Annotated in this window: 97 protein-coding genes and 1 tRNA gene (2 of these 98 cut by a window edge); 29 read left to right on the forward strand and 69 right to left on the reverse strand. The window is 66.8% G+C overall.

The features are described 5' to 3' along the window. From FGS76_RS08070 to FGS76_RS08210, 29 genes are all read right to left on the reverse strand, one after another. A protein-coding gene (locus tag FGS76_RS08070) for an acyl-CoA dehydrogenase family protein (RefSeq protein ID WP_170214431.1) crosses the window boundary here: on the reverse strand, window positions 1–770 show its 5' portion. It extends 427 nt beyond the left edge of the window; only the first 770 of its 1,197 coding nucleotides appear in the window; it begins with the start codon at window positions 768–770; its stop codon lies beyond the left edge, outside the window. Between the two features lie 230 nt (window positions 771–1,000). Beyond that, on the reverse strand, window positions 1,001–2,134 hold the full coding sequence (locus FGS76_RS08075; RefSeq protein ID WP_138772117.1) for a porin: 1,134 nt from the start codon (window positions 2,132–2,134) through the stop codon (window positions 1,001–1,003). Between the two features lie 39 nt (window positions 2,135–2,173). Further along, on the reverse strand, window positions 2,174–3,445 hold the full coding sequence (locus tag FGS76_RS08080) for an alkyl sulfatase dimerization domain-containing protein (RefSeq protein ID WP_138772118.1): 1,272 nt from the start codon (window positions 3,443–3,445) through the stop codon (window positions 2,174–2,176). Between the two features lie 102 nt (window positions 3,446–3,547). Beyond that, window positions 3,548–4,828, reverse strand: a complete 1,281-nt coding sequence (locus FGS76_RS08085; protein WP_138772119.1) for a DUF1254 domain-containing protein — start codon at window positions 4,826–4,828, stop codon at window positions 3,548–3,550. A gap of 36 nt (window positions 4,829–4,864) precedes the next feature. After that, window positions 4,865–5,896: a TAXI family TRAP transporter solute-binding subunit gene (locus FGS76_RS08090; RefSeq protein ID WP_138772120.1), complete on the reverse strand. Its 1,032-nt coding sequence runs from the start codon at window positions 5,894–5,896 to the stop codon at window positions 4,865–4,867. A 33-nt stretch (window positions 5,897–5,929) separates the two neighbouring features. Continuing rightward, a complete protein-coding gene (locus FGS76_RS08095; RefSeq protein ID WP_240692469.1) occupies window positions 5,930–8,041 on the reverse strand; it encodes an acetate--CoA ligase family protein in 2,112 nt (703 codons plus the stop codon). A 65-nt stretch (window positions 8,042–8,106) separates the two neighbouring features. After that, on the reverse strand, window positions 8,107–10,026 hold the full coding sequence (locus FGS76_RS08100) for a TRAP transporter permease (RefSeq protein WP_138772122.1): 1,920 nt from the start codon (window positions 10,024–10,026) through the stop codon (window positions 8,107–8,109). Window positions 10,027–10,459: 433 nt separating this feature from the next. Then, window positions 10,460–11,236, reverse strand: coding sequence for a TetR family transcriptional regulator (locus FGS76_RS08105; RefSeq protein ID WP_138772123.1), 777 nt, complete (start codon window positions 11,234–11,236; stop codon window positions 10,460–10,462). Window positions 11,237–11,295: 59 nt separating this feature from the next. Then, window positions 11,296–12,081: a heme ABC transporter ATP-binding protein gene (locus FGS76_RS08110; protein WP_138772124.1), complete on the reverse strand. Its 786-nt coding sequence runs from the start codon at window positions 12,079–12,081 to the stop codon at window positions 11,296–11,298. Between the two features lie 3 nt (window positions 12,082–12,084). Next, a complete protein-coding gene (locus FGS76_RS08115; protein ID WP_240692470.1) occupies window positions 12,085–13,110 on the reverse strand; it encodes a FecCD family ABC transporter permease in 1,026 nt (341 codons plus the stop codon). Continuing rightward, complete coding sequence (locus FGS76_RS08120; RefSeq protein WP_138772126.1) at window positions 13,097–13,921, reverse strand: heme/hemin ABC transporter substrate-binding protein; 825 nt, start codon at window positions 13,919–13,921, stop codon at window positions 13,097–13,099. The genes FGS76_RS08115 and FGS76_RS08120 overlap by 14 nt, the downstream gene beginning before the upstream one ends. After that, window positions 13,918–14,529 (reverse strand): biliverdin-producing heme oxygenase, encoded by a 612-nt coding sequence (locus tag FGS76_RS08125; RefSeq protein WP_138772127.1) that lies wholly within the window; start codon window positions 14,527–14,529, stop codon window positions 13,918–13,920. The genes FGS76_RS08120 and FGS76_RS08125 overlap by 4 nt, the downstream gene beginning before the upstream one ends. Before the next feature lie 62 nt (window positions 14,530–14,591). Then, on the reverse strand, window positions 14,592–15,959 hold the full coding sequence (locus tag FGS76_RS08130; RefSeq protein ID WP_170214432.1) for a TolC family outer membrane protein: 1,368 nt from the start codon (window positions 15,957–15,959) through the stop codon (window positions 14,592–14,594). Between the two features lie 62 nt (window positions 15,960–16,021). Further along, window positions 16,022–17,362, reverse strand: a complete 1,341-nt coding sequence (locus tag FGS76_RS08135; protein WP_138772129.1) for an HlyD family type I secretion periplasmic adaptor subunit — start codon at window positions 17,360–17,362, stop codon at window positions 16,022–16,024. After that, window positions 17,359–19,098 (reverse strand): type I secretion system permease/ATPase, encoded by a 1,740-nt coding sequence (locus FGS76_RS08140; RefSeq protein ID WP_138772130.1) that lies wholly within the window; start codon window positions 19,096–19,098, stop codon window positions 17,359–17,361. The genes FGS76_RS08135 and FGS76_RS08140 overlap by 4 nt, the downstream gene beginning before the upstream one ends. After that, a complete protein-coding gene (locus FGS76_RS08145) occupies window positions 19,095–20,987 on the reverse strand; it encodes a choice-of-anchor tandem repeat GloVer-containing protein (protein WP_138772131.1) in 1,893 nt (630 codons plus the stop codon). Before FGS76_RS08145 ends, FGS76_RS08140 begins: the two co-directional genes overlap by 4 nt. A 101-nt stretch (window positions 20,988–21,088) precedes the next feature. Further along, window positions 21,089–21,775 (reverse strand): heme acquisition protein HasA, encoded by a 687-nt coding sequence (locus tag FGS76_RS08150; RefSeq protein WP_138772132.1) that lies wholly within the window; start codon window positions 21,773–21,775, stop codon window positions 21,089–21,091. A 179-nt stretch (window positions 21,776–21,954) separates the two neighbouring features. Beyond that, the gene (locus tag FGS76_RS08155) at window positions 21,955–23,658 is read right to left on the reverse strand and encodes a choice-of-anchor tandem repeat GloVer-containing protein (RefSeq protein ID WP_138772133.1); all 1,704 of its coding nucleotides are present in this window, start codon (window positions 23,656–23,658) and stop codon (window positions 21,955–21,957) included. An 18-nt stretch (window positions 23,659–23,676) separates the two neighbouring features. Next, window positions 23,677–26,193 carry a TonB-dependent receptor gene (locus tag FGS76_RS08160; RefSeq protein WP_138772134.1) on the reverse strand — a complete coding sequence of 839 codons (2,517 nt, stop codon included), beginning with the start codon at window positions 26,191–26,193 and terminating at the stop codon, window positions 23,677–23,679. 135 nt (window positions 26,194–26,328) lie between these two features. Next, window positions 26,329–27,324 (reverse strand): FecR domain-containing protein, encoded by a 996-nt coding sequence (locus FGS76_RS08165; protein ID WP_138772135.1) that lies wholly within the window; start codon window positions 27,322–27,324, stop codon window positions 26,329–26,331. Then, the gene (locus FGS76_RS08170) at window positions 27,321–27,845 is read right to left on the reverse strand and encodes a sigma-70 family RNA polymerase sigma factor (protein ID WP_138772136.1); all 525 of its coding nucleotides are present in this window, start codon (window positions 27,843–27,845) and stop codon (window positions 27,321–27,323) included. The genes FGS76_RS08165 and FGS76_RS08170 overlap by 4 nt, the downstream gene beginning before the upstream one ends. Before the next feature lie 62 nt (window positions 27,846–27,907). Then, window positions 27,908–34,846, reverse strand: a complete 6,939-nt coding sequence (locus FGS76_RS08175) for a choice-of-anchor Q domain-containing protein (protein ID WP_138772137.1) — start codon at window positions 34,844–34,846, stop codon at window positions 27,908–27,910. A gap of 35 nt (window positions 34,847–34,881) precedes the next feature. Continuing rightward, a complete protein-coding gene (locus tag FGS76_RS08180; RefSeq protein WP_138772138.1) occupies window positions 34,882–35,406 on the reverse strand; it encodes a phage tail protein in 525 nt (174 codons plus the stop codon). Window positions 35,407–35,415: 9 nt separating this feature from the next. Next, window positions 35,416–35,931: a phage tail protein gene (locus FGS76_RS08185; protein ID WP_138772139.1), complete on the reverse strand. Its 516-nt coding sequence runs from the start codon at window positions 35,929–35,931 to the stop codon at window positions 35,416–35,418. A 12-nt stretch (window positions 35,932–35,943) separates the two neighbouring features. After that, window positions 35,944–36,459: a phage tail protein gene (locus FGS76_RS08190; protein WP_138772140.1), complete on the reverse strand. Its 516-nt coding sequence runs from the start codon at window positions 36,457–36,459 to the stop codon at window positions 35,944–35,946. A gap of 3 nt (window positions 36,460–36,462) precedes the next feature. Continuing rightward, window positions 36,463–36,894, reverse strand: a complete 432-nt coding sequence (locus FGS76_RS08195) for a DUF6916 family protein (protein ID WP_138772141.1) — start codon at window positions 36,892–36,894, stop codon at window positions 36,463–36,465. Between the two features lie 42 nt (window positions 36,895–36,936). Next, window positions 36,937–37,209, reverse strand: a complete 273-nt coding sequence (locus FGS76_RS08200; protein ID WP_138772142.1) for a DUF6916 family protein — start codon at window positions 37,207–37,209, stop codon at window positions 36,937–36,939. Further along, window positions 37,206–37,733, reverse strand: a complete 528-nt coding sequence (locus FGS76_RS08205; protein WP_138772143.1) for a GNAT family N-acetyltransferase — start codon at window positions 37,731–37,733, stop codon at window positions 37,206–37,208. Before FGS76_RS08205 ends, FGS76_RS08200 begins: the two co-directional genes overlap by 4 nt. A gap of 183 nt (window positions 37,734–37,916) precedes the next feature. Further along, window positions 37,917–39,311 (reverse strand): aminotransferase-like domain-containing protein, encoded by a 1,395-nt coding sequence (locus FGS76_RS08210; RefSeq protein ID WP_138772144.1) that lies wholly within the window; start codon window positions 39,309–39,311, stop codon window positions 37,917–37,919. Window positions 39,312–39,605: 294 nt separating this feature from the next. Here FGS76_RS08210 and FGS76_RS08215 point away from each other — a divergent pair, with 294 nt between their 5' ends. From FGS76_RS08215 to FGS76_RS08245, 7 genes are read left to right on the forward strand one after another with little or no spacing between them, the layout of a single operon-like run. Next, a complete protein-coding gene (locus FGS76_RS08215) occupies window positions 39,606–40,088 on the forward strand; it encodes an MSMEG_0572/Sll0783 family nitrogen starvation response protein (RefSeq protein ID WP_138772145.1) in 483 nt (160 codons plus the stop codon). Window positions 40,089–40,098: 10 nt separating this feature from the next. Next, on the forward strand, window positions 40,099–41,124 hold the full coding sequence (locus FGS76_RS08220; RefSeq protein ID WP_138772146.1) for a Nit6803 family nitrilase: 1,026 nt from the start codon (window positions 40,099–40,101) through the stop codon (window positions 41,122–41,124). After that, a complete protein-coding gene (locus FGS76_RS08225; RefSeq protein ID WP_138772147.1) occupies window positions 41,081–42,184 on the forward strand; it encodes an MSMEG_0568 family radical SAM protein in 1,104 nt (367 codons plus the stop codon). Before FGS76_RS08220 ends, FGS76_RS08225 begins: the two co-directional genes overlap by 44 nt. After that, window positions 42,181–42,723 carry an MSMEG_0567/Sll0786 family nitrogen starvation N-acetyltransferase gene (locus FGS76_RS08230; RefSeq protein WP_138772148.1) on the forward strand — a complete coding sequence of 181 codons (543 nt, stop codon included), beginning with the start codon at window positions 42,181–42,183 and terminating at the stop codon, window positions 42,721–42,723. Before FGS76_RS08225 ends, FGS76_RS08230 begins: the two co-directional genes overlap by 4 nt. Before the next feature lie 10 nt (window positions 42,724–42,733). After that, entirely contained in the window at window positions 42,734–43,729 is a 996-nt protein-coding gene (locus FGS76_RS08235; RefSeq protein WP_138772149.1) for a sll0787 family AIR synthase-like protein, read from the forward strand. Next, on the forward strand, window positions 43,722–44,033 hold the full coding sequence (locus FGS76_RS08240; RefSeq protein ID WP_138772150.1) for an MSMEG_0570 family nitrogen starvation response protein: 312 nt from the start codon (window positions 43,722–43,724) through the stop codon (window positions 44,031–44,033). Before FGS76_RS08235 ends, FGS76_RS08240 begins: the two co-directional genes overlap by 8 nt. Next, window positions 44,030–45,304: an MSMEG_0569 family flavin-dependent oxidoreductase gene (locus FGS76_RS08245; RefSeq protein ID WP_138772151.1), complete on the forward strand. Its 1,275-nt coding sequence runs from the start codon at window positions 44,030–44,032 to the stop codon at window positions 45,302–45,304. The genes FGS76_RS08240 and FGS76_RS08245 overlap by 4 nt, the downstream gene beginning before the upstream one ends. A 717-nt stretch (window positions 45,305–46,021) precedes the next feature. Here FGS76_RS08245 and FGS76_RS08250 read toward each other — a convergent pair. Both FGS76_RS08250 and FGS76_RS08255 read right to left on the reverse strand, forming a co-directional pair. Continuing rightward, window positions 46,022–48,181 carry a 3-hydroxyacyl-CoA dehydrogenase NAD-binding domain-containing protein gene (locus FGS76_RS08250; protein WP_138772152.1) on the reverse strand — a complete coding sequence of 720 codons (2,160 nt, stop codon included), beginning with the start codon at window positions 48,179–48,181 and terminating at the stop codon, window positions 46,022–46,024. A 22-nt stretch (window positions 48,182–48,203) separates the two neighbouring features. Further along, window positions 48,204–49,415: an acetyl-CoA C-acetyltransferase gene (locus FGS76_RS08255; protein WP_138772153.1), complete on the reverse strand. Its 1,212-nt coding sequence runs from the start codon at window positions 49,413–49,415 to the stop codon at window positions 48,204–48,206. 310 nt (window positions 49,416–49,725) lie between these two features. Here FGS76_RS08255 and FGS76_RS08260 point away from each other — a divergent pair, with 310 nt between their 5' ends. The 3 genes from FGS76_RS08260 (at window position 49,726) to smrA (ending at window position 51,549) form a co-directional block, all read left to right on the forward strand. Further along, window positions 49,726–50,478: a glutathione S-transferase N-terminal domain-containing protein gene (locus FGS76_RS08260; RefSeq protein ID WP_138772154.1), complete on the forward strand. Its 753-nt coding sequence runs from the start codon at window positions 49,726–49,728 to the stop codon at window positions 50,476–50,478. 98 nt (window positions 50,479–50,576) lie between these two features. Continuing rightward, on the forward strand, window positions 50,577–50,744 hold the full coding sequence (locus tag FGS76_RS19450; protein ID WP_170214433.1) for a hypothetical protein: 168 nt from the start codon (window positions 50,577–50,579) through the stop codon (window positions 50,742–50,744). A 211-nt stretch (window positions 50,745–50,955) separates the two neighbouring features. After that, window positions 50,956–51,549 (forward strand): DNA endonuclease SmrA, encoded by a 594-nt coding sequence (gene smrA / locus FGS76_RS08265; protein WP_138772155.1) that lies wholly within the window; start codon window positions 50,956–50,958, stop codon window positions 51,547–51,549. 295 nt (window positions 51,550–51,844) lie between these two features. Here smrA and sthA read toward each other — a convergent pair whose 3' ends face one another. From sthA to FGS76_RS08280, 3 genes are read right to left on the reverse strand one after another with little or no spacing between them, the layout of a single operon-like run. Further along, complete coding sequence (sthA, locus tag FGS76_RS08270; RefSeq protein WP_138772156.1) at window positions 51,845–53,245, reverse strand: Si-specific NAD(P)(+) transhydrogenase; 1,401 nt, start codon at window positions 53,243–53,245, stop codon at window positions 51,845–51,847. A gap of 41 nt (window positions 53,246–53,286) precedes the next feature. Then, window positions 53,287–53,973, reverse strand: a complete 687-nt coding sequence (gene hda, locus FGS76_RS08275; protein ID WP_138772157.1) for a DnaA regulatory inactivator Hda — start codon at window positions 53,971–53,973, stop codon at window positions 53,287–53,289. Next, window positions 53,970–55,067, reverse strand: coding sequence for a DUF2066 domain-containing protein (locus tag FGS76_RS08280; protein ID WP_138772158.1), 1,098 nt, complete (start codon window positions 55,065–55,067; stop codon window positions 53,970–53,972). The genes hda and FGS76_RS08280 overlap by 4 nt, the downstream gene beginning before the upstream one ends. A gap of 162 nt (window positions 55,068–55,229) precedes the next feature. Here FGS76_RS08280 and purM point away from each other — a divergent pair, with 162 nt between their 5' ends. From purM to FGS76_RS08300, 4 genes are read left to right on the forward strand one after another with little or no spacing between them, the layout of a single operon-like run. Continuing rightward, window positions 55,230–56,273 carry a phosphoribosylformylglycinamidine cyclo-ligase gene (purM, locus tag FGS76_RS08285; protein ID WP_138772159.1) on the forward strand — a complete coding sequence of 348 codons (1,044 nt, stop codon included), beginning with the start codon at window positions 55,230–55,232 and terminating at the stop codon, window positions 56,271–56,273. Then, window positions 56,270–56,920 carry a phosphoribosylglycinamide formyltransferase gene (purN, locus tag FGS76_RS08290; protein ID WP_138772160.1) on the forward strand — a complete coding sequence of 217 codons (651 nt, stop codon included), beginning with the start codon at window positions 56,270–56,272 and terminating at the stop codon, window positions 56,918–56,920. The genes purM and purN overlap by 4 nt, the downstream gene beginning before the upstream one ends. Continuing rightward, entirely contained in the window at window positions 56,871–57,614 is a 744-nt protein-coding gene (locus FGS76_RS08295; RefSeq protein ID WP_138772161.1) for a DUF3108 domain-containing protein, read from the forward strand. Before purN ends, FGS76_RS08295 begins: the two co-directional genes overlap by 50 nt. Beyond that, window positions 57,611–58,354 (forward strand): DUF3108 domain-containing protein, encoded by a 744-nt coding sequence (locus FGS76_RS08300; protein ID WP_138772162.1) that lies wholly within the window; start codon window positions 57,611–57,613, stop codon window positions 58,352–58,354. The genes FGS76_RS08295 and FGS76_RS08300 overlap by 4 nt, the downstream gene beginning before the upstream one ends. 194 nt (window positions 58,355–58,548) lie before the next feature. Here FGS76_RS08300 and dcd read toward each other — a convergent pair whose 3' ends face one another. Beyond that, window positions 58,549–59,118, reverse strand: a complete 570-nt coding sequence (gene dcd, locus FGS76_RS08310; RefSeq protein ID WP_138772164.1) for a dCTP deaminase — start codon at window positions 59,116–59,118, stop codon at window positions 58,549–58,551. A 96-nt stretch (window positions 59,119–59,214) separates the two neighbouring features. After that, window positions 59,215–60,300 carry an iron-sulfur cluster carrier protein ApbC gene (gene apbC / locus FGS76_RS08315; RefSeq protein WP_205717219.1) on the reverse strand — a complete coding sequence of 362 codons (1,086 nt, stop codon included), beginning with the start codon at window positions 60,298–60,300 and terminating at the stop codon, window positions 59,215–59,217. Between the two features lie 84 nt (window positions 60,301–60,384). Here apbC and FGS76_RS08320 point away from each other — a divergent pair, with 84 nt between their 5' ends. From FGS76_RS08320 to FGS76_RS08340, 5 genes are all read left to right on the forward strand, one after another. Next, window positions 60,385–61,092 carry an SIMPL domain-containing protein gene (locus tag FGS76_RS08320; protein ID WP_138772166.1) on the forward strand — a complete coding sequence of 236 codons (708 nt, stop codon included), beginning with the start codon at window positions 60,385–60,387 and terminating at the stop codon, window positions 61,090–61,092. Between the two features lie 4 nt (window positions 61,093–61,096). Next, window positions 61,097–62,134 (forward strand): AraC family transcriptional regulator, encoded by a 1,038-nt coding sequence (locus FGS76_RS08325; protein WP_138772167.1) that lies wholly within the window; start codon window positions 61,097–61,099, stop codon window positions 62,132–62,134. A 207-nt stretch (window positions 62,135–62,341) separates the two neighbouring features. Continuing rightward, a complete protein-coding gene (locus FGS76_RS08330; RefSeq protein WP_138772168.1) occupies window positions 62,342–63,805 on the forward strand; it encodes a DUF3336 domain-containing protein in 1,464 nt (487 codons plus the stop codon). 126 nt (window positions 63,806–63,931) lie between these two features. After that, the gene (locus FGS76_RS08335) at window positions 63,932–64,570 is read left to right on the forward strand and encodes a peroxiredoxin (RefSeq protein WP_138772169.1); all 639 of its coding nucleotides are present in this window, start codon (window positions 63,932–63,934) and stop codon (window positions 64,568–64,570) included. 158 nt (window positions 64,571–64,728) lie between these two features. Further along, the gene (locus FGS76_RS08340; RefSeq protein ID WP_138772170.1) at window positions 64,729–65,964 is read left to right on the forward strand and encodes an SMI1/KNR4 family protein; all 1,236 of its coding nucleotides are present in this window, start codon (window positions 64,729–64,731) and stop codon (window positions 65,962–65,964) included. On the opposite strand, the gene ptsJ is transcribed toward FGS76_RS08340, so the two are convergent. Next, complete coding sequence (gene ptsJ, locus FGS76_RS08345; protein ID WP_205717220.1) at window positions 65,961–67,268, reverse strand: MocR-like B6 salvage transcription factor PtsJ; 1,308 nt, start codon at window positions 67,266–67,268, stop codon at window positions 65,961–65,963. The two genes, FGS76_RS08340 and ptsJ, sit on opposite strands and share 4 nt — an antisense overlap. Window positions 67,269–67,338: 70 nt before the next feature. Between ptsJ and FGS76_RS08350 the strand changes: the two genes are divergently transcribed. From FGS76_RS08350 to FGS76_RS08360, 3 genes are read left to right on the forward strand one after another with little or no spacing between them, the layout of a single operon-like run. Further along, a complete protein-coding gene (locus FGS76_RS08350; protein ID WP_138772171.1) occupies window positions 67,339–68,139 on the forward strand; it encodes a YggS family pyridoxal phosphate-dependent enzyme in 801 nt (266 codons plus the stop codon). Then, entirely contained in the window at window positions 68,136–68,852 is a 717-nt protein-coding gene (locus FGS76_RS08355) for a glutamine amidotransferase (RefSeq protein ID WP_138772172.1), read from the forward strand. The genes FGS76_RS08350 and FGS76_RS08355 overlap by 4 nt, the downstream gene beginning before the upstream one ends. Window positions 68,853–68,883: 31 nt before the next feature. Continuing rightward, window positions 68,884–69,144: a cytoplasmic protein gene (locus FGS76_RS08360; protein ID WP_138772173.1), complete on the forward strand. Its 261-nt coding sequence runs from the start codon at window positions 68,884–68,886 to the stop codon at window positions 69,142–69,144. A gap of 19 nt (window positions 69,145–69,163) precedes the next feature. Here the strand turns inward: FGS76_RS08360 and FGS76_RS08365 are convergent, their stop codons facing one another. Beyond that, window positions 69,164–70,177 (reverse strand): isopenicillin N synthase family dioxygenase, encoded by a 1,014-nt coding sequence (locus tag FGS76_RS08365; protein WP_138772174.1) that lies wholly within the window; start codon window positions 70,175–70,177, stop codon window positions 69,164–69,166. A gap of 389 nt (window positions 70,178–70,566) precedes the next feature. Next, window positions 70,567–70,640: transfer RNA gene (locus FGS76_RS08370), tRNA-Gly, on the reverse strand. A 249-nt stretch (window positions 70,641–70,889) separates the two neighbouring features. Between FGS76_RS08370 and FGS76_RS08375 the strand changes: the two genes are divergently transcribed. The 3 genes from FGS76_RS08375 to FGS76_RS08385 all read left to right on the forward strand — a co-directional run bounded on the left by FGS76_RS08375 (window position 70,890) and on the right by FGS76_RS08385 (window position 72,508). Beyond that, window positions 70,890–71,219 carry a type II toxin-antitoxin system RelE/ParE family toxin gene (locus tag FGS76_RS08375; RefSeq protein ID WP_138772175.1) on the forward strand — a complete coding sequence of 110 codons (330 nt, stop codon included), beginning with the start codon at window positions 70,890–70,892 and terminating at the stop codon, window positions 71,217–71,219. Then, window positions 71,216–71,518: an addiction module antidote protein gene (locus FGS76_RS08380; protein WP_138772176.1), complete on the forward strand. Its 303-nt coding sequence runs from the start codon at window positions 71,216–71,218 to the stop codon at window positions 71,516–71,518. Before FGS76_RS08375 ends, FGS76_RS08380 begins: the two co-directional genes overlap by 4 nt. Window positions 71,519–71,635: 117 nt before the next feature. Beyond that, window positions 71,636–72,508 carry a DNA ligase gene (locus FGS76_RS08385; RefSeq protein ID WP_138772177.1) on the forward strand — a complete coding sequence of 291 codons (873 nt, stop codon included), beginning with the start codon at window positions 71,636–71,638 and terminating at the stop codon, window positions 72,506–72,508. 12 nt (window positions 72,509–72,520) lie between these two features. On the opposite strand, the gene FGS76_RS08390 is transcribed toward FGS76_RS08385, so the two are convergent. Beyond that, the gene (locus FGS76_RS08390) at window positions 72,521–73,486 is read right to left on the reverse strand and encodes a methyltransferase (protein WP_138772178.1); all 966 of its coding nucleotides are present in this window, start codon (window positions 73,484–73,486) and stop codon (window positions 72,521–72,523) included. A 172-nt stretch (window positions 73,487–73,658) separates the two neighbouring features. On the opposite strand from FGS76_RS08390, the gene FGS76_RS08395 reads away from it, so the two are divergent. Beyond that, on the forward strand, window positions 73,659–75,590 hold the full coding sequence (locus FGS76_RS08395; protein ID WP_138772179.1) for a transglycosylase SLT domain-containing protein: 1,932 nt from the start codon (window positions 73,659–73,661) through the stop codon (window positions 75,588–75,590). 52 nt (window positions 75,591–75,642) lie between these two features. On the opposite strand, the gene FGS76_RS08400 is transcribed toward FGS76_RS08395, so the two are convergent. The 8 genes from FGS76_RS08400 to FGS76_RS08435 all read right to left on the reverse strand — a co-directional run bounded on the left by FGS76_RS08400 (window position 75,643) and on the right by FGS76_RS08435 (window position 88,753). Then, window positions 75,643–76,287 (reverse strand): hypothetical protein, encoded by a 645-nt coding sequence (locus tag FGS76_RS08400; RefSeq protein WP_138772180.1) that lies wholly within the window; start codon window positions 76,285–76,287, stop codon window positions 75,643–75,645. A 66-nt stretch (window positions 76,288–76,353) separates the two neighbouring features. After that, the gene (locus FGS76_RS08405) at window positions 76,354–76,671 is read right to left on the reverse strand and encodes a hypothetical protein (protein ID WP_138772181.1); all 318 of its coding nucleotides are present in this window, start codon (window positions 76,669–76,671) and stop codon (window positions 76,354–76,356) included. A 522-nt stretch (window positions 76,672–77,193) separates the two neighbouring features. Then, the gene (locus tag FGS76_RS08410) at window positions 77,194–77,514 is read right to left on the reverse strand and encodes a hypothetical protein (RefSeq protein WP_138772182.1); all 321 of its coding nucleotides are present in this window, start codon (window positions 77,512–77,514) and stop codon (window positions 77,194–77,196) included. Beyond that, window positions 77,511–78,458, reverse strand: coding sequence for a hypothetical protein (locus FGS76_RS08415; RefSeq protein WP_138772183.1), 948 nt, complete (start codon window positions 78,456–78,458; stop codon window positions 77,511–77,513). Before FGS76_RS08415 ends, FGS76_RS08410 begins: the two co-directional genes overlap by 4 nt. Window positions 78,459–78,512: 54 nt before the next feature. Beyond that, entirely contained in the window at window positions 78,513–78,773 is a 261-nt protein-coding gene (locus FGS76_RS08420) for a hypothetical protein (RefSeq protein ID WP_138772184.1), read from the reverse strand. Next, on the reverse strand, window positions 78,763–85,710 hold the full coding sequence (locus FGS76_RS08425; protein ID WP_170214434.1) for a two-partner secretion domain-containing protein: 6,948 nt from the start codon (window positions 85,708–85,710) through the stop codon (window positions 78,763–78,765). Before FGS76_RS08425 ends, FGS76_RS08420 begins: the two co-directional genes overlap by 11 nt. A gap of 43 nt (window positions 85,711–85,753) precedes the next feature. Beyond that, complete coding sequence (locus FGS76_RS08430; protein ID WP_170214435.1) at window positions 85,754–87,337, reverse strand: ShlB/FhaC/HecB family hemolysin secretion/activation protein; 1,584 nt, start codon at window positions 87,335–87,337, stop codon at window positions 85,754–85,756. A gap of 273 nt (window positions 87,338–87,610) precedes the next feature. Further along, on the reverse strand, window positions 87,611–88,753 hold the full coding sequence (locus FGS76_RS08435) for an ATP-NAD kinase family protein (protein WP_138772187.1): 1,143 nt from the start codon (window positions 88,751–88,753) through the stop codon (window positions 87,611–87,613). Between the two features lie 59 nt (window positions 88,754–88,812). On the opposite strand from FGS76_RS08435, the gene FGS76_RS19455 reads away from it, so the two are divergent. After that, on the forward strand, window positions 88,813–88,983 hold the full coding sequence (locus FGS76_RS19455) for a PA1571 family protein (RefSeq protein ID WP_170214436.1): 171 nt from the start codon (window positions 88,813–88,815) through the stop codon (window positions 88,981–88,983). A gap of 71 nt (window positions 88,984–89,054) precedes the next feature. On the opposite strand, the gene FGS76_RS08440 is transcribed toward FGS76_RS19455, so the two are convergent. Together FGS76_RS08440 and FGS76_RS08445 are read right to left on the reverse strand one after the other, a co-directional pair. Next, complete coding sequence (locus tag FGS76_RS08440) at window positions 89,055–90,170, reverse strand: 4-phosphoerythronate dehydrogenase (protein ID WP_138772188.1); 1,116 nt, start codon at window positions 90,168–90,170, stop codon at window positions 89,055–89,057. A gap of 231 nt (window positions 90,171–90,401) precedes the next feature. Beyond that, window positions 90,402–91,337, reverse strand: a complete 936-nt coding sequence (locus FGS76_RS08445) for an AraC family transcriptional regulator (RefSeq protein ID WP_138772189.1) — start codon at window positions 91,335–91,337, stop codon at window positions 90,402–90,404. A 209-nt stretch (window positions 91,338–91,546) separates the two neighbouring features. On the opposite strand from FGS76_RS08445, the gene FGS76_RS08450 reads away from it, so the two are divergent. Beyond that, window positions 91,547–91,978, forward strand: a complete 432-nt coding sequence (locus FGS76_RS08450) for an SRPBCC family protein (RefSeq protein ID WP_138772190.1) — start codon at window positions 91,547–91,549, stop codon at window positions 91,976–91,978. A 22-nt stretch (window positions 91,979–92,000) separates the two neighbouring features. Beyond that, window positions 92,001–94,706: an efflux RND transporter permease subunit gene (locus FGS76_RS08455; RefSeq protein ID WP_138772191.1), complete on the forward strand. Its 2,706-nt coding sequence runs from the start codon at window positions 92,001–92,003 to the stop codon at window positions 94,704–94,706. Between the two features lie 854 nt (window positions 94,707–95,560). Here FGS76_RS08455 and FGS76_RS08460 read toward each other — a convergent pair. The 19 genes from FGS76_RS08460 to lpxD all read right to left on the reverse strand — a co-directional run. Then, the gene (locus FGS76_RS08460) at window positions 95,561–96,478 is read right to left on the reverse strand and encodes a cation diffusion facilitator family transporter (RefSeq protein ID WP_138772192.1); all 918 of its coding nucleotides are present in this window, start codon (window positions 96,476–96,478) and stop codon (window positions 95,561–95,563) included. Window positions 96,479–96,480: 2 nt separating this feature from the next. After that, window positions 96,481–97,236 carry a peptidoglycan DD-metalloendopeptidase family protein gene (locus tag FGS76_RS08465; RefSeq protein ID WP_240692471.1) on the reverse strand — a complete coding sequence of 252 codons (756 nt, stop codon included), beginning with the start codon at window positions 97,234–97,236 and terminating at the stop codon, window positions 96,481–96,483. 34 nt (window positions 97,237–97,270) lie between these two features. Then, complete coding sequence (locus FGS76_RS08470) at window positions 97,271–98,188, reverse strand: DUF368 domain-containing protein (protein ID WP_138772194.1); 918 nt, start codon at window positions 98,186–98,188, stop codon at window positions 97,271–97,273. Then, complete coding sequence (locus FGS76_RS08475) at window positions 98,185–98,841, reverse strand: protein-L-isoaspartate(D-aspartate) O-methyltransferase (RefSeq protein WP_138772195.1); 657 nt, start codon at window positions 98,839–98,841, stop codon at window positions 98,185–98,187. The genes FGS76_RS08470 and FGS76_RS08475 overlap by 4 nt, the downstream gene beginning before the upstream one ends. Before the next feature lie 110 nt (window positions 98,842–98,951). Further along, entirely contained in the window at window positions 98,952–100,019 is a 1,068-nt protein-coding gene (gene truD, locus FGS76_RS08480; RefSeq protein ID WP_377900471.1) for a tRNA pseudouridine(13) synthase TruD, read from the reverse strand. After that, window positions 100,013–100,510 carry a 2-C-methyl-D-erythritol 2,4-cyclodiphosphate synthase gene (gene ispF / locus FGS76_RS08485; RefSeq protein ID WP_138772196.1) on the reverse strand — a complete coding sequence of 166 codons (498 nt, stop codon included), beginning with the start codon at window positions 100,508–100,510 and terminating at the stop codon, window positions 100,013–100,015. Before ispF ends, truD begins: the two co-directional genes overlap by 7 nt. Then, window positions 100,480–101,208 carry a 2-C-methyl-D-erythritol 4-phosphate cytidylyltransferase gene (gene ispD, locus FGS76_RS08490; RefSeq protein ID WP_138772197.1) on the reverse strand — a complete coding sequence of 243 codons (729 nt, stop codon included), beginning with the start codon at window positions 101,206–101,208 and terminating at the stop codon, window positions 100,480–100,482. The genes ispF and ispD overlap by 31 nt, the downstream gene beginning before the upstream one ends. Further along, entirely contained in the window at window positions 101,192–101,509 is a 318-nt protein-coding gene (locus tag FGS76_RS08495) for an FtsB family cell division protein (RefSeq protein ID WP_138772198.1), read from the reverse strand. Before FGS76_RS08495 ends, ispD begins: the two co-directional genes overlap by 17 nt. A gap of 39 nt (window positions 101,510–101,548) precedes the next feature. Next, a complete protein-coding gene (gene eno, locus FGS76_RS08500; protein WP_138772199.1) occupies window positions 101,549–102,838 on the reverse strand; it encodes a phosphopyruvate hydratase in 1,290 nt (429 codons plus the stop codon). Window positions 102,839–102,862: 24 nt separating this feature from the next. After that, window positions 102,863–103,711, reverse strand: a complete 849-nt coding sequence (gene kdsA, locus FGS76_RS08505; protein ID WP_138772200.1) for a 3-deoxy-8-phosphooctulonate synthase — start codon at window positions 103,709–103,711, stop codon at window positions 102,863–102,865. Window positions 103,712–103,729: 18 nt separating this feature from the next. Continuing rightward, entirely contained in the window at window positions 103,730–105,367 is a 1,638-nt protein-coding gene (locus FGS76_RS08510) for a CTP synthase (protein WP_138772201.1), read from the reverse strand. Between the two features lie 355 nt (window positions 105,368–105,722). Continuing rightward, window positions 105,723–107,024: a tRNA lysidine(34) synthetase TilS gene (tilS, locus tag FGS76_RS19780; RefSeq protein WP_138772202.1), complete on the reverse strand. Its 1,302-nt coding sequence runs from the start codon at window positions 107,022–107,024 to the stop codon at window positions 105,723–105,725. 18 nt (window positions 107,025–107,042) lie between these two features. Then, the gene (accA, locus tag FGS76_RS08520; protein ID WP_138772203.1) at window positions 107,043–108,014 is read right to left on the reverse strand and encodes an acetyl-CoA carboxylase carboxyl transferase subunit alpha; all 972 of its coding nucleotides are present in this window, start codon (window positions 108,012–108,014) and stop codon (window positions 107,043–107,045) included. Window positions 108,015–108,387: 373 nt separating this feature from the next. After that, window positions 108,388–111,927, reverse strand: a complete 3,540-nt coding sequence (gene dnaE, locus FGS76_RS08525; protein WP_205717221.1) for a DNA polymerase III subunit alpha — start codon at window positions 111,925–111,927, stop codon at window positions 108,388–108,390. After that, the gene (gene rnhB / locus FGS76_RS08530; RefSeq protein WP_138772205.1) at window positions 111,920–112,603 is read right to left on the reverse strand and encodes a ribonuclease HII; all 684 of its coding nucleotides are present in this window, start codon (window positions 112,601–112,603) and stop codon (window positions 111,920–111,922) included. The genes dnaE and rnhB overlap by 8 nt, the downstream gene beginning before the upstream one ends. Then, window positions 112,603–113,754: a lipid-A-disaccharide synthase gene (gene lpxB, locus FGS76_RS08535; RefSeq protein WP_138772206.1), complete on the reverse strand. Its 1,152-nt coding sequence runs from the start codon at window positions 113,752–113,754 to the stop codon at window positions 112,603–112,605. Before lpxB ends, rnhB begins: the two co-directional genes overlap by 1 nt. 10 nt (window positions 113,755–113,764) lie before the next feature. Further along, window positions 113,765–114,535: an acyl-ACP--UDP-N-acetylglucosamine O-acyltransferase gene (gene lpxA, locus FGS76_RS08540; protein ID WP_138772207.1), complete on the reverse strand. Its 771-nt coding sequence runs from the start codon at window positions 114,533–114,535 to the stop codon at window positions 113,765–113,767. 94 nt (window positions 114,536–114,629) lie between these two features. Next, window positions 114,630–115,067, reverse strand: coding sequence for a 3-hydroxyacyl-ACP dehydratase FabZ (gene fabZ / locus FGS76_RS08545; protein WP_138772208.1), 438 nt, complete (start codon window positions 115,065–115,067; stop codon window positions 114,630–114,632). Between the two features lie 54 nt (window positions 115,068–115,121). Further along, window positions 115,122–115,343, reverse strand: the 3' portion of a protein-coding gene (gene lpxD / locus FGS76_RS08550) for a UDP-3-O-(3-hydroxymyristoyl)glucosamine N-acyltransferase (protein ID WP_138772209.1). Its footprint extends 795 nt past the window's final position; only the last 222 of its 1,017 coding nucleotides appear in the window; its start codon lies off the right edge, out of view; the stop codon is at window positions 115,122–115,124.

The raw sequence follows: 115,343 nt of genomic DNA on the forward strand, positions 1-115,343 counted from the left end.
CGGGTGGCCTCGGCGTGCCGGGAGGTAGCCAGGCGCTCGTGTTCGAGCAACGCCTTGGCGGTGGTCCAGCCGGTGTTTTCCTCACCGATGCGCTGATCCACCGGCACCCGCACATCGTCCAGCAGTACCTGATTGAGAATGTGGGCCCCGTAAAAATGATGAATCGGTTCCACCGAGACGCCTTGGCTGCGCATGTCGAGCAATAGAAAGGAAATCCCCTTCTGTTGCTTCACGTCGCTGTTGGTGCGCACCAGACAGAACATCCAGTCCGCGTAATGGGCATAGCTGGTCCAGATCTTGCCGCCGTTGACCCGGTAGAAGTCCCCCTCGCGCACCGCCCGGGTGCGCAACGAGGCCAGGTCGGAGCCGGCGGACGGTTCCGAATAGCCCTGGCACCACCACTGCTCCAGCGTCAACGCGCCGGGCAGGAAGCGTTCCTTCTGCTCCTCGGTGCCGTATTCCAGCAGGATCGGGCCGAGCATGCGGGTATTGAAGGGCGGCACACCGGGGGCGCCGGCCAGCGCCATTTCCTCTTCGAACACGAAACGCTTGTGCAGCCCCCAGTCCGTGCCGCCCCAGCGTTGCGGCCAGTGCACCGCGCCCCAGCCCCGGTCCACCAGTTTTCGCTGCCAGGTGATCGTTTCGGCGCGGCTGATATCGCGGCCTTGCGCCACCTTCTGGCGAATCGTTTCGGGCACTTCCGCGATCACGAATTCACGGATTTCCTCTCGAAACCGGCGTTCCTCGCGCCGATCAAGCGGGTCTGTCATTGCACATCCTCCCTGGCGGTCCGCGCCGGCGTCACCGTCGCGATCATGAATAAAAAGGCGCCGGCGCGGGGCCGACGCGAAGGGCACGGAACGGTCGGTCCATCGTCGCTTTCCGCGGGGAGGGGGAGAGCCTCGCCCCCGCGGCGGGTTCATCCCGCTCGGGCACCGTGGAAAATGCCTGAAGCGCCATGCCGTGCCGTGGACCACTGGTTGACCCTCGTCGGGCCGGTTCAGAACTTCAGTTGCGCGCCCACCGACACCGCCCAGGGCGCGCCGCCGGATGCGGTTCCAACCCGATCCCCGTGGGCATAGTCCATGACCCGGTACGCGGCGGCGTCGCCGTTGCGGGTCATGGAGTACATGGCGTGAAGCAATACGGAAGGGCTGAGGGAGTGGAATACGCCGACGCTGTACTGATCGGCTTCGTCGTCGCCCACGGCGGATTCCTCGGCATGGTGCCACTGGCCCGCCAGGTTCCAACGCGGCGCCACCTTAAAGACCGCCTGAGCACCATAGGCTCGACGGTCCAGCGGCGCGTAATTGTCGGGCTGGACGTCTTCGTAGATGGCGCCCAGGGTGAGCGCGCCCAAGGTGTACTTGGCGGCCGCGCGCCAGGCTTCCAGGCTGCCAGTGGCGTAGAAGTCCGAATAATGGATATAGGCGCCGTCCAGGCGCAGGTCGCCCGGTTGCCAGTTCAACCATACACTGGCGCTGTCCCGGTCGTTGTCATCCACCGCGCGAATCGATCCGCTCTGGTCGGTGGAGTACTGCAACGCCACGTTCAGGTCGGCCAGGTCGAACTTCCAGTTGAGGCTGTTGCTGCCGAGCAGATCAAGGCGGGGACCGCCGCCCACGGAGCCGGCGCCGAGCAGTGCGTGGGTATCGCCGATGGTGGTATTGAAATAGCCCAGGTAGGAAACCCCCATGTTCTTGAACGGCGTGTTGATGCGACCGATCAGGAAGGTGCCGGCCGGCGTATCCAGACCGAGAAAGCTGTCGCGGGTGGTCCAGACGTCGCCGGCGTCGGTGTCGTCGATGTCCACCTGCTGTTCGTACTGCCACAGAAAGGTGTAGTGATCGTCGTAGGGCACCTCGCCACGGAAGCCGATCATGCTGGTGTTACTGGATACGCCCAGATCGCCGTCGGACAGATTCGGGTTGGCGTCCGCTTCCTGCTTGGACACATCGGAGTCCGCGTAGTCCACCGACAGGCGGAGGGCACCGTAGAGCTCCACTTTCTTGGTGATCGCCCGTTCCGGGTGCAGCACCTGTTCGAGCACCTGAATCTCCGCGGCCTGGCCGGCCAGCGGCAGCGCCGCGAACAGACCGGCGGCGATGATTTTCTGGCAACACGGTTTTTTCATTTTTTCTCTCCTCGTAGCTTTGTTGTTATTGCATCGTTGTTATTGCTTCAGCCGCCTCGCCACGGAGCGGTAGATCTGCGCGGACACATAGGAAGGCGAAGCCTCGGCCCGTTGCTCCAGGAGGTCCGCCTTCAAAGCGCGGGCACGCAGGCCGATTTCATCGCGCAAGCAATCCGGCGACAGCAAATCCAGAATGTGCAAGGCGAGCTGCGGCTCGCCTTGTCCGGCTTTGCGGCCGGCCAGTTCGAGCACATGTTCCGGATCGGTGATCGCCTCGCGCAGCGCTTCCGCCACCGCCCGAGGGGCCGCCGGATGCAACTGGGTGGCGTTGCGGTCCCACCAGCCGTTCTCGGAGCGCCAGATATCACGAACGATGTAGTCCGGCATGCCGTAGTTCGGCGTCATCCACCGATGGCCGAAGATCTGCTCCGGGTAGTCCATGTCATGAAGAATTTCCGCCTCGCTCATACCCAGGTTCATGCGCTTGACGGTTTCGTCGCGCAGATAACGCAGGGCGGTGACGGTCAGGCTGAGCGCTTCCCGGGCGGCGTCCGCGCCTTCCACGGGCTTGCCGAATTCCGGAATCAATAGCTCCGGTTGCAGCGCCATCAGCCGCTCCATGGTGTCGGCCCAGCGCACCGGGTCGCGGAGGGTACGCAGTGGCGTGCCAATATTGGGGATCGATTTAATGAAGGCCGGGCCGGCATAGAGAATCCGGCTTTCCGGCAACCACAGGGCCACCGCATCGTCGGTTTCCGAGGGGGCCGCCAGCACTTCCACCAGGCGGTCGCCACCGTCGATGACGTGCCGATCCCGGAACAGGATGTTCGGGTAGGTGAACCATTTTTCCGGCGGCTGCTCCGGAAAGCGGGCGTTGAACTGAAGCCCGTTCAAGTGCGCTTGCAGCCCCCAGGTTTCCTGATAACGCGTGTAGCGGCGCGGCAGATTTTCCTGGGCGATGATGTCCGGGCGCGGATGGCCGCGCTCGGCGGCGTCCTCCAGCCAGGCCCGGGCACCGTGGTTGTAACCCAGGTGACCGTGACTGTAGACGATGGCCAGCAGCGGCTTGTCCGTGAACGCCCGGATGCGTGCGATCATGGCGCGCGTGACACGGCCACCGGGGCCGGTATCGGTGAGGATCAGGCCGTTGGCGGTTTCCACCACCACGCTGTTGCCCTGGCCGCCGAGCAGGTGCACGCCATCACCGAGGCCGCGCAGTTCCTGGTCGGAAAGCAGGAACTCACCGAGGATCGGCGCGGTCTTTTTGGCCGCGTCGGGCCGCTGATCCGTGTTGTTGTTCTCTTCGCTCATGGTGCTTCTCCCGAGGCGCCGCCGCGAATCCCGGGCACAGGGGTGCCCGTAACGGCCGCCGGCGGCGCCGTCGTTGTTTACCAGTAACGGGGAGTGGGTCGGTTACAGCCGCTCGACGCGCGGCAGCCGATAATGGCCGTTCAGAAGAGCCCGCTTCGGCATGTACCCACGGAAAAACAGCGAGAAAGGCCCTCTGTTGGCGGGCAGCCAATTGTTCTCGCGATCGGCGCCGGGGCTGTCGGCCCCGATCCAGATGTCCAGCGATCCATCGTCGTTGAAGCGGAGACCTGGAGAGCGATCACCGATGGCGTACCGTCTCAGTGGTGTATCGGCGAAGAAGAACTGACCGTCGTCCATGGCCTCGTACAGCGTCAGCGACCAGAACGATTCCAGTGGCGGCAGTTCGCCGGCGGGAAAATGCAGACGGTAACGCTGGTTACCGTCGAAGAGCCCGTCCTCCCCGTCGCCCTCCGCCCGCATATAGAAAGCTTCCTCCGGCGGCAGCGCGGCCAGCCCGCCCACCGCCACCACGGCACGCAGCACATAGGACTGATCGAAATCGCCGGTGCGCGCATTGGGGTAGGTCCACCCCTCGACGGTCGCCGCGCGGGCCCGCTGGATGCGCGCCAACCAGTCGTGGGCTTCCTTCAGCCCGGCCTCGATGGCTTGCGCCTGTTCCGCGTCGAACCGTTGCGCATCGAAGTGCTGATCCGGGCCGATGCCCAGCGCTCTGATTTCCTCCAGCACCAGACCGTCGGTCACCGGCGGCGGTTCGCGCCGCAGCAGGTAGTTGGCCTCTGCCAGGTACTGGTTCCAGGGCGCATCGCGCAGCACCGGTTCACCGGGGTCCACCGGTTCGTTGACCGCGCCTTCGTGGACGAAAAGCTGATCCTGAATGGCGCGGGCGGCGGGCAGATCCTCTTCGCTGTCCACCAGCAGCCGGGCCAGCGCCCAGACCCGCGGCGTGGGCGCGCGGATCACGTTCTCCGCATCCGCCGGCACCTCGTGATAGGGCCCGACCACCGTGTACACGCCACCGCCATTGCCGGTTGTGCGGGTGCCCAGGATGGTGAAGTTGTTGGTGTACATGTCCATGAAGGCCAGCGAGAAGTAACGCTCGCCGGTGTCCGGCACGGTGATCCGCAGCGGGCCATGGGACAGGTCCAGCCAGCCGTCGGAATACAGCGTGTCGTTGTTGGGCGTGGTCACCCAGCGGTTGCGATGGGTGAGCAGTTTGCGGGCGTGATTGAACAGGTTCGCGCCGTGCTTCTGCCGCCATTTGCGGGTGGTCTCCATCAGCACCAACGGCATCGTATAGATATAGGCCTTATGGGCGGCGACCTTCAATTCCGCGGGCGATACCGCGAGGTGTTGCTCGGTCATGGTTCTCTCCTTACTGCGAGGGAAGGTAATCAAGGATTAGCGCGCTTCCGGCGGCACGATGTCGTCCGGAATCTCCAGACCGACCTCGCGGTAATAGCGCAGCGCGCCGGCCTGCAACGGCGTGTTCACCTGTTCCAGCGCGTTTTCCAGGGTGACAGTGCTCATGAACTTGGCGGCGTCGTGGAAAACGTCGATGTTCTCGAACAGGGTCTTGGTGATCTGGTAGCCCAGTTCTTCGTCCAGCTGATCCTGGGTGCCCAGGGTGACCCAGGTGCCGACCGTCTTGACGGGCTTCTCGTTGACCTGATTCGCGCCGTAGATGCCCGGCGGTATTTCCGACACGGTGCGCCCCGGCAGCGACATCACCTCCTTCATTGGCTCACTGTCGAACGCTTCATCCGGGATACCGAGAAAGCGAACCTTCTGCAGCATGACCAGTTGCTCGATGGAGGCCGACGGCAACTGGGTGGGCCCGATGTACATGTCCACCTGGCCATCCTGGAAAGCCTGTTGCCCGGAATTCCAATCCAGCCGCGCCATGTCGTAATCCTTGCCGGCCTTGTAGCCGGTGGCGCCCTCGATGATGGAAAGCGCCACCAGGGTGGCGGCACCGCCCGGCGGGCCGATAAAGACGCGGCGGCCCTTGATGTCCTTGAGCGCGTCGATGCCGGAGTCGTCGTGCACCATGATGTGGTAGGGGCCGAGCGGAAAACTCATGATCGTACGCACGTGCTTGAACAGCTCCGGAGCGCTGTCCATCTGGCTGAACATACCGGTGCCGGTGCTCATGAAATGGTTGATGGACTGGCTGCCCACGTACAGGTCCACCTGCCCCTTCGCCGCATCCAGCGTGGAACGGGTGGACGCCATGCCGGAGGTGAGGTTGATACGCACCGGCAGATTCTTCTGCAGCACCGACTGCAACGTCACCGCGAACACATACGGTGATGAACCGGGTTGGGCAGTGTGCATGCGCAGGTTACGCTCCGCGCTAGCGGTGCCGCTGAGTAAAACCAGCGCGGTAAGCAGCGGAGTGAACAGGGTGAAAAGACGGGATTTTATTGTCATATCGGTCTCCTAATGGGAAAGGTTGGGGCGCGATCAGCGCCCGATAACCACGGCGTCCAACGCCACCACGCCGTGACCGGCGGAGCGCACGCGCACCGGGTTGATGTCCAGACTGTCCAGGCTGTCGCCGCTGGCCATGGCGAACTCCGAAACACGCACCAGCAGATCCGCCAGGGCGGACACGTCCGAGGGCGCTTGCCCTCTCACGCCGTCGAGAAGGGCGCGACCGCGAAGCTCGTCGATCATCTCCAGGGCCATGTCCCGATTGACCGGGGCACTGCGAAAGCTCACGTCCTTCAGTACTTCCACCAACACGCCCCCCAGGCCCAGCATCACCACCGGGCCGAAGGTCGGGTCCCGTTGCACGCCGACGATGCATTCCACGCCGTCGCCTTCCATCGGCGATATCAGGGCGCCGTCGATACGCGCCTCCGGGCAAGCCTGACGGGCCGCCGCCAACACCGCGTCGCAGGCCTCGGCGACCGCGTCACCGCCGCGCAGCCCCAGGCGTACACCGCCGATGTCGGACTTGTGCGGGATGTCCGCGGACGCGATCTTCGCCACCCAGGCGCGACCGTCGTCCGCGATGCGCTGGCGCGCCTCGGCGCCGTCGGCGACCAGATGGGATTCCGGCACCGGTACGCCGAAATCCGCCAGAACCTGGAAACTGTCCGCCTCGGAATAGTTACCGGCGCGCAACGTCAGAGTGGGCGCTTCGACGGTCCGTGAGGCCGGCAATGCCTTGTTCCTTTGGCGGGCGAACCCGGCCAGCGCGGCCAGCGCGCGAATGGCCCGGCTGGGATCCTCGAACGCCAGGCAGCGGTGCTGTTCCAGGCGCTCACGCACCGAGTCCCGGAATACCGAGACGGCACAGAACACCCGGTCGGGGAAGCGGGCGCGGACGCGACCGATCTGGTCGGCGATCTGCTCGCCCATGGGGCCCTGACCGGCGGCGGCCAGGAAAGTGGCGACCAACTGGTAGTCGCCCTGTTCCAGCATGATTTCCAGGCTGGTCTCGAACAGGCCCACGTCGTTGGTGATCTGGCCGGTGATGTCCACCGGATTGCGGGGCGCCGCGAACGGCACCAGCTCACGAATGCGGCGTTGGCCGTCCGCGCCCAGCGCCGGCATCGGCAGTCCGGCATCGTCGGCGGCGTCGGCCATCAGCACGCCGGCGCCGCCGGACACCGTGAACACACCGAGATTGTCCCCGGCCGGAATGCCCGCCACCGAGAACGCATAGCCCACGTCGAAGAACTCCTCGATGGAATAGGCCCGATAGACGCCGTACTGGCGAAATACCGCATCGAACACCGCGTCCTCGCCGGCCAGTGCGGCGGTGTGGGAGGCCGCCGCCTGGGCTCCGATCTCGGTGCGTCCGACCTTGGTCATGACCACCGGCTTGCCGGCGGCGCGGGCCTCGGCCAAAGCCAGCTCCAGTTTGGCCCCGTCCCGACAGCCTTCCATATAGCCGAGAATCACATCGGTATCCGGGTCACGAACCAGCCAGCGCAGGCAATCGGCGAAATCCACATCGCCCTCGTTGCCGGTGGTGATCCAGTAGCTGAGTCCCAGCCCTCTTTGCCGCGCCAGCGTAAAGGCGTAGGCCCCATAGGCACCGCTCTGGCTGACCAGGCCGATGCGCCCGCTGGCGGTCACACCCTGCCCCACCACCGGCGAAAAGGTGGCGAACACTTTTTCGGAAAGGTTCATGAAACCCAGACAGTTGGGGCCGAGCACACGGACGCCGGCGGCGCGCGCCCGGGCGACCAGATCGTCCTGAGCCGCCCTGCCCTGCTCGCTGATTTCCGCGAAACCGGACGAGAACAGCACGATGCCCTTGACGCCGGCGGCGATGGCCTCGTCGATGGCCTGGCCCACCAGGCTGGCCGGTACCGCCACGATGGCCAGGTCCACCCTGCCGCTCACTTCAGCGATGCGCGGGTAGGCTTTCAGGCCCTGCACTTCGGTGGCTTTCGGATTGATCGGGAAGATTTCGCCCTGGTATCCCTGCGCCAGCAGAAAGGCGATTGGCAACCCGCCGATCTTGGTGGGCGTGGCGCTGGCGCCGATCACGGCCACCGAGCGCGGCTTGAAAACGGCGTCCAGTGAATCGACGGGGCGCGCTACAAAAGCGTTCATCATTGAGTCTCCAGGCATCACTTTCTCTTCATTGGTTGCTTTGCACGAGTTGGTGCAGGCCAACGGAATCACCGGTCCGCTAATGGCTTGGGCGCACTGGCCTGGCCCATCCAGCGGGGACGGCGGTGGGGCACGAAGTCGAAGAAGAGGATCACCACCGCCATCACCAGGCCGACCAGCTCCACCGAGGTGCCGCGCATCATCAACAGCGCCGCCACCACGAACCGGAGCCCCCGGGCCAGCACGGTGAGACGACCGCCGCCAAAGCCGGCGAAACCGGTGGTCACGGCCCAGATCACCAGCACAATGCGCAGCACGCCCCACACCAGATCGACAACGTTGAAGCCGTCGACGATCAGCAGCAGGGACGGGTTGAAGACAAACAGGAAAGGCACCAGGAAGCCAACCAGAGTGAGCCTGACCGAGGCACCGGCGACCTTCATCGGGTTGGCGTCGGCCAGCGGCGCCGCGGCGAAGGCCGCCAGCGCCACCGGCGGAGTAATGGCGGACAACACGCCGAAATACAGGACAAACAGATGAGCGGCGATCAGCGGCACATCGAACGCTCTCAGCGCCGGGCCCATCACCAGCACGATGATCAGATAAGCCGGCAAGGTGGGCATACCCATGCCCAGCACCAGACAACCCAGCGCGGTCAGCAGCAGGCTCAGCAGCAGACTGTGCTCACCAAGCCCGGCCACCATCTGCGCGAAGCTCAGCCCCAGGCCGGTGAGATCCATGCCGGCGATCACCACGCCGATGGCGCCCACCGCGATCATGATGCGCGACGCCGCCACGCCGCCGCCGGCCAGCGCCACGATCAGCGACCAGGGACGACGGCGGATTTCCGGATTGATAAAGCCGAACGCCATCGCCACCAGGGTGGCCCAGACCCCGGCCATGGCCGGCGAGCGCCCGGCGGCCAGCACCAGAATGACGGTCAGCACCGGCGCCACGAACATCAGCGAGCGCAGCCAGTCGTCCTTGGTCAGTACCGGCAATTCATGCTCGGCGGTGGCTTCGATGCCGAGCCGGCGCGCCTCGTAATACACCGCCGCGAACAGGGCACTGACATAAAACAGCGCTGGCAACAGCGCCGCCACGCAGATCAGCAGATAGGGGGTGCCGGTAAGCTGGGCCATCATAAAGGCGGCGGCGCCCATCACCGGAGGAATCACCTGCCCGCCGGTGGACGCGGCCGCCTCCACGGCGCCGGCGAAGGCCGGGCTGAAACCACGGCGTTTGATCATGGGAATGGTAAAGGCCCCGGTACCCGCCACATTGGCGGTGACGCTGCCGGACATGGTGCCGAACAGCATGCTGGCGAAGATCGCCGCATGGGCGGGACCGCCGGGCAGCCGACCGGTGATCCGGATCGACATGCGCACCAGCGCCGGCCCGGCGCCGGTGGCTTCCAGAATCACGCCGAACACGATGTAGATGAACAGCAGCTCGATCATCACCGCCACCGGCGCGCCGAACACCCCACTGAAGCCGTACCACATCCCCTGCATCACCTGATCCAGGGAGAAGCCGGCATGGCGCACCGCCGGTGGCAGCAGATCGCCGAACAGGCAATACAGCAACGTGACACCGGCGAACAGCGACAGCCCCAGCCCGAACTCCCGCCGCGCCAGTTCGATCACCGCGACCACCCCGGCCAGCGCGATCAACTGGTCGGTGCGGCTGTAGTCCACCAGCATGTTTTCCATGGCGCCGGCGAAGCTCAGGAAACGGGCCACCGCCAGCAGCACGGCGCCGACCAGCAGCGCATCGATCAGCCAGAACAGACAACGCGTCGCCCCGTTGCGCGGCCTGTACAGGCTAACCAACGGCTTGACCAGCACCGCCACCAGCACGCAGGCGGCGAAGGTCAGCGGACGCTGATAGCCGGGATCGAAGATACCGAAAAGGGATGTGTAGATACTGATGGCGGCCAGCACCACGGCAATGGCCAGGCCGAGCCTGCGGCTTGAATCTGTGAGCACTCTGCCTCTCCCGCGGACCTGCCAGTCCGCCTTGGTATTATTGTTGGTTTATAAGATCACGGACATTTAATGGCTGTCAATTATTTATGCCCAACAAGGCAAACCGTCCCGCACCGCCGGAACAGCCAGACCACCCCACCCGCACGCCACGTGAACAGACGTTTTGGTCACGGATACAGCCTGACCCATACGGGCATAACATTGATTAGAAAGGCTTATTCAGGCGGAAACGCCCCCAAGGAAGGGAACAGGTGCAGGCTGGCGCAAGCACATCGCAACAGCGGCAGCAGGCACCAGGAAACAACAGGAGGATGTGGCGAGAAAAAGAGAAAGTAATGTCAGAGCATCAAAATATCGCTGAACAATAATGTCCAACCATTACTTTTGGTAACACTATGGGTAACACGGGTAACGGCCCCGGGACCCAAACCCCTTACCGCTTGACGGCGATACGGGTATAGGCGGGCAAGTCTCCGTACAACTCATCCGCCTCATGGATCGCTTTCAATGTCATCGGCGACAGCGGCGCGTCATACATGGCCACGCTGCCCGCGATGATATCCTCAACGCGAATCCATGCCTCGGCCCGGCGAAAGTCCTCGCCCTTCTCCGAGCGGATCCGTTCCATGGCCGCCATACCGTTGATGTGCATGAACAACATGCTGAGGAAGCGCTGCTCGATCAACGCGGTGGGCAGATAGGGTTTGCTTTCAAAGAACGCTTCCAGGCATTGCGCGGTGCCCACCCCGTAGTCGCTGTTGAAATGCAGCCAGGCGGCGCGTTCCACGTGCAATTGCACCAGAAAACGCAGGTAAAAACCGGGTGACTCGTTATCAAGCACGTAACGCGCCAGCGGTAGCAACCCGCAGCGCACCAGCTGCTCGGTGGAGAGCGGCGCGCCGCCGGCCTCGGCCCGTGCCCGCTCCAGCATCGCCCGGCGGTCCGCGTCGATGGGCTTGGACCGCAACGACAGAACCGACTGGATGATCGCTTCCCGGGAGCCGAAATAGTAATGGATGGCGGACTCGTTCTTTTGCCCCGCCTCCTCGCGAATCTGACGCAGGGTGCCGCCATTCAGGCCATTGATGGCAAGGACTTTCTCGGCGGCCAGCGTCAATTCCAGGCGGGTGCCGGTGGTCTCATCCGGTGCGTTCTTTTTGCTGTTCTTGTTGCTGTTCTTGCGACCGGTCGCCTTCTTCGCTGCCGCCATTCCCTTTCACCTTAAAGACGGATTAATGGCCTGATACTAACACCAATCCATTAGTACGCCTATTCGAGCGCTCCCTCCACATGCAGCACCGACCCGTCCGGGTGTTCCAACCAGCGGCTGCGCAGGCCATACACCGCCGCCAGCCGCTCCGGGGTCAGCACCCGGCGCGGCCCGTCGTCCGCCAACAGCCGGCCCTGGTCCAGCATCAGCACCCGGGAAGCAAAGGCGTTGGCCAGGTTGAGATCGTGGCAAACCAGTACGATCAGGTAATCGCCCTGCTCCGCCAGCACCTCCAGTTGCTCCAGCACCCGATACTGTTGCGCCGGGTCCAGCGCCGAGGTGCTTTCATCCAGAAGCAGCAGGCGCGGCCCCGGGGTGTCCCAGATCTGGGCCAGTACCCGGGCCAGGTGCACCCGTTGCTGCTCGCCACCGGACAGGGACGGCCAGGCCCGCCCACGCAGGTGGGCGACACCGAAGCGGGCCAGCAGCTCGCCCACCAGGGGATCGCCGGCATTGCCGTGGCGGCGCCCGGGCAGGCCCAGGGCCACCACCTCGTCGGCGCGCACCGGAAACCCCACCGGGGTGTGTTGCAGCATCACCGAGCGGCGCCGGGCCAGCTCCGCCAGGGGCCAGTGGCGCAATGATCTGCCGTGCAGACTCACGGCGCCGGCGTCCGGGCTCAGGTCGCCGGCCAGCACCCGCATCAGGGTGGACTTGCCGGCGCCATTGGGGCCTAACAGCGCCAGCCGTTCGCCGGCCCGGGCCTGGAAACGCACCTGGGACAGCAGCGTCCGCTGGCCGGCACGCACGGTGACGCCGGCCACGTCCAGCAGCGCATCACTCATTGATCAAACTCCGTTGCGGCGCAGCAGCAGCACCAAGAAGAAAGGCCCGCCCAGCAACGCCATCACCAGGCCGATGGGCAGCTCCGCCGGCGCCACCAGGGTGCGCGCCAGGGTATCGGCGAACACGGTGAGCAAGGCACCGAGCAGGCCGGCGCCGGGGATCAGCCAGCGATGGTCGACGCCGATCAGCAGGCGCACCAGATGCGGCGCCACCAGGCCGACAAAGCTGATCTGCCCGGCGGCGGCCACCGCCGCCCCCACCGACACCGCCCCCAGCACCATCACCGCGCGCTTGGCCCGGGGCACACCGTGGCCCAGGTGCAGCGCCGCCTGTTCGCCCAGCATCAGGCCGTTCAGCGGCCGCGCCAGCAGTGGCATCAGCAGGGTGCCGGCCAGCAACCAGGGCGCCACCAGGGCGACATCGGACCAGCGGCTGTGGGCCAGGCTGCCCATGGACCAGAACGTCAGAGTACGCAGCTCATTGTCGTCGGCCATGAAGGTGAGCACGCCGGTGAGCGCCATGGCGATGGCACCGATGGCAATGCCCGCCAGCAACAGCAGGGCCACCCGGGTTTCACCGCCCCGGGAGGCGATGCGCCACATCAGGAAGGTGGTGACCAGCGCGCCCAGAAAGGCGGCCAGGGGAATCGCCTGGTGACCCAGGGCACCGCCACCGAGCACGATCACCGCCACCGCGCCCAGAGCGGCGCCGGCGGAAATACCGATCAGGCCCGGGTCGGCCAGGGGATTGCGGAACAGGCCCTGGAGGGCGGCGCCGGTGGAGGCCAGCGCCGCGCCCACCAGGGTGGCCATAACGATGCGCGGCAGGCGCAGATCGCGCACCACCCGGTAACCGGGCTCGCCACCGCCATCCCCGAGCCCGTCGTACCACAGCCCTTGCCACAGGGTCGCCGGCGTCACCGACAGCGGCCCGGCCAGAGCGGCGATCATGGCCGCTACCGCCAGCAGCACCGCCAGCACGGTAAGCGTGGGCGCCACCGGCCAGCGCCGGGGCTCAGCGTCCCTCACCGGTGGCCACCTCCAGCACCGTCTCCATGGCGTCCGGCAGGCGCGGGCCGAAGCCCAGCAGAAGCATGCCATCGGTGACCAGCACCCGCCCCTGGGCACCGGCCTCGGTGCTGTCCAGCAGCGGCAGTTGCTCCGGCTGGAAGCTGCCCGGGCGGGTCTCGGCGATAATGATCAACTGCGGGTTGGTGGCCAGCACCGCTTCCGCGTTGAGCGGCTTGTAGCCCTCCCCGTCCGCCACATTGGGCAGGCCCAGGGCGTCCAGCAACGCCTGGCCCTGGGTGCCTTTGCCGGCCACCTGCACGCCGTGGCGGCCGGCGGACAGCACCAGCAGAGTACGCGGCGGGTCGGCCAGCGGCAGCCGTTTATCCAGGGTTGCGAAGCGCTGGCGCAGCTCCCCGTTCAGCTGCTCGCCGCGCTCTTGCAGCCCCAGCGCCTCGGCGACCTGCTCGACCCGGGCCAGCAGGCCGGCGGGGCTCCACTGCGGATCGATCACGCGGACCTCGGTGGCCTGCTTGAGCTGGGCCACCGCCGGCGGCGGGCCGGCCTCCCCGGACAGCAGCACCAGATCCGGCTTCATCGCCAGGGTGCCCTCCACCGGCAGCGCCCGCACATAGCCCAGCTTGGGCAACTGGCGCGCCGCCGCCGGATAATTGCTGGTGGAATCCACCGCCACCAGCCGGTCGGCGGCGCCCAGGGCATAAACAATCTCGGTCAGTTCGCCGCCGGCCGCCACCAGACGCTGCTGGGCATGGCCCGCCGCCGCCATCCACAGAGCCAGCAGCGCGGTTGCCAGTCGTAGGCCTGCCCTCATGCCATCACCGCTTCCACCGCTTCACGGACAAAGGCGAAGGCCGCCCGGGCGCCGCCCAGCGCCTGTTCCTGCTCGGCCTCGCCCAACCCCAGCTCATTCAACTGGGCCTTGAAACGCTTCCAGTGCAGGCCACGGCCATCCGGATGGCCGGCCAGGTGGCGGGCGCCGAACTCGGCGCTCAGTCCCAGCTCTTTCTGGGCGCGCTTGAACAGGAAGGCGGCACCCAGGTTGGAGCCCTCGTTGGTGTACAACCAGCCGATCACCGCCTGGCCGCCCTCAATGGCCGCCGCCCGACCGGCGGCCCGGTCCGCTTCGATGTCCGCCTCGGCAATGCCCAGGTCGCGGCAGTCCGCCTCGATCAGATCCACCCGGCTGCGCTCCAACAGGCCGGGGAACCCCTGCTGCAGGTCGTCGCGCTCATAGAGCGGCGCGGTGGCGGTCTGGAAGCGCAGCTGCACGCGCAGGAAGCGGGCGTAATGCTCACGATCCAGGAACGGCGACAGCGCGCTGATGCGGCTGTCCAGGGCGTCATGGATGGCATGGGTTTCCTGTTTCAGCCGGGCGGACAGGGTGCGGTCCGCTTGGGTCGGGTCGGCAACAGTGGTCATGGTGGTTCCTCTTGGTAGCCGTGGACGGGGCGGTTTCCACCGCCCTTTTCCGTTATGACGGATCAAGGCGCGTGCGGGACAGTGGCCTCGGCGACGCTTTCACTTCCCTTGCTGACCAGCGCCTGGCTGACGTCCCGCAGCCGGGCCACGGTGAGCAGCCCGGCGTCACGGTGCAGCCCCAGCCAGGCGTTGAGATAGTGGTAGCGGACCTCGGCCAGATCGCGGCGGGCCTGATGGGCCTGGCGTTGCGCTTCCAGCAGGTCCTGGTTGTTACGCTCACCGCCTTCCAGGCTGCGCCGGGTGGCGGTGACCAGTTGCTCGGCGCTGTCCGCCGCCAGGGCCAGCACCTGCAGCCTGTGGAGGTCGTCCTGGCATTCGAGCCAGCGCTGCTCCACCGCCGCCAGCACCGTCTCACGCTGTTCACGCAGCCGGTATTCGCTGGCCGCCCGCCGGGCCACCGCCTGACGCCGGGCGGCGCTGACGCCGCCGCCGTCGTACAGCGGCACGCTCAGTTGCAGGCCGATGGTGTCGGTGTCGTAGTGCTGGCCGTAGGTGGTTTCGCTGTCCGAGTCCGTGCGCCGGGTGCTGGCATACAGGCTGAGACGGGGAAAATGCCCGGCCCGCTGCCGTTCCACCTCCCCCTCCGCCACGCGCAGATCGCTGCGTTGCAGGCCCAGCACCGGGCTGTGTGCCCGCGCCTGCTGGAACCATTCGGGCAGCGTCATGGCCGGCAGTGGCGGCGCCCGGGGTGTGCTTTCCGGCAGCGTACCGGGCTCCACGGACAGGCCGGTGAGGGTATTCAGCCGGCGCCGCGCCAACGCCCATTGCTGCCGCGCGCCGATCAGCTCGGCCCGGGCCAGGGCCAGCCGTGATTCGGTTTCCAACTGCTCGGTGACGGTGCCCTCCCCGGCCCGCACCAGGGCCCCGTTGCGCTCGCGCAGTGCTTCCAGCACCGTCACCTGGCGCTCCGCCAGACGTTTCCGATCCCGGCCCAGCAGCACGCCGGTGTACGCCTCCAGGGTATCGGTGGCCAGGGTTTGCAGGCGCGCCTCGAATTCCAGCTCGGCGCGGGCCGCCCGGTCGTTGCCGATACGCCGCGCCACCCAGGCGCCGTAATCAAACAGCGGCTGCTCCAGGCGCAGGGCGGCGTTGTAGCTGCGGTAATCGCGCTGCTCGGTGACGGTGCCGAATTGGGAGTCCCGCTCCACCTCGGAACGGTTCTTGGCCCAGCCGTGGGTAAAGGTCAGGCTGGGGAGCAGGTTGGCGCGCCCCAGCGCCTTGAATTCCTGGCCGGCCTGGCGCTCCTGCAGCGCCGCCTGGAAACCGGCGTCGTGGCTCAGCGCCGCATCGAACGCCTGCTCCAGGGTCAAAGCAGGAAGCGCCGGGCTCAGCGCCCAGCACAGCACCAGCAGCAAGCCACGCCAACCCACACGCCTGCCACTATGCCGACCGTAATACCGGCCGCAATGCCAGCCACCAGGGACAAGCGGACTCATTCGCCCTCCCAGGCCCGGGGCAGGCGATCCAGCAGCGGCTTGAACCAGTAGCTCAGCAGCGAACGCTCCCCGGTGCGCACGAAGGCCTGCACCGGCATGCCCGCCTGCAGCCGGGCGTCACCGAGCTGGCGCAGCGCCTCGGCGGGCACCTCGATGCGCGCGTTGTAGTAGGGCCGGTGATTGACCGGGTCCTCCAGGCGGTCGGCGGACACCTGCTCAACCCGGCCCGGTACCCGGGGCGTGCGGCTGCGGTTGAAGGCGGTGAACATCAGCTCCACCGGCAACCCGGGCGCCACCGTATCGATGCGGTCCACCGGCACCCGTGCTTCCACCCGCAGGGGTACACCGTCGGGCACGATCTCCATCAGGGTGTCACCGGCACCGACCACCGCGCCGGCGGTGTACAGGTTCAGGCCAACCACGCGGCCATCCGCCGGTGACAGCAGCCGGGTGTGGGCCTCCTGGTAGCGGGCCGCCGCCAACCGCTGCTCCTGGCGGGCCAGCTCCAGCCGTTGTTCAGCCAGCCTCTGCTCCACCTCACGCTGGTGCTCACGGCGCAGGCCGTCCAGCTCGGCACGCAGTTCACCGATGCGGTTCTGCGCGGTGCGCGCCGCCGAGGTACTGGAGGCGCGCTCACCGACCACCGCCGCCCGGCTTTCGCCCAGCTCCAGAATCCGGTTGCGTGGCACATAGTTCTGTTCCGCCAGGGGGCGCAGCGCCGCCAGCCGTTCATCGAGCAGCGCCAGCCGGCGGTCCTGGGCGGCGGCCCGGGCCCGGTGCCCGGCCAGGGAGGCTTGAACCCCGGCCAGGCTTTCCCGCAACGCCTGTTCCCGGGCGCCAAGAGCCAGCGCCCGGCTTTCCAGCAGCTCGCCCTGAAGGGCCAGGGCCGCCGCCAGGGCGGGGTCGTCCTTGGCCGCTGCTTGCAGCGCCGGGTCCGGCGCCAGTTTCTGGTCGCCCCGTTGCTCCGCTTCCAGGCGCGCCACCGTGGCGGCGGCCATGGCCCGATGGGCCTGGGCCGCCTGCCGTTCCGCCTGGGCGGTGTCCGGGTCCAGTTCCACCAGCACCTGGCCTTGGCGAACCGGTTCGCCCTCATCCACCCGCACCCGCGCCACCACGCCGGCGGCGGCAGGCTGCACCGCCTGGCGGTGGCCGGTGACCATCACCGTGCCCTCCAGGGCCACGCCGGCGTCCAGCGGTGCTAGCGCCGCCCACAGCAAAAAGCCACCGAGGCCGGCGGCCAGTAGCCACCAACCCACCCGCGCCGCCGGCACGCCACTGCGTCGGGTAACCGGCCGGGAGGCCGGCACCATCCGGTCCAGGGATACGCCCGCGTTCATCGTGCCGCCCCCCAGTTGCCCATGCGGTAGCCAGCGGCCGCCGCCGGCGTGGCGCCCTCCCGGGCGGCGCGCAGGCTTTCCAGTACCTTGCCGGTGGGCCCGAAGGCCCGGGCGGTTCCGCCACTCAGCGCCAGCAGCTTATCGGTGCACGCCAGCACCCCGGCCCGGTGGGTGATCAACACCACGGTGCGGCCACGCTCCTTGAGCCCGCGCAGGGTGGCCGCCAACGCCGCCTCACCCCGTTCGTCCAGGTTGGCATTGGGTTCGTCCAGCACCAGCAGCACCGGCTCGCCGTACAACGCCCGGGCCAGCCCGATGCGCTGTTTCTGGCCACCGGAAAGGCCGGCGCCGCCGTCCCCCAGCACGGTGTCATAGCCCTGGGGCAAGCGCAGGATCATGTCGTGCACGCCGGCCTCGGTGGCCGCCGCCACCACGCTGTCCGCGTGCACCGGGCCAAAGCGGGCGATGTTCTCGGCCACGCTGCCGGCGAACAACGCCACATCCTGGGGCAGGTAACCCAGCCATGGCCCCAGGCGTTCCCGGTCCCAGCCGTGCAGGTCGGCGCCGTCCAGCCGCACCTTGCCGGTCCGCGCCGGCCACACGCCCACCAGGGCCCGGGCCAGGGACGATTTTCCGGAGCCGGATTCCCCCACCACGCCGAGGATTTCCCCGGCCGCCAGGGAGAACGACAGACCCGACAGGGTGACGCGCTGGCCCGCCGGCGGCACCACCGTCAGCCCTTCCACGGCCAGCGCCCCGGCCGGGGCCGGCAGCGCCAGCCCGGCCGCCGGTGCCGGGTAGCTGGAAAGCAGCAGGCAAAGACGCCGGTGGGCAAGACGGGTACCACTCCATTGCCGCCATACCCCCACTACCTGCTCCACCGGTGCCAGCATGCGGCCAATCAGAATCGAACCGGCGATCATCATGCCCGGGGTCAGATCACCCTGGATCGCCAGCCAGGCGCCGCCGCCCAGCATCAGCGATTGCAGGGCAATGCGCAGGGTGCGCGTGAGGGCGGTCATCAGCGCCGCCCGTTCGCTGGCCAGGTGTTGTTGATCCACCGCCTCGCCATGGGGCGCGGCCCAGCGGCCACGCACCCGGCCCAGCATGCCCATGGCCTGAATCGTCTCCGCCTGGCGGATCTGGTCGCCGGCCAATTTGCCGGCCTCGGCGTTAAGGCGGCCGGATTGCCGCAGTGGTTGCCGTGACCAGCGCTCATTGATCAGCGCCAGCGCCAGCAGCAACAAGGCGCCGACCAGCGCCAGCGCGCCCAGCAACGGGTGGAACAGGAACAGCACCAGCAGATACAGCGGCGCCCAGGGGGCGTCGAAGAACGCGAAGATGGCATTGCCGGTAAGAAACTGGCGCACCTGATTAAGGTCGCTCACCGCCTGGGCCGCCGGGTTGGCGCCACCGGCCAGTTGCCGGTCGAACGCCGCCCCATAGACGCGGGCCGCCAGCCGGCGGTCCAGGGCGTCGCCCAGACGGATCACCAGCAAACCGCGCAGCCATTCCAGCGCCCCCATCAAGGCGTACAGGCCCAGCACCAACACCGTCAGCATCAGCAGGGTGTCGCCGTTGCCGGAGGACAGCACCCGGTCGTAAACCTGCAACATGTACAACGCCGGCAGCAGCATCAGCAGATTGATGGCGGCGCTGAACGCGGCCACCGACCCCAGCAGGCCGCGCTGCTCGGTGAGCGCGGCGCGCACCTCGTCCACTTGGGCGGCTTTCATGAAAGACCCCGCCGACGCCCCAGCAACAGCGCCAGACCGGCCAGCAAAAACGGGCCCAGGCCACCGCCGCTGCCATTGCCGTACTCGACGCTGTTGCCGTCCTTGGTGCGATCCGCGCCGCCCACGGACAGCACCGCCCGGTTCGCGATCTGGCCACCGGTGAGCGCGTTTTCACAGGTCAGGGTGTAATAATAAAGCTCGGCCTTCGGCGGGCTTACCGTCCAATCGCCAACCGGGGCGCGAGGCCCGCTCCAGCCATCACCCTCATAGCCACCGCTGGCCACGCAGTTCAGGGTGTGCTGGGAGGTCCAGATCACCGTGGCGGTTTCGCCCTGGTCGATGTCCACCGGCGAGGTGGTCACCGTGACCCGGGCGCGGGGGGCGCTCGGGTCCAGATTGACCTGGAACACCGTGCCATTTCCTTTAACCAACTTGCCGGCCCCGTTGATATATTCCTCGCCGCCACTATTGTTCGCGCCATAGAGCCGGCCATCGCTCCCGGCCGTGAGCCCCGTAGGGAAACCGCCGATCGTTCCAACAAAGCTGTACAAAAACTCGAAGCCGCTTTCCAGCACGGTACCGTCCCGCACGTCGATCGCCCGCGGGTCGATGCGATAGAGGGTGCCGCCATAGGACCGCGCCGGGGTGCCCGGCGCCGCCGGGTCATAGTCCGCCGATTGCGGTACGCCGCTTTGCCCGCCGCTAAGGGTGGTGCCGTAGATATTGCCATCGGCGCCCACCGCCAGCGGCCCGCGCGGCAGTACGCCATCGTCGCCGGAGAAAAGGTGCAGGAGGGTGAAATCACTGCCGTCGGGCCGTACCCGGTACACCGCGCCATAGAGAATCCCGCCGTCGTAATACGGCGGCGGTCCGAGATAGCGTTCGGGAAAGGATTTCGCTTCCAGGCGGCCCGCGCATAACGGCAAGGTCATCATATATTGCGCATTGGCCGGGTTATCGAATATGCCCTTGGCCTTGCAGTTGGCCACAGAGGTGGTGCCGTACAGGTAACCGTCCGGGCCCACCACTGGCCAGGCCAGCACATCGTCCTCGTGCGAGCTATAGCATCTGGTCGAGTTGCAGTAACGCCAGGGCAGCTCCCCTTCCGCCAATGTGAAGGTATGCACGATCTCGAAACTGCCTGGTTGCTCCGGGTCGAGCCGGTAAAGGGCCCCGGTGGGAGTATCCGGCGCCGAGGGCGTGCCCGGCATATAGGGGATGCCGCGCTGGTAGGCGATCAGACCGTAAAGCAGACCATCGTCGCCGGCGATCAGGCCATTCAGGTGCTGCGGAAACTCGGACAGCTCAGCGGAAAAAGTGTGCACGATGCGCGGAGACGCCCGGGCATCGTCCAGGTCCAGAGCGAACAGCTGGCCTTCGCCGTCCGGGGTCCGGTCCAGGCCATAGAGGGTGCGCCCCTGAATCAGCAACACGCCATTGGGCTGATTGAGATCGGCGACCTTTTCCGCGACACCACCATCGGATTCGGTGCGGTAGAGCAATCCGGGCCCGCGACTCAGGACGCTTGTCGCCAGGCCGACACCATAGAAACGCCCGCTTTCCGGGTCATGCACCAGCGGGCCACCGCTGTACAAGCCACTCCGGGTGAGTTCCGGAAAGGCCTCACTGAAATCAGTCGGCACTTGATACTGGGCCGGGTAATCCGGCAGCACGAAAAGCCCGACCGCTGTCGCGCCGTAAAGCTGCTCCCCCACCAGGATGGGCGGCACCGTGGGCCGCACGGCCGGCGGCCAGGTGGTGTCGCCACTGGTACCCCGAAAGGTGGTCAGGTTGAGCACCTCCACCGGCTCGCCGGCGGCAAGCGTCAACGGCATGGCGCATAACAGCGCGGCGGCGGTGAGTGCCCGGAGGGCGGCGACGACGGGCATGACGTTCTCCATAAAAAACAAGTTCGTAACAACAAGAGCGGTCATAAGGAAAAAATCGCCCGCCGCGAACACGCGGCGGACGATGGACGGACACGAATCGATCAGGCCGCCAGTTCCAGCTCGGTTTCCGTCGCTACGGAGACACCCAGCAGTTCGGCCACGGCGGACTCATAGACCTCGGAGCCGATATTTCCGTCAATGGCCGCCCACAACGCGGAAGCATCACCGTCCTTGAGGCCATTGATGATGTTGTGGGTATCGTTATTGCCGTCGTTGCGGTCGATCACCTCGCCGTTGGCGTCCAGGCCGCCGTTAAGGCCGATGGTGTCCAGGCCGTCGATGGTCACCAGTTCTTCGGTGAAGTAGTACTCACCGTTGGCGTCCTGGCTCAGGCCGCTGCCGAAGGTGATGGAGCCGATTTCGCCGTACAGGGTGTGGGTGGGGCCGGCGAAGAAGGTGTAGTTCAGGTACTCACCGCTGGCCGCCTGCACGATAAAGCCCAGGTCCAGGCCGGGGGCTTCACCTTCGGAGGCGTACTGGGTGCCGGAGAAGGTTCCGAAGTTGCCCCAAAAGCCCAGGTCCACTTCCGGGTTCGGGTCTTCGGCGCCGGCGAAGGCACCCGGGTTATTGCCGTGATCGGCGATCTCGAAATGTTCGTTATAGAAGGGCAGAAAACCATCTTCTTTCACGAAGTCGGTTTCCTGTTCATTGTCGGTGTAAAGGCCGTCAGCTGCATCCCATTGGCTGTAGTTGCCGAAGGTAGCCGAGTAAGTCACGGTAATGCTCATGGTAAATCTCCTTACTGAGTCATTGAGAGAGCGGCGCGCCGTCCCGGCGGCGCCGCCGTTGGAACCGGCACCGGTAACCCGATGCCGTAACTGACCGGCGTTCCCTACCGGTGCTCTCCGAGGCTGGCCCTGGCTGGCATTCGGATGATCGTTGCTGTCCCATTGCTATCGCTGTTCGCTCAGGCGGCGCGACGGCGGAGCAGCACCGCCAGCGCCAGCAGCATCAGGTAGTGGGCGCTACCGCCGCCGCCGCCACCGCCGCCGCTTTCTTCTTCACTGCCTTCAGTGCCTTCACCGCTGCTGGCGTTCACGGTGACGGTGGCGCTGGCGGACACGGTTTGGTCGTCGCCGTCCACGCAGGTCAGGGTGTAGGTGAATTCGCCGGTCACGTCCGGGGTCAGGGTTTCACTGCCCTGCAGCGCCTTGTTGCCGCCCCACTTGCCTTCGCCCACGCACTGGTCGGCGCCGGTGACGGACCAGGTCAGGGTGGTGCTTTCGCCTTCGGTGAGGGTGGCGGGTTGCGCTTGAATATCGATGTTGGCCGTGGCGGGCAGAGGCAGATCCAGGGCGTAAACGGTGCCGTTGCCGGTGGCGTTGTTGGCGGCCACCGTGTCGCCGGTGGCGCCACCGAAGCGGGTGGCGCCGTACAGGATCTGGGTTGCCTGGTTCACCGGCCCGGCGCTCAAGCCATTGGCGAAGGCACCGTCGCTCTCCACGTCGAACAGATGCAGCAGCTCATAGGCGTCGTCGGCGCGGTCGGTGGCGGCGCCGACGCGAATGCGGTAGAGCGCGCCGGCGCCGGCCGCGCTGGTGCGCTCGGTGGTGCCATAGAGATTACCGTCCCGGGCCAGCACCAGCGGGCCCCGGGGGGTCTCGCCGTCTTCGTCTTCACCGTCGCCGAAGCGGTGCAGCACGGTGAAGCTGTCCGCATCGCCAATCCGATAGCGCCAAACGATCAGGGTGGTGGTGCCGTACAGCCATTCGCCATCCCATACCAGCGCCTGCTGACCGGCGTCATTGCCCTTGATTTCGCCTTCGGCGTTTTTGGCGAAGGTGTGCAGCAAGGTCACCGGCGTGGCGCCCCGGCCCACCGCCTGGGAAAGGTCGACGCTGAACAGGGTGCCGGCGGTTTCGTCGCCGTCGGGCACGGAGGACACATCCCCGGCCCCGCCGGATTGGTCTCGCACGTTGATGCCGTAAAGCATGCCGGCGGCATCATCCACCGCCAACGCCACCGGGTACTGCCCTTTCAAATAGATGCTGTGTGGGCCGCCGTCGCCCTCCACGTACGCCGGCAACTGAAAGTCCACCAGCCAAGTCAGAGCGCCATCGGCATCGAGCCGGAACAGGCCGTTGCCGAGACGGCCGGTGCCGCCGCCAAAATAGACATTGTCGTCGGCGTCCACGGCGAACAGTCCGCGCGGCCTGAAGGCCTCTTCCGAGCCCCCCGGCAGCGCGCCGCTCACAGCATTGACGGGCGTGCCGCCGGCCACCCAGCGAAACAGGCCCGGCGTGCCCATGAAGGGCGAGGAACCCAGGTAGGCTCGCCCCTGGCTGTCCACCACCAGACCGGTGCCCAGCCCGAGCGCGCCGGCCTCGGCGAACGCCGACGCCTGATAAGCCGGGGCCGGCCCATCCTGCAATTGGTAGTAGGTTCCAGCCATGGCGCCGCCACCCATCGACGTCACCCCCAGCAGCGCGCCGTCATCGGCCCGGTACACCGGCGGCTGATACGGATTGGCGCCGTTGCCGGCGTCGGCGGCTTCAAAATGATGCAGCACCCGGGGGGTGAGGTCCGCCAGCGCCGGGGTGCCCACCGTCATCAGTGTCAGGCCCAGGCCAAGAAGGCGCGCCGGGGCGCCGGAAAAAACAGAACGGGTCATATCAGGCTCCTGAAAAAATCAAAATCGCAACGAAAGCGTCCCGGTGACCGTGCGGCCCGGGGCGATCCAGTAAGAAGTGCCATTGAGTTCGGCGTAGTTGCGGTCGCGCAGGTTGTCCACCGCCAGCCGCAGGGTGAGGGCATCATTGGGCTCATAGCTGGCCCACAGGTCGTAGACGGTCCAGTCCACCACGTCTTCGTACATGGTGCCGCCACGGCCGTCGTTGTCCTCGTAGCGCACCCGGCCCCCCAGGGTCAGGCGCCGGTCGAACAGGCGCACGCCGGTGCTCAGCGTGCCCTTCTTGCGCGGTGGCAACATGTACAGGACACCGCCGCCGGTGGCGGCGCCGTAACCGTCCGGCGGAATCGAGCCGGTGAAATTGCCGAGCGGGTAGGGGTCGTAGCCGCCACTGCCGAGGTCGTGGAGGGTGTGGGTCCAGCTCAGTTGGGCGAAGGTCACGCCCACGTCATAGTCGGCCTGCAATTCCAGACCCCGGAAGCGCACCGGGTCGTCCAGATTGACGAACGCGAATGCCTTGATATCCCCGCCCTCACCCACGCTGGCCGGGTTCACCACCGGGCCCTGGGCCACGTAATGCTCCACCCGGGTATCAAACCAGGCGGCCTTCATACTCAGCCGGTCACCGTCGCGGAACAGATTCGGCAGCCGCAGATTGGCGCCCGCTTCCCAGTTGGTGGAGCGCTCCGGCTCCAGCCCCGGGTTGGGGAAAAACGGGAAGCTGTTGCCCACGTGGGAGCCCCACATCAGCGACTCGGTGATCGCTGGCGGACGCACGCCACGGCCATAGCTGGCGAAAATCTGCAGAGGATTGGTGAGCTGCCAGGCGGCGGTGGCGGTGGGCGACAGGAAGCCGTCGTGACGGGCGACGGCGAAATCGCTGTAGTAGGAGGTGTACGGGGGGCGGACACCGGGAGCGTTCTCCTCCCTGCCGACGTACATCTCGCCCTCGCCTTCAAGGCGGAAATAGTCGTAGCGCAGGCCACCGATCAGCTCCAGCCCGTTGGCGTGCTTGAAGTGCGCCTGGCTGAACAGGCTGGCGACACTGCGCTCGCCTTCCGGGGTGGGCCCGGAAAACCAGCTCGGCTCGCCGTCGCCTGCGCTTTCCTTGCTGGCCCGCGGCCGGGTCCAGTCGTGGTAGAACTCGGTGCCATAGGTGAACATCAACGCCGCCGGCCAGTCGCCCAGCTCCAGGGACGTGCGATTGCTGAGCGTGCCGCCCACGGTGTTGGTTTCGTAGCGCACCGAGAAGGCGCCGTAACCATCCCCCTTGTCGGGGCGGTCCTGGTCGTTGGCGGTGCGGGTGTAATAGAGGCTGCTCCGCAGATCCAGCCAGCCGCTGGCGGGGAACAGGTCGTAGTTGAACAGCACGGTGTCGGTGCGCACCCGGTTGTGGTCGGTCGCGCCTTCCCGGGCGCTGGTGGTGCTGCCCTGGTCGAACTCGGCCTCCAGGCCGATGTAGCTGAATTTCAAACGCTGGGCATCGCCCAAATGCCAGGTGCTTTTGAACAGACCGGACCATTGGTCCTGGCCGGTGTACTGGCTGAGGCCGTGCCAGTAGCCGCCATCCTTGGAACCCCGTTCGCCTTTCTCGAACGCGCCCACGTTCTTGCGGCTGATCGCCGCCACCAGATCCAAATCGTCGGTGAGCCGGGTGGCGGCGGCCAGGCTGCCGGCGAAATGGTAGGCGTTGTCACCGCTGGTCATGCTGATGCGGCCACCGTGATCGGCGCCGCTATCGACCAGATCCTCGAACTCCAGGGTGCGGAAGTCGACCACCCCGCCAATCACCGCGGCGCCGCCCTCCGTGGACGTGGGGCCCTTGGCCACATCCACGCCGGACAGCAAGGCCGGGTCCAGGTACACCTGACCGTTACTGCCGTGGCCACTCTGCTGGTAGTTCTGACGGGTGCCGTCGATCATCACGTTGACGCGGCCGAAATCCTGCAGGCCGCGAATGTTCACCGACACCCCCGGGTCCTGGCGGCTCTGGGAGGTGTGCACGCCGGGCACCGCCGCCAGCACGTCGGAGGTATTGCGCGGCGCGATGCGGTCAATATCCTCACGGGTTACCACGCTTACCGAGCGGGGCTCGCGGTACATGCCGCGCCGGGGCTCCGGCTCGCCCTTCACGGTGACCGGCGCCAGCCGCGCCGTGGTGGGCGCGCCGGCCGGGGCAAGGGTGTAAACGCCGCTCTCGTCCCGCCGTGCTTCCAGGCCGGTGCCGCTCAACAACGCCCGGAAGCCCCGCGCCACGGTATAGCGCCCCTCAAGCCCGGGGCTGCGGTGGCCTTGCGCCAGTTCCGGCGGGTAGTACATCACCACCCCGGCTTCCAGGGCGAAGCGGTTCAACGCCTGCGCCAGGGGGCCCGGCGCAATCTCATAGTGGCGCTCCGCCGGCGCCACCGAGTCCGCCCAGGCCGCCCGCCAGGGCGCCGCCAGCCCGGCCAGGGCCAGCCCCAGGACCATCAATGCCAGCACCGCTCCCGGGGGCCGCGATGCGCACCTGAATGCCATAAACTGATTCCCATTCTCGTTTGATTCACTGTTGATGACGGGCCAGTGCCGTGGCGGGACAGCGGCGAATGATTTTTTTTGAATTTCTCTTGGGCAGGGACGGCAACGGCGGGGGGCGACGGCGCCGCCCGCCGGTTAGCGGGGGGAGATCAGGGTCAGAAAACGGCTGAAATGGCGCACCCGAATGGGAGCGTGGGCCGCCAGCAACGCCAGGGCCTGGTCGGTATTATCGAGGGGGAAAACACCGGAAACGCGGATCGCCGCCAGCGCCTTATCGTCATAGCGCAGCAGACCGCCACGGTAACGGGCCAGTTCAGCGAGCACTTCGTTCAGCGGGCGATCATCGGCCACCAACCGGTGCCGGACCCAGGCGGTGGCCACCGCCGTGTCCACCGGTCGGGCCACGCCGGGCCGGCCATCACGCACCTGGATGCCGTGCCCCTCCGGGGTGGCGGCGCAGCGTGCCCGTGCCGGCGGCGATGCCGGGGGCCCACACACTTCCACGGAAGATTCGGTGACCACCACGTCCATGCCCTGCTCCCGGGCGCGCACGGTATAACGGGTGCCCAGGGCCCGGGCGGTACCGGCGGCGCTTTGCACCACGAACGGCCGCGCCGGGTCCGGGGCCACCCGCGCCAGCAACTCACCGTGGCGCAGCACCACGCGACGTTCATCGTCGCGGTAATCCAGATCCACCGCGGTGTTGGTGTTCAGAATCAGCTCACTGCCATCGGGCAGCGCCACCCGGCGCTGAACACCGGTGGGGCTGTGATAGTCCGCCAGCCAGTCCGCCGGCGCCGGAACCCCGCCGGCCAGCAACGCCACACCGCCGAGCAACAGCACCGCCACCAGGGCGCTCCCACCACCGCCAACACCACGCAGACGGGGCCGGTGGCCGGTGCCCAGCACCGCCTTCAAGGTGGAGGTGGCGGCGCCGTTGGCGCCGCTTTCCAAACCGTCGAAACGGCCCCACAGAGTCTCCATCCGGCGGAAGGCCCGCTCGTGATCCGGGTGCGCCTGGCGCCAGTCCTCACAGCGGCGCCGTTCGCTGTCGCTGACTTCGCCGGAATGCAGAGTGGCGAGCCATTCCGCCGCTTCGCCGAGCAGACGGCGCTGGTCCTCGTCGTTCACCGTGGCGCCTCATCAAGCAGTTCCAGACAATGCAGCAAGGCGCTGGCCACGTATTTCTTGATCATGCTTACCGAGACGCCGAGCTCCCGGGCAATGTCACCGTGGGGGCGGCCTTCCAGGCGGCTCATCAAGAAGGCGCGCCGGGGCTTCTCCGGCAAACCGTCAAGCAAGCGGGCCATGGCGCTGATCAGCTCCACCACCTCCGCCAGCGCCTGGGACGACGGCGCCGCATCCTGCCCGTGCAGGGCACTCCAGGTTTCCAGATAAAGCTGCTCCACCTTTTTGCGGCGGGCGTCGTCGATGATCAAACGGCCGGCGATGGTGGTCAGATAGGCGCGGGGTTCCTTGATGCCGCCCAGGTCGGCCTGGGAGGTCAGTATGCGCAGGAAGGTGTCCTGGGCCATGTCCGCGGCGCGGTGGGAACAGCCCAGTTTTTTGCGCAGCCAGCCGGTCAGCCAGCCGTGGTGATGACAGTACAGGACCTTGACCGCTTCGTTCCGGTAGTACGATTCCGCGCCCATGGAAGGCAACCCCGCCCAGCGTTTATGAGAATGGTTCTCATTATTATACTGGCGGGGCGATTTTACAAGGCGTCGAACCGGTAGCGCAGTCCCAGGGCGGGCAGATCGGTGTCCTCCCCTTCCAGCCGGTAACGGGTCCAGGCCAGATAGGCGTCCCAGTGATCTGTCAAGCGCCGCTCCAAGGCGGCACCGAACACCAGGCCGGTGCCCCAACGGGTGCGTTCGTCACCGGCCACCTCCAGCTCCGTGCGCCAGTGAATCAAACCCAGCCGGGCACTCAACGACCAGGCTTCGTCCAGGGCCCAGCGGTGGCCGGCGCTGGCCTCCAGGCCCTGACCGGCCACCGGGGTGGCGGCGGCCAGGGCGGCGGCGGACACCGGGCCGGTGTCGTCGTAGGCCACCGACAGCTCACCCAGGTCGGTGTAGCCCAGTTGCGCTTCCCAGCCCTGGCCCCACTGGTAACCGGCGTACAGACGCCCGGCTCCACGGCGGCGGTCACTGACCCGCGCCTCGCCACGCTGGCCACGCAGGGCCAGGCGGTCATTGATGTCGCCGTTGGCCACCCGGCTGTGGGCCTGGCCCAGCTCCGCGCCCAGGAACAGGCCGTCGGCCCGGGCCAGGGGCGGCGCCAGCATCAGCACCGCCAGGGCCAGGGCCGCGGCCCGGCGACCGCCGCTGGACCGCCACAGCAGCAGCGGCGCCAACAACAACCAGCCCAGGCCGCCGGCACCACCGCCGCCGCTGTCCACGGTCACGGCGGTGATGGTGTAGCGGGCACTGGCCACCTCGGACGGGTTCAGGCCGGCCTGATAGCCGATCACCTTGATGGTGGTGTCGGCTTCCAGGGACAGGCGGGTGCCGTTGGGCACCTCGGTGCCGTAGCTCGGGGTCGGCGTGGTGCCGTCCAGGGTGTAGCGCAGGGTGGCCCCGGCGCTGGTGGTTTCCAGGGTCACGGTGACACCTCCCGGGTAGGCGCCGGCGGGCGGCGTGAAGCGCGGCGTGGCCACATCCTCGGCGGCGGTCAGCGTCAGGCCGCAGGGCGACAGGGCACAGTCCGCCGCCTCCTGGCGGGTTGCCACATAGCCCGGCGCCGTCACCTCCAGCCAGTGGCGGGTACCGCTGGCCTGCGGCGGCGCGTAGAGCACGAAGTGACCATCGTCGTCCGCTTCGGCACGGTAGCGCTCGCCGTGCTCGTCCTCCAGGGGCGGCGGCAGGGCGCGGGCCAGGGTCTCATTGAGCAGCACTACTTGCGCGTCGGGCAGGATGATGCCCATCAAGTCCCGGACCACACCCTGGTAGACCGTGGCCGGCTCGGCGCGCAGCGTCAGAGTGCCGTCCGCCAATCCCGGCGAGGCGGCGGTGACGGTCACCGGCAACGCCACCGACAGCGCGTCCGGCGCGGTCAGCGTGAAGACCGCCGGGTTGCCGTTAGCGGCATCGGCGGCGGCGCTGGCCGGGCCATCGGCCTGGATGCCGGCGCCCTGGGCGGTAGCGTCCGGAGACAGGGTTACCGTGGCGCCGGCGCCAGCGCCGGTCACCGAGACGGCGGTGGCGTGACGGTTCGGGTCCAGGCTCAGCAGCCGGGTCCGGTCGGCGCTCACCGACAGCGGCACCACGATATCCAGCACCTGCTGCCAGCCGGTTTCGCGGTCGATCACGGTGACCTGGTAGGTGCCGGCGAAGGCACCGGTATCCGGGGCCTGGAAGCGCACCGTGCAGGTGCCGCCGCTACAGGTGGGCGTAAGGCTGGACAATCCACCGCCCGGGGCACGCACATCCACCTGATAATCACTGCCCTCGCCGCCCTGGATGGTCAGGGTGCGGGCATCGCCGGCGGGCAGCGGCGCGCCGCCGCCATCGTCCACCGCCAGGGGTGGGTAGACCACGGCGGAGGCTTCCGCCCAGTCGCTGGCCGTATGGGTGGCATTGCCCGGGAAACGGGCCCGGAACCGGTAACCACCGGCGGCCAGACCACCGCTCACCGTGTACACGGCGGTGTCGCCGGCCAGGGCGCGGCTGCCCAGGTCACTCCAGGCACCGTTTTCCTCGATCTGGAAGTCCACCGCGCCGCTGGGCAGGGCCGCATCGGCGGTCAGGGTGGCGGTCAGATCAAAGTCCGTATTGACGGTGGCCGGGGTGGCCGCCGTCAGGGCCAGATCGGTACCGATGGGCTGGTTCTCCAGGTTAAAGGTCACCGGCGAGGCGGCACCGGCGGTGTCGGCGCCGACCGAGTAGGTGCCCACCACGCCATTGGCGGTGACCGAGGTGGAGGCAGCGCCGGCGGCGCCGATGGCCACGGTCAGTGGCCCGCCATCAATACCGGCGCCACTGACGGGGCCGGTAAAGGTCACCTGACCACCCACCACCGGTTCCGCCGAGGCGCTGGTCACGGTGATCGCCAGGGGGGCGTCGAAGTCCGCGTCCACCAGGGCCTTCTGGTCGGTGCCACCGGCCAGGGCCAGGGTGAAGCCCCGGGATTGCCAGGCGCCGGCGTCACAACGGCCGGAGCGGGTCACGCCGCGCTGGTCGACGGCGGCGCACTGGCCGGTGTCACCGGCGCCGATGGCCGGGCTGCCCGGCAGCAGCGCATACAGATCGCCGAGCCGGCTCCACAGCGGCGCGGCGTCGATGATGGCGGTTCCGGCGGGATAGCCGCCTTCCACCAGCGAATGGTCCACGGCCACCGTGGGCAGCCCGGTGGGGTCGGCGGGCAGCGCCGCCGTGGTGATGTCGGCACCGCCGGCCATCACACTATTGCGCAGCGCCAGGGTCACCGGACCCTGAAGGTCGGCGAGCGCGCCCAGCGGCGCGCTGTTGCCGGTGACGCTGAGATGGCTGGCGGTGACCGTGAGGGCACTGTCCGCGGTCACGGCCAGCGCCCCGCCCTGCCCGTCCGCGCTGTTGCCGGCCAGGGTCAGGTTGGTCAGCTCGGCGCCGGCACCGGTCAGAGCGAGGTTCAGGGCACCACCCCGGTTGCTGGCCCGGTTATCGATCAGGCTCAGCGCCTCCAGGGTCAGAGTGCCGGCGAGATTCTCCGCGTTAAGGCCAGCGCCGAAGGCGGCATTGCCGTCACGCAGGGTCAGGCCCGCCACCCGCACCGGGCCGGCGGTACCGGCCACCGCCAGGACACCGACCCGGCTCTCACCGCTGATCTCGATGCGCGCGCCCTGGCCGTCCAGATCCAGCGCCTGGTCGATCACCAGGGTACCGGTGTCGGCGACGCGGATGGCATCGGTGCCGCTGCAGTCCAGGCCGGCCTGGAAGCGCACGGTATTGCCGTCCACCGCCTGCTCCAGAATCGCCCGCAGACTGTCCGGCTCGCCGCCGTCGGCACAGGTGCCCACGGTCCAGGCGGCGTCACCGGCGGCGCTTGATTGGAAGCTGCGCGACGCGCTGGTGGCGGCCACGTCGTCATTGCCGGCCTGCTCCGCCACCACGGTGATGGTGCCGGTGCCGTTCACGGTCAGGGTGTCACCGGCCACGCTGGCCGGACCGCTGTCCACCCGGAAGGTGATCGGCAGGCTGCGGTCGCTGCTGGCGACCAGCGGTACCTGAATCGGCGAGCCCGGGTAATCCTGGTCGGCGATGGCGTCGAAGGTCAGCGCCTGATCCTGCTTGTTGATGGTCAGGGTGTGGCTGATGCTGGCCGGCTGGTAGTCGTCGTTGCCGGCCTGGGAGACGGTCAATTCGGTGCTGCCCGCGCCCACCAGGGTGACGTTGCCGGCGCTGTCCACGGTGGCCACCGCCGGGGTGGCGCTGGCATAGCTGAGGGTCAGGCCGGAATCCACGCTGGCGTTCAGGTTGAAGCCGGCATCACCCACGGTGCGCTGGGCGGGCGCCGGGAAAGTGATGGTCTGGCTGGCTTTTTCCACCACCAGGGTGCGCGCCACGTCCGTGGCCGCCTGGTAGTTGGCGTTGCCCGCCTGGCTGGCGGTCACCGTGGCACTGCCGGCGCCCACCAGGGTGGCGGTGCCGCCGCTGACGGTGACCACCGCCGGGTTGCTGCTGGCATAGCTCACCGTCAGCCCGGAAGAGGCACTGCCGCCCAGGGCGAAGGGCGCGTCCCCGACGGTGCGCTTGGCCAGAGCCGGGAAGGTCAGGGTCTGGCTGGCCTTGGCGATGGTCAGGGTGGCATTGGCGCTGCCGGCGTAGTTGGGGTTGTCGGTCGCCGCGTGGACCGCGTAGTCGCCAGCGTCGGTGGGCGCGGCGGCGGCGCCGTCATAGGTCACCGTCACCGGCAAGCCGGCCGGCGCCGTGGTCACGGTCACCGCCTTGGCGCTGCCGTCATAGGTACGGCTGGTCCCGGTGATGGTGAGGGTTGCCGGGCGCGGGTCCACGGTGACGGTGCGGCTCACCGGCGTGGCGGCGTTGTAATTGCCGTTGCCCGCCTGGCTGGCGGTGAGCGTGACGCTGCCGGCGCCGACGATGGTGGCGGTGGTGCCGCTTACCGCGATCACGTCGCTGTCGGAGCTGGCGAAGCTGGGCGTCAGACCGGCGTCGCTGCTGGCGCTGAGCGTAAAGGCGCTGTCACCAAAGGTCACCTTGGACGGCGGCGAGAAGGTGAGGGTCTGGTCCGCCTTGGTCACCGTGTGGCCGGTGCTGGTGGGGCCGCTTTGGTAGTGGTCGTCATCGCCCGGGTAACGGGCCCGGAACGTATAACTGCCCACGCCGTAGCCATCGGGAATGCTGTACACCGCGGTGCCACTGTTCAGGGTGGCGGAGCCGAGGGTGTCCCAGCCGGAGCCGTTGGCGCGCTCGAAGGTGACGTCGCCGCTGGCGCTGTCGGGGCTCACGGTGGCCACCAGGTTGATGGTCTGCCCATAGGCACTGGAGCCGCCGGTGGCCAGGCTGGTGGTGGTGGCCACCAGGACCTTGGTGGGGTCGGTGGCGCTGGCGCCGTCCCCGTCACCGCCGCCACTGACGGCGGCCTGGTTGGTGAGGCTGGCGGCGGCGTCGCTGGCCACGTCCACCGTCAGGGTCACCGGCGAATAGCTGGCACCGCTGGCGAGCACGTCATCACGGGTGCAGCTCACCGTGGCCAGGGTGCAGTTCCAGCCGGTGCCACTCAGGGCGGTGGCGGACAGGCCGGCGGGCAAGGTGTCGGCGAGGGTCACGGTGGTGCCCAGGGTGGCCCCCGGGCCCCGGTTGCCCACGGTCAGCGTATAGGTGGCGCCGCTCTGGCCCTGGCGGAAATTGCCGCTGTGCGTTTTGGTCAGGGTCAGCTCCGGCGGCGGAATCACGCGGAACTGGAAGGTCTCCTGGCTTTGCTGGCTTTCCTGGACGCCGCCGTTATCGTCATAGCCGGTGGCGGTAACGGTGACGGTGGTGGTGCCGTACTGCCCCGCCGCCGGGGTCAGCGACAGGGTGCGGGCGTTGCCGCTGCCGCTCAGTGTCAGGCCGGACGCGGGCAGCAGGGTGGTGTCATCCGCGCTCACGGTAAGGCCCAGCAAGGGGATGTGGTCGGCGTCGCCCACATAGAAATCCAGTTCCCGGGTGGGGGCGCCCTCCGGCAGGCCGAGGATCTCGTTATCGGCGATCGCGCTGAGGGTGGGATGGGCTTCGTAGGCGCCGATGTCCGGGATCGCCTGGGGGTTGGCGGAAGCCGCCGCGGAGGACCGCCGCCAGCCGCGCTGGTCAGTGGCGAGATTGGCGCCGGGCAGGCTGGCGTCGCCGGCATCCAGGGCCGGGCTGCCGTTGGCCAGGGCCACGGTACGGGTGAAACCGTTGTTGTCGGCCAGGTCGCCCAGCCCTGGTTCGGCCACGCCTACCAGGTTGCCCTGGACGCCGTCGGTCAGGCCGCCGGCGCCGCCGGTGCCGATCAGGTTATGGGCGCTGTCGCCATCCAGATCGCCGCCCACGTCGCTGGCGTCGTCGTTGCCCAGCAGGTTGCCGGCCACCAGGGTGTTGTAGAGGGTCACCGGGGCATTGTCGTTGGCCATGTTCAAGCCGCCGCCCTGGCCATTGCCGATATCGTCACCGGTGGTGTTGCCGGTGACGGTGACGTGCACCAGCCGCAGGCCGGAGGCGCCGGACGCCGGGGCCAGCTCCAGGCCGCCGCCGTTGGTGGCGGCGCGGTTGCCGGAGAAGGTGCTGTTGATCAGCTCGGCCTCACCGTCCAGGTCGGCGATCACCAGCCCGCCGCCGGGGCCGGTGGCGGCTTCGTTGCCGGCCAGGGTGCTGGCGATGATCTCCGCCCGGGTGCCGATCTGGTAAAGGCCGGCGCCGCCGGCGCTGCCGGCCCGGTTGCCGTCGATGTCGACCCGGTCCAGGGTCACGGTGCCGGTGTAGGCCACCGACAGGGCGCCGCTGTCACCCACCGGGGTGCCGTTGTACTCCACCCGGTTGTCGCGGAACGCGGAGCGTTCCACCCGTACTTCGGCGCCGTAGAAAGCGGACACGGCGCCGCCGGTGCCAGCCGGGTCATTGACCACGTTGTCAGTGAACAGGGTGTTGTAAAGGGTCAGGGTGCCGGCGCCGTTGCCGGAGAAACCCTCGCTGCCGTCCCAGTCCAGGGCGCCGCCGTAGCCGTGGCCGTTGTTGTAGCCGTGGCGCAGCCACAGGGCGGCGAAGCGGGTGTCGAAGGCGTTGCTGTAGGAGGGGTTGATGCGGAACAGCTGGCCATTGGCCGCGTCGCCGGCGGTGGTGCCCGCTTGCAGGATGGTGGCGGTGGGGTCCGCTTCCGGGTCACCGCCGCCGCCCACCAGCGTCATGGCGCGCTCGATCAGCAGGGTGTCGCCCAGGGTGTAGGTGCCCGCCGGGATGGCGATGGTCACCAGCGCCTCGCTGCCTTCGGGAATGGCGTTGGCTTCAGTGACCGCCTGGCGCAGCGTGCAGGTGCCCCCGCCCTGGCAATCGCCGCCAGCCGCGTCGGCGTTGCTGTTTACCGTCAGGGTGAGCGCCTGGGCCAGGGAGGTCAGTCCCAGCAGCCCCAGGGCCAACAGCGTACGTCCCAGTCGCCCGGCGGCCCGGTGGCCCGGAGCGGTTCCTTTGTTATCTTTCACATTGTCCCCCAAAAACACCGAAAGCGCGGCGCGCGTCACGACCTGGGCGGAAAAATGCCCACCAAGGCAATGATGAAATTGATGCCCAAGCCGGGCTGGCGGTTATTGTGCGGCTGGAAGCCGCCGGCGGCTTGCAGTGCCTGCGGCGACATGCGCACGTCGGCGGCGCCGTCGCTGTAAAGCCGGGCCCGGCTGCGCCGGTCGCCGGCCCAGGCCGCGCCTTCCGGCGAGGTAGCGTCCGGCGCGCCGGCGCTGGCGCGAACGCCGTGGTTGTGGGCCGCCATCTCCGCCTGAGTGAGCGTTACCGTGCCAGCGCCGCCTTTTTCGCCCAGCCTACGACGGGTGAGGCCCGGCCCCTGGCCGGGGTGCAACGGCGTTCGCCCCCGCAAGTCCGGTAGCCCGAAGGTGTTGCGCCCGTCGCCGCCGTAGGTAGTACCCACCAGGGAAAACAGCGCCGAGTTCTGGGCGATCGGCATCAGCTGGCCATTGCAGAACGCCCAGCCCCGGGGTGCGAAGCTACCGGCGAAGATGCGGATTTCGGCAATAAAAGGTTCGGACATGGTGGCCTCTCAGCTCATGGACGGAAACAGCCCCTTCAGGGCAATGCAGAAGTTCAGTGCCAGCGACGGCTGACAATTCTCATGGGCCTGGCCGCCGCCACCGGAGCCGATGCCCACCGCCCCGTCCGCCATGGACAGCCCGGCCGCCGGGCTATAGAAGGGCTCGCTGGTCACGCCCCAGGTGTTACCGGTCGGGATGGGGGCGTTGGTGGGCTCACTGCTGGCGCGAACACCATGAGTGTGGTTCGGTATTTCCGCCTCGATGAGGGTGTGGGTCTCCGCGCCGAACTTATCCCCCTGAATAATGTTGTCGCCGGCGGCGGTACCCGGGTGGACCGGGGCGCGGCCGCACAGATCCGGCAAGGCGAAGGAGACTCGGCCATCGCCTCCATAGGTGATGCCGAGCAGAGCGTACAGGGCCTGGTTCTGGTTGATGGGCAGAATCTGCCCGTTGCAAAAGGCCCAGCCCCGGGGCGCGAAATTAAACCCGACCATGCGGATTTCGGCGAGAAAGGGTTCGGACATGGCGCGGCCCTCCTAGTTTTCGCTTGGGTAGATGCCGACCAGGGCGATAATGAAGTTCACCCCCAGGAACGGCATCATGTTGTCGTGCGGCTGGTTTCCGCCGGCCGGCTCCACCAGGCCGTCGGCCATGGCCTGGTCCGGGGTGGCCCGCCGGTAGACGGCATTGGGCGCGCCGGCCCACACATTGCCCTCGGGAAAGCGGCTGCTGGCCGCCGCCCTGGTGCCCGCCGGCCGATGCTCGTGGTAGGGAATCTGGTTGCTCATCAGGGTCACCCGCTCCAAGCCAAACGAATCGCCCAGGCGGCGGTCCTGGAGCCCCGGCCCCTGGCCGGCGTGTACCGGAATGCGACCGCGCAGATCCGGCAAGCCGAAGGTGGTAATGCCGTCGCCGCCATGGATGGTCCCGAGCAGGGAGAACAGGGCGTCGTTCTGACTCACCGCCAGCAACTGGCCATCGCAGAACGCCCAGCCCCGGGGCGCGAAGTTACCGGCGAACAGGCGAATCTCGCCAATAAAGGGTTCGGACATGGGTTATTCCTCCTCGCCGGCATCATTGAGTTGGCTGAACACGGCCCGGTAGTGGTCCCTTTCCAGGTCATCCCCGGCGGGCTGGATATACAGGGTCACGCGGCCGGCGGTGGGGTGCTCCAGGGGCCAGCGGCCTTCGGGCAGAGCCACCCCCGGGGCGGTGGAGAACTCCAGCAGGAACTGCTCCACCGTGTCATCCACGGTGTAATCCACCACCTGCTCAAGCACGGCGTCGACCACGCCGTAGGTGGGATGCCCCAGATAAAACGTCTGCCCCTCCAGGGAACGGAACAGGCGGGCCCGCAGGGAGCGGGCTCCTTCCAGAGGTGGGGTGACGGGCTCGGCGGTGGCATCCCCGCCACCGCCACCACCACCACAACCGGCCATCAACATGGGCAGGGTGGCCACCCCGACCAGAAAGGCGCGTCGGTCCATTTTTTTCCCCACAATCAACATGCCGGCTCGCGCCGGTCTGATTCAGTTATTGAACAGCGCCTCGTAGACGGCGCTTTCGCTCCCTTCCGAGAGCGGTACCAGAAACAGCCATTGCTCGCCCAGCGTCTCGTGGCGCAGACGATAGGTTTGCTGGGGCAGGGCCGGCTCCGCCGGGGCGTGGAAGATCATCGAGAACGCCTCCCCGGGCCCGGTGACCGGGTTCACCTCCCGCAGCCACAGGGTCAGCGGCGGTGTCAGATCAAGCACGAAGGCGGTGTCCAGTACCGCCCTGGCCTGCTGCAGAGTCAGACTCACGCGCTCGCCTCCCTGCCCGGCTCGCACAACGCCGGCGGCCACCACACCAGGGCTTCGTGGAAATCCCCTCGCGCGCCCTCGGAGTGAAAACCAAGGCGGGCATAGAGATTACGGGCGCCCGGGTTGCCACGGTCCACCGCCAGCATCACCGGCGCCGCCACCCGTTCGGCGGTGCGCTGCATGGCGCGCAGCACCGAAGCGCCATGCCCCTGGCCACGGGCGGCGGCAATCAAGGACAGGTCCACCACGTGCACGCGGCCGGCGCTGAAATCCAGGATCAGACGACCGATGCGGTCCCGGTGCAGGCCGATGATGAAGTGCATGGCATCCGGGAAATCACGGCCGTAGCTTTCAGTCTGGGCGTTGAATTGCAGATCGATGAGGGAGGCGGCAAGCTCCGCGTCCGGCAGCAGACTCAGGTCCACCCGGGTAGCGGCGTACAACTCGCGCAGAAAGACGGTGTCCGACGACCGCGCAGGACGCAGCGTCAACCCGCCAGGCAGGTCAAAGGTTCCGGTCAGCATTTATCCCCCACAATCGGTGCGAAGCCTGTTATTTGGTTTGCGGCTTCGTCCCCAAGACGATTGAGAGCGCGACATTACCACGGCCCATGGCACCGTGCCATTGTTACTCAACGCCAGTCGGCGCGCTCCCGCCCTGCCCCGCCTGGGCCAGGCCAGAGCCGGGCGGCCGCCGTTCAGACGCGGTTAGAAAAAACCGGCGCTGGCGGCCCCCGGCTGCTCCAGGGCATCGCCGATCAGGTGCAGGGCCTGGGCCAGATCCTGGCGGCTGGCCGGGCCGCCCAGGCAAAGGCGCACCGCCTCCGGCGGCTTGCCGTTCACGGCGAAAGCGTCGCTGACCACCACATTGATGTTCTGGGCCCGCAACCGGGCGGCGAAGGCCACGCGACTCCAGGCCGGCGGCATTTTCAGCCAGGCATGGAAAGCCTCCGGGTGGGACCGGTAATCGGCGTTGCCCAGGATCCCGGCGAGCAGCCCCTGGCGGGCCTGGGATTCCTGGCGGGTCAGCGACAGGGCCAAGTCGGCGGTGCCGTCCTGTACCCAGCAGGAGGCCAGCGCGGCGGTGATCGGCGATGCCATCACGGTGGTGGCCCGCAGGGTCATGGCAATGCGCGAGCGCGCCCGGGCCGACGGCAACGCCAGATAAGCCACGCGCAGGCCGGCGCCCAGGGACTTGCTGAAGCCGCAAAGGTAATAGGTCAGTTCCGGCACCAACTCGGCCAGCGGCGGCGGCCGGTGACTGGGCAGCATGCCGTAGGCGTCGTCCTCGATAATCGGCAGATTGTGCTTGCGGGCGATCTGCGCCACCCGGTGGCGGCGCTCCTCACTGAGCGTCACCGCCGCCGGATTCAACAGCACCGGGTTGCAATACAACGCCTTGGGATGATGCTCCGCGCACAGCCGCGCCAGGGCGTCCGGGTCGAAACCGTCGTCGTCCAGGGGCAAGCCCACCAGGCGGATGCCCAACTGGCCGGCGATGGCGCGCAGCCCCGGGTAGGTGAGCGACTCGCAAAGCACCACGTCGCCGGGCCGGGCCAGACTGCTGAGCACCGCCAGCAGCGCGCTCTGCACCCCGGGACACACCAGCACCCGGTCCTCGTCCACCCGCAACGGACGCCGCTGCAGCCAGGCCACCGCCGCCTCCTTGTCCTCGGCGGAACCGCCGAACTCCTGATAGCGCATCAGCGGCTGCAGGTCCGGCCCCAGAGCGCGCAGCCCGGCCTGCATGCGCTCCCGCAGCAGCGGGTCCTGGGACTCCGGCGGCAGATTCATGGTCATGTCCACCGCCCGGGCGGCGCTGGCGCTGCGCCGGCTGGGCCGGCCCGGCTGGCAAACGAAGGACCCCTGCCCCACCCGCGAATAGATCAGCCCGCGCCGCTGGGCCTCGTTGTAGGCCCGCGACACGGTGGCGTAGTTGAGGTGGAGCAGCGCCGCCAGATCCCGCAGTGGCGGTAACCGCTCTCCCACCGTGAGCCGCCCGGCCAGGATGTCGTCGCCGATGGCATCGGCGATGCGCAGGTATACCGGCTTGTTGCCGGCCTTCAGTCGCGGCTGCCAGCCGTCCTTTTTCGCACTATCCATGGTCATGCTCTGCACCAGGGTTGTTCACCGGTTCCCCGGGCCGCCGGGGGTGGGTGGCTGCTTTGATTGGTCGCCGGCCGGGACGCCGTCGGCAGGCCCCGGCCAAACGCCGCCCATTGGGCCATAGCCGACCCAACCAATCAATCAATTTACCACTTGATTGGCATCTTGATTGCAGCTCTTGATCGCAGTCGTGCCAGTGCCCGGTCATGGGCCGCGCGCCGGTGCCCCACGCCGGTGCCCGACACGACTACCCACGCAGCGACACCACTACATACGCAGAGGGAGGCGACCATGCCCACCGTAGAAAAAGCAGCGCATCAGAAAGGCGATTTCTTCGTCGACTACGAAGAGAAGGTGTTCGAGGACGTCAAGGCGGAGCCCGGCGAGAAAGCTCTGGTGACCTTCCATACCGTGGCTTTCGAGGGCTCCATCGGCCTGGTCAATATGTTGCAGGCCACCCGCCTGCTGCGAAAGGGCTTCGACACCTCGGTGCTACTGTACGGCCCCGGCGTCACTCTTGGCTTGCAGCGGGGTTTCCCGACCCTGGGCGACGAGGCCTTCCCGGGCCATCTGGCGGTCAACAACCAGCTCACCAAGTTCATGGGCGAAGGCGGCAAGATTTACGCCTGCCGCTTCGCGCTCCAGGCGCTCTACGGCCACGGCGAGCCGTCATTGATTGAGGGGATAAAACCAATCAATCCGCTGGACGTGCTGGACCTGGTGCTGCTCCACCGCCGGGACAACGCCTTCATCCTCGACACCTGGACCCTGTAAGGAGGGCGCCATGAACGAGGCGAGCACGGTACGGGCGGCGGCGGCGCAGATCGCACCGGATATGGATACCCCCGGCGGCACCCTGGACAAGGTGTGCGACTGGATCGACGACGCCGCCGAACGGGGCGTGCAGCTGCTGGTGTTTCCGGAAACCCTGGTGCCCTACTACCCGTACTTCTCGTTCGTGCGCGCCCCGGCGTTCGCCGGCCCGGACCATCTCGCCCTGTACCAGCAGGCGGTGACGGTGCCGGGTCCGGAGATCGACCGGGTGGCCGAGCGCGCCCGCCGCCACGGCATGGTGGTGGTGCTGGGGGTCAACGAGCGTGACCGGGGCACCCTGTACAACACCCAGGTGGTGCTCGATGGCGACGGCCGCCTGTTACTCAAGCGCCGCAAGATCACCCCCACCTACCACGAGCGCATGATCTGGGGCCAGGGCGATGCCAGCGGCCTGCAAGTGGTGGACAGTGGCGTCGGCCGCATCGGCGCCCTGGCCTGCTGGGAGCATTACAACCCCCTGGCCCGCTACGCCCTGATGACCCAGCACGAGGAAATCCACTGCGCCCAGTTCCCGGGCTCCATGGTGGGGCCGGTGTTCGCCGATCAGATCGAGGCGGCCATGCGCCACCACGCCGCCGAGTCCGGCTGCTTCGTGGTCAACGCCACCGGCTGGCTGGAGGACCACCAGATCCAGGCCATCACCAACGACCCGGCCCAGCAAAAAGCCCTGCGCGGCGGCTGCATGACGCTGATCGTGTCGCCGGAGGGCAAGGTGCTGGGCGAACCGATCACCGAGGGCGAGGGCCTGTGCGTGGCGGACCTGGACATGGACCTGATTCTGAAGCGCAAACGGATGATGGATTCGGTGGGCCACTACGCGCGCCCGGAACTGCTGAGCCTGCTGATCGACCGCCGCCCGGCGGCGACCTTTCACGAACCCTTTCCGGCCACCGCCCCGGCGGCCCCGGAAGCCGAACCCTGGAGCGATGACGATGAGCGCCAATACGCCGCTGTCCTACCGGCAGCTCCTCAATGAACTGCAAACCCACGGGGTGCGCCTGAACGATCCGGACGCCGGCGCCCCCAGCCGGCGCGGTGGCGCCGGCCCGTCCGACCACAAGGCGGTGGAAATCGGCGGCCGGGTGGTGATGGTTCCGGTGCACACCGCCGGCGCCGGCACCTCGCCCTATCAGCTGGACGGCGCCCGGGTCACCCGGGGTGGCGAGGAAATCGCGCGCATGGCGTTCACCGACCGGCCGCGCTTCTACGATTTGAGCACCGCCGACGGCGTGCCCTATTCCCATATCGCCACCCTGCACGGCAAGGACGTGCTCGCCACCACCGTGATGCAGACCTGCATCCGCTATAACAACCGCAAGGTGTCCTGCCAGTTCTGCGCCATCGGCCAGTCCCTGGAAGAGGGCCGCACCATCGCCCACAAAACCCCGGCGCAACTGGCGGAGGTGGCCAAGGCGGCGGTGGAACTGGACGGCGTCCGGCATATGGTGATGACCACCGGCACCCCCAACCTGGAGGATCGCGGCGCCAAGGTGCTGTGCGACAGCGCCGCCGCCGTGCGCGCCGCCGTGGACCTGCCGATCCAGGGCCAGTGCGAGCCGCCGGACGACCGGGCCTGGTTCCGGCGGCTGCACGACAGCGGCATCGACAGCCTGGGCATGCACCTGGAAATCGCCACCCCGGCGCTGCGCGAAAAGATCATGCCCAGCAAGGCGTCGATCAGCGTGGAACAGTACCTGGAGGCGTTCGCCGACGCGGTGGCGGTGTTCGGCCGGGGCCAGGTGAGCACCTATCTGCTGGCCGGCCTGGGTGACAGCGTGGAAGACACCCTGGCCCTGTGCCAGCGGCTGGTGGCCCTGGGGGTGTACCCGTTCGTGGTGCCGTTCGTGCCCATTTCCGGCACGCCGCTTGAGCACCACCCCTCGCCCTCGGCGGACCATATGCGGCGCATCCTGGAGCCCCTGGGCGCCCTGCTGCGCGACGGCGGGCTGCGCTCGGCGGACATCAAGGCCGGCTGCGGCCGCTGCGGCGCCTGCTCATCCCTGTCCGCCTTCGAGGATGCGGAGCAGACCCTATGATCCTGGAGCCGGTAACCCCGTTTCGCAGCCGCGAGTACGCGGTGAAGCTGACCTCCGAGGCCTGGGAATACCAGGCCGCCCGCGACCTGCGTCGCCGGGTGTTCTGCCAGGAGCAGGGCCTGTTCGAGGGCGACGACGGCGACCCGCTGGACCGCCAGGCGCTGACCATCGTGGCACTGGCCTACGTGGCCGGCGGCCCGGACGAGGTGGTCGGCACGGTGCGCATCCACAGCGACCGGCCGGGCATCTGGTACGGCTCGCGGCTGGCGGTGGCGCGGGGCTACCGACGCGATGCGCACCTGGGCAGCGCCCTGATCCGGCTGGCGGTGGGCAGCGCCCGGGCACGCGGCTGCGAGTCCTTCTTCGCCCAGGTGCAGGCCGCCAACGAGGCCCTGTTTCGCGGCCTGCACTGGGACAGCCTGCGGCCGATCAGCCTGCACGGCCGCGACCATGTGCTGATGCGCGCCCGGCTGTCCCACTATCCGCCCCTGCCGGACGGCCGGCTGCCCTTGCTGGCCACCGGCCGGCGGGCATCCTGAGGAGGCCGGCATGGGCCTGGACACCCTGATCACCAACCTGCGCGCCGCCCCGGCGTTCGCCCACAAGGCCGACATCCAGCCGGTGATGGCGGGCCTGGCGGGCCTGGACAGTGGCCACCTGCCGCTGGGCGACGACGCCGCCGCCCTGTCTGATGGCGACGGCTTCCTGCTGATGGCCATGGAAGGTTTCGTCAACGAATTCGTGGCCGCCGAGCCGTTTTTCGCCGGCTACTGCGGCGTCATGGTCAATGTGGGCGACATCGCCGCCATGGGCGGCCGGCCCCTGGCGGTCACCGACGCCCTGTGGAGCCGGGGCGACCACCAGGGCGGCGAGATCCTGGCCGGGCTGCGCGAGGCGGCGGGCAAATACGGCGTACCCCTGGTGGGTGGCCACAGCAACGGCCACTGCGACCGGCCGCAACTGTCGGTGGCGATCCTGGGCCGGGCGCGGGCGCTGCTCACCAGTTTCGATGCCCGCCCCGGCGACACCCTGCTGGTGGCCTGCGACCTGCGCGGCGGCTTCCGCCCCGTGGGCGACAACTGGGACGCCAGCAGCGACGCTCCCGGCGCGCGCCTGCGCGGCGACCTAGAGATTCTGCCCGGCCTGGCGGAAGACCGCCTGTGCCGGGCCGGCAAGGACATCTCCATGGCCGGCCCGGTGGGCACCGCCCTGATGCTGCTGGAAGCCTCCGGCGTGGGCGCGGTGCTGGATCTGGACGCCCTGCCCCGCCCCACCGGCGTGCCCCTGGAGCGCTGGCTGCGCACCTTCCCCAGCTATGGCTTCGTGCTGTCGGTGGCGCCGGGCCATGTGGCCGCGGTGCGGCGCCGTTTCCAGGCCCGCGATCTGGCGGTGGCCGAGGTCGGCCGGGTCACCGCCGGCGGCACCCTGGAGCTGACCCTGGACGGCCAGCGGCGGCCCTTCTGGGACCACCGGGCCACCCCTTACCTGGGCCGCGCCCGCCGCGACCCCGAACCTTCCCGACATCAAGGAGGTCATCATGCCTGAAGTGCATTTCAACGTGCGCTGGCCGGACCACAGCGAACAGCGCTGCTACTCCCCGTCCACCGTGATCCACGATTTTCTGCGCGCCGGCGAGAGTTACCCGCTGGCGGAATTTCTGGCCCTGAGCCGGGACGCCCTGACCCTGGCCGGCGACCGGGTGGAACAAAAGTACGGTTTCCGCTGCACCAGCGCCGACAGCCAGTTACTGGCGCTGGAAACCCGGGGCCGGCAATTCGCCGGCCAGGCCGATGCCCGCGTCACCGTGACCCGGGTGGCTGCCGCCACCACCGAGGAGGAACCCTCATGACCTTCGCCAAACGCCATTACCCGGTGATCGTGGTGGGCGGCGGCCAGGCCGGCCTGTCCACCAGCTACCTGCTCCAGCAAAGGGATATCGAACACCTGGTGCTGGAGAAACAACAGGCCTTCCACGCCTGGAAGCAGCAGCGCTGGGACAGCTTCTGCCTGGTCACGCCCAACTGGCAGTGCCGGCTGCCGGACCACCCCTACGACGGCGACGATCCCCATGGTTTCATGGTCAAGGACGAAATCGTTGCCTGGATGGAACGTTTCCGCGCGTCCTTCGACCCGCCGCTGATCGAGGGCATCACGGTGCGGGCGGTGCGGGCCCTGCCGGTGGGCGGTTACCGGCTCGATACCGACCGGGGCCCGCTCACCGCCGACCAGGTGGTGATGGCGATCAGCAGCTACCACCGGCCCAAGGTGCCGGATTACGCGCGCCGGCTGCCGGCGCGAATCAAACAGCTGGACGCCTCCGACTACCGCAACCCGGCGGCGCTGCCGGCAGGCCCGGTGCTGGTGGTGGGCACCGGCCAGTCCGGCTGCCAGATCGCCGAGGACCTGCATCTGGCCGGTCGCCAGGTGCACCTGGCGGTGGGCCCGGCGCCCCGGGTGTCCCGCTTTTACCGGGGCCGGGACGTGGTGGACTGGCTCGACGATATGGGCCACTACCGGCTGCCGGTGCAGGAACACCTCACCGAGGAACAGGTGCGCGCCAAGGCCAACCACTATGTCACCGGCCGCGACGGAGGCCGCGACATCGACCTGCGCCGCTTCGCCCTGGAGGGCATGCGCCTGCACGGGCGGCTGGAAAACATCGAGGCCGGCCAGGCTAGCTTCGGCGACGACCTGGGCGAAAACCTGGATAAGGCCGATGCCACCAACGCGCGCATCAAGAAAAGCATCGACGACTACATCGCCCGCCAGGGCATCAGCGCACCCGCGGAGGCGCCCTATGAACCGGTGTGGGAACCGCCCCGGGACCTGGCGCGGGAATTGGATCTGGAAGCGGAAGGCATCACCGCCGTGATCTGGTGCATCGGCTATGCGCCGGACTTTTCCTGGATCCACGCCCCGGCCTTCGACGCCAGCGGCTATCCGAAGCACCGGCGTGGCGTCACCGCCAGCCCGGGGCTGTATTTCCTGGGCCTGCCCTGGCTGCACACCTGGGGCTCCGGGCGCATCTACGCCATCGCCGAGGACGCCGAGCACCTGGTGGACCACATCGAAGCGGCCCGCCTGCCGCTGCGCGAGCAATACCTGGCCGGTATCGCCTGAAAGCGCCCCGCCCCCCCGCGGGTCGGAATGCCGTAGGAGCGACTTCAGTCGCGAAAAAAACGGTGGCGATATCCCCGCGCGCGCATCGCGGCTAAAGCCGCTCCTACCAATGCATAAAAGTAGGAGCGACTTCAGTCGCGAAAAAAGCAGTGGCGATATCCCCGCGCGCGCATCGCGGCTAAAGCCGCTCCTACCAGCGCACAAAAAGTAGGAGCGACTTCAGTCGCGAAAAAAGCAGTGACGATATCCCCGCGCGCACATCGCGGCTAAAGCCGCTCCTACCAGCGCACAAAAAGTAGGAGCGACTTCAGTCGCGAAAAAACGGTGGCGATGTCCCCGCCCGCGCATCGCGGCTGAAGCCGCTCCTACCGGTGCACAAAAGTAGGAGCGACTTTAGTCGCGAAAAAACGGTGTCGATGCCCCCGCCCGCACATCGCGGCTGAAGCCGCTCCTACCAGTGCACAAAAAGTAGGAGCGACTTCAGTCGCGAAAAAGCGGTGTCGATGTCCCCGCGCGCACATCGCGGCTAAAGCCGCTCCTACCGGTGCACAAAAGTAGGAGCGACTTCAGTCGCGAAAAAGACGGTGGCGATGTCCCCGCTTGCACATCGCGGCTAAAGCCGCTCCTACCGGTGCATAAAAAGCAGGGGCGAGTCGGAGCGTACAAAAAAGCCCCGCCTTGCGGCGGGGCTTTCGGGTAGCGGAACAGGCTCTGTGGTTATTTGAAAATTTCGCCTTTTTCCGCTTTTTCCACCAGCAGCTTCGGCGGCGTGAAACGCTCACCGTAGGTGTTGGCCAACTCCTGGGCACGGGCCACGAAGCCGCGCAAGCCGTCTTGGTACTGGTTCATGTACTGAACCACACCGCCGGTCCAGGCCGGGAAGCCGATGCCGAAGATGGAGCCGATGTTGGTGTCGCCCACCGAATCGATCACCCCTTCCTCGAAGCACTTCACCGTCTCGATGGCCTCGGCGAACATCATGCGCTCCTGCATGTCCTGGAACGGAATCGCCTCCCGGGCCGGGAACTGCTCTTTCAGGCCCGGCCACAGGTGCGCTTTTCCGCCTTCCGGATAGTCGTAGAAGCCCTTGCCGTCCAGTTTGCCCGGGCGGTCCAGCTCGTTGACCATTTTCTCCATCACCGCCAGGGCCGGGTGTTGGCGGGCTTCACCGCCGCCCTGCTCGGCGGCTTGCTTGTACTCACCGGCGATCTTCAGGGACAGCTTCATGTTGATCTCATCGATCAGCTTGAGCGCGCCCACCGGGTAGCCGGCCTGGGTGGCGGCCTGCTCCACGGAGTTGGCGTTCTGCCCTTCACCGACCATGGCGATGGCCTCGTTGATAAAGGTGCCGATCACCCGGCTGGTGAAGAAGCCCCGGGAATCGTGCACCACGATCGGGGTCTTCTTGATCTGCAGGGTGTAGTCGAACACCTTGGCCAGCACTTCGTCGCTGGTGTTCTTGCCACGGATGATTTCCACCAGCGGCATTTTGTCCACCGGGCTGAAGAAGTGGATACCGATAAAGTTGTCCTGGTTTTTCACGCCCTCGGCCAGGCCAGTGATCGGCAGCGTGGAGGTGTTGGAGCCGAGCACCGCGTCCGGATTGACCACGTCCTCGATTTCCTGGAACACCTTATGCTTGAGTTCGGTGTTCTCGAACACCGCCTCGATCACGAAGTCCACGCCTTCCAGATCCTTGGCGTCGGCGGCCGGGGTGATGCGCGCCAGAATTTCTTCTTTCTTCTCCTTGCTCATCTTGCCCTTGGACACTTCCTTGTCGAGCAGCTTCTCGGAGTAGGCCTTGCCCTTCTCCGCGTTCTCCATGGAAACGTCCTTGAGCACCACCTGGGCGCCGGAGCGGGCGGTGACGTAGGCAATGCCCGCGCCCATCATGCCGGCGCCCAGCACCGCCACTTTTTCGGCTTTGTACTTGGGCACGTCCTTGGGACGGCTGGCGCCGGCGTTGATCGCCTGCAGGTTGAAGAAGAAGGCGTTGATCATGTTCTTCGCCACCTGGCTGCGCGCCAGTTCCACGAAGTAGCGACCTTCGATGGTGAGGGCGTCGTCGAAGCCCACCTGGGCGCCTTCCACGGCGGCGGCCATGATGTTGCGCGGCGCCGGATAGTTGGCGCCCTTGAGCTGCTTGCGCAGGTTGGCCGGGAACGCCGGCAGGTTCTGGGCGAACGCCGGGGTGCTCGGGGTGCCGCCGGGAATCTTGTAGCCTTTTTCGTCCCAGGGCTGTTTGGCTTTCGGGTTGGCCTTGATCCACTCCCGGGCCTTGGCCAGCATCGCCTCTTCGCTGTCGGCGATGTCGTCGATGATGCCCACGGATTTGGCTTTTTCCACTTTCAGCCGCTGGCCCTGCATCAGCACCTGCATCAGGGCGTTCTGGATGCCCAGCATGCGCACCGTGCGCACCACGCCGCCGGCGCCGGGCAGCAGGCCCAGGGTCACCTCGGGAAAGCCGAACTGGGCTTTCGGGTTGTTGAGCGCCACCCGGTGGTGGCAGGCCAGGGCGATTTCCAGGCCACCGCCCAGAGCGGTGCCGTTGAGTGCCGCCACCACCGGTTTACCCAGGGTTTCCAGGCGACGCAGCTGGGCCTTGCCGGCTTCCACGCCCTTGGCGAATTCCGGGGCGTTTTCCTTGGTGACCTTGGCCAGGTCACGCAGGTCGCCACCGGCGAAGAAGGTGCTCTTGGCGGAGGTGATGATCACCCCGGCGATGTTGTCCTTCTCTTTTTCCAGACGGCTTACCGTTTCTTCCATGGAGCGCATGTAGCGCTCGTTCATGGTGTTCGCGGATTGCTGGGGATCGTCCAGGATCAGGGTGACGATGTTGTCCGCGTCCTGTTCCCAGCGGATAGTCGATTCAGTCATGGTGTTCTCTCCGTTGGGTCCGTTACAGGCGCTCGATGATGGTGGCGATGCCCATGCCGCCGCCCACGCACAGGGTGCACAGGGCGAATTTTTTGTCGCGGCGTTCCAGCTCGTCCAGCGCGGTGCCCAGGATCATGGCGCCGGTGGCGCCCAGCGGGTGGCCCATGGCGATGGCGCCGCCGTTGACGTTGACCTTGTCGTGGCTAAGGCCCATGTCCTTCATGAAACGCATGGCCACGGAGGCGAACGCTTCGTTGATTTCCACCAGGTCGAGCTGGTCCACGGTCATGCCGGCTTTCTTGAGCACCTTGCGGCAGGCCGGCGTCGGGCCGGTAAGCATGATGGTGGAATCGGCACCGCTGATGGCGGTGGCGACGATGCGACCGCGCGGGGTCATGCCGTAGTCCTTGCCCACCTGCTCGTTGCCCAGCACCACCAGGGCGGCGCCGTCGACGATGCCGGAGGAGTTACCGCCGGTGTGCACGTGGTTGATCTTTTCCACCTGGTGATACTTTTGCAGGGCCACGGCGTCGAAGCCGCCCATCTCGCCCATCACCGCGAAGGAGGGGTTCAGTTCACCCAGCTTGTCGGCGGTGGTGCCGGGGCGGATGTGTTCGTCCTTCTCCAGCACCACCATGCCGTTGCGGTCGCGCACCGGTACCACGGAGCGCTGGAAATAGCCTTTTTCCCAGGCATTGGCGGCGCGCGCCTGGGATTCCGCGGCGAAGTCGTCCACGTCCCGGCGGGAAAAGCCCTCGATGGTGGCGATCAGATCGGCGCCGATGCCCTGGGGCACGAAGCCGGTGTTGTAGTTGGTGATCGGGTCCATGGCCCAGGCACCGCCGTCGGAGCCCATGGGAATGCGGCTCATGGCTTCCACGCCGCCGGCCAGGATCAGATCGTCCCAGCCGGACGCCACTTTCTGGGCACCGGTGTTGACCGCTTCCAGACCGGAGGCGCAGAACCGGTTCAGCTGGTAGCCGGCCACGGTGTCCGGCAGGCCGGCGGCCAGGGCGGCGGTCTTGGCGATGCAGGCACCCTGGTCGCCGATCGGCGTGACCACGCCGAGCAGCACGTCGTCGATGCGGTTCACGTCCATATTGGGGAAGCGCTCGCGCACTTCGTCGATCAGGCCCACCACCAGATCCAGGGGCTTGACGGTGTGCAGGGAACCATCGCTCTTGCCGCGACCCCGCGGGGTACGGATAGCGTCATAAATATAGGCTTCGGTCATGTAACCTTTCCTCTCGCCTTGGGCAGTGACCGGTGCGGGGCAGGATCGGCCCGGAGGCACCGGCGTCGGTGAAAAGCAGACCGCCAGGGTGCCCCAGGGCCGGGGCGGCGGCAATGACGGGACCGCTCAGGGGGGCTGAGCGGAACGGCCAGCGCCTGGATCATCGCGGCTGAAGCCGCTCCTACAACACCCGCCCACCCGCATCCGCCCCCCGTAGGAGCGGCTTCAGCCGCGATCCGGGGCGCATCGGCCATTGCAAGCGGCCCGGCACGGCCCCAGGGTATCCGGCAAACCGTAACAGGAGACCCCCATGCATTCCCTGGACGTAGCCCGTTCCCTGGCTTCTTCCCTGGCCCAGCAGGGCCGCGGCATCGCTACCCGCCCGGCGGCCCGGCAACCGGCGGAGCCGCTGGAACTGTACGATATGGAAGGCTGCCCGTTCTGCCGGCTGGTGCGCGAAGCGCTCACCGATCTGGACCTGGACGCACTGATCTACCCCTGCCCCAAGGGCGGTGACCGCTACCGGCCGCTGGTGGAAAGGCTCGGCGGCAAGCAGCTGTTCCCCTACCTGATGGACCCGAACACCGGCGTGGCGCTGTACGAATCCGCCGACATCATCGACTACCTGTACCGGGAATACGGCCAGCGCCCCGCCCCCGGCGGCTGGCGCCTGCGCGCCCGCACCGCCGCCTCGGTGGCGGCCTCCCTGCCCCGCGCCGGCCACGGCCTGCGGGCCCGCGACGCGGAGGTGCCCGAGCAGCCGCTGATCCTGTATTCCTTCGAGGGCAGCCCGTTCGCCCGGCTGGTGCGGGAGCGGCTGTGCGAGCTGCAATTGCCCTATCTGGTGCGCCAGTGCGGCCGCGACCAATGGCAGGACTGGGTGCTGCCGCCGATGCGCAAAGCGCTGGAAATGGAGTACCTGCCCACCCAGCGCCACCGCCAGGAACTGATGGCCCGGGCCGGCCGTGTGTCAGTGCCCTACCTGATCGATCCCAACACCGGCGAGGAGCTGTTCGAGTCCGAACGCATCGTGGCCTATTTACAGGCCCGTTACGGCCGTTAAAAAAGGTGAGCGGGCACCTTCTCGGCGTGCGGATTCGATGCTATATAGGGGTTGGGAGCCCGCTCCCGTCCACAACCCAGCTTAAAGAGTAGTGAACAATGAGTCGTCGCCAATTTGATGACTACGACGCCCGCGAGTGGGAAGAAGACCACCTGCGCGTCAGCAAGGAACGCCGTAAACGGGAAGCCAAAAAACAACGGCACCACCTCGATGACGAGGAAGCCGTGCCACAGGGCCGCTCCCGCCCCCAACGCCAGCCGCACTAACCCGCGTTCCGCCGGCCCGCCCGGAGTAGCCCAATCTGCTCCGCGCTTTGTTTGGTTCGTTCCGTTGCGGCGGGGAATCAAGGCGGGGTGCTTTTATCCGGAACGCGGGCCCGGGCGGCCCTCTGTTGTTTGCTCATGGTTTTCCCGGGATGCCAGCGGCCCCCGGGATTGCTACTATTTCCGACCAGAACGCGTTGCGAGGAGAGGAGCCATGGGCAATTACGACGACGACCTGTTCCGCCGTGAAATGGCCGGCGTGGCCCCCCTCAAGGAAGACGACCGGGTCCGCGAACCGCACCGGCGCGGGCCGACCCTGTCCCAGCGCCTGCGCCGGGCCGCCGCCACCGCCCGGCCCAACCACGACCCCAACCCCCTGAGCGTACCGGAACGGGTACCCGAGGCCGGCCCCTACGACATCGTCGGCGTGAAAAAGAACGGCGTGCAGGAAGGGGTATACCGCAAGCTCCGCCTCGGCAAATACGACCCCCAGGCCCGCCTGGACCTGCACCGGGTCCGGCTCATGGACGCCCGCGACCAGGTCTACCTGTTCATCCGCGAGTCCCAACAGAACGGCCAGCGCACGGTGCTGATCAACCACGGCAAGGGCGAGCACAGCGAACGCCCCGGCCTGCTGAAAAGCTACGTCCTGCACTGGCTCAACGAATTCGACCAGGTACTCGCCTTCCACAGCGCCCCCGCCCACCAAGGCGGCGCCGGCGTCACCCTCGCCCTGCTCCGCAAAACCGGCACCGCCAGCCAGAAGAATCGGGAATTTTTTTACGAGCGCAGTCGCGCGCAGAGATAGGGGCGAGCGGCAAGCGGCAAGCGGCAAGTTTCAGGCTGGCCGTGGGGGTGGGTTGGCCGTGCCCGCGATTCGCACGCCCCCCTGTAGGAGCGGCTTCAGCCGCGATCCGGCGAACCACAAGCTAAACCAAACCCACACCGGCCGAAGGCCGCGAAAGAGAATCCGCGGCCCCGCCCTTTCAACTTTTAACTTTAAACTTTCAACTGGCCGCTCGCGGGCACGGCCTATCAACATCGCGACTAAAGTCGCTCCTAAAGGGGGCTCGTTGTGGTCGTAGGAGCGACTTTAGTCGCGATCAGCGCTTGACTCGGTTAACGCCGTTAATCGCCGCCACCCGATAGGCCTCGGCCATGGTCGGGTAATTGAAGGTGGTATCGATAAAATAGTTGAGGGTGTTGTTGGGCGCCGGTTGACGCATCACCGCCTGGCCGACGTGGACGATTTCCATGGCCTGGTAGCCGAAGCAGTGAATGCCGAGCACCGCCAGGGTGTCGCGGTGGAACAGGATCTTGAGCATGCCCACCCGTTCGCCGGTGATCTGCGCGCGGGCCAGGTTTTTGAAGAACGCCTGGCCCACTTCATAGGGCACCCGGGCTTCGGTGAGTTCCTGTTCGGTGCGGCCCACGGAGCTGATGCCGGGGATGGTGTAGATGCCGGTGGGCACATCGGTAACCTGCTTGACCGGGCCGCCGTCGACGATGCCGGCGGCGCAGAAGCGGCCCTGGTCGTAGGAGGCGCTGGCCAGGGACGGCCAGCCGACCACGTCGCCCACCGCGTAGACGCCTTCCACGGCGGTCTGGTAGCGCTCGTCCACCGCCAGCTGGCCACGGCCATTGGCTTCCAGGCCGATGTTTTCCAGACCGATGTTCTGGGTGTTGCCGGAGCGGCCGTTGCTCCACAGCAGCGCGTCGGCGCGCAGCCGTTTGCCGGATTGCAGTTCCAGGGTGACGCCGTCGTCGTCCGCCACCAGTTTGGAATATTGCTCGCTGTGGCGAATGGTGGCGCCCTGCTCGCGCAGGTGATAGCTGAGCGCGTCGGAGATTTCCGTATCCAGGAAATCGAGCAGGTGCTGACGGCTGTTGATCAGGTCCACGCGCATGCCCAGGCCGGTAAAGATGCTGGTGTACTCACAGCCGATCACGCCGGCGCCGTAGACCAGAATATGGCGGGGCGTGTGGTTCATGCGCAGGATGGTGTCGGAGTCGTAGATGCGCGGGTGATCGAAGTCCACATCCTCGGGATGGTAGGGCCGGGAGCCGGTGGCGATCAGAATGTTGCGCGTGCGCAGCAGCCATTGGCGGCCGGCGTCGTCGTCCACGCTCACCTCGCCGGGGGCCTGGATTTCACCCCGGCCGGCGAACACCCGCACCCGGTTGCGGATATAAAAGTCGCCGCGCACCTGCACCTGGGAATCCACCACTTCGCCGGAGCGCTGGATCAGGTCCTGCCAGCGCACCTGGCGGGGATTGATCAGGCCGCGCAGCAGCGGGTTGCGCTGGGAGCGAACCACCTGGCGCACCTGGTGGCGCAGCGCCTTGGAGGGAATGGTGCCCCAATGGGTGCAGTTGCCGCCGAGCTGTTCGCGGCGGTCGATCACCGCCACCCGCAGGCCGCCCTTGGCCGCCTGCATGGCGGCGGCTTCCCCGGCCGGGCCACTGCCGAGTATCACCAGATCCCATCCCGAGCTGATATCCATAGGGTCCTCGTTGTTAAGCGGTCAAGGCAGCGGACGGCGCTCTACCAGCCGAACACGTCCTTGATAAAAGGAATGGTGGGCGCCCGCTGCCGGGCCAGCGCGGTGCGGTCGAGCACCGCCAGACGCTCCAGCAGCAAGGCCGGCGAGCGCTCGCTGCGCATCACCATGAAGCGGGCCACCTCGGCGCCCAGCTTCAGGCCGCGCTCGCGGGCCCGCTCGGTGAGCAGCGCCGCCAACGATTCTTCACTGAGTGGCTGCAAGCGGAACACCGGCCCCGCCGCCAGGCGGGTGGCCAGATCCGGCAGCAGCCAGGGCGCGGCGCCGGGGGCGGCGCCGGCGCTGAACAGCAGCGAGCCGCCGCCGGCCATCACCCGGTTATAGAGGTGGAACAGGGCCTCCTCCCAGTGCCCATGGCCGGCGAAGCGGTCCACATCGTCCAGTGCCAGCAGCTGGAACTGTTCCATGGACTCCAGCACTTCCGGCACCAGCGGCAGCAGTTCGCCGGCGGGCAGCAGGCAGGCGTCCCGGCCCTGTTCCTGGGCCCGGCGCACGGCGCCCTCCAGCAAGTGGCTGCGGCCCTGGCCGGCGCCGCCCCACACGAACACCTGGCGCTCATCGCCGTCGGCGGCGGCGGCCACGGTGGCCAGCGCCGCGCCGTTGGGACCGGCGTGGAAGTTCTCCAGGGTGTGACCCTCACGCAGTTCCAGGGCCAGGGGCAGCTGACTCATCGCAGGCAATAGGTAAGTGGCGGAGAGGAAGCGTCGGTGCACCCGGTCAGGCCCGGGAGGCCGGCCATCAGCCGCTCCAGCTGGGCCCGGTCGCCGGAGAAATCCAACTCGAACTGCACCCGGTCGGCGCTGGCCACCCGCAGGGCCACGCCGCGCAGCGGACCCAGGTCGGCCAGCGCCAGGTACAGGTCGTGCCACTGCTTGAGCGTGCGCACGCCACGCACGGTGATCACCCGGTCGTCGCGGATCAGCACCTCTCCGCTGGGCGTCTGGCCGGCGATCACCGGCGGCGGCGTGGCGCCGTCCCGGTCAGTGCCTTGGGCATTGCCGCTGCCGCCATCGCCACCCAGGGAATAGCGCTCGGCGATCTGATCGGCCAGGGCGGAGACGAAGGCGTCCAGGGCGGCGTCGGTGTCGGCGGCGCCGGCGCGGCGGCCGGCCACCTGGTCGCCGTGGTCCAGCAGACGCCAGTTGAGGGTGGTGGAGGCGCCGCCGTAGAGCACCCCGGTGGCCACCCAGTCGGTGTCGTAGCGGCGCGAGGCCTGCAGCACCGGCCCGTCGAACCGGCCGCGCACATCGGCCACCGCCACCACGTCCCGGTCGCGCTGGTCCCATTTGGGCAGCACCAGGGACACACCGCGCCGACCGGCCGCATCTTGCAGGCGCTGGGCCAGCGGGTCGCCGGCGGTCACCAGATCGCCACGGCCGGTGCCTTCGGTGACCAGCCACACCAGCACCGGCGGCCGGTCGCCGGCCCACACCGGCGCGCCCTGGTCGGCCAGATAGCGGGTCAGGGCACGGTCGTCGAACACCGCCCGCAGCCGGGGCGGCTGGCCGTCTTCATAGCCATAGCGCAACAGCCAGCGCTGCGGCTGGTCCAGGGCCTCCGCCACGCCGGGCAGGTCCGCCACCTGGTCACGGCCGGTGAGCCGGACGATGACCGTTTCCAGGCCCCGCCGCAGGGCGTCGGCGCGGGCCTCGTCACCCCGCGGGGTATCGCCGCGCAGGGCCACCGACACCTGGCCGGCCTCCGCCGCCCAGGCCGGCGCGGCCGACCACAGGGCCACCACCAGAATCAACAACAAGCGATACATCGACAGTTCCAAAGCCGGTTTTGTGAACGCGCGCCATTATCCCTGATCCGGCCCTTTGTGGCGAACCGGATTGCCCGCCGCCAACAATATCGTCGGCGCGGTTCTCCCCGGGGGCCGGCATTGCTAGAATACGCGGCCTTCACGACCCCCAGGAGCCCCCAAATGAGCGAACAGAAACGGCCGTTGACCTACCGCGACGCCGGCGTGGACATCGATGCCGGCAACGAGCTGGTGAAACGCATCGGCCCGGTGGCCAAGCGCACCCAACGTCCGGAAGTGCTGGGCGGCCTGGGCGGCTTCGGCGCCCTGTGCGCCCTGCCGGAAGGCTACAAGAACCCGGTGCTGGTGGCCGGCACCGACGGCGTCGGCACCAAGCTGCGCCTGGCCATTGAGAACGACCGCCACGACAGCGTCGGCATCGACCTGGTGGCGATGTGCGTCAACGACCTGGTTGTGGGTGGCGCCGAGCCCCTGTTCTTCCTGGACTATTACGCCACCGGCAAGCTGGACGTGGAAACCGCCGCCCGGGTGGTAAGCGGCATCGGCGAAGGCTGCCAGTTGGCCGGCTGCGCCCTGATCGGCGGCGAGACCGCCGAGATGCCCGGCATGTACCAGGGCGAGGACTATGACCTGGCCGGCTTCTGCGTGGGCGTGGTGGAACGGGACGGCGTGATCGACGGCTCCGCCGTGAAAGCCGGTGACAAGATCATCGGCCTGGCCTCCTCCGGCCCGCACTCCAACGGCTATTCCCTGGTGCGCCGCATCCTGGAACAGGCGGACAGCACCGAGATCGACGGCCAGCCGGTGATCGACCTGCTGCTGGCGCCCACCCGCATCTACGTAAAAGCGCTGCTGGAGCTGATCAAGCAGGTGCCGGTGCACGCCCTGGCCCACATCACCGGCGGCGGCCTCACCGAGAACCTGCCCCGGGTGCTGCCCAACGGCACCCGGGCGGTGATCGACACCGACGCCTGGGAATGGCCGGCGGTGTTCCGCTGGCTGCGCGAGCAGGGCCAGGTGCCGGAGACGGAAATGTACCGCACCTTCAACTGCGGCGTGGGCATGACCGTGGTGGTGCCCGAGGACGCCCTGGATCAGACCCTGGCGCTGCTTCAGGCGGCCGGTGAAACCGCCTTCCTGATCGGCGAGATCCGCGACAGCGACAGCGAAGAACCGGAAGTGTCCCTGCAAGGCCTGGGCTCGTGACCCACCGGCTCGCGGTGCTGATCAGCGGCGCCGGTACCAATCTCCAGGCCATTCTTGATCACATCACGGCGGGCGAACTGCCCGCCACCGTCTCCCTGGTGGTCAGCAACCGGGCCGACGCCAACGGCGTGGCGGTGGCCCGCCAGGCCGGCCTGCCGGTGGCGGTGATCGACCACCGTGAGTACCCGGACCGGGCAGCCTTCGACGCCGCCATGATCGAGCGGATCGACGCCCACGGCGCCGATACCGTGGCGCTGGCCGGCTTCATGCGGATTCTGTCGCCGGGCTTCGTGCGCCACTACCAGGGCCGCCTGATCAACATCCACCCTTCCCTGCTGCCGCTGTACCCGGGGCTGAACACCCACGCCCGGGCGCTGGAGGCCGGCGACGCGGAGCACGGTTGCTCGCTGCATTTCGTCACCGACCAACTGGACGGCGGCCCGCTGATCGCCCGGGCGTCGGTGCCGGTGCTCACGAACGATAGCGTGGAAACTCTGTCAAAACGGGTTCAGCAACAGGAACACAGACTGTACCCTCGTGTTTTGCGCTGGCGCGCCGAAGGCCGCCTGCAACTGACCGACCAGGGAGTGGAATTGGATGGTGAACCCTTGCCCGCCACCGGCATGCAAATCGACGCACCGGCCTGAAACACACGGCTGGCGCGGCCTGCTGGCCGCCGCCGTGCTGCTGAGCGCCCCCGCCTTCGCCGCCGAACCGCCGGTGGCGGCATTTGAAGCCCAATACCGCCTCAAGGCCGCCGGTTTTCCGTTCACGGTGGGCGCCACCCGCTCGCTGACGCCGGCCGGCGACGGCACCTGGAAGATGGAAGTGCTGGCCAGTAATTTCATCGGCGAGATCCGTGAAACCTCGGTGTTCCAGTGGGACGGCTGCCTGCCGCTCACCCGCTATTACGGCTACCGCCGAGCCGGCCTGGGCCGGGTCAAGACCGCCGAGCTGCGCATCGACGGGGCCAGCGGCAAGGCCACCAGCGAACGCAGCAAGCACGAGCCCTACCACTACGACAGCGGTGGCAAGGCCACCGACGACATCGCCCTGCCCCTGGCCCTGCAATGCATGCTGCTCAACGGCGAGCGCGCCATGACCCTGGCGGTGGCCGACGAGCGCGGCGTGGAAACCCAGCGCTACCAGGTGGAAGGCGAGGAAACCGTGGAAATCGATGGCAAGGACGTCACCGCCACCAAGGTGCGCCGGGTGCGCGATAAGGACAACGGCCGCCAGACCTGGCTGTGGTTCGCGCCGGAGCACGGCTACACGCTGGTGCAACTGGTGCAGCGCAATGACGACGGCCGCCATGTGCTGACCCTGGAAACGCTGCCATGACCCGGGCCGGTCCCGCTGGCCGCACCGTGAAGGCCCTGTCCCTCGCCCTGACGTTATGGCTGTCGGCCTGGGTGCCGGCGGCCGTGGCGGAGCCGCTGCAGCCGTTTTCCGCCGAATACCGCATCTATGTGAACAAGATTCCCACGCCGATCAAGGCCACCCTGCTGCTGGAACCGGTGGCCGGCAAGGACCGCTATCATATGCTGTTCGAGGCCCACTCCTGGATGCTCAACAACCGGGAGGAAAGCTGGTTCCACTGGAACCAGTGCGCGCCGCGCACCGAGCGCTACGAGCACGAATTCAACGGCTTCGGCAAACACCGCTACTACCACACCGATTTCGACTGGGCCAAACCCGGCGTGATCACCGAGTCCGAGGACGGCGTGGAAGCCTTCCCGATCCCCGAGGACGCCCTGGACGAATTGAGCATGCTGCTGCGTGCCCGCTGCGTGTTCGCCAGCGGCGACAAGGAATACGACGCCACCAGCGTGTACGGCGACGACCTGCGCCATCATCATTTCGTGGTGGTGGACCGGGAAACCATCGACACCCCCATGGGCGAACTGGACACCCTGGTGGTGGAGAAGAGACGGGACAAGGACAAGGACGAAAAACGCCGCACCCTGTTCTGGGTGGCCCCCAAGGTGGGGTACATGGTGGTCAAGGCCCGCCATATTGAAAGCGCCTTGCTGCATGGGGAGTTGATCATGCGGGAATATAACGGGCCGTTGCCGGAGTAGGCGCTGCAAGCTGCAAGCTGCAAGCTGCAAGCTGCAAGCTGCAAGCTGCAAGCTGCAAGCTGCAAGCTGCAAGCTGCAAGCTGCAAGCTGCAAGCCAGGACAGCGTGGCGGCCCTTCGGAGCCCGTCAAGCCCTAATGGAGGTGTTTTCCTTGTAGCTTGAAGCTTGCAGCTTGAAGCCCGCCTCTGATCGGTCTCAGGCCCGGGGCAGCGTGACCCCTTTCTGCCCCTGATACTTCCCTCCGCGATCCTTATAGGACGTTTCACAGATCTCGTCGGATTCCAGGAACAGCATTTGCGCCACGCCTTCGTTGGCGTAGATGCGCGCCGGCAGGTTGGTGGTGTTGGAGAATTCCAGGGTGACGTGGCCTTCCCACTCCGGTTCCAGCGGCGTCACGTTGACGATGATGCCGCAGCGCGCGTAGGTGGATTTGCCCAGGCAGATGGTGAGCACGTTACGGGGAATGCGGAAGTATTCCACGGTACGCGCCAGGGCAAAGGAGTTGGGCGGGATGGTGCAGTAGTCGCCCTTGATGTCCACGAAGCTCTTCTCGTCGAAGTGCTTGGGGTCCACGGTGGCCGAGTGGATATTGGTGAACACCTTGAACTCGTCGGCGCAGCGCACGTCGTAGCCGTAGCTGGACACCCCGTAGGAGATCAGTTTCTCGCCATCGGCATCGGTGCGTACCTGGCCGTCCTGGAACGGTTCGATCATGCCGTGCTCCAGGGCCATGCGTTTGATCCAGCGGTCGGCTTTGATGCTCATGGGAGTCCTTTATGTCGGTGTCGACGGAATCGGGCAATGGTACCCAAGCGCACGGCGAAAAACAGCCCCGGTGATCGCGACTGAAGTCGCTCTCGCTTAATGCTGGGTGACCACCTTGGGAAACGGCCGCCGCCCTTCCCGGCTCAGCGACAGGCGCGCCGCCATGCGCCGGGCGGTGTCCCGGTACAGGCGCGCCTCGGCGCTGTCCGGCTCCGCCACCACCGTGGGCGTGCCGCCGTCGGCCTGTTCGCGGATGCGCAGTGACAGCGGCAACGACCCGAGCACCGGCGCGTCGTACTCCTGGCTCATGCGCTGGGCGCCGCCCTGGCCGAAGATGTGTTCTTCATGGCCGCAGTTGGAGCAGATGTGTACCGCCATGTTCTCCACCACGCCGATCACGCCCACATCCACCTTGCGGAACATTTCCACGCCCTTGATGGCATCCAGCAGGGCGATGTCCTGGGGGGTGGTCACAATCACCGCCCCGGCCACCGGGATCTTCTGCGCCAGGGTCAGCTGAATGTCGCCGGTGCCCGGCGGCAGGTCGACGATCAGATAATCCAGCTCCTGCCACAGGGTCTGCTGCATCATCTGGGTCAGCGCGCCGCTGGCCTTGGGGCCGCGCCACACCACCGGCGTCTGCTCGGTGATCAGGTAGCCCATGGACATGGTCTGCAGGCCGTGGGCCGGCACCGGCACGAAGCTGTTGCCGTCTCGCACCTCCGGCCGGGTGCCCTTGGGCAGGCCCAGCATCACCGGCTGGCTGGGGCCGAAGATATCCGCGTCCAGCAGCCCCACCCGGGCACCTTCCGCGCGCAGGCCCAGGGCCAGGTTCACGGCGGTGGTGGATTTACCCACCCCGCCCTTGCCGGAAGCCACCGCGATCACATTGGCCACCTGCAACATGGACGGCATGTCGTGCTGGGCCCGGTGCGGCCGGATGCGCACCGCCAGATCCAGGTGCAAAGCCCGGCCCTCCAGCAGCGGCGTCAGCGCCGCCTCGATGCGCTCGCGCAGGGCCGGCAGCGTTGATTCGCAGGGATAACCCAGCCGCACCGTGACCCGCACACTGCCGTCCCCGACCTGAATATCACCCACCGCGCCGGCGGTAATCAGGTCCACACCCAGATCTTCGGGGATCAAATTCGCCAGGGACTGTCTAACCGCCTGTTCGATTCGCATGTTATGAACCTCCTGCATCCGGGGTGGGAATGATAGAGTTGCGGACGAACGCGAACCAGCCTTCAACGAAAAGGAGATCACCCCATGGCAAAACCCGTTCATCTGTTCGCCGGCCTGCTGGCCATGCTGACGCTCACCGCCTGCGGCGCGCAAACCAACACCGCCCCCGCCGCCACCGACCGGGACACGGTCAGCGTTTCCGGCGAAGGTAGCGTCACCGCGCGGCCGGACCGGTTCACCTTGGTGGCCGTGGCCCGGGAACAGGGCGATGACATTGCCGCCATGAAGGACAAGGTGGACAGTCAGGTGGAGGCCATGCTGGGCCTGGCGGACGATCTGGAGATCGAGGAAAAGAACGTCACCGCCAGCGATATCCAGATCAGCCCGGAATGGCAGTACCAGCCGGAACGCAAACTGATCGGCCACCAGGTCAGCCGCGAAGTGACCTTCAAGGTGGACGGCATGGACCGTTACGCGAAGCTGGCGGACGGACTGGCGGACCTGGGCCTGCGGGAAGTGCGCCCCGGCGGCAGCGAGATCAGCAACGCCGATGAGCTGGCCAAACAGGCACTGGAAAAAGCGGTCAAGGACGCCCGGGAAAAGGCCGGCATCCTGGCCCGCGCCGCCGACCGCGAGCTGGGTAAAGCGCTGATGATCAACGCCCAGGGCTACACCATGCCGCAACCGATGATGATGCGCGCGGCCATCGCCAAGGACGAAGGTTCACAAAGCTACCGTCCGGGCGAGCAGGACGTGAGCGCCAACGTGCAGATCACCTTCGAGCTGAAATAACCCCATGGACCCACTGGGTTTTATCTCGGTGGCGGCGCTGCGCCAGTACCTGGCCAGCGCCAGCGCCCGCGAGGTGGACGTGGACCAGGCCCTGGCGGCGTCCGGCCTGGGGGCGGAAGAACTCACCGACCCGGAGGCGCGCATCCGTGGTGCGCGCTTCGAACGGCTGCTCAACGAATTGATCCTGCGCAGCGGCGACCCGCTGTTCGGTCTGCACACCTGCGAGCTGGTGCAGCCCGGTTCCTACAACGTGATGGGCTACATCGCCATGAGCGCCGCCACCATCGGCGAGGCGCTGTCCAAGGTGTCGCGCTACGAGAAACTGGTGGGCGACATGGGCACCACCGAAACCCGTCTGCACGGCGACCGCTCGGAAATTCTCTGGCACTGCCGCTATCCCCGGCAGCCCGCCCGCCGCCATCTGATCGACAATGTGCTCGGCTCCTGGCTGCATTACACCCGCTGGCTCACCGGCGACCTGCATCTGGCTCCGGACGAGGTCTGGTTCGAGCACCCGCGCCCCCACTACCTGCACGAAGTGCACGAGTACGAGCGGGTATTCGGCTGCCCGGTGCGCTTCCGCCAGCCCTACTCGGCGCTGATCGGCCACCCGCGCATGCTCGACTATCCGCTGCGCCAGCCGGACGCCACCCTGTTGTCCACCCTGGAGGCCCACGCCGCCCGGCAGTTGCGAGCCCTGGGCATCGCCACCAGCCTGGGCGAACGGGTGCGCCAGTACCTGCAGGAGGCCCTGGGCGGTCCGCTGCCGGACCGGGACCAGGTCGCCCGCGCCATGCGGCTCAATACCCGCACCCTGCACCGCCGTCTGGCCGCCGAGGGCACCGGCTGGCAGCGCATTCTCGATGAAGTGCGCATGGAACGGGCCTGCCAGCGGCTGCGGGACGGCCACTGCTCGCAAAGCGACATCGCCCTGGACCTGGGTTACGCGGATATCCGCTGTTTCCAGCGCAGCTTCAAGCGCCACACCGGCGTGACCCCGGGGGAATGGCGGCGCCGGGCGGAGGCGGACGCCCTGCTTTAAGACGCCTCTTTAACAGTCATTGATGTAAACATCACGCTTTTGTCGGACAATCCCAGGCATACCCCCGGGAAACGCGCGGCTACACTTTTCCACATGATGAATTTCCGCACGACGGCTTTCCGCGCCATCACCACACCGGAACGCCGAGCGCCGCGCGCACCGGGGCCGTGGCACCGAGCGGCAAGCACAATAACAAGGGAGCACCGCATGAAACGCTCGCTCAAACAGCTTGAGCGCTCCATCGAGCACGCCAGCACCTATCAGGAATGGTTGGAAGTCAGCCGTGAGCACGACCGGCAGTCCGGCGCCGACGATTGGAAGGACATCGACCGTTCCCCCCATTACGATTACGAGTTGATCCGCAACCGGCTGTGGCAGATCCGCCAGGCCCGGGAACGGGGTGACGTGAACAAACTGGTATTCCATCTCCACGAGGGCCTGCACGGCAATCTGGGGAATATCTCCAACCCGGCGCTCTACGGCCACACCCGGGTGGGCACCAAGCGCCTTATCGAGCGCTATCTGGACGAGGTCTGCACCGCCCTGGACTACCTGTGCGATGGCGAGTTCGAGGACTTCGGCCTGAAACAGAAGCTGGATTTCTTTGAAACCACCGGCGCCGCCTTCGGGCAAAGCTGCCTGATGCTGTCCGGCGGCGCCGCCCTGGGCCTGTTCCATGTGGGGGTGGTGAAAACCCTGTGGGAACAGGGCCTGCTGCCCTCGGTGATTTCCGGGTCCAGCGCCGGCAGCATCGTCGCCTCGGTGGTGGGCACCCACAGCGACACCGAACTGGCCGCCAAGCTTGAGCCGGAAAACCTCTATCTGGAGGCGTTCCGTGCCATCGGCTGGAAGGGTCTGATGCGCGGTACCCCGGTGCTGGACGGCGACCACCTGGAAGCCTGTCTCGAGGAGAACATTCAGGATCTGACCTTCGAGGAAGCGTTCCGCAAAACCGGCCGCGAGATCAACATCACCGTCAGCCCCTACGACCGCAACCAGCAAAGCCGGCTGCTCAACCGGCGCACCTCGCCGAACGTGCTGATCCGTAAAGCGGCGCTGGCCAGCTGCGCCATTCCCGGCATCTACCCGCCGGTGACCCTGTGGGCCAAGAACATCGAAGGCGAGCGGGTGCCCTATATTCCCGGGCGCAAGTTCGTGGACGGTTCGATCCAGGACGACCTGCCGATTCGCCGGCTGTCCCGGCTGTTCGGCGTCAACCATTCCATCGTCAGCCAGACCAATCCCCACGTGGTGCCGTTCCTGCCGCGCAGCGAGCGCACCAATTCCAGCTTCAGCACGCTCAGCGACTGGGCCATCCGCAATGTGTCCATGAACCTGCATTACGGTCTGGAACTGCTGCGGCGGCGGGTGCAATCCAATGACCTGGGGCTGATCGTGGACAAGGCCCAGACCGTGGTGCGCCAGCGCTATATCGGCGACATCAACCTGATCCCGCCGCGCCAGCCGCTGAACGCCCTGCGCGTGCTCAGCAACCCCACGGTAAAGGACGTGCGCGCCTTTATTCGCGCCGGCGAACGCACCACCTGGCCGAAGATCTGGATGATCGGCAATACCACCCGCATCAGTCGCACCTTCCGGGCCTGCCGGGATCGCCTTGACCGGCTGGAGGAGCGCACTCTCAACCGCCTGCAGCGCGTGGCGGTGGTGTGACGCTATTTGCTTAGCGCGAATCCTTCTGTCGTGCCCCTTTAAAGCCGGCGTGCAAGTCTCTATGTTTGATGGACCAGCGACGGGGCCCCGGCCCCGCCTGATCCATCAGAACCAGGAGACCACACCATGGCACTGCAACTCGGCGATATCGCCCCGGATTTCAAACAAGACTCCACCGATGGCCCGATTTCCTTCCACGACTGGGCCGGCGACAGCTGGGTGGTGCTGTTTTCCCACCCCAAGGACTTCACCCCGGTGTGCACCACCGAGCTGGGTGAAGTGGCACGGCTCAAGCCCGAGTTCGACAAGCGCAACGTGAAAGCCATCGGCCTGTCCGTGGACCCGCTGGACGACCACAAGGCCTGGTGCGGCGACATCGAGGAAACCCAGGGCTCCGCCCTCAACTTCCCGTTGCTGGCCGACGCCGACCGCACGGTGTCGAACCTGTACGGCATGATCCACCCCAATGCCAACGACACCCTGACGGTGCGCAGCGTATTCATCATCGACCCCAACAAGAAGATCCGTCTGACCATCACCTACCCGGCCAGCACCGGCCGTAACTTCGACGAGATCCTGCGGGTCATCGACAGCCTGCAGCTCACCGACGGCTACAAGGTGGCCACCCCGGTGAACTGGACCGATGGCAAGGACGTGATCATCGTGCCGTCCCTGAACAACGAAGAAGCCGCCAAGCTGTTCCCGGAAGGCTGGGACGAGAAAAAACCCTACCTGCGCATGGTTAAACAACCCAAGCGCGGCTAACACAGCCACGACCCTGGCAGGAAGCCGGCTTGCCGCCGGCTTCCTGCCCCCGAGGCTTCACGCCTGATCGCCCCGCGCCGGGCCGGCAATCCCGAAGCTGGCAAACTCGGGAAAGCGCGCACACCACGCGGCACCCCGCCGTGCTAGGCTCCCCGGCCATGAACACTCCCCCTTTTTCTCCCGACGAACTTGAGCGGCTGCGTGAACACGGCATCGTGATCTGGGCCGACCGCGTGATCTTCCACGCCCAACCACCGCTGGACCAGGTGTCCCTGGCCCGCCTGGCCGCGCAATGCCGGGGCCCGCTGCCCGATGACCTGCTCGACCTGTGGCGCCACACCGCCGGTGGTCGCCTGGACTATGACCTGAGCCTGCCCATGGACGGCCACCGCGCAGCGATCTCCTGGTGCGAGCTGTTTTATGACGGCAGCGACGGCTACCACGACCTGAGCGGCTGGATCGACCATGAGCGGGAGCAGGCGCAGGAAGCCGCCGAACAAAACGGCCGGCCCTGGGACGGCAAACTCGCGGTGCTGCCCATCGGCGGTTTCGAATACTGTGATCGAATCTATGTGGTCGCCGACCGCCGGGCCGGGGATTATGGCCAGGTGCTGGCCTGGAAGATGGGCCTGCCGCCGGCCTGGACCCACGCCCTGCATCAGGATGCCCTGGCCACCGTGGCGCCGACCCTGAAAGCCGCTTTCCAGACCCTGGGCCTGGAGCGGGACCCACTCGGCGACGACGCCGACACCGGCCAGGAATTTCTCGATTACCTGGCGGACCGCCAGCAGCAGCACGGCCTGCCCGAGGCCCTGGCCGGCAAGGTCACCGACTTGTACCGCGCCGCCGTGTATGACTGGCGCGGACCGCTGGAAGCCGGGCAACTCGCCGGGCGGCCACACCTGGCCGCCCTTGCCCTGGCCGAGGCGGCGCGGCGCGACGACCCCGGCCTGCTCCGGCGCCTGGCCGGCCAGGGCGTGGACCTGGGCGCGCCCCTGCAAGGGGGCGCCGGCGTTGCCCACCTGGCTCTGCGCCACCAGGCCCACGGCGTGCTCGACACCCTGCTGGACCTGGCCGTGCCGATGCCCGCCGGACTGCTCAATGACCTCAACGGCCCCCTGCCGGCGGCGCTGGTGGAGCGCCTGCTGCGGCTGCCGGACCAGGCCACCGTCACCGCGGTACTGCGTGCCCGGTTGCACGGCGACCCGGACAACGCCGCCCGCATTCGCGCCCGGCTCCCGGAACCGCAGCTCACCACCCTGGACCAGGAGCACCGCGCCCTGCGCGCCTCTCTTCAGGAGGACCTGCGCAAGGTGCGCCGGGGGCAGCTGGGGCACTATCTGGGCGAGGATGGGCTGCAACTGTGGATTCAGCGTCTCGAGGATGAGAGCTAGAGGGCTCCGCGCAGTTGGGCGGCGAAGCGGGCCGCGTCCACCGGTTCCAAGGTGGAAATGGTGACGCGCAGGGCGGCCGCCGGCGGGGTGATCGCGAACGGCTCACCGGTGCGCACGCACCAGCCCAGGCGCGCCAGGGCACTGGCCACCGCGTCCGCGTCGCTGCCCGCCGGCAGCGGCACCCAGACATTGAAACCATCGCACGGCTGCAAGGCCTCCAGCCCCTCGGCCCGCAACGCCTGGATCAGGGCATCCCGTTTGCCCTGGTAGGCGTCCCGGGCCGCCTCCAGGTGGGCCCACACCGCTTCCGAGCCGAGCAGATCACGCACCACCGCCTGCAGCAGGTGGCTTACCCAGGTGGTGCCCGGCGCCAGCCGCAGGGCAAGCCGCCCGGCGGTGCCCGGGTCACTGGCCACGAACGCCAGCCGCAGGTCCGGGCCGAACCCCTTGGACACCGAGCGCACCAGGGCCCGCCGGGTGGTGGTGTCGGCGGCGATGGAAAAATACGGCGCCCGGGCCAGCAACGCGAAATGGTCGTCCTCGATGACCAGCACATGGGGATGGCGGCCCAGCACCTCCCGCAGCGCCCCGGCCCGCGCCTCGCTGAGACCGCAGCCGGTGGGATTCTGCGCCCGCGGCGTGCACAGCACCGCCTGGGCCCCTGCGCTGATCGCGTCCTCCAGTGCCTCGGGCCGCATGCCCTGGTGGTCCATGGCCACCGGCAGCGCCTCCAGGCCGGCGCAACGCAGGGTATTGAGGCTGCCAAGAAAACAGGGATCCTCCACCGCCACCTTATCGCCCGGCACCAGATAGACCGCCAGCAAACGCTCGATGGCATCCACCGCCCCGTGGGTCAGCGTCAGGCCGTCCCCCTCCCGCCAGTCCGCCCCGAACCACTGACGCGCCAGCCGCTCCAGGTCGCCGTCCAGCACCGGCTCGCCGTACAGCGCCGGCCGGTAGCCAGCGGCGCCCAGCACCCGCGACGGATCGGGCAGCCAGGCCGGGTCCGGATTGCCGCTGGCCAGATCCGCCAGCGATGACCCGGGGGCCAGACCTTCCTGCTCGCCCTGGCGCGCCGCCGGCCGGATCACCGTGCCGTTGCGGCCCAGGGTCTCGGCGATGCCCGCCGCCACCAGCTTCTTGTAGGCGGCGGCGACGGTATTGCGATTCACCTGCAGCCGTTCGGCCATGTCACGCACCGGCGGCAGGGATTGGCCCGCCACCAGCCGCCCGGCGTGGGCCTCCCGGCGAATGCTCTCGAAGATCGCCGAGGCGGTGCTTCCGGTGATTTTATTTTGTCCCATGACAATCTATACTCTGTCCCATGACAATTTAACCCGTTGGCAATATAGCAACCCAGGAACCGCCGTGTCGATGAACCCGCTATCCCCCTCCTACCCCACCGCCAACAGCGTCGAGGACTTCCAGCGCAATCTGGCGGCGGTACGCCAGCGCATCGCCGCCGCCTGCGCCCGGGTCGGCCGGGACCCGGCCGAGGTGCGTCTGCTGCCGGTGAGCAAGACCGTGCCCGAGGAACGTATCCGCCTGGCCTACGCCGCCGGCTGCCGGGAATTCGGCGAGAACAAGGTGCAGGAAGCATCGCGCAAGGCGGAGGCCATGGCCGACCTCACCGATCCGCGCTGGTCGGTGATCGGCCACCTGCAAACCAACAAGGCCAAGGTGGTGGCCCGCTTCGCCAGCGAATTCCAGGCCCTGGACCGCCTGCGCGCGGCACAGGCCCTGGACCGGCGCCTGCAGGCGGAAGGCCGCGGGCTGGACGTGCTGGTGCAGGTCAACACCTCCGGCGAGGCCAGCAAGTTCGGCCTGCACCCCGCCGAGGTGGCCGACTTTCTGCGCGCCCTGCCGGCGTTCTCCGCGTTGCGGGTACGGGGCCTGATGACCCTGGCGCGGCTGTCGGCGGACCCGGCCCGGGTGCGGCCCTGTTTCGTGCTGCTGCGTGAGCTGCGCGAGCGCCTGCGCCAGGACGCCCCCGCCGGCATCGACCTGGAGCAACTGTCCATGGGCATGTCCGGCGACTTCGAGCTGGCCGTGGAGGAAGGCGCCACCGTGGTGCGCGTCGGCCAGGCCATCTTCGGTGCCCGCGCCACCCCTGACAGCCACTACTGGCCGGATCACCAAGACCCACAACCCGCCTCACCGGAGCACGAAGGATGAAAACCGCCCTTGCCCTGCGCCACCTGCACTTCGAGGATCTGGGCACCCTGGAGCCACTGCTGCAAGAGCGCGGCTACCAGGTGCGCTATGTGGACGCCAGCACGGACGATTTATCCCGGCTGGATGCCAACGGCAGCGATCTGCTGATTGTTCTGGGCGGCCCCATCGGGGCCTTTGACGAAGAACTTTATCCCTTTCTCGCCGACGAACTGCGCCTGATCGAACGGCGCCTGGCCAGTGGCCGACCGCTACTCGGCATTTGTCTGGGGGCGCAACTGATCGCCCGCCAGCTGGGCGCGGCGGTATCGCCCATGGGCTTCAAGGAGATCGGTTTCGCCCCGCTGACGCTCACCGACCAGGGCCGCGACTCGGTGCTCGGCCCGCTGGCGCAAGTGCCGGTGCTGCACTGGCACGGCGACCAGTTCGAGACGCCCCCGGGCGGCCACCTGCTGGCCGGCACCGAGGCTTGCCCGCGGCAGGCCTATGCGGTCGGCGAGGCGGTGCTGGGGTTGCAGTTCCATCTGGAGGCCGACGCCGGGCGCATCGAACACTGGCTTGTGGGGCACTGCTGCGAACTAGGCCAGGCCGGCCTGGACCCGCGCACGGTGCGCGAGGATGCGCGCCGGCACGGCCCGAGCCTGGCACGGGCGGCGCGGCAGGTGATCGGCGCCTGGCTGGACCGGCAACAGAACACGGAGACCGGCCCGCAATGACACTCAACAATCCCACCGGGAGCCCCACACCATGACCGTCTACCGCCTGGTGATCCACCGACACGGCCGACTGCTTGGCCAGTTCGACAGCGACACACCCTGGGCGCGGGAAGCCATGGCTGACCTGCTGGCGCGCCTGCCGGAACAGGACGGCTATCGCACCGAACTGTTCGTCGCCCACGACGAGCGCCGCTTGCTTGAAAGCGGCCCCCGGGGATTGAGGGTGGTCGGCCGCGAGCCCTTGTTCGAGCCCCTGTCAGAACCTTTGCCGCCGACCATCACCCCGTTGTAGCGGAACCGGGCGCGGCGAATCAGGCCTGCTGGCCGGCCGCCGCGTTCTGCGTGGTCACGAACATGGAGCGCAGGTGCTCGCCGGAGGTGGTGGGCGGATAGCGCGGCGGCTCGCCGTCGCCGGCGCAGTTCGGCAGGCACTCGATGCGCGCGTCATAGTTCGGATTGTGAAAAAACACGATGGACAGGCGCCGCGCCGCCCCACCCGCCCCGGCCGGCGGATTGACCACCCGGTGCAGGGTGGACACCCAGCGGTCGTTGCTCCAGCGCGCCATCAGATCGCCGATATTGATAATGAAAGTGCCGGGTACGATGGGCACGTCCACCCATTCCCCCGCCGCGTTGCAGACCTGCAGCCCGCCGGGCTTGTCCTCGGTACACAGGATGGTCAGGCTGCCGTAATCGGAATGGGCACCCGCGCGGATCTGCCCGGGCTTGGGCGCCTCCGCCTGGGCCGGGTAATTGCGCAACCGCAGGCGGCTGATGTGCCGGTCGATCTTGTCGTCGAAGTAGTGTTCGTCCAGATCCAGGGCCAGCGCGAAGATACGCATGATGGTCGCCGCCAGATCGCCCATGGCACGGTAATACTCGGTCCACACCGGCTGCAGCGCCGCCGGCCGCTGGGGCCAGATATTGGCCGCGAAATGCTGCCCGGCCGCCGGCGCCGTGGCGTAGGCCTCGTCCGGCCGGTCCACCGGCCCGATCATCAGGCTCTCGTTCAAGTCCCCCTGGGTGGCGCTGGCGTCCCGGGACCGGGCCACCGACTCATCCTCCAGGCCGGTGTAACCCCGGGACACGTCCACCCGGGGCCGGGCCACCCGCCGCTTCTCCGCCTCCGGCAGATCGAAGAACTCCCGCGACACCGCCCGGGTCCGCTCGATCAGAGCCGGGTCCACGCCGTGGCCGTCGATAATCAGAAAACCGATGTCGGTGCAGGCGCGATCCACCTCCCGGGCCACCGCCCGCCGGTCGTCCTCGTCGCCGGACCGGAAACGAGCAATGTCGATCACCGGCACTTCAAGCAGCTTGCTCATGGCATCCTCCAGTACGCCGGGACACTGGTGGGCCCGGCTTTCCATAATAAGAAAGTGCAAGCAACGTGCCATTTTTTGTCGGCAAAAAACCGGCGGATCGGCGGCAATAAAGGAATCCGCTGCGCCATAGCGGCGCAGACTGCTTCAGCGAGGAGGAAGGGCTGCACCGGAACAGACCTATCCCAAAACCAAAAAGGGCCGCCGAGGCGACCCTTTCTGGTTTGGAGCGGGTGAAGGGAAGGTGCCTTCGGCATCCCGCGCTAGCGCGGGACCGTTGCTTACGCAACGTCCGCTCGCCGTATACGGCGAGACGTCGAACCGGAGGGATCGATCCATTGCCTCCACCCACTACAAACCAAAAAGGGCCGCTTGCGCGACCCTTTTCGGTTTGGAGCGGGTGAAGGGAATCGAACCCTCGTATGCAGCTTGGGAAGCTGCCGTTCTACCATTGAACTACACCCGCGAAGGGGGGCTATTACACCGGGAATGCGGCGCGCTGTCCAGCGCTGCTCGGCTGCCTGGCGTTGTACGCTTTTTCCTAACCCCTAAAGCGGCGATTTCCTACCCCACGTCGATCCTTCCGGCGATACCCGCCCGGCGCCTACCGGGCAAGACTCAAAGAAGTGTGCGGTGGTGGCCGAACAACTCATCTGAGCCTTGGCCATCCCGGTTTAGCTTCTTCTGGACAATTTGTCGCTTTCAGGCTACTTTCGTGTTCGAACTTACCCATTATCTGACGGTGGATGGCCATGATCCTTTCCAGCATTGGCTGGAGGCGTTGAAGCGCAAGGATCGCCGGGCCGCCATGCGGGTGCTGACCCGGCTCAACCGGCTGGCGCTCGGCAACCCCGGAGACAGCAAATCCGTGGGCGGTGGGGTCATGGAACTGCGGGTGGACCACGGCCCCGGCTACCGGGTGTATTACGCCCGGGTGGGTGAGACGCTGGTGTTGTTGCTCACCGGCGGCGGCAAACAGCGGCAACAGTGGGATATTGAGCAAGCCAGGTCACGGCTGGCGGATTACCGGAAGAGGTACCGATGAAACGTCACGATGATGCGGTGGTGGCCATGCTTCGCGATGACCCGGCCATGGCGCCGGATTATCTGCGAACCGCCTTTGATGAACTGGATAAACCGGACGGTGAAGCGGCCTTCCTGGTGGCTCTGCGTCATGTCGTGGAAGCCCAGGGCGGCATGGCCGTGGTCGCCGGGCGCGCCCACCTGTCCCGGGAAAGCCTGTACCGGGCACTTTCCCCGAAAGGAAACCCCACCCTGAAGACCATGACCGCCGTGATCCGGGCCACCGGGCTGCGATTCCAGGATTTGACGCGGGCCGTGTAGGCTTTTTCCTAAGCCGAGACGCGCTGATCTCCTACAGCCGATTGATCCTTCCGGCGATACCCGCCGGGCCCACCACCGGCAAGACTTTCTGTTCATGTATTGAACAGGGAGCCAAGGATGATTTCCCGACCGATTCTCCTCTTCGTGGTAACCATGGTGGTGGTGTTCTTCGCGGTGGCCGCCACGGTGGGCCATGGCCGCGGCCAGCCAGCGCTGATGCTCGCCAACGTTTACCAGGACCACATCGACCCGACGGACTACTGGGTCAGCGAAAAACTGGACGGGGTACGCGCCTACTGGGATGGCCGGCATCTGATCAGCCGCCAGGGCCATGTGATCGCCACGCCGCCGGGTTTCACCGACGGTTTCCCGGACATCCCCATGGACGGCGAGCTGTGGCAGGGCCGAGGCACCTTCAGCCGTTTGATGGGCGCGTTGCAGCGGGCCCGGCCCGAACCGGACCAGTGGCGGCACATTTATTACATGGTGTTCGACCTGCCCGCCGCCGACGGCTCCTTCGAACAGCGGCTGCGAACCATGCGTGCCCTGCTGGACGGGCGCGACGCCCCTCACCTGAGGCGCGTACCCCAGCGGCGCGTGGCCAACCGCCAACAGCTAATGGACTATCTGGATCAGGTGGTGGAGATCGGCGGCGAGGGGCTGATGCTGCATCGTGGTTCGGCGCCCTACCGGGGGCACCGCTCGGACGATCTGCTCAAGCTCAAGCCCTACCAGGACGAGGATGGCCGGGTGGTGGCCCACCTGCCCGGCCAGGGGCGCCTGGAAGGCCGCATGGGCGCGCTGTTGGTGGAAACCCCCAGCGGCCGGCATTTCCGGCTGGGCACCGGCTTCAGTGACGCGCAGCGGGCCGACCCGCCGCCCATCGGCAGCATCGTCACCTACCAGTTCCACGGCCACACCAAGAACGGCCTGCCCCGCTTCGCCAGCTATCTGCGCACCCGCAGTCAGGGGCCCGGCTACATCCGCTAGCGGCGGCCGGGTTCAGCGCAGCGCCCGGTAAACCCGGAAGCGGTTGGTCTCGCGCACCACCTGCACATGCTTGAACGCCTGATCCAGCCATTGCGCGTAGGGCAGCTCCCGGTTGGCCACCATCCACAGGGTGCCCTTGTCGGTGAGGTGCTCCGGGGCCTCGCGGATCAACCGCCGGGTAATGGACATGGTGCGATCACGGCCGTCGTGGAACGGCGGGTTGGTAACAATCGCCTCGAAGCGGGCACCGATGCTCTCGTACAAGTCACCGCCCACCACCTTGCCTTGCAGGTGGTTGCGCTCCAGGGTGGCGGTGGCGGCGGCCACCGCGGTGGCGCTCACGTCGGTGGCGGTGACCTGGCAGCCGCTGTGCGCCAGGCGCGCGCTCAGGGCGCCGCCGCCACAGCCCATGTCCAGCACCTTGCCCCGGGGCAAGCCCTCGGCCAGAGCCTCCAGCAGCAAGGCGCTGCCCTCGTCCAGCCGGCCATGGCTGAACACCCCCGGGTAGCTGACCACCTGCAGATCATCCAGCGTGGTCAGGGACGCCACCTGCTCCAGGGCCAGGGGTTGCGCCGGTCTCAACTGGCCACCGTAGAGCTTGCAGTGGCGAGCGCTGTCGAGAAGGGTTACGTCATCGGCAAACCGGGACAGCCGGGTGACACCGCCGCGAATGCCGCCCTTGGCCGGCCCCACCAGCCACACGTCCATGGGCGTCTCAATCTGCCCCGCCACGGCGCGCAGCAACAGCTCGAGACGCTCGGCGGACTTCGGCAACGGCAGGATCACCAGATCCACGTCATCCGGCAGGGTCGGCAGCGGCGCCCACTGGTGGGCCCCCACCGTGTAGTCGTCGGCGTGCAGGTAAAGCTGTTCCGCCGGCAGCTCGGCCAGCGCCGGATCGTTGGCGTCCATTACCAGAACCCGGCGGCCCGCCAGGGTGGCTTGCTGGCGCCAAAGCAGTTGCGTGCTGTTTTCCATAAACGTCTCTAAGCGATCAAGCCGGGCAGTATAAAGCATGCCCTGGCCGATACCCATTTTCGAACACGCCGGCGCCGTGAAGAGCGCGCCGCGAAGTTTTACATAATGACCACGCCGCACGCCCCGCCTCCTGGCTACAATGGGCGGTTAGATGCAGTCGTGGAGGCAATGGATGGTCCGTTCCGCAGTTCTGGCACTGGTGATGCTCACCGGCGCCTGGTCATTTCCGGCGCTGGCCGCCGACACGCCTTTTCAGGAGGCGTTGCACGCCGCCCGCAACAACGACTGGGAAGGCCTCAGCCGCGCCCAGGCACGCCTCGGCGACGAGCACCCGTTGCAGGCTTATCTGGAGTTTCACCGGCTGCGCGCCGCCCTGCCGGACCTCAGTCCGGACCGGGTCGCCGACTACGCACGGCGCTACCCGGACTCCCCCCTGCCCAACGACATTCGCCAGCTGGCCCTGGTGGCCTATGCCCGCGACAACCGCTGGGACGCCGCCCGCGCCGTCTACGACAAAGCCCCCCGCTCGCTGGAACTGAGCTGCCTGTACTGGCATGCCCAGTGGCAGGCCGGCAACGAACAGGCACTCACCGAAGCGCGGCAACTGTGGCTGTCCGGCAATTCCCGCCCCTCCGCCTGTGACCCGATCTTCAACGCGGCGCGGCAAAAAGGCGTGATCGGCCAGGCGGAAATCTGGCAGCGCATGGAACTGGCCTTCTACGAGCGCAGCCCAGGATTGATGCGTTACCTGCGGCCAATGCTCGACGACCAGCCCTACGGCACCGCCGCCGACCTGCTGATGGACCTGTACGGCGATCCGGAACAGCTTAAGGCGCTGCCGAAGAGCCTGCCCGACGACCAGCGCCAGGTGCTGCTGGCCGCCGGCTTCCGCCGCCTGGCCTATACCGACACCGTCACCGCCCGGCAATGGTTCGAGGACGACCGGGGCGACCTGGGCTTTACCGACGCCGCCCTGATCGAACGGTCCGGCCAGCGCATCGCCTGGTACTCCACCATCCGTGGCATCGAGGACAACCGCGACTGGCTGGACGGCTGGCTGCGCAACCACGGTGGCGACAGCCTGGTGGACCAGCGCGCCCGCCGCGCGGTCATCGAGCAGCAATGGGATGAACTGCCGGACTGGATCGCCCTGCTGCCCGAGGCGGAACGCAAGGACAGCCGCTGGCTGTACTGGGCCGGCCGCGCCGCCGAGGAAAACGGCGACCAGCAACGCGCCCGCGGCCTGTGGCAACAGGCCGCCGCGCAACGCAATTTCTACGGCTTCCTGGCCGCCGATCGCATCGGCGAGCCCTATCACTTCGCCAACGCCGTGCCCACCGGCGACAAAACGCTGCCCGACCTGGCCGCCCTCACCCGCATCAAGATGCTGCGCGAACAGGACGAATCGGGCCTGGCCTGGAGCGAATGGAACTGGCTGATGTGGCACAGCAACGAAAGCCGCCAGCGCCAGCTCGCCCAGTACGCCCTGGACGCCGGCTGGTACGACCTCACCGTGCAGGCCTCGATCCAGGCCCGCGCCTGGGACGTGCTCGCCTGGCGCTTTCCCGCCGCCCACCAACAACGGTTCCAGGAAGCCGGCCGCCGCCACCACCTGGACCCCTGGCTGGCCATGGCCATCGCCCGCCGGGAAAGCGCCTTCTACCCCAACGCCCGCTCCCCGGTGGGCGCCCTGGGCCTGATGCAACTGATGCCCGGCACTGCCGCCAAGGTCTCCCGCGAAGCCGGCCAGGGCGTGCCCGGCGAACAGCAGGTGCTCAACCCGGCCACCAACATCGAACTGGGCACCCGCTACCTCAGCGACCTGCTGGACCGCTTCAACGGCAACCGCCTGCTCGCCCTGGCCGCCTACAACGCCGGCCCCGGCCGCATCGCCCAATGGCTCGCCGAGGAAGACGACGCCGTCCCCGTGGACGTCTGGATCGAATCCATCCCGTTCCGCGAAACCCGCGACTACGTCCAGGCCGTGCTCACCTACCGGGTGCTCTTCGAAGGCCTCCACGGCAACCCGGAAAACCGCACCGCCATGCTGCTCCTGCCAGCGGAAGCCGGGACGCCCTACTCCCTGGCGATGATCGAGGACTAGAACGCAAAAGGCCCCGCGACGCGGGGCCTTTTGGTAATACCGGTACCAGCTTTTACCCGTCGGTAGCCGCAACGGCGGCAAGCTGGCCGCCAATTTGTTCCGCGCACTGCCGTGCCACGAAAGCCAAAGTGCGGGTCAAGATGGCGTCCCGATTCTCCGCGAAGTCTTCATAACCCGCGGTCCACTCGGAATCTTTTTCGGGCCGCACGCTGCAACTGCCCGTTCCCAAAACGGTCTCTGTCTCCGCGTCGATAAATTGTGCTTTGGCGCGATAGGTGATCGAGTACGTTCCCCAGGCCGACTTGTAATAAATCAACTGCCAAACGCGGGTCTGCACATCCACCAGCACATCGGGCTGTTCCCCGGGCTCCACCGTACCCGGGCCTTCCGACATCACCTCGGCGCCGAGCGCCTTTGCCAGTTGATCGGCCAATTCGCTGGAAACGTGCACGGCAGGATCGTCAACGCCATTCTTTTCAACAATCTGCTTACCCGCCATGGTCATTGCCATCCCCCCAAGGAAGCCGAACTGTGCCTTGGTGGGCGTGATGGCCGACAACGCCGGCATTGGCCGTTCGGTGGTCGCCACCACGCGGGCACCGCTCTCTGTCAAATCAGACAGATCCAAGTTCACCGGCTTAACCGATGCGCAACCCGACATCCCCAATGCCACGGCAAACAAAAAAGCAATACGCATAACACTTCCCTTCCTTTCAGTTTAAAAACTCCATTTATAAAAACATACCCCTGGCAGAGCAGAGTCTTACTCCCTGCTCTTATCGAGTTTTTTCCTCAGCGATCTTTCCGCAAAAACGGCCATCCACATTAGGACTACAGAGATCACTATGGAGAACTTCATCACACTACCAGCATCCAAATTACTTCCCGAGCGAGTTTTTATCCCCCCTTCCACAATAAGTGGAGCCAAATTCTGAACCCAAACGGCAACGGCAAAACTTAAATGTATTGCTGCCAAATCAGACTTTATACGGCCAGAACTCTTAAAAAATAGATAAACCGCAGCCTCCATTATGAAAAAGAGAACCGCAACAACAACTAGACCCTCGAACTGACCAATCAATCCCCCATCCTCTCTTGATACATCAAGCAACCCTCCCCGAGCAGTGCATCATTTTCCAGCCCCAAACCTAAAGAAGCCAATTACAGATTTTCAAGAAGATCATCAGGAAAATATTTCGCAGACTGAACGCAAATCAACAAAACCGCCCCCAAAAAAAGTCTCGAATCCGCACCATTAAGAGGAACTACGCTTCTCCTTCTAATAATCACATCCGGGCAAAGCCCAGGCGCCAGAATTGCAGGCGTTGCGTCGGTAACCATGTCTCTGCTTGCAAAACATCGAGAGCAGGAGACCCCGTGCGCTCTTGGCCACGCGCAGATAGGAGCAGCGACTAATCCGAGTGTCTTGGTACTTGCGGACTTACGGCAGACTTTTTTCGATGGCCGGCACCAACAAGCCCGATGAGTGATCATCGAGCACCAGGGCGCTGGCAGTGCCAACATCATGCAAAGGTACCGGACAGGGTAAAGAGCTTCAGGTAACGGTCACTGTAAAGTGGCCTGCCCTCTAAACAGGCGCCGCTTACTTTTTTTGTTTATCCAATTTTTTCTTTAGCGAACGCTCTGAAAGAACAGCCACCCAAAAAAGGACAAGAGAAGCCAAAATGGTGAACCCAAGTATATCTAAAGAGCCAATTTTTCTACCGTCGTCATAAGAGATCAATTTCCCCTCTGTAAGCACAGGCAAAAAATTAAGCAAATAAATAGAAACCGCCGCCCCCATATAAATACAAGCGCGATCGGAGACAAAAACTCTGCGCCGTCTCAGCACGATAAATATCACAGCGGACACAGCAGTAGAGGCAATAAAAATAAGCCAAAAGGCAGATATTTGATCAATCAATCATTAATCCCCTCTTCATAAAAACGGAAAGAATCTCTCAACATGGCACCTAATTCCTGACTTGCTTTATAGGGGGCGAGAACAGGATGACTCGGCAACCCATCAGGAACATACGCAGGGGGGCCTGGAACCACACCATAATAGCCGTCAAAAAAACCAAGAGTGCTAGACACCAAAACATACGTTTCGGCCGCAGCGCCAGTCCCATAAACCATATCAGTCAAGGCAATATTGGCCCTCAACGCCCCTACAGCCATGCTTTCCTCTGCTGCGGTCACATTTACAATCATTCTGGCACCTAGCGCGCGAGCACCGGTTGAGGCAGTTTGAGCCCCAACCCCACCCCAGAAGGGCACTTGCACAGTAGCGGCACTCCCGATACTGGCGGCGGCGGGGGTCAGTAATGCTCCGCCTAAGACCGTTGTCCCTTGCGAGAACATCGCCTCAGAGGCGTTTAGCCGCGCTTGGCCGATAACATCGAGGTACTTCCCTGCACCAATATCGGATTCCATGTTCGTCAGAATCGGCGTTGCGTAGCCAAACAACTGTTCGCCATAGGCGCCGTCTTCAATATCGTGAAGATGCGTCGCATTAACGTAGCTATTGTCATATTGCTCCGCCGTCGCTTCAAAAGGCGCCGTTACCTCACCATCGTCATGGGATATGGCTCCGGAATGCTCTGCCAGGCCTGAAAAAAAATCACCGGCGGCCTGTTGATCGTAGCCACTCAGAATGGCCAGGTCGCGCTGCCCGCCATCTTCCGCATAGGCGCTATCGACCTGACTCTGAGCTTGATAAAGCAGCTCCTTCAACGCCTGCTCGTCCGATATCCCCCTTTCTACTGCATATTCCTTGTAATGATCCGCAATGAGCTTGAGTTCCGCCTTGTGCAGTTGCCGATTGTAGGTGTCCGCCTGTTTGGCGATCCAGGCGCCGGTCTCCACGTCTCCTCCGGTGGAGACCGCGCCCAAAAGACCGGCCATCAGTAAACTTATCGATCACTCGCCGTTTTCTTTTTTATAGTGGCGTCTTGACAAAATCCAAACCGAAACCCCCAAAAAACCACCACCTGAGAGAGCCCCCCTTATACTGTATTTTGCTTCATCCAAAAAACTGTAACTCACACCACCACCATAAAAATCGTCATAAGCAAGAAACCCTACTCTGACGGAGAAAACCAAAACAAAAACAAGAGCTATATTTATCAAAACAAATAGAACAAGCTCTTTAAAACCTGGAATCTTTGCGTCAATTTTCATTTCCACCTATCCTATCTTGCATCGATGAGCTAACAGCCTCATTAGTTACGCTCCCGATTGCACCACCCACGAAGTCAGCCGAGGCGCCAGGAAAGTATAGATTGAGCTTCTTAGCAGAAGCTTTTTCCCCAGCACGCCCTGCCGCAGCACCTATACCAGCGCCAATCATTGCGCTTTTAGCATCAGATCCCTTCAATTGGCTTCCAACGTAGGCCCCCCAAACACTTACACCCTCTGTAAACAGAAAGCCTCTGCCCTGTGTCAAACTTCCAACCATCGCCGCAACCGAAGCGTCGGTCACGTCTAGCTCACCCAGGCTGCTATTACCAAGCTGGTAAGCTACGTTGGTTCCGCCACCAAGGGCTCCCCCTAAAAGCAGCGAACCAGCTGTTGATCCTGCTTTCATATAACCACCGCCAGTCAGCATGGTATACACCCAGGCTTCAAGGAAAGAGTTGGCTGGCTTGGGGCCATCAAAGCCGTCTCCGCGATTCATTGCCTGCAAAGCTTCGTTAATCTGATCTGGCGAACTGCCTTGTTCCTGCATGTATTGCGCTAGTGAGGTCGCCGACTGGCCGTACTCTGTTAGCCCGGACGGCAGATGAAATCCGTGATTGTACTTAGTCGCTTCGCCCGTCACCCAAGCGCCGGTCTGTAAGGACGCCTCATCGCCGCCCTGCGCTGCTGCCGAAAGCACGCCGAACAGTTGGGAATTAACGACCTTCTGTCGCATGGTGAGATTCCCATACTGTTGCGGCATGGCGCCGATCAAGAGTTCGTTCGTGGCTCCAGCCAGCGCGCCGGTGCGAAAATCACCGCCAGCGGCTTCAGCAGCAAGCCCGCCCATCACCGTGTGCAGGCCGGTCTTGGCCAGACCGCCCTCTGTAAGCCCCTGCCTCAGACTGACGTCACCGACCCAATTGAACCCGGCCGCAGCAAAGGTGTTGGCCATGGAGTTGCGTAGCGCATCACTGAAGTCACCTTCCTGCCCGAACGCTTTCCCCAACGCATAGGAAGTCGTGTTCTGAAGCGTCTGGTTAAGTGCGAAGCGTCCAAGCCCCGAAAAGCTATTCAAAGTCGCCCCGGTGACAACACCGCTGTTGTTCAGAAGACCACCCGTGTTGGCGGCGGTCAAACCGCTCGCGCCAGTCTCCGTACCCAACCATGGATCATATATACCGCTGGTGAGCCCGGCGGTGAGGCCGCCGACGGCCAAACCGCGCAGGGTGTCGCCGCTGCCGAGGGTGTCCAGGGTGGCGCCCAGGTTGCCGCCGTTGTTGATGGTGCTGGTCGTAGCCGTACTGGCCGCGCCAACCAGCATGGCGGTGGCCGCAGCGTTGCCCCAACCGGCGGCCGCTCCGGCGCCGGCAGCCGCCATGGCGGTACCAGACCCGGCGGTGGCACCAGCCATGCCACCGATCGCCGTGCTGGCGGCGCCGGAGGTCGCGGCCGCGACCACGATAGTCACCGCCAGGGCGGTGGCGGGGCCCATGCCCTGGCTGCTGTATTCCCAGCTGTCGTGGAGTTCACGGACCTGGCGCCAGTCCACGTCGCCGCGTTGGTAGGCGTCCTTCATCCAGGCCAGGTCCGGGTTTTCGGCGGCCATGCCGTCGATCATTTGCTCGACGGTTTGCTGGTCCACTTGTTTGACGTCGATGTGGAGGCCTTCGGCGGCGTCGATGGCCAGGTTGCCGGCGGCGACGATTTCGGTTTGGCGCAGGGTTTCGTCGGTGAAGCCCTCGCCTTCCATCTTCTGCCAGGCCAGGTCGCCCTGGCTTTTTTCGTGGCTTTCCTGGACCAGGTCCTTCACCGATTCGAAGGTGATGTGTCCGCCGCTTTTCAGGGTGGTGTCGCCGCCGCTTTCCAGGCGGGCGGCCTGGTAGAGCTGGTCGCCGCCGCTGGTCAGGGTGAGGTCGCCGCCGGCGGTGGCGGTGCTGGTGACGTGGTCGATGTGGGTGACTTCGTCCCGTTTGAAGCTGTGGGCGCCGTAGTCGCCGTCCTTTTCGCTCTTGGATAAGTGGTAGTCGCGGTCCTGGGTGGCCAGAAAGGCGATGGTTCCGCCGGCGGCCAGCCCCATATCATTACCACTGCTCAGGTCGCTGCCGGCCACCAGGAGGTCGCGGCCAGCGTCGATGCGCAGGTTATCGCCGGCGCTGACGGTGGCTTTGCGTTGGCGGACGGTGTCGTGGGTGTATTGTTTTTCTTCGTCGCTGGTTTGGCGATGGTAGTTTTCGTAGTCGCGGTTGGCGGCGGACTGGATGATGACGTCGCCGCCGGCGGCCAGGCTGGCGTTGCCACCGGCGCTGACGTCGGAGGCGGTGATGCCGATGTTGCCACCGGCGCTGATCAGCAGGTCACTGGTGGCGTCCACCTGGCTGGCGATTTGCTCGACGTTCCGGGTCTGATAGCGGCCGCCGTTGGCATGGCCGTCGAAGCCCCGTTCCACGGTTTGGCTTTCGATGCGCACGTCGCCGCCGGCGTTGAGGCCCACGGCGTCGCCCTGAACACGGCTGCCGGTGACGACGATGTGGCGGCCGGCATCCAGTGCCACGGTGCCGGCGGCCTGGATCAGGCCGGCGTCGCCGTGTTCGGTGCGTCGGTGGGTGCCGTGGTCCCATTCGGTGACCACTTGCTCGCTCCAGGACTCATTGATGATGTCGCCCTGGCTGCGAATCGACACCTGGCCGGCGCGGACGGTGCCACTCTGGTTTTTGACGTCACCGAGGGAGTCGATGGCGAGACCGGTGCCGGCTTGCAGGGTGCCTTCCAGGTTCACCACCCCTTTGTTGCCGGCCTGTACGGTGAGGCCATTGGCGGCGGCGATGATACCGCTGTTGCCGAGGCCGCCGGCACGCACATTGACGGTGTCGCCGGCGATCACCGCGCCCTCGGAGGTAAGATGGCTGCTGCCCGGCGCCAGATAGAGCACCGGCACCAGCACCGACTTCCCATCCACCTGCCGTTCTTCCATCCATACCAGGTCCTGACGCAGGCCGTCGATCTGCGCCGGCGTGAGCGCCACGCCCACCGCCAGTTCCAGCCGTTCCGCTTCGAGCAGGGCATTGTCCATCAACCGCTGGAACTGTTGCTGGTCGGATTGTACGTCGTCGTCCAGGAAACGCCGGCCGGTGGCGGCCAGCACGGCGTCGCGAATCAGCTGTGTCTCGTAATAGCTGTCGCCAAGGCGCCGGGAAGTCCGGTCCGGGTCCAGCGCCAGTCGATCAAGCAGATAGCCGGAGCCCAGGAAACCATCCAGAGTGGCGAACAGCGGGTTGGTCTCGATCAGGTAGGGGTGATCCGCGTCGTCCACCACGGTGTAGAGGCTGCTGCGGTGGTCGAGAATGTCGCGCAGGCCGGCGTTGACGGTATCGATCACGCGGCTGTCTTCGCTCAGGTCCCAGGCCACCGGCGCCGGACCGTCACCGCCGGCACCGCCATCACCGGGCTCGCCGGATCCGCCGTCGCCATAGTCACCGTCGTCGAACACCACCTCCTGATCGTAGCGCTCCTCGGTGTAGTTGCCCGCTTCCTCCTGAAAATCCAGCGTCAGGTTGCCGCCGGCGCTGATCACGCTGGCAACCTGCTCGCCCAGACCGACGCTGATGTCGCGCACATCGGTGGTGACCATGCCGGCACCGGGCTCCGGCGCGCGCTTGGCGTTGTGCCATTCGCGGCGGCCGGTATAGAGGCTGCCGTGCCGTTTCAGTTCCAGTGCCCTGTTGACCAGGCGGCCACCTTCCAGGTGGATATTGCCCGCCGCGGCGAGCGTGCTGTAGGCGTTGTTCAGGGTGTCCGCGACCACCGTCAGATCGCCGCCGGAGGAGAGCACGGATTGCACCGCCTCGGAGCCGGGAGCGATGACGTCGTCGTAGAGCTCCTCACCAAAGCGGAAATAAGAGATGCTGCCGTTGTCACAGGACACGCCGTCGCGCCAGTCGGCCCGCCGGGTGCCGCAGGTGAAATTACGCAGATACAGGCCGCCACCGTCCCGGCTCTCCAGCTTGGCGCGGGTATGCGCCAGAAAACGCTGATATTTCAGGGGCGCGCGCTCCTTGAGCAACTGGGTGACGCGGGCCACCACATAGAAGCTCTCCGCCAGCGGGTTATCGGTGGCGTCATCCGCTTCGCTGGAGCCGTAATAGAAGGTAGCCGGCAGGGTGCCGATCATGGTGTCCTCGCGCGTGCCGCGCAGGGTCTCCTGAATAAACAACACATCCGCCTCGCTCAGCAGGCCGCCGATCTGGCCGTTGATGTAATCGGTGTATTGCTCGACCCAGTAATCCACCCAGGCCTGGCGGGCGCCACCGTTGCTGGCGAAGCGCACTAGCGCCGAGGAAAGATCCGGATCGTGGATAAAGACCCAGTCGTCCTCGCTGAGCGCCACATCGTCCTTGGACAGACCCACCAGCAGCATCTCCAGTACCGCCAGGCCGGTGAGCGGATCGCTCTTCGCCAGCGTGACCTCGCGGCTGTTATCCAGATAGCGGGTGAAAATCGACAGATCTCCATCATTGGTGGTGATGGTGCCGGAGTGATTGTTCACCCGCCCGGTTTTCGCCAACGCCTCATCCGCGGCGATCAGCAGGTCGCCATTGGCGACGATGTCGGCATGGTCGTTGTCCAGGATGTCGGCCACTCGCAGGGTCATGGCACCGCCGCTGCCTATCAGTGCGCCGTTCCGATTAAGCAGCCGCTCGCCTTCGATCAACACCTGGCCGGCGGCGCCCAGCGTACCCTGTCGGGCACCGGCGTCGGCGGCGCGCTCGTTGAGCAGTTCGCGCACCCGCAGCGCCAGGTCCCCCCGCGCCATGATCAGCCCCTGGTTGGTAAGCCGGTCCACGCCCTCGGCGACCACATGCCCCACGGCGGTGACCGCGCCGCCATCCCGGTTGTGAACCCGCTGCGCCGCCATCCGCAGATCGCCGTCGCTGCGCAGCACACCGGCGTTGTCCAGCACGGCCACCTGCTCGGACACGGACAGCAGGCCGCCGGCCTCCAGGGTACCGTGGTTGGTGATTTCACCGTGCCCGAGCAGCAGCCGCTCGACCACGCTGACCAGGCCTCCGTTGACCAGTTCGGCACCGCTCAAGGCGGCATCGCCGCCGGCGATCAGCCGCCCTGTTTGCTGGAACAGGCCAGCGCTTCGCGCACTCAGATCCGCATTGGTGAGCAGGTCCCCGGTGTTGATCAGGGCGTCACCGGCATCCACCGCCAGCGCCCCTTCCGCCTGCAGGGAGCCCCGGTTTTCCAGCCTGCCGTCAGTGCCCACGCTGAGGCCGCCGACGGCGAGCAGGTTGCCGTCATTGTCCAGGCTTCCGGCGGTCACGGTCACGTCGCTCAGCCCCTGCAGGTCGCCGATGTTGTTAAGGTTGCCGTCCACCGCCACCGTCAGTGACTGCTCGGCCACCACGGTGCCCCGGTTATCCAGGGTGCCGGCTTCGATCTCCACACTCCCGGCGCCACTGATCAAGGCGCGGTTTTCCAGGCTGTCCGCTTTCACCCGCACCTCGCCGGCGGATTGCATCCGCCCGTCCAGGTGGCTGACCGTGGAAGCCTCCACATCGAGCCGCTCGCCGCCATGCATCAGGCCGCGCTGGGTGACATCGTCGGCGCGAGCACGCAGCGTTCCGTCGGCGACGGTTTCGCTGCGCGCGGTGCTCTCCAGTCCGCTGGCGTCGACGCGCAGTTCACCGCCGGCGGTGGCGGCGCCGTCCTGGCGCACGGTGCCGGCGGTGATGCGCAGATCCCCATTGGCCGCCAGCGTGCCCTCGTTATCCAGGTGGCCGGATTCAACCCGGGCCTTCCCACCGGCGACGATTGCGCCCCGGTTATCGAGCCGGTCGGTGGCACGGATCGAGAGCGTATCGCCGGCCAGCTCACCGGCGTTGTCGATGCTGTCCGCATGCACGGTCAATCGGTCCACGCCCAACCATCCCGCCCCGGCGTCCAGTCGCACCGAGTCCAGTGCCATCTCCACCACCTCGGCGGACGTGGTTCCGGTGACGGCGTGCCAGGCATCGGCTTGCACATTGATGCGATCACCGGCCACCAGGTGGCCATTGGCGGTCACATCGGTGGCCGCCAGCTGCACCGATTCCGAGGCACTCAGGGAATTGAAGCTGAGCCGGCCGCCGGCGCTCAGGGTCAGGTCGCCATTCTGGGCCGCCACCGGCGCGTCCAGCCGCACGCCCACGCCGTTCTCATTGCCGATCAGGCGGATGCGATTGGCATACATGCCGCCCAGGGCGGCGGCGTCGATGGCGAATTCCGGGGTGTCGGCGTCGCCCTCCCCGGCGTCACCGGCCAGCTGCTCCGTGGCCAGGGTTTGCCGGTCCACCCGCTGGCGGCCGGCAATCACGTTGAGGCGGTCGGCGTTGATGGCACCGGCCAGCGACACGGAGCGGGCGATCAGATCGAAGCGGTCCACATTGGTGGTATTGGCGCCGCCGGGTCCGATGCGCACCTCGCCGCCCTGCACATCAAACGCGCGCAGGGCGCCGTCGCCATCCATGATGGCGCGCCCGGTGGTGAGCGTGGCGTGGTCGGTATTGATAAAGCCGCAGCCGCTGCAGGTAATGCCGTTGGGGTTGGCGATCACCACATCGGCACGGGCGCCCGCCACTTCCATATAGCCGTTCAGCGCGGACGGATTGGCGCCGATCACTTCGTTGAGAATAAGACGGGCCGGGCCGTTCTTGAGGTTGGGATTGCCTTCGATGTAGCCGGCCAGCTCGGTCTGGCTGAGACCGCGACCGTTGTTGAACACCAGGCCTTGCCGGTCCACGTTGAGGTCGTTGTAGAAATTCCGTGAAACGCCGGCGCCATTGGGGTTGCGGATGTTCACCACCGGCACGCCATTGGCGGCCCGGTCGAGGCCGCCGGCGGTGGGCGTGACCCCATCGGCGATGGCCAGCAGGGGCTGACCGATCAGCAGCAACGATAACGTACATGCCAGTACGCGCCGCGCCCTTCCGTGGGCCTCAGAACTGAACGTACAGACTTGCCAGGGCTGTGTATTCATGGTCCGTCATCTCCGTTGAATATTGCTCCAGGGGCCAGCTCACCTGCGTCGTCAGTTGCAGGTCGCGGTAGCCCACCGCCAGACCGGCGGTGGTGGACGCCAGCCGGGAGAATTCCGTTTCAGGGGAGTCCCCGGGCACCACGCCCAGATCACAGGCGACAAAAGGTCTCAAACTCACCGGGCCGGTGAGCGGTGGGTACACATCAAACTGGACGCTGCCGGCGGCGGCGCTGTTGCCGCTCACCGACAGGCTGTCGTAGCCACGCACGGCGGCGGCGGAAGCCAGCGACAGGCGCTCGGAGGGAAACAGCTGGTCATCGCTGTACTGGGCGTTGAGGCGTACCTGCAGGGCGCCGTACAAAGGCGCGACGAAACGCGAGGCGGACAGGTAAAGCTGATAACGACCGTGGATCGGGTCCGCCACCCGGGCGCCGTCGGGCAGCTCGGTGGCCGGCCCGGCGGCCCAGGCCCGTTCGGCGGTGAGGCTGCCGGCCACCTGTAGCCGGCCGAAGCGGGACTTGCCACTGAGGCGCAGGCCGCCGGTGCGCAACCGGTAGCTGCTGACCTGAATGGTGGTGTCCTCGATAAGATTGCCGACCTCGGTGTAGGCCCCCAGCAACGTCATCGCCAGCCGGGTGCGCTGCGAGCGATACAGCACCCGGGTCAGCTCAAGGCGGGAGATCTCGGTAATGCCCGAGGAATCGAAGCGCTGAAAGATGCCGGCCACGTCGCTTTGATAGGCCTGCCGGCTGTAGCCTCCGGCCAGGTTCCAGTAGCCCAGGCTGACGTCGTAATCCAGGCTGGCGCCCCAGGCCCGGTCGGAGAACTCCTGGTCCAGGTCGCTGTTCAGCCCCAGGGACAGCCGGTCCGCGAGACCAAAGGGGCTACCCCAATCCAGAGAGAGCTGCCCGGTGCCATGGGTGATGTCGCCGTAGTGTTTTTCGTTAAGCACCAGGCTGCCCTGCCAGGGGCGGGGCCAGTCGGCCCGGCCGATCACCACGGTGCCGCCCTGCTCCTCCCCGGGAGCCAGATCCATGCTCACGTCGAGATGCGGCAGCCGGGACAAATTCTCAACGCCCTGCTCCAGGGCACGCAAATTAAGCAAGTCACCCGCCGACAAGGGCACCGCCTGTTTCAGCAGGCCATCGCCGATACCGTCTCCGCGCAACGCTTCGGTGCGGCCGGGCAGCACCAGCAGGGTCAGGGTGCCGTCGTGCAGATCCTGTTCGGGCAACAACACCCGGCTGGTGACAAAGCCACGATCAATCAGCGTGTTGGTGAGCAGGGACTGGAGATCACGAATGTCGGCCAGGCCGAGGCAGCGCCCGCGCCAGTGGTCCAGCGCCGCGCCCAGCCAGGGTCCGAACGGCGGCGGGTCACCCGCCGGTGTGGTCAGGGTAAAACGTTGGATCGTGAAACAGCGCTGCGGCGCCGGGGCCCCGGTCGGCGGCGACCGCTCACCGGGTGCTTCGCCGGGCACGCGCATCTCCTGGATTCGCTGTTCCTGGCGTTGCAGATCCTGCTCTTGCAGGCGGTCGTACATGCGTTGCTGTGGGTCTGGCTGCGCCGACACTGTACCGGTGGCGGCCAAAGCGGCCGTGCACAGCATGAAAGTGAAGAGCTTGATGGTTCCTTCCCCCGAGCCTGATTCCTTGGCAATGCCCGCCCTCCGGCCCCCACCGGTGTGTTTTCAGGGTCAGGCTTTATTCCGAAGCTCAGTATAGGAAGAGTGCACCAGCGATCCAGGGGTGACGCAAAAAAATGCGCACTTTAAAGGCGTTTTTTGAACCGACTCACAACGGCGGCGCGCGCCGGTTCACGCCGAGGCGTCCGTCGCCACCCGATACAGCAGCGTGTCCTCGTAGCCGCTGGTGATTGGCCACAGGCCGCACAGCTGCCGGTCCAGGTCCGGGTCGCCGGTGTCCACCACCAGGGGGCGGCCGTCCAGGGTGGCGAGCTTGGTGCGGCTGGCCAGGATCTGGATGTTGGCCTTGCCCAGGCGGCGGATCACCGCCGGGCTGAACTGCTGGTTGCCGCGTCCGAACAGGTGGCCCTGGCCGCCGATCACGGTGATCAGGGCCCGGGCCGGGTCATTGCCGATGATGTCGAGGATTTGTTCGGCGCCCACGTCGGCGGCCACCACTTCTTCATTGCGGACAATGTCCACGCCGAGCAGGGTGTTGGGCAGGCCCAGTTGTTCCATCACCGTGGCCACGGTGGAGCCGGAGCCCACCAGGTACCAGGTGTCCGGTTCCAGGTGGTCGATCACCGAGGCGGCGATTTCGGTGACCACCAGATCTTCCACTTCGCGGCCGCCGCATTTCACCTGTTGCAGGTAGCGGCCTTCGGCGGGGACCTTGAGTTCCCCATAGTGGCGGGCGCGCACCTCGCCCCGGCGGAAGGCGTCTTCGTCGATGTCGCGGACCTCGGCCTGGTGCAGCGCCACCAGGCCGCCGTGGACCAGGTCAGCCAGCAGCCGGCCGGCGGCCTCCGGGTTGATGGCGTAGACCGCCGAGTGCATCTTGCAGCCGGCCGGCACGCCGAGCACCGGCACCCGTTCGCCCACCGCATCCACCAGGTCCCGGGCGGTGCCGTCGCCGCCGGCGAACAGCAGCAGTTGGGCGCCGGCGTCCAGCAACGCCCGGGCCGCCTGGCGGCTGTGTTCCCCGTTGCTGGGCGACGGCGAGTCGCCGAGCACTTCCGCCGTCAGGCCGGCGGCCCGGCAGCTGTGCTCGCCCATGTCGCCAGCCCAGGTGAGCACGCGCAGCTGGTCGGCTTCGCCGGCCACCGCCTTCAGGGCGCGGGTCATGCGCGCCACCGCCATCGGTTCGGCGCCCCGGCGCAGGGCTTCTTCGCGGGTGTCGGCGCCGTCGCTGCCCTTGAGGCCGACGGCGCCGCCGATACCGGCGAACGGGTTAACCAGAACGCCAAGAATCAGCGGTTCGCGCGGGTTTGTCATAAAACGATCACACCTTTTTCGAACAATGGCCGCGTCAGGAACACAGCGGAGAAATGACAATGCAGCGTCTTCACTATTCACCGAGTTCCAGCCGCCGGGAGTTCAACGGCGCCGCCCTGGTCGACGAGCAGGGCCGCGAAATTCCGATCACCGAGGCGATGATCCTGCGAGCCTGCCGGGAGTTGGAGCAGGCCTGGCATTATCCGGAGCCGGCCCGCAAAGCGGGTTGATTCTTACTATCGCGGCTGACGCCGCTCCTACCGGGGCAGGATACCCGCCGTAGGAGCGGCTTCAGCCGCCATCACTCCGCCGCGAACAGCCGGCTGACCAGCGGCTGAAACGGCGCCGCCACCTCCCCCCGGTGCCGCCAGTAGAGCAGTTCGTGGCGGGCCGGATAGTGCTTGCGCAGGCCATCGAAGGCGCTGCCCGGGTCGTCGCCGGCCAGGGCGTCACGCAGGCGGCGGTCGTCCTCGTGCAGGCGGTAGGCGCGCCGCAGCAGCGCCAGCAGGTCCGCTTCGTCATGCACCGGCGCGTCCAGGGTGTCGCCGCTGACCGGCGGGCTGGCGCCGGGGGCCTGCTCCCCGCGCCAGCGGCACCAGGCATCATGGAGCATGGCGGTGCCCCGCCACTTTCCTTCCACACTGTAGCCCGCCACATGGGGCGAGCCCAGCCACACCCGTTCCAGCAGCGCCGGGTCCGGGCGCGGCTCATTCTCCCACACGTCCAGCAGCGTCAGCGGGCCCTGGCCGGCGGCCAGTTGCCGGGCCAGGGCGCGGTTGTCGATCACCGCCCCCCGGCAGGTGCTGATCAGGGTCTGCTCCGGTCCGAGCAGGGCCAGGCGTTCCGCGTTCAGCAAATGATGGGTGGCGTCCTCGCCCTCCTTGGTGAGCGGTACGTGCAGGGTGATCAGGTCCGCGTCCAGCACCGCGTCCAGGCTGGTCAGCGGCACCGGCGCGCGGGCGCCTTGGCGGGCCAGCGGCGGGTCACAACCGATCACGGTGGCGCCCAGAGCGTTCAGCCAGGCGGCCACCCGGGCGCCCACGTTGCCCAGGCCAACCACACCGATACGGCTTTCATGGAGCGTGCGGCCCTGGCGCTGGCAGGCCAGCAGCAGGGCCTGCAGCACATACTCGGCCACCGCCCGGGCGTTGCAGCCGGGGGCATGGGCGAAGGCAATGCCCAGCTGGTCCAGGGCGGCCCGGTCCACATGGTCGGTGCCGATGGTGGCGGAGCCGACGAAGCGCACCGGGGTGCCCTCCAGCAGCGCCCGGTCGACGCGGGTCACCGAGCGCACCAGCAGCACGTCGGCGTGTTCCAGGGCGTCACGGTCCAGGGTGCGGCCGTTGACACGGGTGACGGTGCCCCGGGCCTCGAAGGGTTCCAGGGCGGGCATGTTTTCGTCGGCGACGATCTGCATTCGCGGTCTCTTTGGTGGTCGCTGCCCGGCAGGGCTCAGTGCCGCGACAGCGCCTCGGCGGTGGACTGGATCGCCCCGGTGTAGGGGCGGTGGTTAAATGATACAGGTTGTACAGGCGAGTGCGGTGTTGAAATCCCGGTTCCGCCGGGTCGAACACCACCGGGGTGCCGTCTTCCAGGGCCGCCATGATAGGCACCGGCGCGGGGCCCCGGCCAGACCCGGGGCGCCGCTTCAGGAAGCCAGGGCGCGGCGGCGGTACTCCCCCGGGGCGCAGCCTTTCCAGCGTTTGAAGGCGTGGTAGAAGTTGGCGGTGTCGGAAAAGCCCAGATACAGCGCCAGTGCCTGCATATCGCAGCCGTCGGCGAGCAGATGCTGGCAGGCGCATTTCATGCGTACCTGATCGCGTAGCCGGGCGAATTGGATACCCTCATCACGCAAGCGCCGCTGCAGGGTGCGCGGTGTCATGCCCAGATCCTCGGCCACCCGTTCCACGGTGACGGCGCCGTGGCCCAGGCCGGCCCGCAACCGGGCTCGCACCCGCGCCACGATGCCGCCCTCCCGTTGCCGCCGCGCCAGCAGCAGCCCGGCCCGGTGTTCCAGGTGGCGCCGGTAGCGGGGCCGGGCGCCGGGCAGCGGCTGGCCGAGCAGCGCCGGGGAAAATTCGATGCCGTTGCGGGCGGCACCGAAGCGCACCGGGCAGTCGAAAAAGCGTTCATGGTCACTGGGGGTGGCGGGCACCGGACGGCGCAGCAGGGCCCGGTGAATCGGCAGGCGCCCACCCAACAGCGAACGCCCCACCGCCACCAGGGCGGCCACCAGCAGGTCGTCGCGGTCCAGGGAGCCGTCCGGGTCGGTGGCGGAGTCCGGTGGGTCGCTGGCGTCCACGGTCAAGGCGCAGTGATGCTCGCCACGGCTGAGCCTGAATTCCAGCTCCGGCACCACCAGCTCCTGGTAACGGAACCAGGCATCCAGGGCCTGTTCCAGGGTGGCGGAGGCGGCCATCAGATGGCCGGGCAGATGCAGGCTGGTGTAATGGAGCTCGCGGCCAAGCCGCAAACCCGGATTCGGGTCCCGTTCCGCGTCGATGGCGCCGGCCAACAGCCGCTCAAGCGGCCCCGGCGGCGAATACCCGTCGACGGCGGATGCGGGCAGGTGCTTTCCCACCATGGCGATCCCTCTTTCATTATCCTTGTTGTCTTTCTTGTTATGGTTGGTCGCGGTCTTCCCTGGCCCCTATGGGACGATGATGCCACCGTGCCTGCATTGACCCGAAATTTCACCGGGCGGTCGCACCGGTCAACAGGCCCCGGCACATGCCGCTGGTGACCGGGAAACAGGATGGGTACTCTTGGAGCCCACCGAAGGACGAGGACGTTATGCTGAAACGCTACTTCATCGACGAAGTGACCGGCACCCGCGCTTCCCCACGCCAGGCTTTTTCCCTGTTCAGCCAGGTTCAGGACTGGTCCGACTGGTGTTCGGTGGTGCGCCATGCACGGCTATTCGGCGGCCAATGGCGCCCCGGCGCCGCCCTGTTGTTCGTCGCCGACCTGCCCCGTCTGCCGCCGGCGCCGGTGGTGGTGCGGGTACACGAATACCGGGAAAACGAATGCATCGCCTGGGGCCTGGATCTGCCCATGGCGCGGCTGATCCACCGCTTCACCTTTCTCGATGACGGCGCCGGCGGCTGCCGGGTGCTCCAGGAAGAGTGGTCCGAGGGCCTGCTGACCCTGCTGACACTGCCCGCCGGTGGTCTGATCCATCGTTTCGATCAGCGTTTCGCCGCCGAATTCGCGGCCATGTTCTAGGTCTTATCAACCGGAAATTCCCATGATGTCTCGACTGTTCCGCGCCTATTGCGCCCTGGTGTTGCGCCACCCCCTGTTCTGGCTGCTGGTGGTGGCGCTGGTGTGCGGCACCGCCGCCTGGCAGGCCCGCCATTTCAAGCTGGACGCGTCCGCCGAATCCCTGACCCTGGAGAACGATCGGGCGCTGGAGTATTACCGGCAAATCGCCAAACAGTACGGCGGCAGCGATTTCCTGGTGATCACCTACACGCCCAAGGATCGGCCGCTGTTCCAGCGCGACACCCTGGAAAACCTGGAAAAACTGCAGGATCAGTTGAAGGGCGTGGACCAGGTGGCCTCGGTGTACACCCTGCTGGACGTGCCCTTGCTGTTCAGCCCCAAGGTGGAATTCACCGACCTCTCCAGCGGCTACCGGACCCTGCTCGACAACAATGTGGATCTGGATCTGGCGAAACGGGAATTCACCGAGGAGAACCCGCTTTACGAGGACCTGCTGGTCAGCGACGACGGCCGCACCACGGCCATGCTGGTCACCTTCCAGCGTGACGAGCATTTCTTTGAGTTGCTCAACCGCCGCAACGCCCTGCGCGACAAGCAACGCCAGGGCGAGCTGAGCGACGCCGAGGCGGCGGAGCTGGAACAGGTGACGGCCCGCTTCAGCGATTACAACAGCGAGGTGCAGGCGCGCACCACCCAGCGCATCGAGACCATTCGCGGCATCATGGACGGCTACCGGGACCAGGCCCAGTTGTTCCTGGGCGGCGTGCCGATGATCGCCTCGGACATGATCGGCTTTATCCAGTCCGACCTGGAATTCTTCGGCCTCGGCGTACTGATCTTTCTGATTATCACCCTGTTCCTGATTTTCCGCCGGCCGCGCTGGGTGGTGGTGCCGTTGATGTGCTGCGCGGTCACCGCCCTGGTGGTGACCGGCTGGCTCGGTTTCATGGACTGGAAGGTGACGGTGATCAGCAGCAATTACCTGTCGCTGCTGCTGATCATCACCATGTCGATCACCATCCACCTGACCGTGCGCTACCGGGAACTGCACCAGGAAAACCCGGACGCCACCCAGGCCTGGCTGCTGCGCGAAACCGCCGCCCATATGATGCGGCCCAGCGTCTACATGATCCTTACCACCATGGTCGGTTTCTCCTCCCTGGTGATCAGCGACATCCGCCCGGTGATCGATTTCGGGTGGATGATGACCCTGGGCCTGGGCGTGGCCCTGGTGACCTGCTTTCTGGTGTTCCCCGCCCTGCTCGCCCGGCTGTCGCCGGGGCAGCCGCCCCAGGGCCGCGATTTCACCCGCCGGGTGACCCTGGGCTTCGCCGGCGTCACCGAGCGCCACCGGGCCACCCTGCTGGTGCTGACCCTGGTCGGCATGGCGTTGGCGCTGTGGGGCATGACCCGCCTGACGGTGGAAAACCGCTTTATCGACTATTTCCAGAAGGACACGGAAATCTATCAGGGCATGCTGCAGATCGACCGTAAGCTGGGCGGCACCACGCCCCTGGATATCGTGATCGACGCGCCGCCCCGCCCGGCCGCCTCCGCCGCTTCCGGCGACAGCTCATCCGCTTCCAGCGACGACACCGGTGCCGATCAGCAGGCCGGCGCCGACGGTTTCGATACGGTGGAAGCGGACCCGTTCGGCGCCACCGGCGGCGATGCCGGTAAAACCGGCGGAGATGGCTTCGGCGCCGTGGAGCAGGACCCGTTCGCCGCCGGCGGCGGGGACGATTTCGGCGGTGGCGAGGACCCGTTCGCCAGCAACGGTTCCGGCCAGACCGCCAAGCAAGCGGCGGATGCCGGGCCGGATCTGCAGGGCGCCTACTGGTACACCCCGCAGCGTCTGGAACAGATCATCGAGATCGAGAAGTATCTGAAGTCGTTGCCGGAAACCGGCAAGGTGCTGTCCATCGCCACCACCTATGAGGTGGCCAAGAAGATCAACGGCGGCCCGCTCAGCTATGTGCAGCTGATGCTGCTGGCCAGCTTTATCCCCGACGACCTGCGCGGTCAGCTGGTGCGCCCCTACCTGTCCGACGATGGCCGGCAGATTCGTATCAGCGTGCGGGTGGTGGACTCCTATCCGGGCCTGAACCGCAACGACCTGCTGGACAAGATCAACAACGATCTGGTGAGCAAATTCGATCTGCAACCGGAGCAGGTGCACCTGACCGGCGCCCTGGTGCTCTACAACAATATGCTGCAGAGCCTGTTCGATTCGCAGATCAAGACCCTGGGCTATGTGTTCGTGGCGATCATGGTGATGCTGCTGTTGCTGTTCCGGTCCCTGCCGGTGGCGCTGATCAGCATGGTGCCCAGTCTGGTCAGCGCCGCCACCGTGCTGGGGCTGATGGGCTGGCTCGGCCTGCCGCTGGATCTGATGACCATCACCATCACCGCCATCACCATCGGCATCGCGGTGGATGACACCATCCACTATGTGCACCGCTACCATGAAGAATGGCCCCGGGACGGGGACTATGTGGCCACCATGCGCCGCTGTCACGGCTCCATCGGCAAGGCGATGTACTACACCTCCCTGGTGATCATCGCCGGCTTCTCGATCCTGGCGATCTCCAACTTCAACCCGACGGTGTACTTCGGCCTGCTGACCAGCCTGGCCATGCTGATCGCGTTGCTCAGCAACCTGACCCTGCTGCCGGCGTTGCTGATCACCGTGAAACCGAAACTGCGCGCCGCCCGGGAAGCGGCTTGATGGCGCGGTTGATCGCGGCTAAAGCCGCTCCTACAAGCGGCTTTAGAATGCGGTAGGAGCGGCTTCAGCCGCGATACCCCACACCTCAACCACGATCCGGATCAACCCGAACGTGGGCTTGCCTGACGGGCAGAGTCTTATCCATGCGGGATGCGTGCGAACCGACGGCTTAATCGCGGCTGAAGCCGCTCCTACAGGCGGCTTTAGAATGCGGTAGGAGCGGCTTTAGCCGCGATAACCCACACCTCAACCACGATCCGGATCAACCGGAACGTGGGCTTACCTGACGGGCGGAGTCCTATCCATTCTGGATGCGTGCGAACCGGCGGGTTGATCGCGGCTAAAGCCGCTCCTACAGGCGGCTTTGGAATCCTGTAGGAGCGGCTTCAGCCGCGATACCCCACACCTCAACCACGATCCGGGTCAACCCGAACGTGGGCACGCCTGACGGGCAGAGTCCTATCCATTCTGGATGCGTGCGGACCGGCGGGTTGATCGCGGCTAAAGCCGCTCCTACAGGCGGCTTTGCAATCCTGTAGGAGCGGCTTCAGCCGCGATAACCCACACCTCAACCACGATCCGGGTCAACCGGAACATGGGCTTGCCTGAAGGGCAGAGTCCTATCCATGCTGGATGCGTGCGGACCGGCGGGTTGATCGCGGCTGAAGCCGCTCCTACAGGCGGCTTTGGAGTCGTGTAGGAGCGGCTTCAGCCGCGATAATCCACACCTCAACCACGATCCGGGTCAACCCGAACGTGGGCTTGCCTGACGGGCAGAGTCTTATCCATGTTGGATGCGTGATCGCGGCTGAAGCCGCTCCTACAGGCGGCTTTAGAATGCGGTAGGAGCGGCTTCAGCCGCGATCCGGGTCGAGCGGAACGTGGGGCGGGTTGGGCACTGGGTCGTGGTGGATGATCACCTCCGCCGCCGGGTAATGGGCGACGATGTCGGCGCGGATGCGCTCGCCCAGGTCGTGGGCTTCGCGCAGCGACAGCCGCTCGTCCATGTCCACGTGCAGCTGGATGAACTGGGTGCGCCCGGACTGGCGGGTGCGCAGGTCGTGGAACCCCAGGGCCTGCTCATGCTCGCCAACCACGGTGCCGACCACGTCGCGGACCTCGCCGGGCAGCTCCCGGTCGAGCAGCAGCTGCACCGCGTCCCAGCCGATCTTGCCGGCGGAATAGAAGATATAGAGGGCGATCAGCAGCCCCACCAGGCCGTCCGCTTCGATAAAGCCGAACCCGCTCAGCACCAGCGCCACGATGATGCCGGCGTTGACCGCCAGGTCGGAGAGATAGTGCAGCGAATCCGCGTCGATGGCGGTGGAGCCGGTGCGGCGCACCACGTATTTCTGCACCACCAGCAGCAGCGCGGTGAGCACGATGGAAAACACCATCACCCCCACCCCCAGGCCGGTGGCCTCGATGGGCTGGGGGTCGAGCAGTTTCAGTACCGCCTCGCGCAGCAGATACAGCGCCGAACCGGCGATCAGAACCGACTGCCCCAGGCCCGCCAGCGCCTCCGCCTTGCCATGCCCGAAGCGGTGCTCGTCGTCCGCCGGCACCAGCGAGTAGTGGATCGCCGCGAAGTTGATCAGCGAGGCCAGCGAATCCATGATCGAATCGATCAGGGAGGCCAGCAGACTCACCGACCCGGTCAGCGTCCAGGCCACGCTCTTCACCGCGATCAGAATCAGGGCGGTGGCCACCGAGGCGCTGGCGGCCAGGGTCAACAAGCGGCGTGCCCGTGCTTCGTCCAGCGGTTCGTTCATGGTCAGGATTTCCTTGGCAAAAGGGCCAGCGGGTCCACCGGCTGACCGTCCTTGCGAATCTCGAAATGCAGCTGGGTGTGCAGGGTGCCACTGGCGCCCATGGTGGCGATTTCCTGGCCGGCACGCACCTGGTCACCCTCCTTCACCAGCAGCTTCTTGTTGTGGGCGTAGGCGCTCAGCCAGCGGTCGTTGTGCTTGATGATCAGCAGATTGCCATAGCCGGTCAAACCGCTGCCCCGATACACCACCCGCCCGCCGGCGGCGGCCACCACCGGGCTGCCCTCGCGGCCGCCGATGGCGATGCCGCGCCGGCCACCGGCGGCGCTGGAGTAGCGCTCCAGCAACTTGCCGCTGGCCGGCCATTGCCAGTTCACCGGTCCGGTGGCCGCCGGGCTGCTGGTTTTCGGCGGCGGGGGCGGCGTGGCGGCGGAGGACGAACGGCTGGACGACGAGGACGCCCCGGCGGAGGACGGCGCCCTGGACGAACTGGACGCGGTGCCGCGCTCCGGGGTGGTTTCCCGGGGGCTGGCGCCGGCGAACGAAATCACCTGGCCGGGGTAAATGGTATAGGGGGCACCGATGCTGTTGGCGCGGGCCAGGGAGCGGTAGTCCCAGCCGTAGCGCCAGGCAATGGAATACAGGGTCTCGCCCCGTTGCACCCGGTGACTGCCGGAGGTCACCTTGCCGGCGCGTTGGTCCTGCTGGTAGATGTCCACCACCGGCGGCGGGCTGCTTACCGCGCAACCGGTCAGGGCCATCAACAACACTGTGACAAGACAAACACGCAAAAGACTACTCGTCCGTTGGGGTCGCCTCATTATGCACGGGCGCGGCAAAGGAAAGTAGCCACACCAGGAGCAGCCCGACCACCATCATGGTCAGCGCCAGCGCCAGATGACTGGCGCCGCCGGTGGCGCGGGCATAGTCCGCCGGCCACAGCCAGCGCTCCGCCACGCCCTGGTCCAGGGGCAGCCGCCAGGGCCACAGCTTGACCAGCGAGCCGGCCATGAAGCCACCGAGCAGGGCCATCACGGTGTCGTGGTAATGATGCAGCAGCCATTTGAGCAGCCGCACGAAGGCCAGCAATCCGCAGGCGCAGCCGGCCATGAAACTGATCAGCAACGGCCAGTCGCCGCCGTCCACCGCCGCCAGCACGGATGGGTACAAACCCAGTAATAACAGGATAAAACTGCCGGAGATGCCGGGCAGGATCATGGCGCAGATGGCCACCGCGCCGCCCAGGAAGAAGACCAACGGCGACACGCCGAACACGGTGAGCCCGGGCGCCAGGCTGATCGTCACCGCCGCTCCGGTGCCGGCCACGAAGGCCAGCCATTGTGGCGGGCCCCGTTTTTTCAGCGGCGACAGCACCAGGAAAACACTGGCCAGAATCAGGCCGCAGAAGAACGCCCACACCGGCACCGGGTGGTGCGCCAGCAGCCAGGTCATGATCCGCGCCAGCAGCGCGATGCTGGTGAGAATCCCCGCCAGCAGAGTGAAAAGGAAGGTAAAATTGCCGGCCCGCCAGAACGCGGCGAAGCCCTGCCGGCGCCAAACGCCGAGCAAACCCGGGCCGATGCCGCCCAGGGTATCGATCAGTTCTTCATAGATGCCGGTGATCAGCGCCAGGGTGCCGCCGGACACACCGGGCACCACATCGGCGGCGCCCATGGCCAGGCCGCGCAGGTAGACACCGGGGCGGGCCTTCATTGCACACCCCGCTGGAACGGCACGAAGCGCACCGCATCCAACTGCCGGGTATGAATCTCATCGCCCACCCGGTCCACCACGGTGAGATGCTGGACGCGGTCGCCCACCGGCATCACCAGGCGGCCACCATCGGCCAGTTGGTCGAGCAGTTCCCGGGGAATTTCCGGACGGGCGCAGGCCACCAGGATGCCGTCGAAGGGCGCCGCCGCTTTCCAGCCAAAGCCGCCGTCGGCGTGCTTGAGCTGCACCCGCGCCAGCCCCAGGCTGATCAGCCGCTGGCGGGCGCGATCCTGCAGCGGGCGAATGCGCTCCACGGAATGCACCTGGCCGCACAGCGCCGCCAGCACCGCAGTCTGGTAGCCACAGCCGGTGCCGATCTCCAGCACCTTTTCCGGCACCCGCTCGGCGATCAGCAGCTCGGTCATGCGCGCCACCACCCAGGGCTGGGAAATGGTCTGGCCGTGGCCGATGGGCAGGGCGGTGTCGTCGTAGGCCTGGTGGGCCAGGGCTTCGTCGATAAAATAATGGCGCGGCGTGGTGCGGATCACCTCCAGCACCCGTTCGTCCTCGATGCCGACGTCCCGCAGCCGGTTGATAAGCCGCTCCCGGGTTCTCGCCGATGTCATGCCAATGCCGCGCAATTCCGTGTCCATGTCCGTCGGTGGATCCCCCATCCCCGTTTCATTTTTGGTGCGCCCGAATTCCATCGGATATCGCGGCTGAAGCCGCTCCTACAACGGAATGCTGCGCTGTAGGAGCGGCTTCAGCCGCGATCCGCCGCCGCCGGCACCCGGGTGGCCAACAACTCCGCCAACACCGAGGTGGCGAAGGCGCCGGTGGGCAAGCTCAACGCCAGCTCCAGCGTATCACCGGCCCAGTGCCATTCCAGCCCGGTCACCGGCAGGCGGGTGGCCCGCCGTTCCGCCTCCAGGCCCAATTCCCCCAGGGCCGCGATCAGGGGCCCATGGGGCCCCAGCACCCGCTGTTCCAGCCGCTCGCAAGCCGCCGATGATGCCATGCCCGCCCGCCCCGGCAAAGGGGCGGTGGGATGCACCTCGCCGGCGGCCACCCGGGCCGCCGCGTTGGCGTCGTCGTCAGCGGAGAACAGGCCCCGGCTGCCGTCCGGGCGCAGCAGGTCACCGTCCAGCAGACGGTCCCAGACCCCCTCGCGGACGCGCTCCGCCAACACCGCGTTGAACAGGCCGGAGCGCACCGCCGACAGCCAGAAGTTGCGCAGCGTGCGCTTGCGCGGCGCCTCGCCGCCCAGCAGCCAGGCCCGCCCCCGGGTCCAGTTGGCGCCGTCCCGGCCGAAGCGCTGTTCGCCGAAATAGTTAGGCACACCCTGGCCGGCCACCGCCAGCAAAATCGACTCCAGCCGTTCCCGGTCCGCCTCCACCTGGCGCAGCCGCAGCTGGAAGGCATTGCCGCGATGGGTGCCCCGGTTGAGCTTGCGGCGGTGGCGCAGGGCCCGGTGGATCACCAGCCCCTCGGCGGCCTCGAACTCCGGGTCCGGCTTGCCGGGCAGGTGCAAGCTGAACCACTGCCGGGTCACCGCGCGGCGGTCCTTGAGGCCGCCATAGCCCACCGCCAGCCGGTGCACACCGGCCTGCTTGGCCAGCCACAGGGCCACGTCCTCGGTGTTCCAGTTGGTTTTTTCGATCTCAACCCAAAGGTGCTCGCCTTCACCGTCGGGCACCACGGTCATGATCTCGTCGACGCGGAAGTCCGCCGCCTCCACGCGCAGCAGGGCGGTGCCCGCCGGGCCACCGTGGGCCGCCGGCGTGGCCGGTGGTGCGTCCACCGGTTCGCCGCCGGCGCCGCCGTTCAACACCGCTCCAGCAGGGCGGACGCCTGCACGGCGATGCCCTCGCCACGGCCGGTGAAGCCCAGCTTCTCGGTGGTGGTGGCCTTCACCGACACCTGGTCCTGGTCACAGCCCAGCAGCTCGGCGATCCGTTCGCGCATGGCGGTCAGGTGCGGGGCCAGCTTGGGGGCCTGGCAGATCACCGTCAGGTCCACATTGCCCACCCGCCAGCCGGCGGCGACGATGTCTTCCATCACCCGGGCCAGCAGCTGCCCGGAATCCGCGCCCTTCCAGCGCGGGTCGGTGTCGGGAAAGTAGTGGCCGATATCGCCCAGCGCCAGGGCGCCGAGCAGGGCGTCGGTAAGCGCGTGCAGCGCCACATCGCCATCGGAGTGGGCCTTGAGGCCACGCTCGTGGGCAATGCGCACGCCGCCCAGCATCACATGGTCACCGTCCTCGGCGAAGGCGTGCACGTCGAAGCCGGTACCTACGCGAATGGCGCCCGGGCGAACCGCCATGACAGCCCCTCCTGTTCCTGGGCCGCGAGGTAGAAGCGCGCCAGCGCCAGGTCCTCGGGCAGGGTGATTTTGATGTTGTCCGCCTGCCCTTGCACCAGGGCCGGGTGGCGGCCGGCGGCCTCCAGGGCGGAGGCCTCGTCGGTGATGCCGTCCAGATCCCCGTCCAGGGCCCGGTGCAGGGCCGCCGCCGGGAACAGTTGCGGGGTCAGCGCCCGCCAGATGTGGCGCCGGTCCAGGGTGGCGTCGATACGCTGGCTCTGGTCGGCGCGCTTGATGGTGTCGGTGACCGGCCGCGCCAGAATGGCGCCGTCGTCGCCGCAGCCGTCCACCAGGGCCTGGATGTCGGACAGCCGCACCAGCGGCCGGGCCATGTCGTGCACCAGCACCCAGGCGTCCGGGTCCTGCTCCAGCACCGCCGCCACCCCGGCGCGCACCGACCCGGCGCGGCTGGCGCCGCCGGTCACCGAACGCACCCGCCGGTGGCGGGCCACGTCCAGGCGCGGCCACCAGGGGTCGCCGTCGGCCACCGCCACCACCACCTGGCGGATCGGCGCGAACGCCAGCAGCCGGGTGATGGTGTGCTCGGCCACGGTGCGGCCGTCCAGGCTCAGGTACTGCTTGGGCAGGCCGGCGCCCATGCGCGCGCCGACGCCGGCGGCGGGCACCACCGCATAGAGCGCTTTATGGCTGGTCGTCACTGGCGCCGTCCCCGGGTTCCACGATCAGGAAGTAGGTTTCACCGTCGCGGATCATGCCCAGATCCTTGCGGGCGATTTCCTCCACCGCTTCGGTGCCGTCCTTGAGGTCGCGCACGTCGGCGGCCATCAGCCGGTTGCGCTCGGCCAGTTCGGCGTTTTGCGCGGTCAGGGTCTCGACCTGCTTTTCCAGGGCGGCCACATGCCGCAGGCTGCCCTCGCCGAACCATAGCCGCGCCTGCAGCCCCAGCAGCACCAGGGCCAGCACGGCGAGCACCACCTGGCGCGCCGGGGACAGCTTCACGCGCCCTCCCCGGCCGCCGGCAGACCGGCCTTCAAGGCCTTACAGGAACCGGAATTCTTTGCGGCCGTTGTAGGCGGCACGACCCAGTTCCTCTTCGATGCGGATCAGGCGGTTGTACTTGGCGACCCGGTCGGAACGGCACAGGGAGCCGGTTTTGATCTGGCCGGCGGCGGTGGCCACCGCCAGGTCGGCGATGGTGGTGTCGGCGGTCTCACCGCTGCGGTGGGAAATCACCGCGGTGTAGCCGGCGTCCTTGGCCATCTTGATGGCGTCCAGGGTTTCGGACAGGGAACCGATCTGGTTGAACTTGATCAGGATCGAGTTGGCCACCTTCTCGTCGATGCCGCGCTTGAGGATCTTGGTGTTGGTGACGAACAGGTCGTCGCCCACCAGCTGCACCTTGTCGCCCAGCTTCTCGGTGAGGATCTTCCAGCCGTCCCAGTCGGACTCGTCCATGCCGTCCTCGATGGAGATGATCGGGTAACGGTCGCACAGCTCGGCCAGGTAATCGGCGAAGCCGGCGGAGTCCATGCTGCGGTTCTCGCCGGCCAGCACGTACTGGCCGTCCTTGTAGAACTCGCTGGAGGCGCAGTCCAGGGCCAGGGTGATGTCCTCACCGGCCTTGTAGCCCGCTTTTTCGATGGCTTCCATGATCGCTTCCAGGGCCGCCTCGTTGCTGGGCAGATCCGGGGCGAAGCCGCCTTCGTCACCAACGGCGGTGTTCAGGCCCCGGGCCTTGAGCACGCCCTTGAGCGCGTGGAACACCTCGGCGCCGTAGCGGATCGCTTCGGCCACGGTGGGCGCGCCCACCGGTTGGATCATGAACTCCTGGATGTCCACGTTGTTATCGGCGTGTTCACCGCCGTTGATGATGTTCATCATCGGCACCGGCAGGGAGTACTCGTTGTCGTCGTCCTGCAGGTCGGAGATGTACTCGTACAGCGGCTTATCCTGGGCCAGGGCTTCCGCCTTGGCGGCGGCCAGGGACACCGCCAGGATGGCGTTGGCGCCCAGGTTGCCTTTGTTCTCGGTGCCGTCGGCGTCGATCATGGCCTGGTCCAGGCCGCGCTGATCGGCGGCGTCCACGCCCACCAGCAATTCACGAATCTGGGAATTGACGTTGCCCACCGCGCGGGTCACGCCCTTGCCCAGGTAACGGCTCTTGTCCCCGTCGCGCAGTTCCAGCGCTTCCCGGGAGCCGGTGGAGGCACCGCTGGGGGCGCAGGCGCTGGCGCTGTGGCCGGACTCCAGGATCACATCGGCTTCGATGGTGGGGTTGCCGCGGGAATCGAGAATCTCACGGGCCTTAACGTCGACGATTTTGGACATGGGTCGGTCTCTCTAGATACGAACTCAGTGATTGTCGAAGGCGGGCAACGCCTTGACGGCATTATCCAGGGTCTGCATTTGTTCAAGGAATGGCTGCAGCCGGTCCAGACGCAGGGCGCAGGGGCCATCGCACTTGGCGTTGTCCGGGTCCGGGTGGGCTTCCAGAAACAGCCCGGCGATGCCCTGGCTGATGCCGGCGCGGGCCAGCTCCGCCACCTGCTGGCGACGGCCGCCGGCGGAATCGGAACGGCCGCCGGGCATCTGCAGCGCATGGGTCACATCGAAAAACAGCGGGTAGCGGAACTGCTTCATGATGCCGAAGCCGAGCATGTCCACCACCAGGTTGTTGTAGCCGAAACAGGAGCCGCGCTCGCACAGAATCAGCCGGTCGTTCCCCGCCTCCTCGCACTTGTGCAGGATGTGCTTCATTTCATGGGGGGCGATGAACTGGGGTTTCTTGATATTGATGATGGCGCCGGTTTTCGCCATCGCCACCACCAGGTCGGTCTGCCGCGCCAGAAAGGCGGGCAACTGGATGATGTCCGCCACTTCCGCCACCGGCGCCGCCTGGTAGGGCTCGTGCACGTCGGTGATGATCGGGCAGTCGTAGGTGTCCTTGATCTCCTGGAAGATCTTCAGGCCCTCGTCCAGGCCCGGGCCACGGTAGGAATGCAGCGAGGAGCGGTTGGCCTTGTCGAAGCTGGCCTTGAACACCCAGGGAATGTTCAAGGCGGTGGTGGCCTCGGCGTAGGCTTCGGCCACCTGCATGGCCAGGTCCCGGGACTCCAGAACGTTCATGCCGCCGAACAGGGCCATGGGCTGGTCGTTGCCAAACGCCCGGTCGCCCAGGCGCAGGGTGATGGAATCCGTCATCGGCGGTGTCCTTTACCGTTAATCGTTGCCGGCGGCCAGATGGGCCGCCAGGGCCGCTTCCACATAACCCCGGAACAGGCCGTGGCCATCACGGGGCGTGGAGGTGAATTCCGGATGGAACTGGCAGGCCACGAACCACGGATGGTCCGGCACCTCGATCACTTCCACCAGCTCGCCGTCATGGGACCGACCGGCGATGCGCAGCCCGGCCGCTTCCAGTTGCGGCAGGTAGTTGTTGTTCACTTCATAGCGGTGACGATGCCGCTCGATGATGTGCGTCTTGCCGTAGCAATGCGCCGCCAGGGTGTTTTCCTCAAGCACGCATTCCTGGCCGCCCAGGCGCATGGTACCACCCAGGTCGGAGGCTTCCGAGCGCCGTTCCAGGGCGCCATCCTCACGGGTCCACTCGGTGATCAGCGCCACCACCGGGTCGCTGGTGCCGGGCTTCAGTTCGGTGGAATGGGCGTCGCTGATGCCGGCCACGTCGCGGGCGTACTCGATCACCGCCAGCTGCATGCCCAGGCAGATGCCCAGGTACGGCACCCGGTTCTCGCGGGCGTAACGGATCGCCGCGATCTTGCCCTCGGTGCCCCGGTCGCCGAAGCCGCCGGGCACCAGAATGGCATCCACCTTGTTCAGTTCGCCGGTGCCGTGGCGCTCAATGTCCTCGGCGTCGATATAGCGGATATTGACCTTGGCGCGGGCGGCGATGCCGGCGTGCATCAGCGCTTCGTTCAGCGACTTGTAGGCGTCCGCCAGATCGATGTACTTGCCCACCATGCCGATGGTGATTTCGTGCTCGGGGTTGAGCTGTGCTTCCACCACCCGGTCCCATTCGCTCAGGTCCGGGGCCGGCAGATCGAGGCCGAACTTGTCCAGCACGATGTCGTCCATGCCCTGCTCATGCAGGACCCGGGGCACCTGGTAAATGGTCTGGCAGTCCGGGGCGGTGATCACCGCGCGGGCTTCCACATTGGTGAACAGCGCGATCTTCTCCCGGGCCCCCTGGGGAATCGGGTGGTCGGCGCGGCACACCAGCATGTCCGGCTGCAGGCCGATCGAGCGCAGCTCCTTCACCGAATGCTGGGTGGGTTTGGTCTTGATCTCGCCGGCGGAGGCGATGTACGGCACCAGCGTCAGGTGCACCAGCAGCGAGCGGCTGGAGCCCAGCTCCACGCGCATCTGGCGCACCGCTTCCAGGAACGGCAGCGATTCGATGTCACCGGCGGTACCGCCGATCTCGACGATGGCCACGTCGGCGTCACCGGCGCCTTCCTGGATTTTCAGCTTGATTTCATCGGTGATGTGGGGAATCACCTGCACGGTGGCGCCCAGGTATTCGCCGCGCCGTTCCTTGTCCAGCACGTCCTGATAGACGCGGCCGGTGGTGAAACTGTTGCGGCGGCTCAGCCGGGTGCGGATAAAGCGCTCATAGTGGCCCAGGTCCAGGTCGGTTTCGGCACCGTCCTCGGTGACGAACACCTCGCCATGCTGGTACGGGCTCATGGTGCCCGGGTCCACGTTGATATAGGGGTCCATCTTGATCAGCGTGACTCTGAGGCCACGGGCTTCCAGCAAGGAAGCCAGGGACGCCGAGGTAATGCCCTTGCCCAGAGAGGACACGACCCCGCCGGTGACGAAAATAAAACGTGCCATGCACCCACCAGTAGCTCATGGATTGAACGCGCGCGCATCCGGCCAGCCCGCGACCATACTCCAAAAAAATACCCTTGCCCCGAAGGCCGGGCAAAGGTTGTTTTTTCTGGAAGCATTGGATCGGGCCGTCGACGGCCGGAACCCCGCTGATATCAGGGGTTTGCGCGACGTCAGGATGGGAAGAAATGGTAACAGAACGGGTTCGCCCAGGGAACCGGAATGATGGCCTGGAGGTGTAAAAGGTACGCTGGAGTGAGCGGGGATCGCGTGGTGTGCTGGCCCGGACGTCGGATCGCGACTGAAGTCGCTCCTACCGGTGCCGTCCCCCACCCTGTAGGAGCGACTTCAGTCGCGATCAGGTGTTCGCCACCAACACCCAACCCTCCAACGCCCGCCGCCGCCAGGCATCGTCCACCCCCACGCCGGGCACGCAACGCAGGGTATCGCCCTCATAGACCAGCGGCCACTGCCGGCGCCGCCAGGGCGGCACCCCGGCGGCCCGCCACAGTTCCGCCACCCGCTGATGACAGCCGTTGCGGTGCAGGCGCTCGCCGCCGGCGGCCGGCACCAGCCGCAGGGGGCCGGCGTCCACCGGCCGCCACAGGGTGGCGGCTTGTCCCTGCCCCGCCGGCGCCAGACGCCAGGCGCCCAGGGCCACCGGCCGGTGGCCCGCCGGCCAAGGGTACTCCCGGTCCAGGGGGGCCAGCGCGGCCTGGTCCAATAGATAGAGATCACCGGCGAACCGGCGCACCTGCCAGCGATCCCACTGCACCCGGGCGGCCCGATCCGGGGGCGCCGCCAGCAGCGCCTCGATCTGGGCCAACAAGGCCCGGCCGGGGCCGCCGGCGCCGGCCCGGGCCAGCCACCAGCGCAGCAGATTACGCCGCCGGGGGCCGCTCAGGACGGTCACCGTGAGCGGCAGCCGGTCCACCTCCGCGCCCAGGGCCAGGGCGTCCTCGGCGGCCCGCTCGGCCAGCAGGTCGGCGGCCTCCGCCTGATGTTCGGCGGCCACCGCCAGGCGCCGGGCCGCCGCCGGCCAGCGGGCGGCCAGCGCCGGCAGCACCGTGCCACGCAGGTAATTACGGTCGAGACTCTGATCCTGGTTGCTGGGGTCTTCCAGCCAGGGCCAGCCGCCCTGCTCCGCCAGCGCCGCCAACCGCCGGCGGGATACCGACAGCAGCGGCCGCCACAGCGGCACGCCCTGCCAGTCCCCGTGTTCACGGATGGCCGCCAGGCCGGCCACGCCGGCGCCGCGCAGCAGCCGCAGCAATAGTGTTTCGGCCTGGTCGTCCCGGTGGTGAGCGGTAATCAGGGTGGCGCCCCGGGCGCGGGCCGCCAGGGCCCGGTAGCGGGCTTCACGGGCGCCGGCTTCCAGGCCGGCGGTGGTGTCCACGGTGACCCTTTCGGTCTGGAAGGCCAGGCCCAGGGCGGCGGCCTGGCGCTGGCAGTGCCCGGCCCAGGCGGCGCTGTCCGGGTGCAGGCCATGGTCCACATGGGCCACGGTCAGGCGCGGGCCCAGGCCGGCGCGGGCCAGGGCATGCAACAGCACGGTGGAATCCAGGCCGCCGCTGAACGCCAGCCACAGCGGCCCGGGCGGGGCGCGCCGGGCCAGGTCGGTGGTCAGTGTATCCAGGGAAATATCGCGGCGCGGGGCCATGGTCGGGTCGGTCGGGGACTAGTCGTCCACCGATTCGCTGGTCACGTTGCCGTAGCTCATCAGCCGCTGGTAACGGCGTTCGACCAGGTCTTCCACGGACAGCTCCGACAGGCTGGCGAGCTGTTCCACCAGGGCCCGGCGCACCGAATCGGCGGCCTGATCGTAGTCCCGGTGGGCGCCGCCCAGGGGCTCCTTGATGACCTGATCGACGATGCCCAGTTCGTGCAGACGGCTGGCGTCCACGCCCATGGCCGCCGCCGCTTCCGGGGCCTTGTCGGCGCTGCGCCACAGAATCGAGGCACAACCTTCCGGGGAGATCACCGAATAGGTGGAGTACTCGAGCATCTGCAGGTGGTCGCAAACGCCGATGGCCAGTGCCCCGCCGGAGCCGCCCTCGCCGATCACGGTGGCCACGATCGGCACTTTCAGCTGGGACATCACGCGCAGGTTGCGGGCGATGGCTTCCGACTGCCCGCGCTCCTCGGCGTCGATGCCGGGGAAGGCACCGGGTGTGTCGATAAAGGTGAGGATCGGCATTTTGAAGCGCTCGGCCATCTCCATCAGGCGCAGGGCCTTGCGGTAGCCTTCCGGTTTCGGCATGCCGAAGTTGCGGCGCACCTTTTCCTTCACTTCGCGGCCTTTCTGGTGGCCGATCACCATTACCGGCCGGTCATCCAGCCGGGTGACCCCGCCGACGATGGCCGGGTCGTCCGCGAAACTGCGGTCGCCGTGCAACTCATCGAAGCCGCCGAACAGGCGCTGCACGTAGTCCAGCGTGTAAGGCCGTTTCGGATGCCGTGACAATTGCGAGATCTGCCAGGCGCTGAGGTTGCCGAAAATGTTTTCGGTGAGCGTGATGCTCTTCTCCTGGAGCTTGCTGATCTCCTCGGAGATGTTGACCTCGCTGCCGCTGCCCACCAGCCGCAGTTCCTCGATTTTCGCTTCCAGATCGGCGATGGGTTGTTCAAATTCGAGGAAGTTCGGATTCATGTGCTACCCCTTTCCATAGTGCGGTCAAGTGTAGCCGCAAGCGCTGGACAGCGTCGAGGGACGCTGTCGGTTCTTAGGTTGCAAGTTGTTACCGTCACGGTGCGCCGTTTGGTGGCGCCGGCATCGCGGCTGAAGCCGCTCCTACACCATCATCCCCGGCCACGATACCGCCCGACCCCGGGCCGCGTACCGCATCACCCCGGGCCACGTACCGCCCGACCCCGGGCCGCGTACCGCATGATCCCGGGCCACGGCACCGCATGATACCCGGCCACGTACCGCTCGCCCCCGGGCCACCGCACCGCATGACCCCGGGCCACGGCGCCCGATGCTGGCACGGTAGGAGCGACTTCAGTCGCGATCCGGCGCCGGATCAATACTCCAAGGTCACGGCCTTGTCACCGTAACGGCCGCGCAGATCATCCACCAGGGATTCATGGGGAATCACCCGCCAGTCGTCGCCCAGGAACATGGACACATCCGCCTCCCGGTGTTTCAGGTCCAGCAGCACCGCCAGCCCGCCGCCCTGGCCGTTGGCCCGGTAAGGCGCCAGGGTCCGGTTGAGGGTGGCCGGCAGGCCATCGTCCACCGGCACCTTGACGCGCAGGCGGCGGCCGAAGGTGGCGCGGGCCTCGCGCATGTCCATGACCTCGTCGGCGATCAGGTTAAAGCCGCCGGTGTAGTCGTCCATGCGCACCCCGCCGCGTATCACCAGTAGCGCGTCCTTCTGTACCCGCTCGCCGAACTGGGCGAAGGTCTTGCCGAACACCGACACTTCCAGGCGCCCGGTTTTGTCGTCCAGGGTGATGAACGCCATGCGCTCGCCGCTGCGTTTGCTGCGGGTGATGCGCAGCGCCACCACCAGGCCGGCCACCGTGGCCGCCTCGCCCTTGCCGGTGGGTTGCAGAGCGTTGAGCCGGTTGCTGACGAACTGGCGCACCTCGGTTTCAAACTGGTCGATGGGGTGGCCGGTCAGGAACAGGCCCAGGGTGTCCCGTTCGCCGTTGAGGCGGATTTCGTCGTTCCAGTCCCGGGCCGGTTTCCAGGCCACCTCGGTGGTGGCGCTGTGATCGTCGCCGCCACCGAACAGATCCATCATGCCGGCGGCCTGGTTGCGGGCGTCCTGCTCGGCGGCGGCGATGGCGTCCGGCAGCGTGGCCATCAGCACGGCCCGGTCGTTGAAGTGCTGGTTGGGCCCCAGCTTGTCCAGGGCGCCGGCGCGCACCAGCGCCTCCAGGGAGCGCTTATTGGTTTTCTTCAGGTCGATGCGACGGCAGAAATCGAACAGGTCCTCGAAGGAGCGACCGGTGTCGCCTTCCTCGCCGCTGGCGCCCCGGGCGCTGACGATGGCCTCGATGGGGCCTTCACCCAGGCCCTTGATGGCGCCCAGGCCGTAGACGATGTCGCCATCCGGGTTAACGGTGAACCGGTAGCCGCAGGAGTTCACGTCCGGCGGCAGCACCTTGAGGCCCATGGACTTGGCCTCGTCGATGAAGGTCACCACCTTGTCGGTGTTCTGCATATCCGCGGAGATCACCGCGGCCATGAATTCCGCCGGGTAATGGGCCTTCAGCCAGGCGGTCTGGTAGGCCACCAGGGCGTAGGCGGCGGAGTGGGATTTGTTGAAGCCGTAGCCGGCGAATTTTTCCACCAGGTCGAAGATCTTCATCGCCAGGTCCGGGTCGATGCCCTTGTCCTTGGCGCCGGATTCGAAGATCTCGCGCTGCTTGGCCATCTCCTCGGGCTTCTTCTTACCCATGGCGCGGCGCAGCATGTCCGCGCCACCCAGGGTGTAGCCGGCCAGCACCTGGGCGATCTGCATCACCTGTTCCTGGTATAGGATCACCCCGTAGGTGGGCTTGAGGATCGGCTCCAGCCATTCGTGCTGGTACTGCGGGTCCGGGTAGGCCAGCGGCTCGCGGCCGTGTTTCCGGTTGATGAAGTTGTCCACCATGCCGGATTCCAGGGGCCCCGGCCGGTACAGCGCCACCAGTGCGATGATGTCCTCGAACACGTCGGGCTTGAGCTTCTTGATCAGCTCCTTCATGCCCTGACTTTCAAGCTGGAATACGGCGGTGGTGTCGCCCTTCTTGAGCAGGTCGAAGCTGGGCTTGTCCTCCAGCGGAATGCGCTCGATCTCCAGCGGCCCCTCGCCTTCCCGCTCGCGGCGCACATTGGCGGCCTTCACCGCCCAGTCGATGATGGTCAGGGTCTTCAGACCCAGGAAGTCGAACTTGACCAGGCCGGCGGCTTCCACGTCGTCCTTGTCGTACTGGGTAACCAGGTTGTCGCCTTCCTCGTCACAGTGCAGCGGCGCGAAGTCGGTGAGCTTGCCCGGGGCGATCACCACGCCGCCGGCGTGCTTGCCCACGTTGCGGGTCAGGCCTTCAAGCTTGAAGGCCATCTCCATGATTTCGTTGACCGCTTCCTTATCCGGGTTGCCGTCGTCTTCCAGGAATTCGCGCAGGTTGTCTTCCTGCTCCAGGGCTTTGCTCAGGGTCATGCCCGGGGTGCCGGGAATCATCTTGGAGAGCCGGTCGGCCATGCCGTAGGGCTTGCCCTGCACCCGCGCCACGTCGCGCACCACCGCCTTGGCGGCCATGGTGCCGAAGGTGATGATCTGGCTCACCGCGTCGCGGCCGTATTTGTCGGCCACGTAGTTGATCACCCGGTCGCGCTTCTCCATGCAGAAGTCCACGTCGAAGTCGGGCATGGAAACCCGTTCCGGGTTAAGGAAACGTTCGAACAGCAGGTCGTATTCGATCGGGTCCAGGTCGGTGATCTTGAGCGCGTAGGCCACCAGGGAACCGGCACCGGAACCCCGGCCGGGGCCCACCGGCACCTCGTGCTGCTTACCCCACTGGATAAAGTCCGCCACGATCAGAAAGTAACCGGGGAAGCCCATCTGATTGATGATGTCCAGCTCGAACCGCAGGCGCTCGTCGTAGGGTGCGCGCTTCTCGTCGTAGTCCGCATCGGCGCGGTCGAGCAGCACCGCCAGGCGCTCCTCCAGCCCCTCCCGGGACACCTTGCCGAAGTACTCCTCGATGGTCAGTCCCTCGGGGATCGGGAAATCCGGCAGGAAGTTCTCGCCGAGGCGGATGTCCAGGGTACAGCGGCGGGCGATCTCCACGCTGTTTTCCAGGGCCTCGGGCAGGTCGGAGAACAGCGCCGCCATTTCCTCTTCGCTTTTCAGGTACTGCTGCTCGGAGTACTTACGGGGCCGGCGTGGGTCGTCCAGGGTGTTGCCGTCGTGGATGCAGACACGGGCTTCGTGGGCCTCGAAATCCTCCGGCCGCAGGAAGCGCACGTCGTTGGTGGCCACCACCGGCAGCCCCAGGTCGGCGGCCAGGGCCACGCTGGCGTGCAGGCAGTCCTCGTCGCCGGGCCGCTCGGTGCGCTGCACCTCCAGATAGAAGCGGTCCCCGAACACGCGCTGGTAGTCCGCCGCCCGCTCCCGGGCCTGGTCGGTCTTGCCGGACAGCAGCAGCCGCCCTATTTCGCCAAAGCGCGCCCCGGACAGCAGAATCAGGCCCTGGTTGAGTTCCAGCAGCCACTCCCGGCGGATCAGCGCCCGGCCCCGGTGCTGGTTGCTCTGCCAGGCGCGGCTGATCAGCAGCGTCAGGTTGCGGTAGCCGTCCTCGTTCTGCACCAGACAGCACACATAGTGCGGTTCGTCTTCCGGGTCGTCCGCCTGCACCCACAGGTCGGCGCCCATGATCGGTTTGAGGCCGGCGTTCATGGCGCCGGAGTAGAACTTGATCAGGGCGAACAGGTTGTTCTCGTCGGTGACCGCCACCGCCGGCATACGCTGCTCACCACAGGCCTTGATCAGTTCCTTGACGCGCACCACCCCGTCCACCAGGGAATAGTCGGTGTGCACACGCAAATGAACAAAGCGGGGTTCAGTCAAAGCCGGGCTCCCGGGTAACAGAGGAAGAAAGGGATTGGTAACAGGCCGCCACCGGCGCGAACGAGCGCCGGTGTTCGGCCAGCGGGCCATGCTCGCGCAGCGCCGCCAAGTGGGCGGCGGTGGGGTAACCCTTGTGACGGTCGAAACCGTACACCGGATGGCGCCGGTGCAGGGCCACCATTTCCGCGTCCCGGGCCACCTTGGCCAGGATCGAGGCGGCGGCGATGGCCGGCACTCGGCCGTCGCCCTTGACCACCGCCTCCGCCGGGCAGGCGAACACCGGGCTGCGGTTGCCGTCCACCAGCACCGCGTCCACCTGCACGGTCAGGGATTCCACCGCCCGCACCATGGCCAGGTGGGTGGCATGGTAGATGTTCAGATCATCGATTTCATGGTGCTCGGCACGGCCCAGGGCCCAGCCCAGGGCGCGCTCGCGGATCGCCACCGCCAACCGCTCACGGCGGGCCGGCGTGAGCTTCTTGGAATCCGCCAGGCCATCGATGGGCCGCGCCGGGTCCAGCACCACCGCCGCGGTGACCACCGCGCCCACCAGCGGGCCACGGCCCACCTCGTCGACGCCGGCCAGTTGCATGCCTTCACGCCAGGCGAAGGCACTGGGGTGGAACGGTTCGGCCAGCGGGTACTCGGCAAAGGGGCCGGCGAACGGGCCGGGCATCAGTGGTCCTCCTGCAGCAGCGCCGCCACCGCCGTGGCGGCCTTTTCGCTGGCGCCGCCGCGCAGTTCCCGGTGCACGCGGGTGAAATCGTCGCGCAGACGGGCCACCCCGTCCGGGTCGTCCAGCCAGGCGGCCACGGCGTCCGCCAGGGCGGCGCCGTTTAGCGCCTGCTGCACCAGTTCCGGCACCAGCGGCTTGCGGCACAGCAGATTGGGTAACGCCACATAGTCGCTTTTCACCAGCCGCGAGACAATGGCGAAGGTCACCGCGCCGAGCCGGTAGCCCACCACCATGGGCTTCTTCAGCAACATGCCCTCCAGGGTGGCGGTGCCAGAGGCCATCATCACCGCGTCGGCGGCGGCCATCACCGTGCGGCCCTGGCCATCCACCACCGTCACCGGCAGCTCGGTGCCGGCCAGGGCGGCGTCGATCTGGGCCCGGCGGGCGCCGTTGGCGGCGGGAATCACGAAACGCAGGTCCGGATAACGGGCCCGCAGCCGCACCATGGCATCGGTGAAATCGGGCATCAACTGCCCCACTTCGCCGCCCCGGCTGCCGGGCAGCACGGCGAGAATACGGCCCTCTTCCGCCAGCCCCAGTTCACGGCGGGCCGCCCGGGCGTCCACCTCCAGCTCGATCATGTCCGCCAGCGGGTGGCCGACGAAGGCCACCGGCACGCCGTGCTCTTCGTAGAAGCGGGCCTCGAACGGAAACAGGGTAAGCATCAGGTCCACATCCCGGCGGATGCCCTTGACCCGCCCCTGGCGCCAGGCCCATACCGACGGGCTCACGTAGTGCACGGTCTTGAGGCCGGCGGCATGGACCCGTTTCGCCACGCCCAGGGTGAAATCCGGGGAGTCGATGGTGATCACCACCGCCGGGCGCCGGGCCAGCAGGTCGTCCACCAGTTGCCGGCGCAGCCGGAACAGCTCCGGCAGATGGCGGATCACCTCGGTGATGCCCATCACCGACAGTTTTTCCATGGGGAACAGGCTGTGCTGGCCGGCGGCGGCCATGCGCTCGCCGCCCACGCCGATAAAGCGGGCGTCCGGCCAGCGCCGGCGCAACGCCGCGATCAGGCCGGCGCCCAGCAGGTCACCGGAGGTTTCACCGGCGACCAGGGCAATCAGCGGGGCTTGGCGGGTATCCATGGCGGATACCTTAGCGGGTGATGCCGCGCTCCGAGGCGCGCAGGGAATCCAGGAACAGGGCCAGCGGCGGACAACCGTCCCGCTGGGGTTCCAGCTCGGCGATGGCCTGCTCCAGGGTCAGACCACGGCGGTAGACGGTCTTGTAGGCGCGGCGCAGGGTGGCGATCACGTCCGCGTCCCAGCCACGCCGGCGCATGCCCTCGAAGTTCATGCTGCGCGCCGAGGCCGGGTTGCCGCCCACCATCACATAGGCGGGAATGTCCTTGAGCACCAGGCTGCAGCCGGCGGTCATGGCGTAGGAGCCGATGCGGCAGAACTGATGGATACCGGTCATGCCGCCCAGGATCACGCCATCGCCGATTTTCACGTGGCCGGCGATGCCGGTGGTGTTGGCGAAAATATTGTCGCTGCCGATGCGGCAATCGTGGGCCACGTGCACGGTGGCCATCAGCAGGTTGTTGTTACCCAGGCTGGTGATGCCCTCGTCCTGCACGGTGCCCCGGTGCAGGGTGCAGTGCTCGCGGATCACGTTGTTGTCGCCGATTTCCAGGCGCGTGGGTTCCCCGCGGTACTTCTTGTCCTGGCATTCCTCGCCCACCGAGGCGAACTGGAAGATGCGATTGTTCTCGCCAATGCGGGTGGGCCCCTGGATGACCACGTGCGGCCCGATCACCGTGCCGGCGCCAATGGTGACGTGGGCGCCGATCACGGAATAAGGGCCGACTTCCACGTCGCTGGCCAGTTCCGCTTTGGGGTCGATGATGGCTGTGGGATGAATCATGGTCGGGGGGGTCCGCCCTGGCGTTGCGAATGGGATGGAAAGGCGAGAAGTATACCCTGGGGCCGCCGCCTCTAGCGACGGCTCCAGCGGCGATTCACACTCGCTGTTCAGCCACCAGCAGGTCACAGGCCGCCACCAGTTTGCCGTCCACTTCCGCGTGGCAGGAGAACTTGGCGATGTTACGGCGGTGGGTGAGCCACTCGGAGTTCAGCGTCAGCCGGTCGCCGGGTACCACCTGGCGTTTGAAGCGCGCCCGGTCGGTGCCCACCAGCAGATAGATGAAACCGTCCGCCGGGCGCTTGTTCTCGGTGACAAAACCGAGAATGCCGGAGGCCTGGGCCAGCGCCTCGATGATCAGCACGCCGGGCATGATCGGTTCCTGGGGGAAATGCCCGTTGAAGAAGGGCTCGTTGATGGAGACGTTTTTGTACGCCTCGATGCGTTTGCCGGGCTCCACGGAAACCACGCGGTCCACCAGCAAAAAGGGATAGCGGTGAGGCAGGTATTCCCTCACCTCATGAATGTCCATCATGCTCTGTATCCAAACAAAAGACAGGGAGCGCCGGGGAACACACCTCTCGGGAGGCTACTCTCCGGCGTCACGCTCCAGTTTACGCACCCGGCGATGCAGTTCGTCCAGATGCCGGAATCGGGCCACATTGCGACGATAACGGTCCTGCCTGTCCACCGGAAGAGCGGAACCGTAGGTTCCCGGCTCGCTGATCGAGCGGGACACCAGGGACATACCCAGGATTTGCACCTTGTCGCAGATTTCCAGGTGCCCGGAAAGGCCGGCGGCGCCGCCGAT

Origin of the sequence: Alloalcanivorax gelatiniphagus, from assembly GCF_005938655.1 — a bacterium.
GTDB lineage: Bacteria > Pseudomonadota > Gammaproteobacteria > Pseudomonadales > Alcanivoracaceae > Alloalcanivorax > Alloalcanivorax gelatiniphagus.

Excerpts from the sequence above, each read along its gene's own strand:
- FGS76_RS08215 (WP_138772145.1), top strand. The coding sequence starts at position 39,606 with ATGCCCACCGTAGAAAAAGCAGCGCATCAGAAAGGCGATTTCTTCGTC.
- FGS76_RS08245 (WP_138772151.1), top strand. The coding sequence starts at position 44,030 with ATGACCTTCGCCAAACGCCATTACCCGGTGATCGTGGTGGGCGGCGGC.
- purM (WP_138772159.1), top strand. The coding sequence starts at position 55,230 with ATGAGCGAACAGAAACGGCCGTTGACCTACCGCGACGCCGGCGTGGAC.
- tilS (WP_138772202.1), bottom strand. The coding sequence starts at position 107,024 with ATGGCCCCGCGCCGCGATATTTCCCTGGATACACTGACCACCGACCTG.
- FGS76_RS08155 (WP_138772133.1), bottom strand. The coding sequence starts at position 23,658 with ATGACCCGTTCTGTTTTTTCCGGCGCCCCGGCGCGCCTTCTTGGCCTG.
- FGS76_RS08185 (WP_138772139.1), bottom strand. The coding sequence starts at position 35,931 with ATGTCCGAACCCTTTCTCGCCGAAATCCGCATGGTCGGGTTTAATTTC.
- FGS76_RS08445 (WP_138772189.1), bottom strand. The coding sequence starts at position 91,337 with ATGGTGGGAAAGCACCTGCCCGCATCCGCCGTCGACGGGTATTCGCCG.
- FGS76_RS08355 (WP_138772172.1), top strand. The coding sequence starts at position 68,136 with ATGAAAACCGCCCTTGCCCTGCGCCACCTGCACTTCGAGGATCTGGGC.
- FGS76_RS08075 (WP_138772117.1), bottom strand. The coding sequence starts at position 2,134 with ATGAAAAAACCGTGTTGCCAGAAAATCATCGCCGCCGGTCTGTTCGCG.
- fabZ (WP_138772208.1), bottom strand. The coding sequence starts at position 115,067 with ATGATGGACATTCATGAGGTGAGGGAATACCTGCCTCACCGCTATCCC.
- FGS76_RS08140 (WP_138772130.1), bottom strand. The coding sequence starts at position 19,098 with ATGAAAGCCGCCCAAGTGGACGAGGTGCGCGCCGCGCTCACCGAGCAG.
- FGS76_RS08475 (WP_138772195.1), bottom strand. The coding sequence starts at position 98,841 with ATGGACACGGAATTGCGCGGCATTGGCATGACATCGGCGAGAACCCGG.
- FGS76_RS08125 (WP_138772127.1), bottom strand. The coding sequence starts at position 14,529 with ATGACCACTGTTGCCGACCCGACCCAAGCGGACCGCACCCTGTCCGCC.
- FGS76_RS08160 (WP_138772134.1), bottom strand. The coding sequence starts at position 26,193 with ATGGCATTCAGGTGCGCATCGCGGCCCCCGGGAGCGGTGCTGGCATTG.
- FGS76_RS19450 (WP_170214433.1), top strand. The coding sequence starts at position 50,577 with ATGAGTCGTCGCCAATTTGATGACTACGACGCCCGCGAGTGGGAAGAA.
- FGS76_RS08295 (WP_138772161.1), top strand. The coding sequence starts at position 56,871 with ATGGTGAACCCTTGCCCGCCACCGGCATGCAAATCGACGCACCGGCCT.
- FGS76_RS08235 (WP_138772149.1), top strand. The coding sequence starts at position 42,734 with ATGGGCCTGGACACCCTGATCACCAACCTGCGCGCCGCCCCGGCGTTC.
- FGS76_RS08085 (WP_138772119.1), bottom strand. The coding sequence starts at position 4,828 with ATGACCGAGCAACACCTCGCGGTATCGCCCGCGGAATTGAAGGTCGCC.
- dcd (WP_138772164.1), bottom strand. The coding sequence starts at position 59,118 with ATGAGCATCAAAGCCGACCGCTGGATCAAACGCATGGCCCTGGAGCAC.
- FGS76_RS08465 (WP_240692471.1), bottom strand. The coding sequence starts at position 97,236 with ATGGCCCTGACCGGTTGCGCGGTAAGCAGCCCGCCGCCGGTGGTGGAC.
- accA (WP_138772203.1), bottom strand. The coding sequence starts at position 108,014 with ATGAATCCGAACTTCCTCGAATTTGAACAACCCATCGCCGATCTGGAA.
- FGS76_RS08105 (WP_138772123.1), bottom strand. The coding sequence starts at position 11,236 with ATGGCGGCAGCGAAGAAGGCGACCGGTCGCAAGAACAGCAACAAGAAC.
- FGS76_RS08360 (WP_138772173.1), top strand. The coding sequence starts at position 68,884 with ATGACCGTCTACCGCCTGGTGATCCACCGACACGGCCGACTGCTTGGC.
- FGS76_RS19455 (WP_170214436.1), top strand. The coding sequence starts at position 88,813 with ATGCAGCGTCTTCACTATTCACCGAGTTCCAGCCGCCGGGAGTTCAAC.
- FGS76_RS08325 (WP_138772167.1), top strand. The coding sequence starts at position 61,097 with ATGGACCCACTGGGTTTTATCTCGGTGGCGGCGCTGCGCCAGTACCTG.
- FGS76_RS08455 (WP_138772191.1), top strand. The coding sequence starts at position 92,001 with ATGATGTCTCGACTGTTCCGCGCCTATTGCGCCCTGGTGTTGCGCCAC.
- FGS76_RS08195 (WP_138772141.1), bottom strand. The coding sequence starts at position 36,894 with ATGGACCGACGCGCCTTTCTGGTCGGGGTGGCCACCCTGCCCATGTTG.
- FGS76_RS08420 (WP_138772184.1), bottom strand. The coding sequence starts at position 78,773 with ATGAAAATTGACGCAAAGATTCCAGGTTTTAAAGAGCTTGTTCTATTT.
- FGS76_RS08450 (WP_138772190.1), top strand. The coding sequence starts at position 91,547 with ATGCTGAAACGCTACTTCATCGACGAAGTGACCGGCACCCGCGCTTCC.
- FGS76_RS08385 (WP_138772177.1), top strand. The coding sequence starts at position 71,636 with ATGATTTCCCGACCGATTCTCCTCTTCGTGGTAACCATGGTGGTGGTG.
- FGS76_RS08120 (WP_138772126.1), bottom strand. The coding sequence starts at position 13,921 with ATGAGGGCAGGCCTACGACTGGCAACCGCGCTGCTGGCTCTGTGGATG.
- FGS76_RS08280 (WP_138772158.1), bottom strand. The coding sequence starts at position 55,067 with ATGTATCGCTTGTTGTTGATTCTGGTGGTGGCCCTGTGGTCGGCCGCG.
- FGS76_RS08390 (WP_138772178.1), bottom strand. The coding sequence starts at position 73,486 with ATGGAAAACAGCACGCAACTGCTTTGGCGCCAGCAAGCCACCCTGGCG.
- apbC (WP_205717219.1), bottom strand. The coding sequence starts at position 60,300 with ATGCGAATCGAACAGGCGGTTAGACAGTCCCTGGCGAATTTGATCCCC.
- ptsJ (WP_205717220.1), bottom strand. The coding sequence starts at position 67,268 with ATGGGACAAAATAAAATCACCGGAAGCACCGCCTCGGCGATCTTCGAG.
- FGS76_RS08395 (WP_138772179.1), top strand. The coding sequence starts at position 73,659 with ATGGTCCGTTCCGCAGTTCTGGCACTGGTGATGCTCACCGGCGCCTGG.
- FGS76_RS08435 (WP_138772187.1), bottom strand. The coding sequence starts at position 88,753 with ATGACAAACCCGCGCGAACCGCTGATTCTTGGCGTTCTGGTTAACCCG.
- FGS76_RS08365 (WP_138772174.1), bottom strand. The coding sequence starts at position 70,177 with ATGAGCAAGCTGCTTGAAGTGCCGGTGATCGACATTGCTCGTTTCCGG.
- FGS76_RS08350 (WP_138772171.1), top strand. The coding sequence starts at position 67,339 with ATGAACCCGCTATCCCCCTCCTACCCCACCGCCAACAGCGTCGAGGAC.
- FGS76_RS08150 (WP_138772132.1), bottom strand. The coding sequence starts at position 21,775 with ATGAGCATTACCGTGACTTACTCGGCTACCTTCGGCAACTACAGCCAA.
- FGS76_RS08210 (WP_138772144.1), bottom strand. The coding sequence starts at position 39,311 with ATGGATAGTGCGAAAAAGGACGGCTGGCAGCCGCGACTGAAGGCCGGC.
- FGS76_RS08220 (WP_138772146.1), top strand. The coding sequence starts at position 40,099 with ATGAACGAGGCGAGCACGGTACGGGCGGCGGCGGCGCAGATCGCACCG.
- FGS76_RS08190 (WP_138772140.1), bottom strand. The coding sequence starts at position 36,459 with ATGTCCGAACCCTTTATTGGCGAGATTCGCCTGTTCGCCGGTAACTTC.
- FGS76_RS08335 (WP_138772169.1), top strand. The coding sequence starts at position 63,932 with ATGGCACTGCAACTCGGCGATATCGCCCCGGATTTCAAACAAGACTCC.
- FGS76_RS08145 (WP_138772131.1), bottom strand. The coding sequence starts at position 20,987 with ATGCCCGTCGTCGCCGCCCTCCGGGCACTCACCGCCGCCGCGCTGTTA.
- FGS76_RS08225 (WP_138772147.1), top strand. The coding sequence starts at position 41,081 with ATGAGCGCCAATACGCCGCTGTCCTACCGGCAGCTCCTCAATGAACTG.
- FGS76_RS08090 (WP_138772120.1), bottom strand. The coding sequence starts at position 5,896 with ATGACAATAAAATCCCGTCTTTTCACCCTGTTCACTCCGCTGCTTACC.
- FGS76_RS08320 (WP_138772166.1), top strand. The coding sequence starts at position 60,385 with ATGGCAAAACCCGTTCATCTGTTCGCCGGCCTGCTGGCCATGCTGACG.
- rnhB (WP_138772205.1), bottom strand. The coding sequence starts at position 112,603 with ATGCCCGGCCCGTTCGCCGGCCCCTTTGCCGAGTACCCGCTGGCCGAA.
- FGS76_RS08400 (WP_138772180.1), bottom strand. The coding sequence starts at position 76,287 with ATGCGTATTGCTTTTTTGTTTGCCGTGGCATTGGGGATGTCGGGTTGC.
- FGS76_RS08135 (WP_138772129.1), bottom strand. The coding sequence starts at position 17,362 with ATGAACGCGGGCGTATCCCTGGACCGGATGGTGCCGGCCTCCCGGCCG.
- sthA (WP_138772156.1), bottom strand. The coding sequence starts at position 53,245 with ATGGATATCAGCTCGGGATGGGATCTGGTGATACTCGGCAGTGGCCCG.
- lpxA (WP_138772207.1), bottom strand. The coding sequence starts at position 114,535 with ATGATTCATCCCACAGCCATCATCGACCCCAAAGCGGAACTGGCCAGC.
- FGS76_RS08430 (WP_170214435.1), bottom strand. The coding sequence starts at position 87,337 with ATGTACGACCGCCTGCAAGAGCAGGATCTGCAACGCCAGGAACAGCGA.
- smrA (WP_138772155.1), top strand. The coding sequence starts at position 50,956 with ATGGGCAATTACGACGACGACCTGTTCCGCCGTGAAATGGCCGGCGTG.
- FGS76_RS08250 (WP_138772152.1), bottom strand. The coding sequence starts at position 48,181 with ATGACTGAATCGACTATCCGCTGGGAACAGGACGCGGACAACATCGTC.
- lpxB (WP_138772206.1), bottom strand. The coding sequence starts at position 113,754 with ATGGATACCCGCCAAGCCCCGCTGATTGCCCTGGTCGCCGGTGAAACC.
- FGS76_RS08180 (WP_138772138.1), bottom strand. The coding sequence starts at position 35,406 with ATGTCCGAACCTTTTATTGCCGAAATCCGCATCTTCGCCGGTAGCTTC.
- FGS76_RS08260 (WP_138772154.1), top strand. The coding sequence starts at position 49,726 with ATGCATTCCCTGGACGTAGCCCGTTCCCTGGCTTCTTCCCTGGCCCAG.
- FGS76_RS08170 (WP_138772136.1), bottom strand. The coding sequence starts at position 27,845 with ATGGGCGCGGAATCGTACTACCGGAACGAAGCGGTCAAGGTCCTGTAC.
- FGS76_RS08340 (WP_138772170.1), top strand. The coding sequence starts at position 64,729 with ATGAACACTCCCCCTTTTTCTCCCGACGAACTTGAGCGGCTGCGTGAA.
- FGS76_RS08110 (WP_138772124.1), bottom strand. The coding sequence starts at position 12,081 with ATGAGTGATGCGCTGCTGGACGTGGCCGGCGTCACCGTGCGTGCCGGC.
- FGS76_RS08205 (WP_138772143.1), bottom strand. The coding sequence starts at position 37,733 with ATGCTGACCGGAACCTTTGACCTGCCTGGCGGGTTGACGCTGCGTCCT.
- ispF (WP_138772196.1), bottom strand. The coding sequence starts at position 100,510 with ATGGCGGTTCGCCCGGGCGCCATTCGCGTAGGTACCGGCTTCGACGTG.
- FGS76_RS08300 (WP_138772162.1), top strand. The coding sequence starts at position 57,611 with ATGACCCGGGCCGGTCCCGCTGGCCGCACCGTGAAGGCCCTGTCCCTC.
- FGS76_RS08230 (WP_138772148.1), top strand. The coding sequence starts at position 42,181 with ATGATCCTGGAGCCGGTAACCCCGTTTCGCAGCCGCGAGTACGCGGTG.
- FGS76_RS08255 (WP_138772153.1), bottom strand. The coding sequence starts at position 49,415 with ATGACCGAAGCCTATATTTATGACGCTATCCGTACCCCGCGGGGTCGC.
- FGS76_RS08440 (WP_138772188.1), bottom strand. The coding sequence starts at position 90,170 with ATGCAGATCGTCGCCGACGAAAACATGCCCGCCCTGGAACCCTTCGAG.
- FGS76_RS08095 (WP_240692469.1), bottom strand. The coding sequence starts at position 8,041 with ATGATGAACGCTTTTGTAGCGCGCCCCGTCGATTCACTGGACGCCGTT.
- hda (WP_138772157.1), bottom strand. The coding sequence starts at position 53,973 with ATGAGTCAGCTGCCCCTGGCCCTGGAACTGCGTGAGGGTCACACCCTG.
- FGS76_RS08460 (WP_138772192.1), bottom strand. The coding sequence starts at position 96,478 with ATGAACGAACCGCTGGACGAAGCACGGGCACGCCGCTTGTTGACCCTG.
- FGS76_RS08380 (WP_138772176.1), top strand. The coding sequence starts at position 71,216 with ATGAAACGTCACGATGATGCGGTGGTGGCCATGCTTCGCGATGACCCG.
- FGS76_RS08470 (WP_138772194.1), bottom strand. The coding sequence starts at position 98,188 with ATGAAGGCCCGCCCCGGTGTCTACCTGCGCGGCCTGGCCATGGGCGCC.
- kdsA (WP_138772200.1), bottom strand. The coding sequence starts at position 103,711 with ATGACGGATTCCATCACCCTGCGCCTGGGCGACCGGGCGTTTGGCAAC.
- FGS76_RS08080 (WP_138772118.1), bottom strand. The coding sequence starts at position 3,445 with ATGAGCGAAGAGAACAACAACACGGATCAGCGGCCCGACGCGGCCAAA.
- FGS76_RS08330 (WP_138772168.1), top strand. The coding sequence starts at position 62,342 with ATGAAACGCTCGCTCAAACAGCTTGAGCGCTCCATCGAGCACGCCAGC.
- eno (WP_138772199.1), bottom strand. The coding sequence starts at position 102,838 with ATGTCCAAAATCGTCGACGTTAAGGCCCGTGAGATTCTCGATTCCCGC.
- FGS76_RS08510 (WP_138772201.1), bottom strand. The coding sequence starts at position 105,367 with ATGGCACGTTTTATTTTCGTCACCGGCGGGGTCGTGTCCTCTCTGGGC.
- FGS76_RS08240 (WP_138772150.1), top strand. The coding sequence starts at position 43,722 with ATGCCTGAAGTGCATTTCAACGTGCGCTGGCCGGACCACAGCGAACAG.